The organism is Ruegeria sp. BHSC043, assembly GCF_059612985.1.
The window spans coordinates 842,580-954,451 of sequence record NZ_JBXWRS010000001.1; the positions used below are offsets into that span (position 1 = coordinate 842,580).

Sequence of the window (111,872 nt, forward strand, 5' to 3'; positions counted from 1 at the left end):
CCTCGCAGAACGTTCCGGCCCCCGACATGGGCACCGGCGAGCGCGAGATGGCCTGGATCGCCGACCAATACGCGCGGATGAACACCACCGATATCAACGCGAGGGCCTGCGTGACCGGCAAGCCGCTGAATGCGGGCGGCATCTCGGGCCGGGTCGAGGCGACGGGACGTGGCATCCAATATGCGCTGCGCGAATTCTTCCGCCATCCTGAGGACGTCAAGAAGGCGCGCCTGTCGGGGTCGCTGGAGGGCAAGCGCGTCATCGTTCAGGGGTTGGGCAACGTAGGCTATCACGCGGCCAAATTCCTCAGCGAAGAGGACGGATCGTTGATCGTGGGCATCATCGAGCGCGACGGTGCTCTGTATGACCCCGAGGGGATCGACGTCGAGGCGGTGCATCAATGGATCGTCAAACATGGGGGCGTGAAGGGCTACCCGGATGCGACGCATACCGCCGAAGGCACTGCTGTGCTGGAAGAGGAGTGCGACATCCTGATCCCGGCGGCGCTGGAAGGGGTGATCAACCTGTCGAATGCCGAGCGCATCAAGGCGCCGCTGATCATCGAGGCAGCGAATGGTCCGGTGACCGCCGGGGCCGACGAAGTTCTGCGCAAGAAGGGCACCGTGATCATTCCCGACATGTATGCCAACGCGGGCGGTGTGACGGTCTCGTATTTCGAATGGGTCAAGAACCTGAGTCACATTCGTTTCGGCCGGATGCAGCGCCGTCAGGAAGAGGCGCGACACGAGCTGATCGTGAAGGAGCTGGAACGGCTGGACCGCTATCTTGGCGATGCATGGTCGATGTCTCCGGACTTCAAGGCCAAATACCTCAAAGGTGCGGATGAGCTCGAGTTGGTGCGTTCGGGCCTGGATGACACGATGCGCATCGCCTACCAAGCGATGCGTGAAGTATGGCACGATCGCAATGACGTCGAGGACCTGCGCACCGCGGCCTACATCGTGTCCATCGACCGCGTGGCCAAAAGCTATCGCGCCAAAGGCCTTTGACGTCTCGGAAACTGGGCAATCGGGCTTTGACAAAAAGTCCGGTTGCCGCACATCCTGCGCTGGAGTTCATGCAGTGAAGCCACCGAGGATCTCATGCAAATGAACCGTTCTGTAGCTTGGGCCGCGGCGATTGGGTCCGCGACCTTGGCGCTTGCGACTGCTGCCATTGCCCAACCCCGACAAGGCTGGACGCCGACTGTGGAAGGGTTGGTTGTCTATCAGGGCAGCGCCGATCTTGAGGGCGGCGGTGATTTCAGCGCATCGCGCGCTTTCCTGCGGGCAGGCGGCATTTACAGTTATGGTGACGGGTCCTTTGTGGGGTTGTTGGCGAGTTTCGGTCAGTTTTCCTACGATTTCGGGTTGCCCGGAAACCAGCCGTGGGACGACATCCGCGACATTCGCCTGAGCGTTCCATTGCGCTTCACTTTGGACAACGGGGCTGCGGTGATCGTCTCGCCCCAATTGCGATGGGACTACGAGACCGGCGCCAGTGCCTCGGACGGTTTCACCTATGGTGCCTTCGCCGGCATTTCATGGGCGGTGAACCCCAATCTGCGCATCGGCCCGGCATTTGGCGTGTTCTCCGAGGTTGGAACCAATGACCTCGAAGTCTTTCCTGCGCTTCTGGTCGACTGGACCTTTGCCGAGCGCTGGCGTCTGAGCACCGGGCGCGCGCTGGGGGCCACTCAAGGCCCCGGCGTCACGCTGGAATACAAGGCTTCGGAAAGTGTCAGCGTGGGGCTTGCCGTTCGGTCCGAGCGGGTCCGCTTTCAGCTGAACGATAACGGGTTGGCACCGGGCGGCGTGGGCGAGGACAGCAGCATTCCGGTCGTCTTGTCGGTTGAATACGCGCCAAACCCCGGGGTTTCGCTGTCGGCATTTGCGGGTGCCGAGTTTGACGGCGAGTTGCGCCTGGACAATGCAGCGGGGCAAGAGGTCAGCCGGCAGGGCTATGATACCGCTCCGATCGTCGGTGTTGCCTTCCGTCTGCGGTTCTGAGGGCGAATTCGTTTGCGACCCGTTTGGTCGCGCGTTGACAAGTTCTTGTCGAAAACGGATGCGGAGCCCCGAGCCCGGATTGCTACTCGTTTTGGAAGTTGGTTTGATGCCAGCAAACCAGCAGGGAGATCTAAATGCGCTTTTCCGGCTTACGCGTCCTGAAGGAAGGACTGACCGGCAACAAAGGTTGGACGGCGCATTGGCGTGATCCCGAGCCCAAAGCCGAATACGACATCGTCATCATCGGCGGCGGGGGGCACGGTCTCAGCACCGCGTATTATCTGGCGAAAGAGCACGGGCTGACAAATGTCGCCGTGCTGGAAAAGGGCTATATCGGCGGCGGCAATGTGGGGCGCAACACGACAATCGTTCGCGCCAACTATTTTCTGCAAGGAAATTCCGAGTTCTATTCGCATTCCCTCAAGCTGTGGGAGGGGTTGGAAGAGGACCTGAACTACAACGTGATGCATTCACAGCGAGGCATCATCAACCTGTTCCATTCAGACGGGCAGCGGGACGCGGCCGCGCGGCGGGGCAACATGATGATCAGCCAAGGCGACGATGCCATCCTGCTGGACCGCGATGCACTGCGCGAGATGCTGCCGTATCTGAACTATGACGATCTGCGCTTTCCCATCTATGGCGGTCTATACCATCCGCGCGGCGGTACAGCGCGGCATGATGCCGTGGCTTGGGGTTATGCCCGCGGGGCGGACGAGCGCGGGGTGGATCTGATCCAGAATTGTGAGGTCACGGGCATCGACATCGAAAACGGCGCCGTGCGCGGGGTGCAGACGACGCGCGGGGCGATCCGGGCCAAGAAGGTGGGGATCGTGGTTGCAGGCCGGTCCAGCCAAGTCGCGGCGATGGCCGGGATGCGCTTGCCGATCGAAAGCCACGTGCTTCAGGCCTTTGTGACCGAGGGGCTTAAGCCCTGCATCGACCACGTCGTGACCTTTGGCATGGGGCATTTCTACATCAGCCAATCCGACAAGGGCGGGCTGGTGTTCGGCGGCGACCTGGATTTCTATGCCTCCTACGCGGCGCGGGGCAATCTGCCCACGGTCGAAAGCGTGATGGAGGCCGGCGTGGCGCTGATGCCGATGATCGGCAAGGCCCGGGTGCTGCGGTCCTGGGGCGGGATCATGGACATGTCGCCGGACGGGTCGCCGATCATCGACCGCACCCCTATCGATGGGTTGTACCTGAACTGCGGCTGGAACTACGGCGGGTTCAAGGCGGTTCCGGGCTCGGGCAACGTGTTTGCCCACCTCATGGCCACCGACCGGTACCACGAGAACGCGACAGGGTTCCGGCTGGATCGTTTCCGCACCGGGCGCGGGATCATCGATGAAGAGGGCAAGGGCTCTCAGCACAATCTGCATTAGGGGCGGGCCGGGATGTTTCGTTCGAATACTTGTGAAAGCCAGGAGGCGCGGCCATGAGGATCACCTGTCCGTATTGCGGCGAGCGCGACCGCCGCGAGTTCTACTATCGCGGGGCCGCCGTCGACCTGGACCGGCCCGTCCCGGATGCCGGGCCTGACGCCTGGGACGATTTTGTCTATCTGCGCGACAACCCGGCGGGCGAGACGCGGGATCTGTGGTATCACGAGGGCGGCTGCGGCGCATGGATCGTCGTGACCCGAAACACGCTGACCCACGAAATATCGGCGACCGAGCCTGCGTCCGGGGGCAAACGATGAGGGTCGCTGGAAGGGGGCTGATCGACCGCGGCACACCGGTCGAGTTTTCCTTTGACGGAATCCGGTATTCGGGCTTTGAGGGCGACACACTGGCCTCGGCGCTGCTGGCCAATAGCGTGCGCCTGATGGGGCGGTCGTTCAAGTATCATCGCCCACGCGGCGTTCTGACTGCTGGCAGCGAAGAGCCGAACGCGCTGGTCACCATCGGCCGAGGTCCCGCCCAGGACCCGAATGTGCGGGCCACGATGCAAGAGATCTATCCGGGCCTCGAGGCGCGCAGCCAGAACCGCTGGCCCAGTCTGAGCTTCGACGTGATGGCGGTGAACGATCTGGCCGCGCCCTTTCTGGGGGCGGGCTTCTACTACAAGACTTTTATGTGGCCCCGCAGCTTTTGGGAGAAGCTGTACGAACCGATGATCCGCCGCGCCGCGGGGTTGGGCGCGCTGTCCGGGCAGGCCAATGCCGACACGTATGAAAGTGCCTATGCCTTCTGCGATCTGCTAGTGATCGGGGCTGGCCCCGCGGGTTTGATGGCCGCCTTGACGGCCGGCCGAGCCGGGGCGGATGTCATTCTGGCCGACGAAAGCAACCAGATGGGCGGGCGTCTGCTGGCCGAGACGCTCGAGGTGGATGGCAAGCCGGGTCACGTTTGGGTAGACGAGGTTCTGGCCGAGCTGCGGGCGATGGAGAATGTGCGGCTGATGACCCGCACGACGATTGCCGGGGCCTACGACCAGGGCACCTTTGCCGCGCTCGAACGGGTCTTGCACCATACGGGCGACCGTCCTGCCGGTGCGCCGCTGGAAACATATTGGAGGATCGCCGCCCGCCGCTCGGTTCTGGCGGCCGGGGCGCTGGAACGCCCGGTGGCGTTTCGAAACAATGACCGGCCCGGCATCATGACCGCCGGGGCCGTGCGGGCCTATCTGAACCGCTGGGGCGTCGCGGCCGGCCGGAGTGTCACGATCTTCGGCAACACCGATGACATCCATCGGACGGCCCGCGACCTGTTGGCGGCTGGGGTCCACGTTGCCGCCGTGATCGACAGCCGCCATGACGGGCCGGTGACATCCGATTATCCGGTGCTGCGCGGGGCGCAGGTCTGTGGCAGTTCAGGGCGCAAGGGGCTGGAGTCGATCACCGTGCGCCGCGCCAGCGGAGAAGAGCGCATTCAGACCGATTGTCTGGCGATGACCGGCGGATGGAACCCCTCGGTCCACCTGACCTGCCACATGAACGGTCGACCGACCTGGCGGCGTGACATTGCCGCCTTCGTGCCCACGCCGGGCGCCGTGCCCGGGATGCGCACGGCCGGGGCCTGCAACGGCGCGTTTTCCACCGCTGCCTGTCTGCGCGAGGGCATTTCGGCTGCGACCGAGGCGCTGGGTGATCTGGGCCTCAAGGTGCCCAAGCCCGAGCCGCCGCAGGCCGAGGATCAGCCCTATGAAATCGCGCAGCTGTGGGCGGTACCGGGCAAGGGGCGCGCGTGGCTGGATTTCCAGAACGACGTGACCGTCAAGGATGTCACACAGGCTGCGACCGAGAACTTCCGCTCGGTCGAGCACATGAAGCGCTATACTACACAGGGCATGGCCACCGATCAGGGCAAGAACTCGAATGTCGCGGCGCTGGCCGTGCTGGCGGATGCCACCGGGCGCGGGATTGCCGAAACCGGAACCACCACCTTTCGCCCGCCTTACACGCCGATTGCCATCGCTGCGCTGGGCGCGGGGTCCGAGGGGGCGGGTTTCAAACCGCAGCGGTTCACCACCTCGCACAAGGCGTCGGTGGCGCGCGGGGCACCGATGGTCGAGGCCGGGCTATGGTACAGGCCTAGTTATTTCCCGCAGCCGGGCGAGACCACGTGGCGCCAGTCCTGCGACCGCGAGGTGCAGATGGTGCGCACTGCGGTCGGCGTGTGCGATGTGTCGACCCTGGGCAAGATCGACATTCAGGGGCGCGACGCCGCGCAGTTTCTGGATTTCGTCTATACCAACACGTTTTCGACGCTGAAGGTCGGGCGCGTGCGCTATGGGCTGATGCTGCGTGAGGATGGGTTCGTCATGGATGACGGCACCACCGCGCGGTTGGGTGATAGTCATTTCCTGATGACCACCACGACCGCCGCCGCCGGTGACGTGATGAAACATCTGGAATTCGTGCGTCAGGGTCTGCGGCCCGATTGGGACGTGTCGCTGGTTTCAGTGACGGAACAATGGGCGCAATTCGCCGTGGCCGGCCCCAAATCGCGCGAGGTGCTGAACGGCGTGCTGGACACCCCGCTGGATGATGCTGAATGGCCGTTCATGGCCTGCGGTCCGGTTTCGGTTCTGGGGGTGCCGGGGCGTCTGTTCAGGATCTCTTTCTCGGGCGAACACGCCTATGAGATTGCCGTGCCTGCGCGGTATGGAGCCAGCCTGTTCGACATTCTGACCCAACGGGCCGAGGCGCTGGGTGGCGGCCTGTATGGGATGGAGGCGCTTAACGTCCTGCGGATCGAGAAGGGGTTCATCACCCATGCCGAAATCCACGGGCGGACCACGGCCTATGACATCGGGATGGGGCGGATGGTGTCGCAGAAAAAGGACTGCATCGGCAAGACCATGTCCGAACGCCCAGGGCTTGAGGCGCCGGGGCGCGAGCGGTTGGTCGGGCTCAAACCCATCGGGGAAAGCCGCCAGTTGCTGGCCGGCGCGCATCTGTACAACGAAGAGGACGCGCCGGTACGCACCAACGATCAGGGCTATGTGACCTCGGTCTGCTATTCGCCAACGCTGGGCAGCATGCTGGGGCTGGCGTTTCTGGCCGATGGCCCCGACCGTCATGGCGAGATCGTCAAGATGGTCGATCACCTGCGCGGCGTGACCACGCTGTGTGAGGTGACGGACCCGGTGTTCTTCGATCCAGAGGGAGAGCGTGTGCGTGGATAAGCTGATTGCTCAGACCCCGTGTGACGGGCTGCTGCCGCTGACCATTGGAACGGTCTTGGTCACCGAGGTCGACCCGAGCGCGATACATGCGGTTTCGGCCTTTCAAGGGCAGACCAAAGCACTGTCCGACGCGATGAAGGCGGCGCATGGCATGGCCCTGCCGGCCCCGAACCGCGCCACTGGGAAAGAAGGCGCGCGGGCCATCTGGTTCGGCCCGGGTCAGGCCATGCTGATCGGCCCCGCACCGGACCCTTCGCTGTCCGCCCACGCCGCGGTCGTCGACCAGTCCGATGCCTGGGCCGTGGTGCGGCTTGAGGGCGACGGTGCCGAGGATGTTTTGGCCCGTTTGGTGCCCGTCGATCTGCGCCCGCAGCACTTCAAACGCGGGCATACGGCGCGGACGCTGCTGTTTCACATGAACGCCTCGATTACCCGGATCGGTGAGAAAGCCTTTCAGATCATGGTTTTCCGGTCGATGGCCGCATCATTAGTGCATGATCTGAAAAGGGCCATGGAAGGCGTCGCCGCGCGCCGCTAGACTGGGCCGAGGTAACGATTCCAAGAGGACCCAATGCTGCGCATCGCACTTGCCGCCGCCCTGCTGGCCACGCCGCTGGCTGCCGCTGAAACCAAGGAACAAAGCTGCAAATACCAGGCCGAGGTCGTTGCCGCGATCCAGAAGGCGCGGCTGGATCGCGTGAAGGAACGGGACGTCCCGCAGGCGGTGGCCGAGGCCGGCCCAACATGGCCCGAGAATTACAACGCCGCGATCCCGTTGATCACCCCGTGGGTCTACGAGCAGAAGATGCGCGATATCCGCAAAAAAGACCTCGGCGCCGCCTGGATGGAGCTGTGCCTGCAGCAATAATCCACAGGGCTGCCAATTGGCTGTGGACAAAGGCCTGCCGCGCCCTTGGCGGGCGGTCCCGTTTCTGCCATGTATGACACATGTCATTGCCCCCTGGATTTCTGGATGAGCTGCGCACCCGTCTGAGCCTGTCTCAGGTCGTTGGGCGCAAGGTTATGTGGGACAATCGCAAGTCCAATCCGGGCAAGGGCGACATGTGGGCGCCATGCCCGTTCCATCACGAAAAGACGGCCTCGTTCCATGTGGATGACCAGAAAGGGTTCTATTACTGCTTCGGGTGTCACGCCAAGGGCGACGCGATCAGCTTCGTGAAAGACACCGAGAATGTCTCGTTCATGGAAGCTGTCGAAATCCTGGCTCGCGAGGCCGGATTGCCGATGCCCGCGCGCGACCCCAAAGCGCAGGAAAAGCAGGACCATCGGGCGCAGTTGGCCGATGTCATGGAGCAGGCGGTGCAGTTCTTCCGCCTGCAACTCAAGACCGGGGCAGGGGCCGAGGCGCGCGCCTATCTAGACCGCCGCGGTTTGGACACTCAGGCGTTGGACCGCTGGGAAATCGGGTTTGCGCCCGACGGCTGGCAGGCGTTGTGGGACCACCTGCGCGGCAAAAACGTAGCCGAGGACCTGATCCTGGGCGCCGGTCTGGCCAAACCGTCGACCAAGGGCAAAAAGCCCTATGACACGTTCCGCAACCGCATCATGTTCCCGATCCGCGACCCGCGCGGCCGTTGCGTCGCGTTCGGTGGGCGGGCGATGGATCCCAATGATAACGCCAAATATCTGAATTCGCCCGAAACCGCGCTGTTCGACAAGGGGCGAAGCCTCTACAACCACGGACCGGCCCGTCAGGCTGCGGGCAAGGGGCAACCGCTGATCGTGGCTGAGGGCTATATGGATGTGATCGCCCTGTCCGAGGCAGGTTTCGGCGCCGCCGTCGCGCCGCTGGGCACCGCGATAACAGAACATCAGTTGCACATGCTGTGGCGCATCGCCGACGAGCCGATCATCGCGCTGGATGGCGACACGGCCGGTCTGCGCGCGGCGATGCGGGCCATCGACCTGGCGCTGCCCCTGCTGGTGGCCGGCAAGTCGCTGCGTTTCGCCCTGATGCCCGAGGGCAAGGACCCCGACGACCTGCTGCGTGCCGAAGGCCCGGCAGCGGTTCAGGCGGTGCTGGACGCGGCCATACCGATGGTCAGGCTTCTGTGGCGGCGCGAGACCGAGGGCAAGGTGTTCGACAGCCCCGAGCGCAAGGCGGCCCTGGACAAGGCGCTGCGCGAAAAGATCCAGCTGATCCGCGACCCATCGATCCGCGCCCATTACGGGCAGGAGATCAAGGACCTGCGCTGGCAGCTTTTCCGCCCGCAGCGGCAGTCCGGCCCCCGCACTTGGCAGCCGCGCGGGAAATGGCAGCCCGAGCGGCGGGCGCCGACGCCAAGCGCGCGATCGTCGTTTCTGGCGTCCACGGAAAACGCTGAAATCCGCCTGCGTGAAGCGGCGATCCTGGCGATTGCGATCCTGAACCCTCAGGTCGTGATCCAGTTCGAGACCCAGCTGGAGGAGATGGAGTGCCTCGACCCTGAACTGGCCGCTCTGCGCGATACCGTTCTGCGCCACGCGATCGACGACCCGGACAACCTAAAGGACCACATTGTCGAAACTTTGGGGGCCGGCCCTCTTGAAAACCTGCTGGGCCTTCGCCATGTCGCAGTGATCCCCTGTGTGCACAAACCGGGCGACGTCGAAAAGGCACAGATGACACTGGCCGAGGAACTCGCAAAAATCAAAGCGCTCCGGGGGCTGGATGCCGAGATTGCCGAGGCCGAGGAGGAACTGTCTGACGTAACGGACGAGGCATTGACGTTCCGGTTGGCGCAAGCCGCCGAAGAGCGAAACCGCGCAAGTCGCAGCCAGAACGAGGACAGGGCCGTATTCGACATTGCTGAGAACGGGGCGCGAATCAATCGCGATGAGAAGGACGCGTTTCAGGCGATCATGTCGGGCATCAAGTTCGAGCGGAAACGCCGCTGAGGTGGTGTTTTCATAAAGCACTGGAAAAGAAAAACGGGTAAACGGGTGGCCGAATCACTTCTACGCGCTAATGATTCGGTTCCATCGAATCACCCATCCCTGCAGGAGCACTGAATGGCCGCCAAGGATACCAACGAGGAACGGAAGTCCGACGACCAGGAACAGGAAATCTCGCTGGACATGAGCCAGGCCCAGGTCAAGAAGATGATCGCCGAGGCCCGCGAGAAAGGCTATATCACCTACGACCAGCTCAACCAGGTCCTGCCGCCGGATCAGGTCAGTTCGGAACAGATCGAGGACGTGATGTCGATGCTCTCCGAGATGGGCATCAACATCATTGAAGACGAAGAGGCCGAGGAGGAAGAGCAGAAGGGCTCGACCGATCTGGTCACGACTGACAGCAACCGCGAGGTTGCGCTGGCGGGGTCGCAGACCGAAAAGCTGGACCGCACCGACGACCCGGTGCGCATGTATCTGCGCGAGATGGGCAGCGTCGAGTTGCTGAGCCGCGAGGGCGAGATTGCCATCGCCAAGCGGATCGAGGCCGGACGCAACACCATGATCGCCGGGCTTTGCGAAAGCCCGCTGACCTTCCAGGCGATCTCGATCTGGCATGACGAACTGCTGTCCGAGGACATCCTGCTGCGCGACGTGATCGACTTGGAGGCCACCTTCGGCAACCAATTGGACGAGGACGGAGACGTTGAGGAGCCCGTCGTCGATACGTCGAAGGTTCAGGCGTCGAAACCCGCTAAGGACACCGGCCCCGAACTGGATGCCGACGGAAACCCGATCGCTTCGGACGATGACGACGACGAGGAAGATCAGGCGAACATGTCGCTGGCGGCGATGGAGGCGGCGCTCAAGGATCAGGTCCTGACGACGCTCGAACGTATTTCGACCGACTTCGCGATGCTGTCCGAGATGCAGGACAGTCGGATCTCGGCCACGCTGAACGAAGATGGCTCGTTCAGCGCGGAGGACGAGGCGACCTATCAGAAGTTGCGCTCGGAGATCGTCGAACTGGTGAACGGGCTGCACCTGCACAACAACCGGATCGAGGCCCTGATCGACCAGTTGTACGGTATCAACAAGCGGATCATGTCGCTGGACAGCGCCATGGTCAAGCTGGCCGATCAGGCCCGCATCAACCGGCGCGAGTTTATCGACGAATACCGTGGTCGTGAACTTGATCCCAACTGGCTTTCCGACATGGCCCAAAAGCCGGGACGTGGCTGGCAGATGTTCATCGAACGCTCGTCGGACAAGGTCGAGGAGCTGCGCAACGACATGGCGCAGATCGGTCAGTATGTCGGTCTGGACATCAGCGAGTTCCGCCGCATCGTCCAGCAGGTTCAGAAGGGCGAGAAAGAGGCACGTCAGGCCAAGAAGGAAATGGTCGAAGCCAACCTTCGCCTGGTGATCTCGATCGCCAAGAAATACACGAACCGTGGCCTGCAATTCCTTGATCTCATTCAGGAAGGCAATATCGGCCTGATGAAGGCCGTGGACAAGTTCGAATACCGCCGTGGCTACAAGTTCTCGACCTACGCGACCTGGTGGATCCGTCAGGCGATCACGCGCTCGATCGCGGATCAGGCGCGCACCATCCGTATCCCGGTGCACATGATCGAGACGATCAACAAGCTGGTGCGGACCGGCCGCCAGATGCTGCACGAGATCGGCCGCGAGCCGACGCCCGAGGAACTGGCCGAAAAGCTGCAGATGCCGCTGGAGAAGGTTCGCAAGGTGATGAAGATCGCCAAGGAGCCGATTTCTCTGGAAACCCCGATCGGCGACGAGGAAGACAGCCAGCTGGGCGATTTCATCGAGGACAAGAATGCCGTGCTGCCGCTGGACAGCGCCATTCAGGAAAACCTCAAGGAAACCACGACCCGGGTTCTAGCTTCGCTCACCCCGCGCGAGGAACGGGTTCTGCGGATGCGGTTCGGCATCGGCATGAACACCGACCACACGCTGGAAGAGGTCGGCCAGCAGTTCAGCGTGACCCGCGAACGGATCCGGCAGATCGAAGCCAAGGCGCTGCGCAAGCTGAAACACCCCAGCCGCAGCCGCAAATTGCGGTCTTTCCTGGATCAGTGATCTCAAAGGCGCCTCGATCGAGGCGCCTTTTTTCGTTGCGGGGCAGACAGGGTCACACTGTCCAAACATGTAATCAACTTGGCATAACCGCGCATGCGGTTGGCCGTCACGCGCTCCATATGGTCAATGTCCACTCATGGGACGGGCCGGGGCGAGGTGGTGACGCCGATGACCCTCGGCCACCCTTCACGGTTGGATTGGATGGTCCACCCGGGCCTTCAAGGTGCTGGGCGGGTGCCCGGTCCATCGTTTGAAAGCCGTCGAAAACGCCGACTGATCGGCGTAGCCAAGCGCATAGGCGACCTGGGCCAGGGTCATCTCGTTTCGCAGCAGGGTCTGGGCCAGATCACAGCGCAGGTCATCGACGATCTGGCGAAAACTGGTGCCTTCGGCTCCAAGACGACGGGCAAAGGTACGCGGGCTCATGGCCAGCGTTTGAGCGGCGTCTTCGGCGCGTATGATCCTGCCCGGGAGGGATTGCGTGATCACCCCCTCGACCCGGCTGCGCAGGGTTTGCCGCTCTTGTCCGTTTTCGGCCAGCAGCCGTTCGCCATAGGCCAGAAGATGTTCTCGAAGGCGGGGATCGTAAGTGGGGATGGGCAGGTCCAGCGCCGTCAGCGGAAGCAGGATCTCCATCTGCTCCATGCCGAAGCGGACGGGAAAACCGGCAAGCCTTGAAAAGCGTGCCTCATGCCGCCCGACCTGGTGCTGGAACCGGATCTCGATCGGGTTGAGGTGCACTCCCGTCAGCGTGCGCATTCGGGCGATGGCGGCGAACATCAGAAACTCGGTCCGGCGGTGATACCGGGCGAAACGCGCATCTTTCCAATGCAGCCCCAGCGTGGCAGCGTTGCCGGACAGGTCCATGCTGAAACCAAGGGTCGGGTCGATGAAGCGGTGAAAACGAATGGTGTTTTCCATCACCTGCTTCAGGTCGCGCGAATATTTGCTGATATAGGCCGCGAGGCTGGACGCCGAAGTGACCCGCAATCCGGCCTTGGCTGCAAAGGTGATGTCGCCCAGCACATCACAGGCGTGCCGGATGAAGCTAGCCTCGGTTTGTGCGCTGATCCGGGCTTCGGCCGCCGAGAGTTGGGCCGGGGTCAGGTCGGCGCGGTCAAATACCCGGGCGACCAGCTCCGGGTTTTCCGCCGCGCGTTCCAATTCGGCGGCCAAAAGCTTAAGCCTTGTGATTTCGACATCCATGGGACCCGTCCAAGCCAGCGCAGTTCGTCGGAGTATGCGCGCAAACCTCGTTCTTGAACAACCGGGACGGTCGTGCCGGGGTTTAACATTGTGCAGAAGGCACTGTTTGGCCCGAGTTCGAATGACTCTGGCACCCGATCCAATGCCGAGTGCGAAGCACAGGTTTAGATACCCGTTCGTGCCGGGTCGGTTCCCATTGGGGAGTGGGACGAGCCCGGAGACGAGACGCACCACACCGTCCGCGGCTCCCCGGCACACGCATTATCTTGTGGCCGGGCCTGGCACATACCGCGATACGGTGACTGGCCGTGGGGACTCCCTTTCGCAAGGGCAAGGCAAAAAGGCGAGATTGTCGGCTGGATTCCTTCCCCAAAAATTCGACCGGGTACGATGAGGCGTGCTTCTGGTGCCCGGGGTGATAGCGGTACTTTTGGCCGTCGTCCTGCGCGGGGAGGGGCGGTTCCGCGACAACCCCCGGTGATTGAGGCCCTGGCCTGATATCACCGTTGGTTGACAGTGGCGCGCACGGATTGCGAGGATTGCTGAAAACATCGTGATCGGTTCTGGCCGGGACAAGCCCAAGCGCTAGCCTGAGTACGACAGGACAGGAGAAAAGGAACAGACATGAAGCGGATCGTGGTTTGCGCGTGGCTTGCGGTCGGAGCGGTCGGCGTCCCGTCGATGTCCTTCGCCGCGCCGAACGGGTATCGCACCGAACCCATCAACAGCACCGATTTCGAGGTCATCCCGCGCTCGCGTCAGGATGTCGACGGGTATTGGTGTGCAGCTGCCGACTTCGCCCGCCGCGAGCTGGGCGCCGGCTGGCAGCAGCCGATCTATGTGTTGCGCGGCTATGGGCCCAGCGTCACGACCGGTCGCAGAACCGCGGTTCAATTCTCGCTCAACCCGCCGCCCGGTGGCGTGCCCCAGCAGAACAGTTTCATCACCTCGGGGTTTCAACCCGGCTACAGCATGTCGGTTCAAGGCGCGAATGCCCGGTGCAACGTGCGCCCGTTTCAACGGTAGGTGCCGGGCCGATGCAGGTAGAGTTTGCCGTTCAGACCCGTGGTCAGGGCTTGTACGAGTTCACGGACCGTATTCGGGGCTGGCTGTCCGCAACCGAGGCCGACGGACTGCTGACGCTCTTCGTGCGGCACACCTCCTGTTCGTTGCTGATTCAGGAAAACGCCGACCCCGAGGTCCAGACGGATCTCGGGGCGTTCTTCTCGCGGCTCGTGCCGCCTTCCGACCACCCGTCCATGTCCTATCTCAAGCACACCTATGAGGGGCCGGATGACATGCCGGCGCATATCAAGGCCGCGATGATGCCGGTATCGCTATCCATCCCCGTTCGCGGCGGTCACCCCGTGCTGGGGACTTGGCAGGGGATCTACCTGTTTGAACACCGCACGGCGCCCCACCTGCGGAAGGTGGCCGCGCATTTCGCCTGACCCATTATCTAGCGGTGGAAATTTCCGACTACCCAAATCCTAGCGGCTGGCCTATAGTTGTGGATAAGTCGGCCCCAGCGCTGACAAAAAGAGGCGGAACAAGGGACGAGGAGACGGCGGATGCGCTGCCCGTTTTGCGGAAACATAGATACTCAGGTCAAGGATTCACGCCCGGCAGAAGATCATGTGGCCATCCGCAGGCGCCGGTTCTGCCCCGCATGCGGGGGCCGTTTCACCACTTACGAGCGTGTTCAACTGCGCGATCTGGTGGTGATCAAATCCAACGGCAAGCGGGAAGACTTCGATCGCGACAAACTTGAGCGTTCGATCCGCATCTCGATGCAGAAACGCCCGATCGACCCCGACCGGATTGACCAGATGATTTCGGGCATCGTGCGCCGGCTGGAAAGCATGGGCGAGACTGACATTCCGTCCAGCAAGATCGGCGAGATCGTCATGGAAGCTCTGGCGCGGATCGACACCGTTGCCTATGTTCGCTTTGCAAGCGTGTACAAGAATTTCCAGGCGGCCGATGATTTCGAGGAGTTCGTCCACGAACTGCGCCCGCCGCAGCCATCGACGGACGAGTGACCGACACTGACAAGCGATACATGACGCTGGCCCTGTCCCTGGGGCGGCGCGGACAAGGAATGTGCTGGCCCAACCCGGCTGTGGGCTGCGTCATCGTCAAGGATGGCCGGATCGTCGGGCGGGGTTGGACCCAGCCGGGCGGGCGTCCGCATGCCGAAGCTGAGGCACTGGCCCAGGCCGGTGAACGCGCCCGCGGAAGTACGGCCTACGTTTCGCTTGAACCCTGTGCGCACCATGGCAAAACGCCTCCGTGTGCGCAGGCTTTGATTGATGCCGGTGTTGCGCGTGTTGTTTCAGCGATCGAGGACAGCGATCCGCGCGTTGCCGGGCAGGGTTTTGAAATGCTCCGGGCCGCCGGGGTCGAGGTAACGACCGGTGTCATGGCCGATCAGGCCGCCTTGGATCACGCCGGGTTCTTCATGAAGACCGAACAGGGGCGCCCCTTCGTCACGCTGAAACTGGCCAGCAGTTTCGATGGTCGTATCGCAACCGCCTCGGGGCAGAGCAAGTGGATAACCGGCCCCGAATCCCGGCGGGCCGTGCACGCCATGCGCGCGCGACACGACGCGGTGATGGTCGGTGCGGGAACTGCTCGGGCCGATGATCCGTCTCTGACCGTGCGCGACCTGGGGGTTGGGCATCAGCCGGTGCGCATCGTGGTGTCACGCCATCTGGATATCCCGCTGCTGGGGCACTTGGCACGCACCGCTTCACAGATACCCGTCTGGCTGTGCCATGGTCCGTCGCCGGACTCGGAACGCGCCCGCGCCTGGCGGGGATTGGGGGCCACGCTGATCCCCTGTGCAGTCCGGGGGCACCACATCGATGCCGTGGATCTGCTGCAGCAATTGGGCCGGCAGGGTCTGACACGGGTGTTCTGCGAGGGCGGCTCGGCCTTGGCGGCGTCGCTTCTGGCCGACGACCTTGTTAATGAATTGGTCGGCTTTACCGCCGGTCTGGCGATCGGCGCCGAAGGTCTGCCTGCCATCGGGGCTCTGGGGCTTGAAGACCTGTCCGAGGCACCCGGGTTCGAACTGGCAGAAGCGCGCCCGGTGGGCGGCGATGTCTTGCAAGTCTGGCGCCGCTCCGCGCGTTAGGGTCGGTTCAGCGCCACAGATGCGCATGCGTGGCCAACGCGCCCTGAAGCTTGGACAGCAGCCGGTTTCCCGCGCCCGATGGCGTGGGTTCGCCCTGGGCGAGGCGGTCGACCGCAACCTCGACCGGGCAGGGGGCACCGGTGATCGGATCGAAATACCGCGGGTAATCAATCAAAGCCGCATGCACGAGGCCCAGCAGCGACGGCCGCGCGCCGCGACGGGCGGGCACCGCGCCCAAATCGGTGGTCAGACCCCAGCCCGCATAGAACGGTGCCCCCAGCGTCGTGACCTTGACGCCACGCAACAGGGCCTCGAACCCCAGCGCCGACGTCATGGTCCAGATCTCCTGCACCTGCGGCAGAACCTGGGCTGGGTCGACGCCGGTCAGAACCATGTCGGCCAGCCCATCGGCATCGACCTGGCCTTCGCGCAGCCCGGCTTCGACATCCGGGTGGGGTTTGTAGATCACAACCGCATTCGGGTTCGCCTTTCGGGCCGCGTGCAGCAGGTCCTGGTTGGTGCGCACCGTGCTGGTTCCCAACAGAACAGAGGCGTCATCCTCGACCTGTCCGGGGACAAGAATGCGATGCCCGACCGGCAGATCGGGGCAGGGGCCGCCGATATTGTATTTGCTCAGGCCGGCTCGGGTCAGGCGTTGCACCAGATGACGGGCACGGCGTTCCTGATCGGGGCGCAGGGTCTCGCGCCGCGCGACCCAGTCCTCGAGCCGGCTGGGTCGGGTCGGGTCGTAGTAGATGCCCAGATCATCGGCCACCAGCGACAGCGGCGGCACCAACTGGGCCCCCAACCCGCGCGACCGCAAGAATCCGTCTTCGATGCGGAAGACGCCCTCGGAGTCGCGGTCATGCTTGGCCCAGACCATGTGCGGTCGGGTTGGGCTGGCGGGGCGCGTAGCGGTGAAACGCATCTTGCGATAGCTTCCAAAGCTGCGCTGTAGATGCCGGCGTTTCCACAGCCGCATCCCCGATGCCGTCCAGCCCCGCCGGTCTTCGTGCCAGGCCCGCATGCGCGCCTCGAGCGTGTCCAGAACGGTCTCGATTTCGCACAGCCGGTCCCGGAATGGATCATACCATTTGGGGTAGAGGATCATCGCGGCGGCGAATAACTGCGCGCGGGTCAGGTTGCGCTGCCGGCGCGGCATTTCGGCGTCGTCGCGGGTCAACCCCCAACCGGCATAGAAGGGCCGCCCGAACACACGCGGCTTGTGTCCGGCCAAAATGGCCTCGAATCCCAGTTGCGACGACAGCGTATAGACCCCGATTGCGCCTTCCAGCAGGTCCCAGATGTTGACCCGATCGCGCAGCAGGCGTATGCGGTCGGTTTCATCCTTCGGCCCGAAATGTCCGGGGCGGTATCCCATCGCGGTCTCGGGGTGGGTCTTGACGATGATCCGGGCGCCGGGGTTTTCCTCTTGCGCGATTACCAGCATCTCGCGAAAGCGGGCCAGGTCGCCGCCGCTGGCGGTGACGGCGGCGTCGCCTTGGGTCTGATCGACCACCAGCACATAGCCGGGTTCGGGCAGTTCTGCCTCGGGGTCGTATGCGGAATATTTGGTCAGCCGCAATTCAGCCATCCGCAGCATCGCGCCGCGCGCCCTGTCCAGAAGGGCGGTGTCGTCCAGCGGATGCGTGGCCAGCAGGGTCTCGAGATCCGAAGGGCGGTCGGCGTCGAAATGCACACCCGAGGCGTCAAGCAGCAGGCCAAGCGGCGGCTCTTTTCCGCGGCCGGGGTGCAATGAGCGCAGAAAGGCGTCTTCGACGCGCAGCAGCGGGGCGTCGTACCGGGCCGCAACGCGTTCCCCGCGATGGGCAGTTGGGCTTTGCCCCCAGACGCCGATCCGGTCGCCCGCGCGCGGCAGTCCGAGCGCGACCTTGTGGCCTGACAGGGCCAGAATGCGGCGGATGCGCCGCTGGGTCAGAAACCCGCCATTGTAGACAAGCAGGCGCGCCAGGTTGCCGGAAACAGATGTATCGGCCGCCGGTTGCACGGATCAATTGCCGGTCAGCGTGGCCACGTTCGCAACCGGCGTCAGGCCGCCTGCGATCAACGAAATCGACTTGGTCCACTGGGCATAGGGCGCTTCGGTGACATAGATCGTGTCATCGTCGCGGATCACGAAATCTCGCGCCACGAACAGCCCGTTGGGCGCCGTCAGGTTCAAAAGGTAGATCATGCGCTGCTCGCCCTTCAGGTCCGAGCGGCCCACGATCTTGCGGGCGATGTCCTCGCGCTCGTTGCGCAGAACGAAGATGCCGGTCGGGTCGGACGAGAGCGACTGCAGCCCGCCCACCTGGGCCAGAGCCTCGAGCGCCGAGAGGTCCTGACTGTCGAAAGCGACGCGCGACTGCCCCCCGGTGGCCCCCAGCGCGATGTAGGATCTCGTGTCCTGCTCGACCAGAATCCTGTCGCCGCCGCGCAGGGCGATGTCCATTTCGGGGTTCTGGAAAAGATCATTGTACCAGATCGTCCCTCTCTGGTTGCCGCGGATCACGGTGACCAGCGCGATGTCCGGGGCAACCGCTACGCCGCCGGCGCGCGCCAACATCGTCGACAGGGTTCGGGTGGGACGCTCGATCGTATAGATGCCCGGGGCGCCGATGGTCCCGGTCAGCGATACGGTCGAACCATCGCCGGCCACGCGGCGGATCTGCACCTGAGGGTCGGGGGTCTGCTCGCGCAGTTTGTCGGCGATCGTGGTGCGCAGTTGTTCGGGTGTGTTGCCCGAGGCCCGCAGGCGGCCTGCATAGGGGATGAAGATGTACCCTTCGCTGTCGACCTGCACTTCGTCCAGGCTGGTCGCGGGGCCGGTTTCACCGGACAGCAGACCGTCGTCGACGTTTTCCCAGATGGTCAGCCCTAGAACGTCGCCCGGGCGGATCGTGTCCGAAGTGATGTTCTGGGCGCCGCGGAAGGCCTGTGGGAACCCGTACTGAGGAATGGCGGCAGTAGTTTTAGCAACAAAATCGTCTACTTCTACGACAAATGCATTGCCGCCGTTCTGAACCGCACCAGCCAGGATTTCGGTCTTGTTGGGCCCGGACTTGGGAAGCTGGCATGCCGCCAGAATTGCGACGGTCGCGAAAAGAGTGACTTTTCGAATCCACCGGGTTGGGAAGCACTGCACGTTGTTGACCTCGACAGCCAGTGTTGTGTTTTTTGGTTTGTCGCGACGCTACTGAGTTTGGCGCTCAGATTCCAGACGTTGCCAGCCGTCGGGCCGGACGGGATTGAAACTGTGGCCCTTCGGTCGCGCCCCCAGCCAGGGCACGCGCGTAGGGGTCGTGTGCCTGCAGCATCCGGTCAACCACTTGTCGGAGCAGTTGTTTGCGGCCCCGCCGCGAATAGTACCCGCCGGGGATCTGGCAGGTTCCCAGCAGGAACTGGCGGTACGTGCGATAGGCGTCGGTGTTTGGCCCCTTTGGGTCGGCGAAAAACTCCTCGATCGGCTGGTCGGACACCAGATCGGGCTTGTCATAGACCGACCAGCCGAACACGCGCAGCGGGACGCCGCGCCACAACGCCTGCTGACCTGCCGTCGAATTGATGGTGACCGCCGACTTGGCGTGATCCAGAAGACGGGCCAGTTTACCGCCGGGCACATGGTGGACACGGTCGGCGATGCCCAGCCGGCGGGCCGTCTGGCGGATGAAGCGCGCCAGAGGCTCGCGGCAGTTTTCGAGCGGGTGTTCCTTGATGACCAGGTGGTGATGTGGCGGGGCGCCCTTGGCGAATCCCTCCATGACCGGCAGCAGGAAAGCGCACATCGACGAGAATTCGGAATGGGCCCGGACCGAACTGTCATGCGCCAGTTGCAACAGCACCAGATGATAAGGATACCCGCCCCGGCGGATGCGGGCGGTCGCCAGGCTACGCCGGATTCGATGCAGGGGCATCCGCATCAGACGTTTGAAATACAGCCCGAATTCCTGCGAAACATGCAAATCCCGGTGCGGTCTGAAATTCCGGTAACCGTGATTCAGGAACAATACGAACCAATGGTACAGCGCGCCGTAGAAAACGTGTTGCCGCATGTCGCCCCAATGCGCGGGTGGCGGCGGGGTCGGTCCCTCGGTTAGTTCCACGGCTCGCTGCATCGTTGCGATGTCCAGGTCCATCAGCCGGGAATGTGCGTTCGATCCGTTCCGCTCATAGGTCACCCACCATGGGCGCAGATAGCCTTCCTCGAAAACATGGACCCTCAGGCCGCGCGCCCGGGCGATCCGGATCGCCACGGCATGTACCGGGCGAACGTCGCCGTACAGAACGACATCGGTTACCCGCCGGGTCTCGAGCAGGTCGGCAAAGGCCTGCGGCCACGCGTCCAGCGTTCCGCGATACGGCACATAGCTGCGCTTGTCGAACCAGAAGGCGCGGTCGCCCGCATTGAACCCCACCCGCCAGACCGCGGCGCCGGCCGCCCGCAGCATGCGCCCCAACCCGTGAAAGAACGGCCCATGCGGCCCCTGCAAAAAAAGGAACACGCGACCGTCTTGCGTTGAAATCGGAGCGTTCATGCCGTTTGCGCACACCTGTATGCGTTTGAGAATTGCGCCGAAACTATGCCCGTCCGCCCCTGGACGCGCAAGCCGGGGCTTGCCCCGGCGGCCGGTTGGGCTTACCTCGGGCCAGATGACTTCGGATAGTTTGCGCGCAGAGGGTTAACGGAATGTTTACTGGGATCGTCACCGACATCGGCACCATCATCGAACTGGAGCAGCAGGGCGATCTGCGGGCGCGGATCAAGACGGGCTACGATACCGCGGGGATCGATATCGGCGCCTCGATCGCCAGTGACGGGGTCTGCCTGACCGTGATTGCGCTGGGCGACGACTGGTACGATGTGCAGATCAGCGCCGAGACGGTTTCCAAGACTAACCTCGACGGGTGGCAGGTGGGCAAACGCGTCAACCTGGAACGCGCCCTCAAGGTGGGCGACGAACTGGGCGGGCACATTGTCTCAGGCCATGTGGACGGCGTCGCCGAGGTGATCGCCGTTACGGACGAGGGTGACAGCACCCGGGTGACCCTGCGCGCGCCGCAAGATCTGGCACGGTTCATCGCGCCCAAGGGCTCGGTCGCGCTGAACGGCACCTCGCTGACCGTGAACGACGTGGACGGGTGCGATTTCGGCATCAACTTCATCCCGCACACCAAGGAGGTCACCACCTGGGGCGACGTCAAGGTAGGCGACCGGGTGAATCTCGAGATCGACACGCTAGCCCGTTACGTCGCGCGGCTGTCGGAAATGACCTGACGCCGGACGAAACGCCGCGTTAGCCCCGCGCGGATTCGTTTGCGGACTGGCCTTTGCGCGCGTGCTGGTCTATCCCGCGTTGCAACACCTGCTCTGTGAAAGGCTGCCCAATGAGCTTTGAAACACCCGGACCGGTCGAGGCCCAGCTGCGCGACGCGATCAGCCCGATTGAAGAGATCATCGAAGAGGCGCGCCAGGGCCGGATGTATATATTGGTCGATCACGAGGACCGCGAAAACGAGGGAGACCTGGTGATCCCGGCGGAATTCGCCGATGCCGAGGCGATCAATTTCATGGCCACGCATGGCCGCGGGCTGATCTGCCTGCCGATGACAGCTGAACGGATAGACCGTCTGGGCCTTCCGATGATGGCCGTGAACAACTCGTCGCGGCACGAGACGGCCTTTACCGTTTCGATCGAGGCGCGCGAAGGCGTCAGCACCGGGATCTCGGCTGCCGATCGGGCACTGACCATTGCCACCGCGATCAACGAACAGAACACCATGGCGAATCTGGCTACGCCCGGCCATGTCTTTCCGCTGCGCGCCAAGCGGGGCGGGGTGCTTGTACGCGCCGGCCACACCGAGGCCGCCGTGGACATTTCGCGCCTGGCCGGATTGAACCCCTCGGGCGTAATCTGCGAGATCATGAAGCCTGACGGCACCATGGCCCGGCTGCCCGATCTGGTCGAATTCGCCAGGGAACACGGGCTGAAGATCGGCACCATCAGCGACCTGATCTCGTACCGTGCGCGCCACGACAATCTGGTGGTCGAGACCGCGCGCAGGATGGTCACGTCGGAATATGGCGGCGAGTGGGAGATGCGGATCTTCACCGATCAGACCCACGGGATCGAACATGTGGTGATGATCAAGGGCGACATCAGCACGCCCGAGCCCGTCCTGACCCGCACCCATGCGCTGCACGAGGCCTCGGACATTTTGGGATTGGGCCCGAAATCGCCGCAGGAACTGCCGCGCGCGATGGAAAAGATTGCCGCCGAGGGGCGCGGCGTGGTCTGCCTGTTCCGCAACCCGCGCCACTCGCTGTACGCGGCCGAGGACGAAGGCCCGCGCACCATCAAGCAAACCGGTCTGGGCGCGCAGATCCTGTCAAAGATGGGCATCAAGGAACTGGTGCTGCTGACCGACTCGCCGCAGACGAAATACCTGGGTCTGGACGCCTTTGGCCTGTCCATCGTCGGGACCCGCTCGATTCTCAAGGGTGACTGAGCATGGCTGAGCAAGACAAACACGGCGTTCTGCCGACCCCGAAATTCGATGACCCGGTCAAGCTGCTGATCGTTGTGGCCCCGTTCTATCGCGCCATCGCCGACGACCTGGTTCGCGGCGCCAAGGCCGAGATCGAGGCCGCCGGCGGCAGCTGCGAGGTGGTCGAGGTGCCCGGCGCGCTCGAGATCCCGACCGCGATTGCCATGGCCGACCGCCAGTGCAACTTCGATGGCTATGTGGCGCTGGGCTGCGTGATCCGGGGCGAGACCACGCATTACGAAACCGTCTGCAACGATTCCAGCCGCGCGATCCAGCTGCTGGGCCTGCAGGGGCTGTGCATCGGCAACGGCATCCTGACGGTTGAGAATGACGCGCAGGCCGAAGTGCGCGCCAATCCGGAAAAGATGAACAAAGGCGGCGGCGCGGCGGCTGCGGCCTTGCATCTGATCGCACTCAGACGTAAGTGGGGCGCTTCGAAAAAGGGCGTCGGATTCAAGCCGCCGTCCGAGTCCATCCTTGTGGCGGGCGACAGCAACGGATCAACGACAGCATGACCCAGACAGACACGCCGAAACCGGCAAACCGGAAACGCCTAATGAAATCCGCCGCGCGGTTGTACGCCGTGCAGGCGCTGTTCCAGATGGAGCAGTCGGGCCAGACGACCGAACAGGTGGTCAACGAGTTTCTGGATCACCGGTTCGGCGCGGTCTACGAGGGCGACGAGATGCTGGAAGGCGACAGCGCGCTGTTTCGCAAACTGGTGGATGACGCGGTGAACTATCAGGCGCCGATCGACCAGATGACCGACCGGGCGCTGGTGGCCAAATGGCCGATTTCGCGCATCGACCCGACCTTGCGGGCGCTGTTCCGCGCGGCCGGCGCCGAGCTGAGCCAGAGCGACACGCCGCCCAAGGTGGTCATCAACGAATTCGTTGACGTGGCGCGCGCCTTTTTCCCCGAAGGCAAAGAGCCGAAATTCGTCAACGCGGTTCTGGACCACATGGCCCGCGAAGCCAAGCCCGAGGCGTTCTGACGCGCCACGGGCGATTTTACCCGGCATGAAATTGCGCTAGACTCCTACCGTGTGAGGGAGGTGCGTCATGCCGAAACTGATCCGTCTTTACATCACCCAGGTCGCACTGGGCTTTGTGATCTCGGCTGTGTTCGTCGCCGTGCTGCTGCTGTTGAACGTGGCCAACCTGCGCAACCTCATCACCGGGTCCGACATTGGTTTTGTTGCGCTGATCATGATCTGGTTCATGAATGGGATCGTCTTTGCAGGCGTCCAATTCGCCTATGCGATCATGAGCATGGCTGAAAAGCCAAAAGGCCCGCGCGGAGGAACCCCGGTTGCGGTTAAGCTGGAACCTGTGCGCGTCGAAGCGCGCCGGTCGTGATGGGTGGCTCCTGGCGCTTGCAATTGGTCTGCCCCTGACATTTGATGCGCAAGCGTATCGAGTCGTCCATGAAAGACCGTTTCCTTGACCAAGCCAAGTTATGAAGACGCCATCAATTCGCGGGCGTTTCTGGATGATCTGTCAAGTTTGAATCAGGCGATTGCCGACGGGCTGAAACAAGCAGGCGAGCCAGTCGCGATCAATGGAAACGTGTGCTATGCACACATGCGGGAAGACTTTCACACATCCGATCTCGCGCCATCGATGGAGCCGAAACGGCGTGCTCTTCATCGGCTGGCACAGGAAAGCAATTGTTTTGCCGAGGTCGGAGTGGCGGGTGGCCACGCGGCTTTGTTGGCGCTGCACTCGAACCCCGGTTTGAAATATATCGGAATCGACCTTGGCCAGCGTTTGCGTGATTCATGGCCGGCGGTCGACATCTACGTGCCGATCGCGTTCCGATGGTTCGAAAACCGCTTCCCTGAACGCGTGAAGTTCTACCTCAGGCCGGCGATCGAAGGGCTGGAGCAGGCTGTTCAGGATCGGCCGTTCGGCCCGATCGACCTTTTGCATCTGGATGCGCAAAAGAACAACCGGGTGGCCGAGTTGGATGCAGTCTGGCCTGGCTTGGCTGACAGATGCTACTTGATTCAGGGCGACAACCGAAACGGCCATGTGCAAGCAAGCTCGGCTCGTTTGGTCGAGCAAGGGCGAGCGCGGCCGGTCAGCCTGATTGGGCCGGAAACGCTGCATAGCGCGAACTTCGGCCTATTGGAGACCGGTCCGGGCGTTGTGCGCAACGGACTCAGCCTAGACGGGCTTGCCCATCAGCGCATTCTTGTGTGCGTATGCCATCAGGATGATGAAACACTGTTTGCCGGCTCACTTCTGGCGCATCTCAAGGGGCGTGCCGAAGTTGTCGTTGCAAGCTTCTTCCGGCCTGCGTCCAGCCGTCGAGACACCGATACGCGCGAGGCAGCGATGCAACAGGCGTGCGACATGATTGGTGCCACCCGGGTGCAACTGCCCTTTGCGGTCGAAAGTGATTACCCGAGGCTGCGTCGTTTTATTCGCATGCCAACCAGCGATAGCATGCCAGAACCTGAAATAGTCCGGCCATTGCGCCGCCATCCGTTGTTTGGGCTGTTATCTGGATCTGCCTATGCGTTGATGAAGCAGTTCGCGCCGACAACTGTCATCACTCACAACCGAGTCGGCGAATACGGGCATATCGAACACGTGCTGTTACATCATGCGGTGAAGCAGGCATCTGCACGTTACACGGACGCTCAGTTGTTGACGTTTGGATTGAACCTGCCAGCGGCAGATTTGACCGTGCCAAGCCTGCCGGATCAGAAAAATAGGATGTTTGACTGCTATATGCCGCAATGGAACGGGCGCAAACTCTATGATTTTGCTCTGGATGACGAAACATTCGTACGGGTCAATCCGCAGGAATTCACCTGATCGGAAGGCGGCGGGACCACCAGGCAACCGTGCGGTTTTGATTCCCGAGGACCTGTATGTACAGGTGGGCGCCAGGTAATCAGGCCAGGACCTGAACAGAGCCAGCTCCCTCGGAATTGCTTAAGGCCACCGGAATGCTACCGGTCACGAGAAGGGCAGAACCCGCCAATGGCCTAACTAGGGTGCCGCGCCGGGCTGCGCAAGGGGGCCAGTTGCAAAAGAAGGCATGCGGGGTCGCCCGAACGGGCCGGCACGGCGGTGGCTCGTTCCGGTCCGATCCTCATGGCGAAGGTCCTTGATTTTTGTTCTTGAATTGTTCACATTCTGCGCATGACGTTGGATCTGCAGCCCGGTCAAAGGCTGGCCCGCGGGGTTGCCCGACATCTGGCCAGCCACGGCTTTGTTTCTATTGAGGAATTCGTACCCGCGCGCGGGTTGCGGGTGGATGTGATGGGTCTGGGTCCCAAGGGTGAGCTGTGGGTGGTCGAGTGCAAATCCAGCCGGGTCGATTACCAGTCCGATTCCAAATGGGGCGGATACCTGGATTGGTGCGACCGGTTCTTCTGGGCCGTGGATACTGATTTTCCAACCGACCTCTTGCCGACGGAAACCGGTCTGATCATCGCCGACGCCTATGACGCCGAAATAATACGGATGCCGCCCGAGGCCAAGCTAGCGGCAGCCCGGCGCAAGAAGCTGATCCAGAAATTTGCGATGGACGCCGCGCGGCGTCTGCACATGCTGCGCGATCCGCGGCCCTGACGGTCAGCGTTTGACCGCGCGGGCAGCCTGGGCGGCGGCGCGGATCTCGTCGGCGATTTCCTCGGCCTCTTCCGGGTCGAAATCCATCGGGATTTCGAGGTTGTCGGCTTCGACGAACAGGCGCACCATGCCTTGATCGGTGGGGCCGATCTGCAGGTTCGCTTCGATGTCGCGTTCGGTATTGATGCCCATTTTCGCCTCCGGAGACTGAGCGTTTCTGCTAGCGCGCAACCGGGATTGAATCAAGCGCAGTCTGGGTGTGTCACGGTGCGGGCGGGCGGAACGATGTGTTTTCGGGGTGGTCGGAGTTTGGTCGGCGGAGGCAGCGCGGCCCGAGTGTCCCCTCGGGTCCGGCAGAGGCGGGCGGCGCTTTGGGCTGCCGAAACTCGTGGCGCCCGCGATTTTCTTTGCGCGATCCGCTGTGTCGGACAATGCCAGAAAATTCGCCTACAAGGCACTTGCAATCCCCCGGCGGCTTCGTTAAATCGCCCCTCACGTGCCGCCTTAGCTCAGTTGGTTAGAGCGCTGGATTGTGGATCCAGAGGTCCCCTGTTCAAGCCAGGGAGGCGGTACCATCTCTCCTCAAGCTTTTGTTGACAAGTCGCCCATCCGGGGTCCGGTCTGCGTTGTGCCGCTCCCCTAGGACTAGCGTGACATTCTTAGATTTTTTCGATCCTTCCGGGTGTGTGCATCGCTGAGACGGTTCACGTTGCCCCTGGGGCGGGTATCGGACAGTTTCGGTCGCGTCCGGCAGCGCGGCGCAGCTGCCCGCTTGGGTGCAGTCGCGCACCACTCGGGTGTGCAATGCATGTACCAGCCTATTCCGGCCTCGCGGCGTCGGGACGGCTTGTGTAAGAAAGGGCAAAAGGCAGATCGGAACAGGCGTAAATGTCTCAGACCATTACCGTATTCACGACGATGAAGAACGAAGGCCCCTACATGCTGGAATGGGTCGCCTTTCATCGCATGCTGGGGGTCGATCATTTCCTGATATTCACCAATGACTGCGAGGACGGAACCGATGACATCGCCCGCCGCCTTCAGCAGATGGGGCTGGCGACCTATGTTCCGAATGCCGTGCGCGACGGAGGTAATCCGCAACACCAGATGCTGCGCCGGGCGCGCAGGCACCCCAAGGTGAAAGAGGCCGATTGGCTGATGTGCCTGGATGTGGACGAATTCTGGAATATCCGCGTGGGGAACAACAGCTTTGCGGCATTGATCGACGCGGTCGAACAGAAGGCGGGCCGCCCGGTCGACGCGATTTCGTTCGCCTGGCGCCTGTTCGGCAGTTCGGGCAACATTGGCTTTGACGACAAGCCCGTGACCGAAAGCTTCACCATGGCCGATCGCGAATTTCCCTATCATTCCGGCCGGGCTTACGGGCTGAAGACGCTGTTTCGCAACAATGACCGGTTCAGCCGCTTCGGCCCGCACCGCCCCAAGGGCATCGAAGAGGGGCGCGAGCACGAAGTCGCTTGGTCGGACGCGGGTGGAAACCTGTTTCCCGCTGACAAGGTCGGCTGGCGGGCTTGGCGGGGGTTCGACCATGCATTTGGGCGCCTGCACCACTACTCCGTGCGTTCGCTCGAGGGGTTTCTGGTCAAGCGTGACCGTGGCCGCACCAATCACGTCAAGGTAGATCAGGGGCAGGCCTACTGGTTGGATATGAACGCCAACAAGGTCCGGGATACCTCGATTCAACCCATTGCCCGGCGGGCCGCACCGGTTCTGGCCAAGCTGAAGGCCGATTCCGAGCTTGCCCGTCTGCATGACGAGGCGTGCGAGTGGCACCGCGCCAAGATCGCCGAGATCAAGCTGCGCCCCGACTGGGTGGAATTCCGGTCATGGCTGGCGGACAATCTGGTTTGAGACCCATGGCCGACGAACTTTCGAAGGATCAGCTTAAGCCCGAGCATCCCGACCGTAAGACGGGGTACGAGCGCATTCTGACCGATCCCGCGCCGCCCTGGTTCGTCGAGATCTATCCGGGCGGGGAAGGAACTGGATTCCTCCGTAAGCTCGAACGCCATTCGATCCTGTTCCATCAGCGGGACGCGGCGCGTCTGGTCGTCAGTTTCGACAATATCGGCAATGCCAACGATCTGTCCTTCGCGCGCGAGCCCTGGGGCTGGAAGTTCTTCCGCGACGAGGGCTGGTCGCATATGGGCGTGTTCGCGCGGTCCAAGGCTTGGTACCGCGACCCCGAGATCATCGACTATTTCCAGGCCAAGGCGCGCGAAGGGTTTTTCGAGCGCTTCGACCAAGTCGTGTTTGCTGGCGCCTCGATGGGTGGGTTCGGGGCGCTGACCTTTTCGGCGCTGGCGCCCGGAGCGGTGGTGATCGCCTTCAACCCGCAATCCACGCTGGATGAACGTCTGGTGCCGTGGGAGACCCGATATCGCTTTGGCAAGGTTCAGGACTGGGACCTGCCGCTGGGCGACGCGGCCGACTGCATCCGGACGGCCAAAAAGGCCTATGTTTTCTATGACCCGTTCTTCGAGCCCGATCGGCGGCACGTCCACCGATTGCAGGGCGCGAATGTGGTGCCGCTGAAGACGTGGTTCTCGAACCATTTCGCCGCGCCGATGCTGCGCAAGATCGACGCGCTGAAGCCGGTGATGCAGCAGGCCATGGCCGGCACGCTGGAACCGCAGGCCTTTTATCGGATGATGCGCGCACGGCGGCGCCTGCCCATCTACATGCGCGGGATCGAGGCGGTGGGTGAGGACCGGCATCCGAAACTGGTCGGGGCCGCGCGGCAGCGATTCCGCGCCCTGCGGCGCCAGGCTGCTGCGGGTGGCGCGTCATGACCCCAGACCGGGGCGTGTTCATCGGCCAGCGCAAGGACCGTCTGGGCGCGCGGCTCCTGATGATGCTGACCTGCATCCGCCTGGCCGAGGATTTCGACACGGACTATCGCGTCAACTGGTTTCCGCAAGGAGCCGACGCGCCGGAACTGGACGCCCCGCAAGAGCTGTTCGCCACCGATTGGATGGCGGCCCATTTCTTGGATGGGCAGGCTTACGACGAATTGGCCGCGGATGCCGTCCCCGTCTGGAGCTTTCAGGGCGATCAGACCCCCGACAGGCTGCGCGAACATCTGGCCGCGGGCCGTTCGGTGATCGTCGAGGAGGGGTTCGAGGTTTTGGCCTTTCCCTGGGAAGATGTCGAAGCCATCCGCCCCCGATACCGCGATTTCATCCATCGGATCGGCTTTGCGCCGCCGATCCGCGCGGTCATGGACCAGGCCGACGCCCGGTTGTCGGGCAAGGGGGTGTCGGCCTATCACATCCGGCGCGGCGATATCTTGAACGGCCTGCCCTGGAAGCATACGACCTGGCCCGCCAAGATCGAGCCCGAAGAACTGTATGACGCGCATCTGGAAAAGACGCGCGGGCAGACGGCCATCATGTTTTCCGATCAGCCCGAACTGATCGCACGGTTTCAAAAGCGCCACCCTCAACTGATCCAGATGGCCGACATCGCCGATCTGTCCGGCATGACCCGGGCCCAGCGGGATTTCCTGGAACTCTACACGATGTCGCGGGCCGAGCGGGTGATCGCTCCGTTCATTTCGGCTTTTTCGATGGCTGCGGCCCGGATTTCCGGTCAGCAGCGGCTGGTGTTCCGCGACGTGCTGTCCGAGGACGAGATCGGCCGCGCCAATGAACGAGTCATACAGCGGGTCGCCCGGGGACCGTCTGCATTTCTCAACCCGTCCGAGGCCGCCCATGTCTATGCCAAAGCGTCGCAATACCTCTGCGCGCAGGACCGCTGCCAAGAGGCCTATGACCTCGCCCAGCCGATCCTCGATGCCGGAGCGGACAATGCGTTTCTGCCGCTGCTGCAAGCGCTGAACGCCTTTTATCTGGGCAAGTGGAAGGAAAGCGAACACCTGGCCCGGACCGGGTTGGAAAAGTCCGACCTCTGGCCCGAGGACCGAGCCGTTCTGTGTGCCTTGCGCGGCGCTATCTTGGGTGCCCAGAAAAAGCGCTGGGCCGCAGGGCGACAATTCGCAAAAGCGTTTTGGGCCAAGCCCTTGCGGCCCGATGTGGTCGTGTTGGGTTCGCGGATGCTTTACCGCGACCAACTGCCGTTCCGCCTGTTCCCGCCGGTCGACTGGGTGTTGCAGCGCCGGCTGCGGCAGCGCCGTTTCGCGCCGTTCAACAACCTGTATCTGGTCCAGCACAAAGTCATCGCACGCCAGCCCTGCAATTTCGACATGGTGCTGCTGGACTGGGCGGACCTTTCGTTGGACCAGCGCGCGCGACGGTTGCCCAAATCGCCTGCGCGGCTGGCCGCGCTCGAAGCGGCGGTTCGGGCATCGGAGGACCTGTCCGGTGACGATCCGGCCGTGCAAAGCCTGATTTCGACGGTGCACCGGCACACCGGCGAGGTGTCACTGTCGGCGGCGATCGACGTTGCGCGCAGGGTCGTTGCGGCCTGTCCAGACGCCCCGCTGTACCACAAGCGCCTTGCCGAGTTGTATGCCGATGCCGGCGATGCCGGGGCGGCGCGGCTGTCGATGGCGGATGCGCTGGCCTGCGACCCCGACAATGCTTTCCTCGTCTTTGCAATGGGCCAGTTGTTGATCCGCCTCGGGGCCAAAAGGCAGGGCGAGCAGCAGATCCTGAATGCCGCGGAACTGGACGAGGTCACCGCCGCCATCCAAGGGGCGGCCGGCCGCATTTACCTTAGGCGCGGGAACAAGCCGCAGGCCAAAAAGTTCTTGGAACGGGCCGTGGCGCTTTGCCCGACCTATTCGCGGTTTTACAACCAGCTGGGGCGGGTCGATGGGTGACATGCGCGCATCGACGCCCGAAGCTGCGGCGGGGCGGGGCAGTTTGCCCTTGGTCTGCCGGGGCGAAGAAAATAATCTGAATGAAAAACCGGTGCCCGCGGCGGGATCGCCCGACCGGGCCGATTGATCCGAGGCAGAACCGCATGGTCGAACAGCCCCCTCGCTTTGTCAGCGTGACCCCGATGAAGAATGAGGGCCCCTTCGTTTTGGAGTGGGTGGCGCACAATCTTGCAATCGGAATCGACCAGATGGTCGTGATGACGAATGACTGCACGGACGGCACCGACGCCCTGTTGCAGCGACTGCACGACCGCGGCGTTCTGATCCATGTCGACAACAACTCGGCGCGTCCGAGCAGCCCGCAGAAGCGTGCCTACAAACGGTTCCTGCGCATGGACGTGGCGCGGCCGCAGGACTGGGTGGTAGTTATCGACGCAGATGAGCACATCAATGTAAAGACGGGCGACAACACCCTGCAATCACTGGCAAAAGCGGTGCCGGATGCGCGCATGATCTCGATGACCTGGCGGTTGTTCGGAAATGCCGGGGTCGTGGGCTATGAAGACAGGTTCCTGTCCGAACAGTTTTGCCGCGCCGCCCCGGAACACATGCCGCGCCCGCCGCAGGCCTGGGGGTTCAAGACCATGTTCCGCCGGGACCTTTGGAACGTGATCGGCGTCCACCGACCCAAGCGCCCCAACGTCGAGAGCATGGCGGAGTGCCATTGGTACAACGGATCGGGGCGGCCGATGCCCGAACGCTATTTCACCAGCAGCTGGCGCTCGGCCCGGGACTCGGTCGGGTACGATCTGGTGCAGGTGAACCACTATGCGCTGAAATCCTGCGAAAGCTATCTGGTTAAGAAGGTGCGGGGGCGGGCGCATCACACGGGTGAAAGCCTTGGGTTGGACTACTGGAACATGATGAACCACAACGCGGTCGAGGACCGGTCGATTGACGCCATCGCCGATCGAAAGCGGGGCCATTTCCACGACCTCATGTCGGACCCTGAAACCGCGCGCCTGCACCACCAGTCCTGTGACCTGCATCGCCGGCAGATTGCCGAGCTGCTGAATACCGCCGAGATCCGCGCCCTGATGCAGCAGATGACGGCCGGGCAGGAGGACGCCTGATGCTCTGGTTGCACCTCGGCATGCCGAAAACCGGTACGACCGCGCTTCAGTCCTATTTGCGCGGTCATGCGGATATTTTGTCCGAGAACGGGCTGCGCTACATGAAGGCCGGGCGTCAGCGGCCGGACACGGGCGAGCGCCCCAAGGTCAGCCACAACATGATGGCGTTTCACCTGAATCAGACGGCCCAGCCGCTGGACGCTTTCCGCGAAGCGATCGCTCGCGAATACGAAGATCACGCGGACAAGGCCTGTGTGGTGTCGTCCGAGATGTTCTACACCGCCGACCTAGCGCGTCTAGCGCAGGTCTTCGCGGAAATTCCCGCGCGCGAGATGCGCGTGGTGTTCTATTGCCGCCGCTATTCCGATTTCTTCGAGGCCGATTACAAGCAGCGGGCCAAGAACGGACGGCTGCCCGCGGATGGCTCGGGCTTTGTCCGTGACCGGCTGGCGGCGATCCGGTCCAACCCGGACGGGCACAGCTATGCCGGTGCGGTCGGTCGCATCCGAGCGGCTTTTCCGGGCGTCGCGATCGTGCCGCTTCTATATGAACGGGCGGAGCTCGCCAACGGCAATGTCATCGATGATTTCCTGTCACGGCTTGGGGTTGCGCCGCCACCCGGGTGTCCGACCGACCTGCCGGCCAACCCGTCCTTGTCGCGGGTCGCCAGCGAGGCCTTCGGCGTGGTGACCCGGGCAATCGGGCGCAAGCGCAGCCGCCAGTTGCGCCGTCAGGCGGTGAGCGATCCGGTGATGATCCGCCGGCATGACGTGCTGGAACCTGATGAGCGCGCCTGGCTGGATGACTTTCTGGCCGAGGCTGACGAAGGGTTCCGGCAAGAATTCTTTCCCGACCGAAAGGTTTTGTTCTCTCCGGTCCGCCTTGGTGCCGAAGACCAACGTTTCCGCCGCGACAGCGCCGAAGAGGTCGCTGCTCTCAAGCAAGCATCGGAAATCGTGTTCCGTATGGCACTCGACGCCTGAGGCGCCTCAATCCAGCGGAATCTCCTGCCGCTGGCGCCCGGTGGTCTTGTCGAAGATCAGGATACGGTTGTCATCGGTCACCACGGCGAACCAGTTGCTGCCGATGGTAACGGCCTGGGCGCGGGCACCGTCGGGCAATTCGATCTGATCGGGCAGGGTGGGGGTTCTGTCCGATAGGCGGATGACAATCAGGGCGAATGTCACTAGAACGCCGCCAATCATCACCGCGGTCAGCAACATGACCATGCGGCGCAGCAGGCGCAACTGAGGCGTTTCCTGCGGTTCTTGAGGATCTGAAGGGACAGTCATGGGCACCCGGCAAATAGACTTCGTGATCGCGGACGCTCCGCCGCCCCGCCTTGATAAGGCGCTTTCGCGGGATGTGCCAGCAGATGAAAATCTGTCGCGGACCCGTCTGGCCCGCCTGATCGAGGAGGGCGCGGTTTCGGTGGACGGCAAGGTCGTGACCGATGCCAAGGCCAAGGTGGCGGAAGGTGCGGCTGTCTGCATAACCGTGTCCGAGGCGGATGAGAGTCATATCGGCCCCGAGGACATTCCGCTGGACATCGTGCACGAAGATGCCGACCTGATCGTGATCAACAAGCCTGCGGGGATGGTCGTTCATCCGGCGCCGGGATCCCCCAACGGCACTTTGGTGAATGCGCTGCTGCATCACTGCGGCGATGATCTGTCTGGCGTGGGCGGGGTCAAGCGGCCGGGCATCGTTCACCGGATCGACAAGGATACCAGCGGGCTTCTGGTGGTCGCCAAATCGGATGCGGCCCATCAGGGGCTTGCGGCCCAGTTCGAGGCGCACAGCGTCGAGCGGTATTACCGCGCGGTGTGCTACGGCGTTCCTGATGCCAACGATCCTCGGCTGCGCGGCATCAAAGGCGTGAGTTTCGAACCCGGCAACGTGATGCGGATCACCACGCAGCTGGCGCGGCACAAACACGACCGGCAGAAACAGGCCGTGCTGTTCCACGGCGGTCGCCACGCCGTCACGCGCGCCCGGGTCGTCGAGGTGTTCGGGCAGCCCGGCGCGGTGTCGCTGATCGAATGCTGGTTGGAAACCGGGCGCACCCATCAGATCCGGGTGCACATGGCCCATGCCGGGCATGGTCTGGTGGGCGACCCGGCCTATGGAGGCAAGCGCAAACTGTCGGCCCGGTCCTTCGGCGCGGACGCGGCAGAGGCGGTGCGCAGCTTTCCCCGGCAGGCGCTGCACGCGGCGGTTTTGGGGTTCGAACACCCCGTGACCGGCGCTCGGATGCGGTTCGAAGCCCCTATTCCGCAGGACATGCAGGCCCTTATTTCGGCGTTGAAACAACCCGCAAGGTCTCGTGACTAACGCATTCTTAGGTTTCCTTTATCAATCTTTAATCCCACACTGTTAACACCTGCCCTTGAATGGTCTGAAACGTGGCCCCATATCCATGTTAAGGACATAAACATTGGTCCAAAGGGACGTGATACATGGCAAATTACAAAAACCTCCCCGTGCCCACGCCTGAAGGCGGGCTGAACCGGTATCTGCAGGAGATTCGCAAATTTCCGCTGCTCGAGCCGGAAGAGGAGTACATGCTGGCCAAGCGTTGGGTCGAAGAGCAGGACACCGAAGCGGCGCACAAGATGGTGACGTCGCATCTGCGGCTGGCCGCCAAGATCGCCATGGGCTATCGCGGCTATGGGCTGCCCCAAGCCGAGGTGATTTCCGAGGCCAATGTAGGCCTGATGCAGGCCGTGAAACGGTTTGACCCGGAAAAGGGCTTCCGCCTGGCGACCTATGCCATGTGGTGGATCCGCGCCTCGATCCAGGAATACATCCTGCGGTCGTGGTCGCTGGTTAAACTGGGCACCACGTCAGCGCAGAAAAAGCTGTTCTTCAATCTGCGCAAAGCCAAGGCACGCATCGGTGCGTTGGAAGACGGCGACCTGCATCCCGACAACGTCAAGCAGATCGCCAACGATCTGGGCGTGACCGAAGAGGAGGTCATTAGCATGAACCGCCGCATGTCCGGCGGGGATGCCTCGTTGAACGCCACGGTCGGCTCCGAGGGCGAAGGCACCATGCAGTGGCAGGACTGGCTGGAAGACGAAGATGCCGACCAGGCCGGCGATTATGAGGCCCGCGAAGAGCTTGAGGTTCGGCGTGAGTTGCTGGCCGAGGCGCTCGAGGTGCTGAACGACCGCGAAAAGGACATCCTGACCCAGCGGCGGTTGATGGATCAGCCCGTCACGCTGGAAGAGCTGAGCTCGCAATACAATGTCAGCCGCGAGCGCATTCGCCAGATCGAGGTGCGCGCCTTTGAAAAGCTGCAGAAAAAGATGCGGGAACTGGCGCGGGAAAAGGGGATGCTGACCCCGGCCTGATGCGCCACGACCGACCTGAACAGCCGGCCTGGATCGCTCCGGGCCGGTTTTTTCGTGCCGCTACTCCAGCTGTTGGCGGAATACCCGTACCATGTTTTCGCCCATGACCTTGCGGATCTGCGTTTCGGTCAGGCCTTCGTCCAGCAAGGCCGAGGTCAGCGCCGCCAGTTCCGACGTGTCGAACGCGGTCTCGACCGAGCCGTCATAGTCGGACCCGAGCGCCACATGATCTTCGCCCACCGTTTGGATGGCAGCCTTGATCATTTTCGCGATGCCCGTCGGGGTGATGTCGCCGCAGGTGACATCGGCCCAGTATCCCATCCCGATGACACCGCCGGTCGCCGCGATTTCCTTCATCAGGTCGTCGGGATAGTTGCGCTTGACCGGGCAGAACCCGTGCAGGCCGCCATGGCTGACGATCAGCGGCTCGTCTGTCATGGCCAGCACGTCGTGCGCCACTTGCGGGCTGGAATGGGCCAGGTCGATCACAACCGGGCGTTTGGCCAGTTCGGCCACCACCTGCCGTCCGAATTCGGTCAAGCCCGTGTTCCCGGTGCCGTGCAGCGAGCCGCCCAGTTCGTTGTCAAAGAAATGCTGCAGCCCGAACACCCTGTGGCCGGCATCGAATATCGGCTCGAGATTGGCCAGATCGCCCTCCAGCGGATGGGCGCCTTCGATTCCCAGAATGCCGCCCACGACCTTTTCGCCGCGCGCCCGGGCGTCCAGAACGGCCTCGAGATCCGCGCGGGTCTTGATAACCTTGAGGTGCCCGTCCGAGGCGGCCTCGAACCGATGCAATTTCTCGGCCTGATAAATAGCGCGTTCCTTAAGGCTGTCCCAGGTACGCAGCGGCCACAGCTGGCCGATGGCCAACAGCGTGATGTTGTCGAATGCCTCGGCCGAGTTTGCCTCGTAGTTCTGCCCGGCCGGTGACTTGGTCACGGCGGTGAACACCTGCAGGGCCACGTTGCCTTCGATCAGCCGGGGAATATCCACCTGGCCGCGGGTTCCGCGCTCGGTCAGGTCGCGGCTCCACAACAGCGGATCGGCATGCAGGTCGCCCACGAGCAGGGTTTCGTGCAGGGCCGCGGCGGTGTCGGACACCGGATATGGGTCGTGGTTGATCACGTTGTTGCGCGCGCCTTCGACATAGGCCGGCACGAAACCAAAGAACACCACGGCTCCGAGGACAAGCGCGGCCACCACAAGGCCGGCCAGCCATTTCAGTAGTCTCTTCACGTTTTTCCTCCCCAAGCGTTTCCGGCAGCTTATGGGCGAAAACTGATGAGAAAAGCCTGACTTGGCGTCGCTTGGCTGATACAGAGGTCGCAACGGATGTTGGCGCAAACATTTCAGCGCCCAACGTGGTCAAATACGGAGGACACCATGCACAAGCCGGTTCAATGGGGCATTCTGGGGGCGGCGAAATTCGCGCGCCAATTCATGGGGCCGGCGATCCATGCGGCTTCGGGCGCGCGACTGGCCGCCCTGGCGACCTCGGATCCGGCCAAGGCCGAGCCGTTTCAGGACTTCTGCCCGGACCTGAAGGTCTTTGACGACTATGGCGCGCTGCTGGCCTCGCCCAAAATCGAGGCGGTCTACATTCCGCTTCCGAACCACCTGCATGTGGAATGGAGCCTTAAGGCGCTGGAGGCTGGCAAGCACGTTCTGTGTGAAAAGCCGATGACCATGCGCGCCGAGGAGTTCGACGCCCTCATCCAAAAGCGCGACCAGACCGGGCTGCTGGCGGCCGAGGCCTATATGATCGTGCACCACCCTCAGTGGCAGCATGTGCGCAACCTGATCGCCGATGGCGCCATCGGTGATCTGGTGCATGTCACGGGCGCATTCAGCTTCGACAACCGCGCCGACACCGGCAATATCCGCAACCGCGCCGAAACCGGCGGCGGCGGGCTGCGCGACATCGGCGTCTATGTCATCGGGTCGGCCCGTTTTGCGACGGGGCGGGAACCGGACACCGTGCAATCGGCCATCCGTTGGGAGGATGGCATCGACGCGTTCACGGAAATACGCGCGCAGTTTCCGGGCTTTACTTATTCGGCCTATGTCTCGATCCGCATGCACCCGCATCAGGAAATGGTCTTTCACGGGGAACGCGGCCTGATCCGCCTGACCGCGCCGTTCAACGCGCGGGTGTTTGGCGAGGCTCGGGTCGAACTGCATCGCCCGGGTTTGGAAGTTCTTGTGACGCGTTTCCCAGCCGACGATCACTACAAGCTGCAGGTCGAGGCGTTTTGCCGAACCATTCGCGCGGGGGACGAATACCCGTGTCCGCTGGAATTCTCGCGCGGGACGCAAGCGATGATCGACCGGGTGCTCGATGGCGCGACATCGCTCTGACTTGCGTGATGTACCACTGCGCGCCTAGACTGGCCGGCGGCTGAAACGGAGGAGACCATGGCCGGAGGCTGGGCGCGTGACGGCGCGGTAAGCGAACAGATCGAAGCGTCGATTTCCGACGAGCTGGCCCGGATGCAGGCGCGCAAACGCCCCGTGGGCGACAGCCTGACCCATTGCGCGGAATGCGAGGAACCGATCCCGGAAAAACGGCGTCAGGCCATCCCGGGCGTCAAGCTGTGCCTAGACTGCCAGCAGGAGCACGACGGCGCCTACAAAGCCCGCGGCGGTATCAACCGGCGCGGGTCCAAGGACAGCCAGCTGAAATAGGGTTGCCCCGACCAGATCAGCGAACCCGGCCGTTCCAACGCGTTCGCCTCCAGCGTATCAACAGCCGCACATCCATTGCGGCGACCATGATCCCCAGCGGAATCATCCAGAACCCCACCACTGGCAGGAATCCGAAAAATCCGCCGATGATCAGCAGGACGCCCACGACGAAGCGCAACCCGCGCGGAACCTTCTGGCGAATGCGGGCCAGAACCGGGCGCAGCTGCGCCTTCAGCGCGGCCCAGCGCCCGGTCTTGGGTGTCACTCTTCCATCGCCTCCAACTCGTCGATGAAGCCCGAGATCATCGACAGGCCCTTGCCCCAAAATTTCGGGTCGCTGGCATCCAGGCCGAACGGGGCCAATAGCTCTTTGTGGTGCTTGGAGCCGCCCGCGCGCAGCATCTCGAAATACTTGTCTTCGAACCCCTCCGCGCCGCTTTCGTACACCGAGTACAGCGCGTTCACCAACCCGTCACCGAAGGCATAGGCATAGACATAGAAGGGCGAGTGAACAAAGTGCGGGATATAGGCCCAGAAGGTTTCGTACCCATCCATGAATTCAAACGCCGGGCCAAGGCTTTCAGCCTGAACGCTCATCCACAGGGTGTTGATGTCGTCCGGCGTCAGTTCGCCCTCGCGGCGGGCGGCGTGCAGCTTGCATTCAAAGTCGTAGAAGGCGATCTGGCGGATCACCGTGTTGATCATGTCCTCGACCTTGCCGGCCAACAGAACCTTGCGCTGCTCGGGCGTTTCGGCCTGATCCAGCATTTTGCGGAAGGTCAGCATCTCGCCGAAGACGCTGGCGGTCTCGGCCAGGGTCAGGGGGGTCGAGGACAGCATCTCGCCCTGACCGGCGGCCAGCACCTGATGCACGCCGTGGCCCAACTCGTGTGCAAGCGTCATCACGTCGCGCGGTTTGCCCAGATAGTTGAGCATCACATAGGGGTGCACATCGGTCACGGTGGGGTGCGCGAAGGCACCCGGGGCCTTGCCCGGTTTCACCGCAGCGTCGATCCAGCCTTTCGAAAAGAACGGCGCCGCAATCTCGGCCATTCGGGAATCGAAGGCGGCATAGGCCTCCATCACCGTCTTCTCGGCGTCTTCCCACGACACGGTGCGGGTGTCTTCCATCGGCAGCGGCGCGTTGCGGTCCCAGACCTGCATCACATCCAGCCCCAGCCATTTGCGCTTGAGCTCGTAATAGCGGTGGCTGAGCTTAGGATAGGCGGCCACGACCGCCTCGCGCAAAGCTTCGACCACCTCGGGTTCGACATCGTTCGCCAGGTGCCGCGCGGTCTGCGGGGTTGGCATCTTGCGCCAGCGGTCGATGATTTCCTTTTCCTTGGTCTGGGTGTTGTGGACCCTGGCAAAGGTCTTGATGTTGTCCTGAAACACACGGGCCAGTTCGCGAGCCGCCGCCTTGCGCTTGGACCGGTCCTGTTCGGTCAGCAGATTCAGGGTGCCCTCGATGTTCAGCTCTTCGCCATCCACGGTAAAGGTCAGCCCGGCAATGGTTTCGTCGAACAGCCGTTCCCACGCGTCGCCGACCACCCCCAGATCATGCAGGAATTTCTCCAACTCGTCCGAAAGTTGATAGGGCTTCATCGCGCGGATGCGGCGGAAGACGGGCTCGTACCGGGCCAGGTCCGCGTTGGCCTTGAAATGAGCGGCCAGTACGTCGTCGTCGATGCGGTTTATCTCGAGCGTGAAGAACACCAGAGGCGTGGTGAACAGCGTAACCTTTTCCTGCATGTCCGAAAGGAACTTGGCGCGCTCGGCATCCGTGGTCAGCTGGTAATAGCGCAGCCCGGCAAAGGACATGATCCGCCCGGCGACGGCGTTGATCTTTTCGTTGCGCTTCACGCAGGTCAGAAGGCCCTGAGCGTCCAGATCAGCCAGCTTGCCTTCGTAATCGGCGGCAAAACCCGCGCACTCCTGTTCCAGCCACTCAAGATCGCGGGTCAGTTCCGGCGCGTCCTGTCCCTTGTAAAGATCGTCCAGGTTCCACTCCGGCAGGTTGCCAAGGTTGTCGGCGCCGCCACCGGCATTTGCGTCTCGGACGGGGAAGGGAAGCTCGTGCATGAAACACCTCGATTGTCTGCGTTGGACCACATCTAGGCGCAGGGCGCGCGGATCACAAGCAGCCGAGGCGTCAGCGCGTCATCGCAAGATCGGATAACTGCCCGTTGGCGGCGGCCGAGAAATGCGCGGCCATCTCTTCGAATACGGGGCCGCGGACCTCGGGCGGTTCCATCATCACCTCGTGTTCGCCGTCGGGGATTTCGACCAGCCGGCCGCTGGGCCAATTCGTCATCCGCGCCCGGATCGCCTTGCGGTCCACGATCTGCTCGTGGGTGCCAAGATAGGTCAGGCAGGGAATGTCCGGCGCGGTCTGCGCCACAAGCCATTCACATTCGTCCAGCGCCTCGCGCAGCCATATGGTGGACGGGGCGCCCAAGGCCAGTTCGGGGTGCGCTTTCAACTGATCCTGCATCATCCGGTACATCCCGGGGTCGCGGGTCAGAACGTTGCCCTCGAACGGCTGGGTCAGCACATAGCTGTCCAGCGATGTCGTGGGCGGCGTGCGTTCGCCCAACCCGAATCGCGGCCCCCAATAGGCGGTCAGGCGGCTGAGTGGCTTCATGAGGGGGGTGAAGAAAATGCCCCACATCGGGCCGGTGAAAGCGCAAGAGGCAAACCGGCCGGTCTCCAGAACCGCGCGCAACCCGATCGCGCCGCCCATCGAATGGCCGATCACGTGCCAGGGTTTCGGCAGGCCCAGGTGCTCGGCCAGTTTCAGCGTTTCGCGCACGTCCTGCTGATAGTCGGTGAACTTGTCCACATGTCCGATGCGCGGATCTTCCAGCAACCTGTCGGCCAGGCCCTGTCCGCGCCAGTCCACGGCCAGTACGGCAAAGCCGCGCCGCACGAACTCGCCCGCCGCATTGCCATATTTTTCAATGTATTCGGTGCGGCCGGGAAAGATCATCACCGTCCCGGTCGCCTCACCCTCGGGGCGCCAGTGGCCCCCGCGGATGCGCGTGCCGTCGCTGGTGGTCAACCAATGCGCGGCGCCGCCGACGGGACCGCCGGCCACGTCTTCAAAGAAAGGGGCCGGCGACAGTTCCATCAGGCCAGTACCGAGGCAAGTTTCATGGCAATTCCCATGTCGCCATCGACGCTCAGCTTGCCGGCCATGAACGCACCGGTGGGGTTCAACTCGCCGTTGAGGATCTGTTCAAACGTTTCCGCGTCGGCGCTCAGGGTGACTTCAGCGTCCTCGTCGCTGACCCGCGCGCCATTCGCGTCCAGCACGATCGAGCCCAGGTCGGCAATGGCGAATTTCGCCGACGAATCGAATTCGCCCCCCGACAGTTTTTCGTTCAGCGCGGCTGCCGCTTTTTCAAGAGTGTCGCTCATGGTCTTCCTCATTTGTTGGTGCGCCGTGAATGGACATCCGCGGTCGCAACGCTACACTGGACATTGTTATGAGCATTGCAATCAACAATCTCAAAGGTACCGTTGCGGCATTTGCGGTCCTAGTCACGTTTTCCACCACTGCGTGGGGACAGCAGGCCGATCTGCGCGACGAGGCGGAACTGCTGCGGCAACTGGCCGAGGCGACGCCGCAACAGGCCATTGGCCTGGATCGGCAGTTGCAGGCGCTGTGGTCGCAATCCGGCTCGGCCTCGGCGGATCTGCTGCTGGAACGGGGGCGCGATGCGATGGAACAGGGGAACATCGACGCTGCCCTGGATCACCTGACAGCGCTGACCGACCACGCGCCCGATTTTGCCGAGGGCTGGCATGCGCGGGCCTCGGTCTTTTTCGGGCTGGAACGGTTCGGCATGGCGGCGGCGGATCTTGAACATGCCCTGACCCTGAACCCGAACAATTACCAGGCCATTTACGGTCTGGGCCTGATCTTCGAGGTTCTGGGTCAGCCCGACCGGGCCTATGAGGCTTATTCGCGCGCGCTGGCTATACATCCCCATCACGAAGAAGTAACCAATGCCGTGAGTCGGCTGAAACCGCAAATCGCGGGCAAGGCGCTTTAAGGTCCGGGCAGGGGGCAAAGGTGAACGGGGCATCCCGAATCGTGGCCGTACTTGGCCCGACCAACACAGGCAAAACCCACTATGCGATCGAACGCATGCTGGGGCACCGGACCGGTGTCATCGGCCTGCCGCTGCGGCTGCTTGCGCGCGAGGTCTATGACAAGATCGTCGCCATCCGCGGCCCCTCGGTGGTGGCTCTTGTGACGGGTGAAGAACGCATCGTGCCGCCGCGCACGCAATACTGGGTCTGCACGGTTGAGGCGATGCCCGAGGGGATGGGCACCGATTTCGTGGCCATCGACGAAATACAACTGTGCGCCGACCCCGAGCGCGGTCATGTCTTTACCGACCGGCTGCTGCGGATGCGCGGCACGCACGAGACGCTGTTTCTGGGTGCCGACACGATGCGCGGCCCGATCGCGGCGCTGGTTCCGCAGGCGCAGTTCGTCCGGCGCGAGCGGATGTCGCAACTGGTTTACACCGGGTCCAAAAAAATCAGCCGCATGCCCCCGCGCAGCGCCATCGTCGGGTTCTCGGTCGAGAACGTCTATGCCATTGCCGAGCTTCTGCGGCGGCAAAAGGGTGGGGCGGCTGTGGTCATGGGCGCGCTCAGCCCGCGTACGCGGAATGCGCAGGTCGATCTGTACCAGAATGGCGAGGTCGACTATCTGGTAGCCACCGACGCCATCGGGATGGGGCTGAACCTGGATGTGAACCATGTGGCGTTTTCGTCCCTGTCCAAATTCGATGGCCGGCGTATGCGGCCGCTGGCTCCGAACGAACTGGCCCAGATCGCCGGGCGCGCCGGGCGCGGCATGTCGGATGGCACCTTCGGCGTGACGGGCGAGGCATCGCCGCTGGACGAGGGCGTGGCACAGGCCATCATGGACAGCCGGTTCACGCCGATCAAAAAGCTGAACTGGCGGAATGCCGCCTTGCGGTTCGGGTCGGTCGAGGCGCTGATCGACTCGCTCGAGGCTAGCCCGGACAACGAACACTTGGTCAAAGCCCGGCCCGCCGACGATTTGAACGCGCTGAAATCGCTGGCCCAGGTGCCCGAGGTTGCGGCCCGTGCCAGTGACGGCCCGTCGATCCGCCTGTTGTGGGATGTCTGCCGAATCCCCGATTTTCGCGGCATCAGCCATGCCGAACATGCCAGCCTGCTCGAATCGATTTTTGGGCATCTGCACGAACGCGGTACGATCCCCGTGGATTTCCTGGCGCGCCAGATCCGCCGGATCGACCGAACCGACGGCGATATTGATGCGTTGTCCAAAAGGTTGGCGTATATTCGCACCTGGACATATGTTGCGCAACGAAACGGCTGGGTGCGCGACGAATCCCATTGGCGCGCGGAAACCCGCGCTGTAGAAGACAGGGTGTCGGACGCTTTGCATGAACGTCTGACGCAAAGATTTGTGGACCGGCGTACATCTGTTCTGCTGCGCCGGCTCAAACAGAAGGAGGCCCTTTTGGCCGAAGTGAATGACAAGGGTGAAGTGACCGTCGAAGGCGAATTCGTCGGTCGTCTGGAAGGGTTCCGGTTCATCCCGGACAAAAGCGCGCAGGGCACCGAGGCGAAAGCGCTTAAATCGGCCTCGCTGCAAGCACTCGCGCCGCAATTCCATCTGCGTGCCGATCGCTTCTACAACGCGCCCGATACCGAAATTGATTTTACCGAACAGGGTGGCCTGATGTGGGGCGAATATGCCGTCGGCAAGCTGGTTGCCGGGGCCGAGCCGCTCAAGCCGATGGTCGAGGTGTTCGTGGACGAGGCCGCAGGGCCGGAGGTCGAACAGAAGGTTCAGCGCCGCCTGCAGCACTTCATCGACCGCAAGATCGCGACCCTGTTCGAACCCCTGCTGAACCTGTCGCGCGACGAAGAGCTGACGGGCCTAGCCCGGGGCTTTGCCTTCCGCATGGTCGAGGCGTTGGGCATCCTGCCGCGCGCCGGTGTCGCCCAAGAAGTTAAGGATCTGGACCAGGACGCCCGCGGCGCGCTGCGCAAACACGGCATCCGGTTCGGTCAGTTCACCATCTTCATGCCGCTGTTGTTGAAGCCTGCCCCGACGCGTCTGCGTCTGGTGTTGTGGGCCTTGGCCAACGGCCTGCAGGAGTTTCCCGAAGCGCCGCCCCCGGGCCTCGTGACAGTCCCCGTCGCCAAGGATGCGCCCGAGGGCTATGACACCATGTGCGGGTACCGCAACGCGGGCGAGCGCGCCATCCGCATCGACATGCTGGAGCGCTTGGCCGACATGCTGCGGGCAGAAGACAGTCGTGGCGGGTTCGAGGCCAAGCCCGACATGTTGTCGATCACCGGCATGACGCTGGAGCAATTTGCCGACCTGATGCAGGGGCTGGGCTACAAGGCCGAACGCGGCGAACGCGTCAAGGTCCGGCCAGCGATGGCCGAGCCTCAGCTGACGGATGAATCCGACGCGCAGCCGGCAGAGACCGGACCCGAAGCTTCTGATGCCCCGGTGGATGCGGCAGGCGAACCCGCCGAGCCGTCAGCCGAGGCCACCGAAAGCGCCGAGGCCCCGGCCGCCGAACCGGCATCGGACGAGCCCGAGATCGAGGTGTTCTATACCTTCACTTGGGGCCGTCAGCGGCAAGGCAATCGCGGCCCGCGCCGGGATGCACAGCAGCCGCGCGGCAAGGGCAAGCCGGGCGGTAAGCCGCGCGAAGGCCGTGGCAAGCCGCAAGGGGGCAAGGGGGGCAAGCCGCAAGGGGCCAAGACCTTCTCGTCGCGCCCACCGAAAAAGGAAAAGGCCATCGACCCCGACAACCCCTTCGCCGCGGCGCTGATGGGCCTGAAGGAAGGCAACTGATCCGCCATGGCAGAGGCGCTGGCCAAGCTGCGGATCGACAAGTGGCTGTGGCATGCTCGGTTCTTCAAGACCCGCAGCCTGGCCGCCAGACAGGTCAGCGCTGGCCATGTGCGCATAAACGGAGACCGGGCCCAGAAGCCGGCGCAGACCGTCGGGCCCGGGGATGTCCTGACCTTTGCGCAGGGGCGAGTGGTCCGGGTCGTCCGCGTCGAATTCCTGGGCGAGCGTCGCGGCCCCGCGTCCGAGGCGCAGACGCTGTACACCGATCTGATGCCCGCGCAGAACGCTCTGCCGGGAAATCCGGGTTTCGAGGGAAAAGGTCGTCCGACCAAGAAGGAACGGCGTGCGCTTGATCTTTCTCGCACCCCAAGGGGGTGATCTTCTCTTGAAGACCGGTGCGGGTTGAATTAGCTAGTCGCCGAAACCGATATGGGAATTCGACCATGACCTATGTTGTCACCGAGAACTGCATTGCCTGCAAATACACCGACTGCGTCGAGGTTTGTCCGGTCGATTGCTTCTACGAGGGTGAGAACACGCTGGTCATCCATCCCGACGAGTGCATCGACTGCGGTGTGTGCGAGCCGGAATGCCCTGCTGACGCGATCCGCCCCGATACCGAGCCGGGCATGGAAGAGTGGGTCGAATTCAACCGGAAATACGCCGAGATCTGGCCGGTGATCGTGTCGAAGAAGGATCCGCTGCCCGATGCCGAGAAGCACGACGGCGAAGAGGGCAAGATGGAGAAGTATTTCTCGGAAGCCCCGGGCGAAGGCGGCTAAGCGATTCGGCCGTCGCAATCGCGGCTTTCAGGTCATCAAAGCTCTGAAAAACCTCGATATCTTGCCTGTCGCTGTTAGGCCGGCTTCCAGATGTCGTATTTTTGTGATATGATCAAACTCAGAAATCGACCGAGATGGGGATGACTCCGTAAGTATGTTCGCTTTGGAGTGCTGAAATCAATAAAGCCGGCAACCCGACGGGGGTCATTACAGACCCCGGTTCGGCTTTTGCCGTCTGTTCCCGCTCTGAAACCAAGGAAGCAAGTGCATGTCAAAATCGAAGAAGCTCGAGTTTCGCCCGAACGATTTTGTTGTCTACCCGGCCCATGGGGTTGGGAAGATCATATCGATCGAAGAACAGGAAGTTGCGGGATTCAAGCTGGAACTATTCGTGATCTCGTTCGAAAAGGACAAGATGACACTGCGGGTGCCGACCAACAAGGCCACCGAGTCGGGGCTGCGGTCGCTGAGCTCGCCGGACGTGATCAGCCAGGCCATGAAGACCCTGAAGGGCAAGGCCAAAGTCAAACGGGCCATGTGGTCGCGCCGGGCACAAGAATATGAACAGAAAATCAATTCCGGAGACCTGATCTCGATCGCCGAAGTGGTCCGTGACCTGCATCGCACCGACGAACAACGCGAGCAGAGCTACTCCGAGCGTCAGCTGTACGAGGCCGCGCTTGACCGGCTGACCCGAGAAGTCGCGGCTGTCTCGGGGTCCGACGAGATTGCCGCTGCCAAGCAGGTTGACGAAGCCTTGACCTCGCGCGCAGCCTGATCCGATGTGATCCGACAGATTTGACCGCCCCGGTTACGGGGCGGTTTTTTCATGGGCGCGCCTTGGTCGGGCGACCGGTTGCGGGTTAGGTTTTCGGGGATGGTACTGATCGAGAGGCGGTGATGAAACAAACGGTTAGGGCACTGTATGTCGGTCGCGCGGCGGTTTCGGTGTGGTTTCGGTATTTCCTCATCTTATTCGATTTCGCCTCGATCGTGTTCTTCGTTTCCACGGCCAACATACCCCACGGGCCGGCGCTGATCGCGGTCAGCTGGGGCGTGGGGCTGATCATCCTGCTGGATTTCCTGGCCCGATTGTGGATCGCCAAGGATCGCCGGAAACTGTTGTTCAAGATCTACACGATGGCCGATCTGGTGGTGATCGTGTCGATCGTCCTCGATCCGTTTCTGACCGGCAGCCTGGCCTTCCTGAGGGTTCTGCGGGCGCTGCGGCTGATCCATTCCTACCATCTGCTGCGGGATCTGCGGAGAGACAGCACGTTTTTTCGCACGCATGAAGATGCGGTGATTGCGGCGGTGAACCTTTTGGTCTTCGTGTTTGCAACGTCAACCGCCGTTTTGGTGTTCTTCATTCCATCCAGCAGCGAAACTCCCTATATCGACGCGCTGTATTTCACGATGGCTACTCTGACCACCACGGGGTTCGGAGACATCACCCTGCCCACGCCGGGCGGCAAGCTGTTTTCGGTGTTCATCATGGTCGTCGGGGTGGCGCTGTTCGTGCGCCTGGCGCAGGCCGTCTTCATGCCGCAAAAGGTCCGATATAAATGCAGCAGCTGCGGATTGTTCCGGCATGACCCGGATGCGGTGCACTGCAAGCATTGCGGCGCAACCTTGCGGATCGAAACAGGTGGCGTGACCTAGGCCGCAGCGGCCAGGACCAGAAGAAACACGATCTCGGACACTTGCTGGGTGGCGCCCAGGATGTCGCCGGTCTGGCCACCGATCTTTGCCTTGGCAATTGCAGCGACCGTCATCACCGCCAGGCCCGCGCACACCGTCGCGGCAATCGCGGGCCAGCCCGCCAGGGCCATGCCCAGAAAGCAGGCCAGAACCAACCCCGCGATCACCGCCGAGCCCGGAGGCGTTCCGACCTGATGGCTCAACCCCGCGCCGCGCGCATTGGGCAGCCCCGCCATCAACGGCGGCATCATCGCGCGCGAGACCACCGCCGCTGCCACGAGGCACGCAAGCCCTCCGCCGGTCAGAAGGGCGACGATCGCGGCCACCCGCATTAACTGTGAAAAAACCAACGCCAACACACCGAACGTGCCGATGTGGCTGTCCTTCATGATCTCGAGCCGCCGCTCGACCGAATAGCCGCCCCACAGCCCATCAGCGGTGTCGGCCAGCCCGTCTTCGTGCATGGCGCCGGTCACGATGGTCAGGGTTGCGGCGATCAGGGAGGCCGTGCACCAGGGCGGCAGACCGGCACCCGACGCCACCCAGCCGACCAGACCGGCCAGCAGGCCAACGACCAGTCCCGCGAGGGGAAAGGCCCAGACCGCGTGCGCCTGACGGGCGAAAACCTCGTCCGGCAGCCGGGGCAGGGGCAACCGCGTCAGAAGTACCAGCGCCAGCGGTATGTCCCGGGGCGAAAACAGCCGTGTGTCGTTTTTGTGCACCTGCGCGCCTTTCAAGGGGTTGTTGGAGCCTCGCGTTCGTTTAAACACGCAGGACGACTGTGATGCAACGAGGCTTTGAATGCTGCCCGAACTCGATGATCTGAATACTTTCCGGGATGCTTTGCGTACTGCGCCCGGTCCGGACGGGGACGCGCTGCGGGGCGCTTCCGACCGCAACGGCCAATTGACCAAGCCGCCGGGAGCCCTGGGTCGGCTCGAGGAACTGGCGATCTGGTATGCTGGCTGGCGCGGCGACGCGCAGCCGCGGATCGAGGCGCCGCAGGTGATCGTGTTTGCCGGCAATCACGGGGTGACAGCGCAGGGGGTTTCGGCCTTTCCGCCCGAAGTCACCGCGCAGATGGTCCTGAATTTCGAACATGGCGGCGCCGCAATCAACCAACTGGCCAAGGCGGCCGGGGCCAGGATGACGGTGCAGGCGCTGGATCTCGATCGACCGACGGCGGATTTCACGCAAGGCCCGGCCATGACCGAGGCCGAGCTTCTGGACGCGTTGCGTACGGGGTGGCGGGCGGTCGACCCCGATGCAGACCTGCTTGTGGTCGGCGAAATGGGCATCGGCAATACGACCCCGGCGGCGGCGATAGCCTGTGCCCTGTTCGGCGGAGAGGCCGCCGACTGGACCGGGCGTGGCACCGGTGTGGACGATGCCGGGCTTGCCAACAAGACGCGCGTCGTGGCCGAAGGTGTCGCACTGCACGGGGCCTCGGGTGATGGGCTCGAGATCCTGCGCTGCCTGGGTGGGCGGGAACTTGCGGCCATGGCCGGGGCGATCGCGGCGGCACGGGTGTTACGGATACCTGTCATTCTGGATGGGTTCATCTGCACGGCGGCCGCCGCCTGCCTGGATCGTGTGGCGCCCGGCGCGCTGGATCACGCGTTGGCCGGCCATCAAAGCGCCGAGGGCGCCCACGCCGCCATGCTGGCAAAGCTGGACAAGGCCCCCTTGCTGAACCTCGGGCTGCGGCTGGGCGAAGGGTCGGGTGGCGCGCTGGCGATCAACATCCTGAAAAGCGCCGTTGCCTGCCATTCGGGCATGGCCACCTTTGCCGAGGCCGGCGTGTCGGAAGGATGACGCCCATCTGATCCGGCCCCGCGCCGGATCAGGCGGATTTCTTTTCCTTCTTCTCGGCCAGTTCCAGCAGCGCGGTTTCCAGGTCCTTCTCCAATTCGCGCGCCTTTTCGATGTATTTCTTGTTCTCGGCCGTCGGCTGGCCGGGAACCCACAGCTCGGCCAATTCGCGGATTGCCTGCCGGTCGTGGTGATAGAATGTCTGTTGGGCCTGCGCGGCTTCGTATTCGCTCAGCCCGATATTTTCCAGCACATAGCGGCCCGCCCGAAGCGAACTGTCGAACAGCTCGCGGACGATATCATCGGCGCCGGCCTGGTAGAGTTCGTACACATGGGTGCGGTCATGAGCGCGCGCGACGATGTGCAGATCGGGGCGCTGCCGCCGGGCATAGGCAACCAGCCGGGTCACTTCTTTGGGGTTGTCCATCGCGGCCACCAGGACTGAGGCCTTTTCCAGCCCCGCCGCCCGCAGCAGTTCGGGCCGCGTCGGGTCGCCCAGAAACCCCTTGACGCCAAAGCGCCGCATCAACTGGATGGTCTCGATGTTGTGGTCCAGAACCACCGTCTTGAACCCGCTGGCGCGGACCAGGCGATTGACGATCTGGCCGAACCGGCCGATCCCGGCGATGATGACGGGCCCCTGTTCGTCGATGTCCTCGGGTTCGACCTGAGGGGCCCGGTCGCGGATGCGGCGCGACAGGACATCATACAGGATGAACAACAGCGGCGTGATCAGCATCGTCAGCGCGATGATCATCAACAGCTTTTGTCCAAGGGCAGGCGGGATCACGCTCTGCTTGGTCGAAAAAGCCAATAGCACGAAGCCGAATTCGCCCGCCTGTGCCAGGCCCAATGTGAAAAGCCAATGATCGCGCCCACGCAGATTGAAGGCGCGCCCGACGATGTAGAGGATGATGCCCTTGATCAGGATCACCAGCAGCGCCAGCCCGATCAGGTCGAAGGGATCGTTGAAGAAATACCCTACGTCAATGCCAGCCCCGACGGTGATGAAGAAAAGACCCAGCAGCAACCCCTTGAACGGCTCCAGATCGCTTTCCATTTCGTGCCGGAACTCGGAACTGGCCAGGACGACGCCCGCCAGAAAGGCCCCCAGCGCCGGCGACAGGCCCACCAGCGTCATCAGGAACGAGATCCCGACCACGATCATCAGGGCCAGCGCCGTATACATCTCGCGCAAGCGGGTCGCGTGGATGAACCGGAACAGGGGGCGGGTCAGGTAGACGCCGACCAGGATCACGACCGCGATCGCGCCCAATGTCACCAGCGTCACCGCCCAGCCGGGCAGGCCGTCGACCAGCGACAGCGCATGGTTCGCGTCGCCGTGCCCGTCGCCACCGCGCGTGATCGAGCCATCATCCTCGATGAAGATGCTGGCCGGCATGGCCAGCAGCGGTAGAAACGCCAGGATCGGGATCACCGCGATGTCCTGCGTCAATAGAACCGAGAACGTCGCCCGGCCACCATTGGTGCGCATCAACCCCTTTTCGGACAAAGTCTGAAGCACAATCGCCGTCGAAGACAGCGACAGGGTCAGCCCAACCGCCAGGGCGACCGTCCACGGTTGCCCGGTATAATAGGTCACGGCCGCGATGGCCGCGGTCGAGATTGAAATCTGCAACCCGCCCAGCCCCAGCAGCTTGTGCCGCATGTCCCACAGCGCGCGCGGTTCCAGTTCAAGCCCGATCAGGAATAGCATCATGACCACGCCGAATTCGGCCACATGCTGCAGGTCTTTGGTTTCCGCCCCCACCAAGCCCAGAATCGGCCCGATGGCAAGGCCGGCGGCGAGGTAGCCCAGAACCGACCCCAGCCCCAACCGCGCCGACAGGGGCACGGCGATCACCGCCGCCGCCAGATAGATCGAGGCCTGGTACAGAAATTCGTTCATCTCGTTCCTTTCGGGGCCGTCAAGTGGGTAGCGGGGCGTCGCGCTTGAGCTGATCCATCACGATTTGGCTTTGCACGCGGGCCACGGCAGGATGCGGCAGGATCACCTCGTGCAGCAAGGCGTTGAGCGCGGAAAGATCCGCACAATAGACGTGCAGCAGGTAATCCGCCTCGCCGGTCATCGTCCAGGCGCTGGTGATCTCGGGGCGGGAATTGACCATGCGGGCAAAGCTGGCCGATTGCTCGGGGCCGTGGGTGCCCAGATGCACCTGGATGAACCCCTGCACGTGCAGACCCAGCTTCAGCGGGTCCAGCTTGGCCGCGTAGCCGGTGATATACCCCTCGGCCTCAAGCCGCTGACGACGGCGGCCCGCCTGGCTGGGCGACAGGTTCAGCAACTCGCCCAACTGATGGGCCGTCAGATGGGCATCCTTTTGCAGGGCCGCCAGCAGGCGTGTGTCGATTGCATCCAGCATGTGCGAGTTTTTTTCAATCTTTATTATTTTCGCGCGAATTTCACGCATCAATTAGAAGTTTACATGAAAAATATGCGCAAAAACAGTGTGAAAAAATGCGTATTCTTGAATCAGCAAAGAAATTCCTTTCGTCGAGGAGACACGCCATGGGTCCTTTTCCCCACAATGCCCCGAAATCCGTCGTCAGCGCAGAAAACCCCGCCGGGACCGACGGATTTGAGTTCGTCGAATTCGCCCATCCCGAGCCGCAGGAGTTGCGCGATCTTTTCGCGAAAATGGGTTTTGAAATGGTTGCCCGCCACAAGGATAAGCCTGCAATCGAGCTGTGGCAGCAGGGCGACATCACCTATATCTTGAACGCCGATCCAGACAGTTTTGCCGCGAAATTCGTGGCCGAGCACGGGCCCTGCGCCCCGTCGATGGGGTGGCGCGTGGTCGATGCACAAAAGGCCTATGAACACGCGGTGTCAAAAGGGGCCGAACCCTATGATGGCGCCGACAAGACCATGGACGTGCCCGCGATCAAGGGCATCGGTGGATCGCTGATCTATTTTATCGACCAATATTACGAGACCTCGCCCTACAACGAGGAATTCGAGTGGCTGAAGCAGTCCAAGCCGCGCGGCGTGGGCTTCTATTACCTCGATCACCTGACCCACAATGTCTACAAGGGCAACATGGACAAGTGGTTCAAGTTCTACGGCGACCTGTTCAACTTCAAGGAAATCCGCTTCTTCGACATCCAGGGCAAGTATACCGGCCTCTACAGCCGCGCGCTGACCTCGCCCTGTGGCCGAATCCGCATCCCGATCAACGAGGACCGCGGCGAGACCGGCCAGATCGTGTCCTACCTGAAGAAATACAAAGGCGAGGGCATCCAGCACATCGCCGTCGGCACCGAGAACATCTATGACTCGACCGATGCGATCGCCAAGCGGGGGCTGAAGTTCATGCCCGGCCCCAACGATGCCTACTACCAGATGTCCTTCGACCGCGTGAAGGGCCATGACGAGCCGGTGGACCGGATGAAGAAGCACGGCATCCTGATCGACGGAGAAGGGGTCGTTGATGGTGGCGAGACCAAGATCCTGTTGCAGATCTTCTCGAAAACCGTGATCGGGCCGATCTTCTTCGAGTTCATCCAGCGCAAGGGCGACGATGGCTTCGGCGAGGGCAACTTCAAGGCACTGTTCGAATCGATCGAGCGCGAACAGATCGAGTCCGGTGAAATCGACGCCGCCTGATTTTCGGCGATAGGCCTTTCGGAACCCGCTGAGGGTTCCGGACTTCTCGGTGTCTCATCCCTTGGGCATTGTCAGGGTCAGGTTGCGCCCCTGCTTCTGATAACGAAGCTCGCTGTCACCGATCGCAACGACCTTGCCGCCGTCGATCCGGTCGCCGATCTTCAGCTTCTTGTACCGGCCGCTGGGCAGCCGGACCAGGGCGCGGCGGTTGGCCGGGGTGCCATAGACCCCGATCAGGTTCAGTCGTCTGAGGTTGATCGCGTTGTCCATCGTCGCCTGCCGGGCAACCGATGCGGTGCTGGGGATCTTTGGCGCCACGGATTTTGGCTGGAACGACCCCGCGTCGTCATCCGATTCCTCCACCGCAGCGACCGAGCCCAGCGTGGCGCCGCCGGTCTTTTGCCGTTGGGCGGCCAGTGCGGCAACCGTCGATGGGCGCACCCGTGGGCGCGGGACCCGGACCACCGCCTGTGCGGTGGGGGTTTGATCTGTCTGCGCCCTGTCTTGGACGGACTTGGGGCGGGCTTTCGGGCGTATGCCGGCCAGTTCGGTCAATGACCGCCCCCCAAGCTGTTCACGCTCGAACCTGTCGATCAGATCGGCCGGGCGCGTCTTGGGGCGAAGGCCGGCCAGCCGTTCGTCGGCCTGGGTGACCGTCGGGTCGGTTTCGAATCGAACGGGCACCGCCGGCGGCACCCGCGCTGGCCGTCCCAGATACACCATGACGCCGTCCTGGTTCAGCGTCCCCTCGGGGGTCGGCGTCACCAACCCGCGCGCGTCCAGCGCGAACCGCGTGCCCGGCGCCGCGGGAGCGCTGACCTGATCGACCGGTGCGTCGGATGCAAAACTCAGGACATCGGGCAGTGCAATCGCATCCTGTGACAGGTCGGTCGAGTCGATGGATGCAAGATAGAGTTCGTCCGGGTCCTCCAGTGGCGGTGTCGGCGGGGCCTCTGGCGCAACGATGGTCAGGCCGGTGACCTCTTGGAACACCTCCTGACTTTCGGGGTCGCGCTGGACCTGTTCGACCGGCGATGGCGCGACCGTCAGCGCATCCAGAACGGCGGCGTCGATCGGGTCCGGCCCGGGTGTGGGTGCGTCCGGGGTTTCAACCGGCGCCGAGACCAGATCGGCCAGGGCCTCGGGGTCGGTTTCGGAAGGAACAGGCGGCAATTCAACGGGCGCGCGTTCGGGTCCCGTGGTCGCCGCCTGCTCGAGGGAAGGCGGAGCCGGCTCCTCAGGCGTGGTCACGGGCGCAGTGGTCCGAGGAACCTGATCTTCGGGTTGGTCCAGTACGGGGGCCTCGGCAACCACAGGCGCGGGGGGGGCAGGGCTCGGGGCAGGGGTGTCATCCGAGCGGTTCAGAATGCCAAATGCCACACCGGCCAGTACTGCAACGACGGCCACCGGCACCGCACGGCGCAGGCGACGGTCGTTCCACAAGGTGCGTGCCGAGTGTCCGTCCAAGGTGTTCTGCGGGCGAAACGTCGCCGCGCCGTGCGGTTCAGCAACGGGGTGGACTGCGACCGAGGGCTCTGCGGCGGTCACTTCGGGCGAGGGTGCCGGTGCCGGCTCGGTCGGTTCAGTGCCCTCTGGGCGCGCGGGCAGGTCGGTTGCAATCGGCGCGGTTGCCGCCGTCGTATTGCCAGGTGCTCCGTCGAAACGAAACTCGAAGGATCCGGGCCAGGACTCACCCTGCGGAGGGGCCGCAAAACACAGGGGCACGAACCCGTATTGAACGGTAAATCTTCGCGCCTCGTCCAGAGTTTCGCGGGCGATTGCGGCCACTTGCAGAACACCGTCCCGACGCTGAGAATCATGGAGCAGCTCGTTCGCCGCATAGGGCGTCGCCGCGGCCAGTTCGGCCTCGATCCGCGCGGTCGGATCGCCCAAACCGGCGTCATCGGCTGGAATCCCAAGATAGCGGACATGCTCGGCCGGGATCACGACGATGCAGCTTAGGTCGTTGGCCAGCGCAAAGGCCTGTTTGCGCAGTTCGGTCAGGTTCTCGGAAAAATCCGGATCGTCCAGCGTAACGGATCCGATCTCGAACCATTCGCCATCGGACTGGTGCAGAAGCGTGATGCCGTTTTCCGAAAGGGACAACGCGAAGGCGGGTATCATGATCCGAAGATGCCGTAATTGCCAGAACCAAAGCAAACGCCCATGCGTTCGCCCAACGAGGTTAAAGCAGGAACCCGCCGAGGGAAAGGCAAAGCCGGATTCTCCCCTTGCTCGGCAAGGGTCTGCCGGCCCATTGTCCGAGACAGGAAACCGGAGGGATCACCTTGAAGACATTTGCTTTTTTGGCGGCAATGCTGGCGGCGACCGCGGCCGGCGCCGCCCATGCGGAAGAACGTCGCATCCGTGTGTCCGCGACCGGAACGGCCGAGGCCGCGCCCGACATGGCCACCATCATGCTGGGGGTCACGAACGAAGACAGGGCGGCCTCGGCCGCAATGCGCGCGACCTCCGCCGCCGTCACGAAGGTTCTGGCCCGGCTGGACGACATGGGCATCGCGCCGCGTGACGTGCAGACGCGCGACCTGTCGGTTTCGCCGGTCTGGAGCGGGCGGGGCTATTCGGGCGACGGCACCCCACGGATCACCGGCTTCGTGGCCTCGAACCGGGTGGTTGTGCGGGTGCGCGACTTGGGCGCGTTGGGCGCGATTCTGGATGGGGTCATGGAAGATGGTGCAAATGATTTCGGCGGCCTGAGCTTTGGCCTGCAGGAGCCCGAGCCGCTGGAGGCCGAAGCGCGGGCCAAGGCCGTGGCTGACGCCATCGAGAAAGCCCGGCAACTGGCGCAGGCCGGCGGCGTTACCCTGGGGCCGGTTCACTCGATCGACGAGCAGAGCGGCGGCCTGCGGCCGGTGATGCAGATGCGCGAGATGGCCATGGCCGATTCGGGCGGGGTCCCGGTCGCCGGTGGCGAGGTTTCGGTTTCGGTCACCGTGTCGATGGAGTTCGACATTTCCGACTGACGTCAGCTTTCGCTGCGGGCCATCAGTGGTTTCCGCTGTTGGCCCGAGGCATCGAAATTCTCAGGTGACAACCAGGTTTCGAACGCCTGCCGGATGCGTGGCCAGTCCGTATCGATGATCGAAAACCACGCCGTGTCGCGGTTGCGCCCCTTGTAATGGGTGGCCTGCCGAAATTCGCCTTCGAAGACAAAACCCAGCCGTTCGGCGGCCCGGCGCGACGGGGCATTCAGCGCATCGCATTTCCATTCGTACCTGCGATAGCCCAGTTCATCGAAGACGCGGCGCATCATCAGAAACATCGTTTCGGTTGCGACCGGCGTGCGCTGCATCAGCGGCGAGAAATGGATGTGCCCCACCTCGATTGCGCCGGCATTGCGGTCGATACGCAGGTAGGATGCCATCCCGACGGGCTGTCCGCCTTGGTCCAGAACCGTGTGGAACAGCGGATCGTCCCCCGTGCAGGTCTGCGCCAGCCAGGCGGCGAACCCCGCTTGCGAGTCGAACGGGCCGTAGGGCAGGTAGGTCCAGTTGCGCCCGTCGGTATCGGCGGCAAACGCCCGGAACAGGCCGGGCGCATGCGCATTCGCATCAAAGGGCACCACGCGGCAAAACCGCCCCTGCATGGGCGCGCTCGGTGGGGCCGGGCGGGGGAACTCCCCCGCAACCGGCAGGCCCACGGGCTGGCCCAATGCGTTGATCCGGTGCCCCGGCATTTCGGACTAGGCGCAAGCCTTGGATAGTGCCTGATCGAGATCGGCGATCAGGTCATCGGCATCCTCGATCCCGATCGACACCCGCACCACGTTCGGCCCGGCACCGGCGGCCTCTTGCTGTTCGGGGGTCAACTGCCGGTGCGTGGTCGAGGCCGAATGGATGATCAGCGACCGCGCATCGCCCAAGTTGGCGACGTGGCTGAAGATCTCGAGCGCGTTCACCAGCTTGACGCACGCGTCATAACCGCCCTTGACCGCAAAGGTGAACAGGGCCCCGGCGCCCTTGGGGTAATATTTCTTGACTCGCTCGTAATAGGGCGACGAGGGCAGGCCCGCATAGGTCACATAGTCCACGCGGTCGTCTTTCTCGAGCCACGCGGCGATCTTTTCGGCGTTTTCGACATGGCGCTGCATGCGCAGGCTCAGCGTCTCGATCCCCATCAGCGTGTAATGCGCAGCCTGCGGGTTCATCGTCATGCCTAGGTCGCGCAGGCCCACGGCTATACCGTGGAAGGTGAAGGCCAGTGGGCCGAAAGTTTCGTGGAATTTGAGGCCGTGATAGGCGGGCTCCGGCGCGCTGAGCGAGGGAAACTTGTCGCTGGCCGACCAGTCGAACTTGCCCGAATCCACGATGCAGCCGCCGGTGACCGTGCCATTGCCGGTCAGGTACTTGGTGGTCGAATGCACGACCAGCGTGGCGCCATGCTCGATCGGGCGGCACAGATAGGGCGTGGCCGAGGTGTTGTCGACGATCAGCGGAATGCCGGCGGCGTCGGCCACATCGGCCAGCGCACGGATGTCGGTGACATAGCCGCCCGGGTTTGCGATGGATTCGCAGAACACCGCGCGGGTGTTGTCATCGATGGCGGCCTTCACAGCATCCAGATCATCGGTATCAACGAACTTGGCCGACCAGCCAAAGCGCTTGATGGTCTGGCTGAACTGCGTGACCGTTCCACCATACAGCCGGGTCGAGGCGACCACGTTGCAACCCGGCCCCATCAGCGGGAACAGAGCCATGATCTGCGCCGCGTGACCCGAAGAACAGCACACTGCGCCAACGCCACCTTCCAGCGTCGCCACCCGCTCTTGCAGAACTGCCACCGTGGGGTTGGTCAGGCGCGAGTAGATATAGCCGACCTCTTGCAGGTTGAACAAAGCGGCCGCGTGATCGGCATCGCGGAACACATAGGCCGTGGTCTGATAGATCGGGGTCTGGCGCGCGCCAGTCGCCGGATCGGGGCGGGCGCCCGCGTGAATTTGCAGCGTATCAAAACCATAGGTGGGGCCGTCGGACATACGTCACTCTCCTGTTGGGTATATGCGTTGCAGAATCTCTAGGCGATTGCCGGGCCCGGCACAATGTCTGCGTCAGCGCAGCCACAGCCCCTTGTTCTTGATGATCTTGCGGATGGCCTGCTCGCGCTGGGGCAGGTTGTCCCGGTCGAACATGGCGCGGATCTTGGCGCCCTTGCCCTGATACACCAGCCGTTTCAGCGGATCGTAGTTCTTGAGCACCTTCTTGACCTTATTGGGCGCGGCAACAGTTTCCAGCACCTCGACCACCCGGTCGCTTTCGCGTGCGTAAAGCAGCGGGAACAGGCGATAGTGGCAGCTGACCGAGCCATCCAGCAGGCCCGCGGGCAGTACATCGCGCCCGCCGCCAAGCGCGTGGATGACCAGCGGCAGAGCCGCCTGGTCCAGCCACGGGTCCAGGTTCTGGCCGGTCAGGGCGGGGATCTCTTCATCCCGGATGGTGCGCGCATAGTCCAGAAACCGCGTGCCGAATTGCCGGGGGCATTTGTAGAAGAAATAGCCCGCATTGAAATACAGATACCGCCGCCAGTATTCCGCCGGTTGGGTAGGGTCGATCGAGCTTTGGAAATCCAGCCCGAACCGGTCATAGAGCGCCCGCCAGATGCCATCGAACCCCGGCCCGTACAGGGTCGGCTTGGGCCAGGTGCCCTCGACCTTCTGCGACGCACCGGGCCGGTCGAAATCGAACGGCACGGCGGCCAGGTCGCCTGTAATCAGCGTGTCGGTGTCGAAGAACACGAACGGCTCACCCTCGGGCAGGGCGGCCAGCGCCTCGATCTTGTTGCCGTAGGGATAGCTTTCGCCGAACACCTCGGACGAAAAGGGCAGGATCTCGGCATCGAGCTGTTTCAGCGCCTTCAGAACATCCTCGTTGCGGATGCTTGGGTCCTGGCTCCAGCGCGGGCCGGGTTGCGGAACGCCTACGAACAGGCGGCCCGAATATCCGGGCGCGGAGTGGCGCAGTGAGGCGGCGAACAGGACGGCTTCGTATTGCAGGCGGTTGTTCTGCCCGATGATCAGGATGTTGAATTTCTGCCGGTCTGCCTGCATCTGCGCCTTCCGTTCAGGGCGCTTGCCCGCCCCTTGCCGTTGGTTTCGACCTACAGCATCGCTGAACCTGCGTCAAAACCGTTGACGCCGCGTGTTTGAAATCGGGCCCGGCACGCCCATGTTGATGGAGGAGATCAGACAGGAGCGCGACATGCGGATCAATGCGGATTTCACCCAGCGGGTGGCGGTTCACTTCGACCAGACCGAGTGGGTGGCCTCGCCCGCCGCCGGGGTCGAGCGCAAGATGCTGGACCGGATCGGCGACGAGGTGGCGCGCGCCACCACCATCGTGCGCTTTGCGCCCGGCAGCGCTTTTGCCGCCCACACCCATGACGGGGGCGAGGAATACCTGGTTCTGGACGGCGTTTTTCAGGACGAGACCGGAGATTTCCCGGTGGGCAGCTATGTCCGCAACCCGCCGACCTCGTCGCATACGCCATCGGCCAGCCAAGGCGCGACGATCCTGGTCAAACTGCATCAATTCGACCCAAACGACCGCACCACCGTGCGCCGCTCGATCAACGGTGCGGACCAAGTGCCGCTGTTCAAGGACGACCACGAAACGGTTGAAGTGCGCAGTTGGCCGCCCGATCAGGTCGTGCCGATTGACGCGCCCGGCGGGGCTGAGGTCTTCGTGATCGACGGCGGCTTCACCGAACAAGGCGAGGAATTCGCGCGATGGGACTGGCTGCGTCTGCCGCCCGGAACGCGCACTGAATTGCGGGCAGGTCCGGATGGCGCCCGCGTCTGGATGAAGTCAGGGCACCTGTCCGTCATGGTCTGAGGCCGGTTTCGCCTGAAAAACGGGCAAATGCCACCAAAGAACCGGGTCATTCGGCCCGGTTTTCGCTTTTTTGACCATTTGGCAAATTTTACCAATTGATAAAAAATTTGTTTGTGGCAAGCTGGTCTCAATAACAAACATATCTACAGGGAGTAGAGTGATGGCACAGGGCCAGATGGCACCCGGCATCGTCGCCGGGCGGCTTTCCAGCGATGAGCTGACCTCGAATTTCACCGATCTGCATCCGCCTCTGGCGCCGCACGAGGCTGCCGTGGCCGCCGATCGGTGTTATTTCTGCTATGACGCGCCGTGCGTGACGGCCTGTCCAACCGATATCGATATTCCGCTGTTCATCCGGCAGATTCAGGCCGGGCAACCGGAATCAGCGGCAAAGACGATCTTCGATCAGAACATCCTGGGCGGCATGTGCGCCCGTGTGTGCCCGACCGAAACGCTGTGCGAGGAAGCCTGCGTGCGCGAAACGGCCGAGGGCAAGCCGGTCGAGATCGGGCGCTTGCAGCGGTATGCGACCGATACGCTGATGCAGGCCGGTGTGCATCCGTTCAAACGTGCGGCCCCCACCGGCAAGACCGTTGCCGTGATCGGGGCAGGGCCCGCGGGGCTGGCCTGTGCGCATCGGCTGGCGATGCTGGGCCATGACGTCGTGATCTTTGAGGCAAAGCCCAAGCCGGGCGGGCTGAACGAATACGGGATTGCGGCCTACAAGGCGACCAATGACTTTGCCCAGGCCGAGGTGGACTGGCTGCTGAAGATCGGCGGCATCAGCATCCGAACCGGCGAGGCGCTGGGCCAGACGGTCACTCTGGACAGCCTGCGCAACGACTATGACGCGGTGTTCCTGTCGATCGGTCTGGCCGGTGTGAACGCGCTGCGGGCCCAGGGCGAAGACCTGCCGGGCGTGCGCGACGCGGTCGATTTCATCGCCGAGGTCCGCCAGGCCGCTGATTTGGCTCAGGTTCCGGTGGGTCGGAACGTAGTGGTGATCGGCGGCGGGATGACGGCGGTCGATGCCGCGGTCAAGTGCAAACTGCTGGGCGCCGAGAACGTGACCATCGCCTATCGGCGCGGGCGCGCGGCAATGAGCGCCAGTAAATACGAACAGGATCTGGCGGCCTCGAAGGGGGTGCGCATCCTATGCAATGTCCAGCCCGTCGCCATCCATGGCAACGGGGCAGCGGCCGAGATCGAATTGGAGTATACTGCCACCGTGGACGGCAAGCTGACCGGCACGGGCGATACCATCCGTCTGGCCGCCGATCAGGTGTTGAAGGCCATCGGCCAGACGCTGAACGGCGCGCCCGAGGGGCTGGTGCTCGACGGCAACAAGATCGCTGTCGATGCGGCTGGACGCACCTCGGTTCCGGGGGTCTGGGCCGGCGGAGACTGTGCTGCGGGTGGCGAGGATCTGACCGTGACCGCCGTGGCCGAGGGCCGCGATGCCGCGATGGACATTCACGCCAGCCTGAGTGCCTGAGCGAGGCGTCGGCGCGTGAATTTGTGTGACAAGACGAAGATGCATCTTCGCATCAGGGAGGCCGGATAAATGGCTGATTTGAAAACGAACTTTCTGGGCATCGAAAGCCCCAACCCCTATTGGCTGGCCTCGGCGCCGCCGACCGACAAGGAATACAACGTCCGCCGTGCCTTCGAGGCCGGATGGGGTGGCGTCGTGTGGAAAACGCTGGGCGCGGAAGGCCCGCCGGTGGTCAACGTGAACGGCCCCCGGTACGGGGCGATCTACGGGGCCGACCGGCGTCTGCTGGGCCTCAACAACATCGAACTGATCACCGACCGGCCGCTCGAGGTGAACCTCGAGGAGATGGCCCGCGTCAAGGCGGATTACCCGGATCGCGCACTGATCGCCTCGATCATGGTGCCGTGCGAGGAGGAGGCCTGGAAAGCCATCCTGCCGCGCGTCGCTGAAACCGGCGCCGACGGGATCGAACTGAACTTCGGCTGCCCGCACGGGATGAGCGAGCGCGGTATGGGCTCGGCCGTGGGGCAAGTGCCCGAATACATCGAAATGGTCACCCGCTGGTGCAAGAAATACTATGACCGCCCGGTGATCGTGAAGCTGACGCCCAACATCACCGACATTCGCAAGCCGGCGGCTGCGGCCAAGAATGGCGGGGCCGATGCGGTGTCGCTGATCAACACGATAAACTCGATCACCAGTGTCAATCTGGACACGTTCAGCCCCGAGCCCTCGATCGACGGCAAGGGCAGTCATGGCGGCTATTGCGGCCCTGCGGTCAAGCCCATCGCCCTGTCGATGGTCTCCGAGATCGCCCGCGCCGAGGCGACCCATGGCCTGCCGATCTCGGGCATCGGCGGGGTGACCACATGGCGCGACGCGGCCGAGTTCATGGCGTTGGGCTGCGGCACGGTCCAGGTATGCACGGCGGCGATGACCTATGGGTTCAAGATCATCGATGAACTGACGGCGGGACTGTCACAGTGGATGGACGAAAAGGGATACTCCAACGTATCGGAGATCGTCGGGCGCGCCGTCCCGAATGTGACCGACTGGCAATATCTGAACCTGAACTACCTTGCCAAGGCCAAGATCGATCAGGATCAGTGCATCAAGTGCGGCCGCTGCTACGCGGCCTGCGAGGACACCAGCCATCAGGCTATCTCCATGTCGCCCGACCGAGTGTTCGAGGTGATCGACGAGGAATGCGTTGCCTGCAACCTGTGCGTGGATGTCTGCCCGGTCGAGGGCTGCATTTCGATGGTGCCGATGGCGGCGGGCGAGGTCGATCCGCGCACCGGAAAGGTGGTTCAGCCGGACTATGCCAACTGGACAACCCACCCGAACAACCCGATGGCCAAAGCCGCCGAGTGATCGGCGTCAGATCACCAAAAGGGGCCGCGCTGCGGCCCTTTTTTCATGGGGTCAGCAGTTTTCGGTACAGGGTGTCGATGAAGGGCGCAGCCCCTTCGAACGGGTCTTCGTCGCCCAGGATCGCCCGTACCTGAACATCGAAATCCGCATAATGCTGGGTCAACGCCCAGATCGAAAAGATCAGGTGATGCGGGTGCAGGCGAGCGATTTTGCCCTGATCCATCCAATGCATCAGAACGGCCGCCTTCTGATCGACCAGCGCCTTCAGATCGTTCGACAGGGCGTCATGGATGCGAGGCGCGCCCTGCACCAGCTCGTTCGCGAACAGGCGGCTTTCGCGCGGCAACTCGCGGCTCATCTGCAGCTTGCGCTTGATGTACGAGAGGATCTCCTCCATCGGCTCGCCGTGTTCATCAAGGTCGTGCAGCGGCGCCAGCCAGGTGTCCAGAAGGCCGGACAGAAGCGCGGTGTGGATCGCCTCTTTTGACGGGAAATAATACAAAAGATTTGGCTTGCTCAGCCCGGCCTCGGCCGCGATCTGATCGACGGTCGCCCCGCGAAAGCCATGGGCCGAAAACACGTTCAGCGCAGCCTCTAGAATCGCGGCGCGGTTCTTTTTCTGAATTCGGGTCGGGGCGCGGTCTTTGGGCATGTATTCAGGGCGTCTCTTTTTCGAACAAGCAGGTGTTGAATATGCCGATTTTTGCATCGGCGCGATGCAATTTCTTGACTGATGTTGAACCCGTGATAGCGTGAGTTTGACCAGATGGTCAAATCAAGACACCAAAAGCGAGCTAAATCGCAAGCAACAGGGAAGACGAACATGGCAGCTCCGGCGCAGAATCTCAGGATTAATGGCGACAGGTTGTGGGACAGCCTGATGGAGATGGCCAAGATCGGTCCGGGCGTTGCCGGCGGCAACAACCGCCAGACCCTGACCGACGAAGATGCCGAAGGCCGCGCGCTGTTCCAGAAATGGTGCGAAGAAGCCGGGTGTACCATGGGCCTCGACCAGATGGGCAACATGTTCGCCATGCGCCCCGGCACGGACCCCGATGCGCTGCCGGTCTATGTAGGCTCGCACCTGGATACGCAGCCGACGGGCGGCAAGTATGACGGGGTGCTGGGGGTTCTGGGTGCGCTCGAGATCATCCGAACCCTGAACGATCTGGGCATCAAGACGAAACACCCGATCGTGGCCACCAACTGGACCAACGAAGAGGGCACCCGGTTCGCCCCCGCCATGCTGGCGTCGGGCGTGTTCGCGGGGATGCACACGCAGGATTGGGCCTATGACCGCGAGGATGCCGAAGGCAAGAAGTTCGGCGACGAGTTGCAGCGCATCGGCTGGCGCGGCGACGAAGAGGTCGGGGCCCGTAAGATGCATGCCTTCTTTGAACTGCATATCGAACAGGGCCCGATCCTCGAGGCAGAAGGCAAGGATATCGGCGTCGTCACCCATGGGCAGGGCCTCAGCTGGACCCAGGTGACCGTGACCGGCAAGGACGCGCATACCGGATCAACCCCGATGCCGATGCGCAAGAATGCCGGGCTGGCGATGGCGCGCATTCTCGAAAAGGTGGACGAGATCGCATGGTCGCATGCGCCTCATGCCGTGGGGGCTGCCGGGCATATCGACGTCTATCCGAACTCGCGTAACGTGATCCCGGGCAAGGTGGTGTTCACGGTCGATTTCCGCTCTCCCGAGTTGGACGTCATCAAGGATATGGAGAACCGTCTGCGTGTCGCCGCCGAGGACATCGTGGATGAGATGGGTCTGCAGGTCGAGTTCGAGAAGGTCGGCGGGTTTGACCCGGTGAAATTCGACGAGACCTGCGTCGCCGCCGTACGCAACGCGGCTGAGCGGCTGGGCTATTCGCACACCAACATCATTTCGGGCGCGGGGCACGATGCCTGCTGGATCAACCGCGTGGCGCCGACCGCGATGGTGATGTGCCCCTGCGTGGATGGCCTAAGCCACAACGAGGCAGAGGAAATCAGCAAGGAATGGGCAACCGCCGGGTCCGACGTCCTTTTCCACGCGGTCGTCGAAACCGCCGAGATCGTGGAGTAGCCTGGGCCGCGCGCCCCCAACCCGCAGGAAAACCAAGAGAGGCGCAACAGACGCGCTCGCAGGGAGTTGAACATGACCACAGTCATCAAGAACGGAACCGTCGTCACCGCGGACCTGACTTACAAGGCCGACGTCAAGATCGAAGGCGGCGTGATCACCGAGATCGGGCCGGATCTGAAGGGGGACGAGCAACTGGACGCGACCGGCTGTTACGTCATGCCCGGCGGGATTGACCCGCACACGCATCTGGAAATGCCGTTCATGGGGACCTATTCCAGCGATGATTTCGAAAGCGGCACCCGCGCGGCGCTGGCCGGCGGCACGACCATGGTGGTGGATTTCGCACTGCCGAACCCGGGCGAAAGCCTGCTGGATGCGCTCAAACGTTGGGACAACAAATCGACCCGCGCCAATTGCGACTATTCCTTCCACATGGCCGTGACATGGTGGGGCGAGCAGGTGTTCGATGACATGAAGACCGTCATCGAACAGCGCGGCATCAACACGTTCAAGCATTTCATGGCCTACAAAGGCGCCCTGATGGTCAATGACGACGAGCTGTTCGCCTCGTTCAAGCGGCTGGCCGAGCTGGGCGGGATCGCGATGGTCCATGCCGAGAACGGCGACGTGGTGGCCGAGTTGCAGGCCAAGCTGCTGGCCGAAGGCAATACCGGCCCCGAGGCCCATGCCTATTCGCGCCCGCCGCAGGTTGAGGGCGAGGCCACCAACCGCGCCATCATGATCGCCGACATGGCCGGGGTGCCGCTCTATGTGGTGCACACCTCGTGCGAAGAGGCGCATGAGGCCATCCGCCGTGCCCGGATGCAGGGCAAGCGCGTCTGGGGCGAGCCGCTGATCCAGCACCTGACGCTGGACGACAGCGAATATGCACATCCCGATTGGGACCACGCCGCGCGCCGGGTGATGAGCCCGCCGTTCCGCAACAAACAGCACCAGGACAGCCTGTGGGCGGGGTTGCAGTCGGGCTCGCTGAGCGTGGTGGCTACCGATCACTGCGCCTTCACAACCGAGCAGAAGCGGTTTGGCGTGGGCGATTTCACCAAGATCCCGAACGGAACGGGCGGCCTTGAGGATCGGATGCCGATGCTATGGACCCACGGCGTGGCGACCGGGCGGCTGACGCCGAACGAATTTGTGGCCGTGACTTCAACAAATATCGCCAAAATATTGAATTGCTATCCGAAAAAAGGTGCCGTACTGGTGGGTGCAGATGCCGATCTGGTGGTGTGGGACCCGGACAAGACCAAGACCATCAGCGCGGCGACGCAGCAGTCGGCGATCGACTACAACGTGTTCGAGGGGCACGAGGTCAAGGGCTTGCCGCGCTTTACCCTAACCCGTGGACAGGTGGCGGTGCATGATGGCGAGATCCGAACGCAGGAAGGCCAAGGCAAATTCGTCGCGCGCGAGGCCAACACCACCGTGAACAAGGCGCTGAGCACCTGGAAAGAACTGACCGCCCCGCGCCCGATAGAGCGGTCGGGCATCCCGGCGACGGGGGTGTGATGCTCGAAGGTTGCCGACCGGGCAAAAAAGCCAAAACTTCAAGGCAGTAGGATGACATCTGAAAGCAATACCCGGCCCGTGATCGAGGCAAAGAACCTCGACCTGACCTTCCAAACCAATGACGGACCCGTGCACGCCCTCAAGGACGTGAACCTGGCCATCGACAAGGGCGAATTCGTCAGTTTCATCGGCCCTTCGGGCTGCGGCAAGACGACCTTTCTGCGCTGTGTCGCTGCACTGGAAACGCCTACGGGCGGCACACTGACCGTCAACGGCATGAGCCCGGACGAAGCCCGCCGGAACCGCGCCTATGGCTATGTGTTCCAGGCGGCGGGCCTGTACCCGTGGCGGACCATTGCCAAGAACATCAAACTGCCGCTCGAGATCATGGGATACTCGGAGCAGGAGCAGGAAGAACGTGTAAAGAGCGTTCTGGAACTTGTTGATCTTGCAGGGTTTGGTGGCAAGTTCCCCTGGCAGCTGTCGGGTGGGATGCAGCAACGGGCCAGCATCGCCCGGGCGCTGGCCTTCGACGCCGATATCCTGTTGATGGACGAGCCTTTCGGCGCGCTGGACGAGATCGTGCGCGATCACCTGAACGAACAGCTTTTGGCGCTGTGGGCGCGCACCGGCAAGACGATCGGCTTCGTCACCCACTCGATCCCCGAGGCGGTGTATCTGAGCACCAAGATCGTGGTCATGAGCCCGCGCCCCGGGCGGATCACCGATGTGATTGACAGCCCTCTGCCCAAGGAGCGGCCGCTGGACATCCGCGACACGCCCGAATTCATCGAGGTCGCGCACCGCGTGCGCGAAGGGCTGCGCGCCGGGCACGGGGACGATGTGTGATGGGCGGGGATGACATCAGACGCGCGACCGAGGCGGATGTGCCGGCCTGCGCAGCGGTGGTCTCCTCTTGGGTCCGCCAGACCGAGTGGATGACAGATGAACTGCCCCAACCGGAATTGGAGGCGCTGATCGCGCAGGCCTTCCCGGACCGTGAAATGTGGGGCGTCGGTGAACCCGTCGATTGCTACATGTCGGTCGATCCTGAGGCGCAGAAGGTCGGGGCGCTGTATTGCCTGCGGACCGGGCAGGGCATCGGCAAGCGCCTGCTGGACCGGGCAAAACAGGGACGCAGCTTTCTGTGGCTGACGGCCCATCAACCGAATGCCGCAGCACAACGGTTCTATCGCCGCGAGGGTTTTGTCGAGACCGGGACCGAGGCCGCAACGCCGCCCGAGACCGTCCCCGTGGTGCGGATGGAGTGGCACGCATGAAGCAGCTTGTCGCCGTTCTGACCGTTCTGCTGGCCATCGTCGTCATCTGGTACGCGGCCTGCATTCCGATGAACATCAAAGGCGTTCTGACCGAACAGGAACGGGCCGGGGCCGAAGTGGTTCCGCCCTCGGCCAAAGACCGCCGCGACATGGGGGAAATCGGCCTGGCGCTGCGCAACAACTTTGCCATTCCGGCGACCTGGGCGCAGGATCGGCCGCGTCTGCCCGCGCCGCATCAGGTCGCGATCGAGCTGTGGGAGACCACGGTTCAGAAGAAGATCACCTCGAAACGGTCATTGGTCTATCACGGCTGGGTGACGCTCAGCGCGACGATCTTGGGCTTTGCCATCGGCACGGGGCTGGGCATCCTGCTGGCAGTGGGGATCGTGCACAGCCGGGTGATGGACCTGTCGGTCATGCCCTGGGCCATCGTCAGCCAGACCATCCCCATTATCGCGCTGGCGCCGATGATCATCGTGGTGCTGTATTCGATCGGCATTCAGGGGATCATACCCAAGGCGGTGATCTCGGCCTATCTGAGCTTTTTCCCGGTGGTCGTCGGCATGGTGAAGGGCCTGCGCAGCCCTGACGCGATGCAGTTGGACCTGCTGCGCACCTACAATGCAAGCAACGGGCAGGCGTTCTGGAAACTGCGCCTGCCGGCCTCGATGCCCTATCTGTTCGCCTCGCTCAAGATCGGGATCGCTGCGTCGCTGGTGGGGGCCATCGTCGGCGAACTGCCGACCGGCGCCGTGGCGGGGCTGGGCGCGCGTCTGCTGGCCGGCAGCTATTACGGCCAGACGGTGCAGATCTGGTCGGCGCTGTTTGCCGCAGCCATTCTGGCGGCCTGTCTGGTGGGCCTGTTGGGACTGATCGAGCGGGCGGTGTTGAAACGCATGGGGATGGCGCAATGATGATGGTCGGTTTTGCAATCATTTTGTGGCTCGCCGGTTGGTGGCTGAACACCCGCTTGGCCAGCGGACCCTATGCCGACACGCGAGCGGTGCGCATTCTTGCGCCGCTGATCTTCGGCCTGACCGTCATCGGGATGTGGGAATTGCTGGTGCGCGGGCTCGAGGTGCCTCTGGTCATCCTGCCCGCGCCTTCGGTGATCTGGGAGCGGTTCTGGGACAGCCTGCCGATCTTGTGGGCCGATTTCGTGCAGACCATCATCAAGGGCGCGCTCAGCGGCTATGTCATCGGATGCGGCGCCGCCTTCCTGATGGCGATCGCCGTGGACCGGTGGGACTTCCTGCGCCTGGGCTTGCTGCCGGTGGGCAATTTCGTGGCCGCGCTGCCGATCGTGGGCACCGCGCCGATTCTCGTGATGTGGTTCGGGTTCGACTGGCATTCGAAGGCGGCCGTTGTGGTGGTGATGGTCTTTTTCCCGATGCTGGTAAACACGGTCGCCGGCCTGCGCGAGGCCACCGCCATGCAGCGCGACCTGATGGAGACCTATGCCGCAACCTATTGGCAAAGCTTTCTCAAGCTGCGCCTGCCCGCGGCCATGCCGTTCATTTTCAACGGGTTGAAAATTTCCACCACGCTGGCCCTGATCGGCGCTATCGTGGCAGAGTTCTTCGGCTCGCCCACTTTGGGCATGGGGTTCCGGATCTCGACCAGTGTCGGGCAATTGTCGCTGGACATGGTCTGGGCGGAAATCGTGGTCGCGGCGCTGGCCGGGACCGCCTTCTACGGTCTGGTCGCCATGATCGAGAAATTGGTGACCTTCTGGCACCCGTCACAACGCAGTTAAGCGGAACAACAATTCAACAGACCCCGAAAACGGGGCAGCACTAGCAACTAGGAGAAGATGAAGATGAACAAGCTACTGACCGGGGCCATAGCCGCCCTAGGATTCGCCGCAAGTTCGGCCTTTGCCGCAGACGAGGTGACGCTTCAATTGAAATGGGTCACCCAGGCCCAGTTCGCGGGCTACTACGTCGCCAAGGACAAGGGCTTTTACGAAGAAGAGGGGCTGGACGTCACCATCCTGCCCGGCGGTCCCGACATCGCGCCCACGCAAGTGATCGCGGGCGGTGGCGCTGACGTCACCGTGGAATGGATGCCCGCCGCGCTGGCCGCGCGGGAAAAGGGCCTGCCGCTGGTCAACATCGCGCAGCCCTTCAAAAGCTCTGGCATGATGCTGACCTGCTGGAAGGACGCGGGCATTTCCTCGCCCGAGGACCTTAAGAACCGCACGCTGGGCGTCTGGTTTTTCGGCAATGAATTCCCGTTCATGAGCTGGATGAGCCAGCTAGGTATCGACACCAGCGGCAAGAGCGAGAACGGTGTCGAGGTTTTGAAGCAGGGCTTCAACGTCGACCCTCTGCTGCAACGCCAGGCCGATTGCATCAGCACCATGACCTACAATGAATACTGGCAGGTCATCGACGCCGGCGTCAGCCCCGACGAGCTGGTAACTTTCAAGTATGAAGACCAGGGCGTAGCCACGCTGGAAGATGGCTTGTACGTGCTTGAAGACAACCTCAGCGACCCGGCCTTCGTCGACAAGATGGAACGCTTCGTGCGCGCTTCGATGAAAGGCTGGAAATACGCCGAGGAGAACCCAGACGAGGCCGCCGAAATCGTGCTGGAAAACGACGCGACAGGTGCCCAGACCGAAGAGCACCAGAAGCGCATGATGGGGGAGATCGCCAAGCTGACCGCAGGCTCGAACGGTGCGCTGGACCCGGCCGATTTCGAGCGCACGGTGAGCACCTTGCTGGCCGGCGGCTCGGACCCGGTGATCACCAAAAAGCCCGAAGGCGCCTGGACCCACCAGATAACGGATGCGGCTTTGAACTGATCCACCGAATGCTCAGGATGAAAACGCGGCCCTCGATTGGGCCGCGTTTGTCGTTGTGAATGTCGGATTTCTGTGGGGCCGAAGCGCAAATTGCGCTAGTATTATCCTGTAATTCCCCGAGTTTCCTACGAAACTCAGACTAGGTTGGAGAAAGTGCAAGATTTTGCATCAGAATTCAGCCACGCGGCGCAGCTTGTCCTGACAGGAGACCCCGACCTGTGGGCGATCGTGGTCTTGTCTCTGCAGGTCTCGGTGTGTGCGGTGCTGATTTCGGCCGTGATCGGGATGCCGGTCGGGGCCGCTCTGGCCGTGGCGCGGTTTCCCGGGCGGCGGGCGCTGATCATCCTGATGAACGCATTGATGGGGTTCCCGCCCGTCGTCGTCGGCCTTCTGGTCTATCTGATGCTCTCTCGGTCCGGCCCGCTGGGCGTGCTCGAGCTTTTGTACACGCCGACCGCCATGATCATTGCCCAGACCGTGCTGGTCACGCCGATCATCGCGGCGCTGACGCGGCAGGTTGTGGAATTGCTGGCCGAGGAATATTCGGAACAGCTACGGTCGCTGGGGGTGTCACGGCTGGCCTCGGTACCGGTGCTGCTGTGGGATGCGCGGCTGGCCCTGGTTACCGCCCTTCTAGCCGGGTTCGGCCGGGCCATCGCCGAGGTCGGCGCGGTGATCATCGTCGGCGGCAACATCAATCACGTGACACGGGTGATGACAACGACGATCGCGCTCGAGACCTCGAAGGGCAACCTGGCCCTGGCGCTGGCGCTTGGTGCGATCCTGATCGGGATTGCAGTGGCCGTGAATGCCATGGTCAGCGCCCTGACCCTGCGGGCCGAGCAGGAGGGGCTGCGCCATGCGTGACCTAATGCCAGACACGCCGAACCGGCTGGAAATTTCGGGCCTTGCCATCGAACGCAAGGGGCGGGTCCTGCTGGATGTTCCCCAGCTGTCGCTGGACGGGCCCGGGCCGACGCTGATCCTGGGGCCGAACGGTGCCGGCAAAAGCCTGCTTTTGCGCTGTCTGCATGGGCTGATCCGTGCCGACAGGGGCCGGGTCCTGCAGGATGGTCTGGACCTGAACGCCGATCACAAGGCCCGGCAGGCCATGGTGTTCCAGCAGCCGGTGCTGCTGCGCCGGTCGGTTGCGGCCAATCTAGACTTCGTTCTGAAACGCAAGCGGCTGGGCCGTGCTGCGCGCAAGGGGCGGATTGCTAACCTGCTGGCCGAAGGTGGGCTGGACAGCAAGGCCCGGCAATCGGCGCGGTCTCTGTCGGGCGGCGAGGCGCAGCGTCTGGCTATCCTGCGCGCGCTGGCGCTGGACCCCGAGACGCTGTTTCTGGACGAGCCCACTAGCGCGCTGGACCCCACCGCCACGCAGGCGATCGAGGCGATGATCCTGCGCGCTTCGGCGCGCGGGGTGCGGATAGTGATGGTCACGCATGACGTCGGGCAGGCCCGGCGTCTGGCGGCGGACATCGTGATGATGCAAGGCGGGCGCGTCGTCGAACACGGCACCGCCAGACAGGTGCTTGAGGCGCCGGAATGCCAAGCCTCGCGCCAGTATCTGGCAGGCTGGTTGGTCACATAACAAAAATCGGAGGCAATCCATGTTTCGCGCAGTACTCACAAGCGCCCTGGTCCTGTTCGGACTTGTCGCCAACCCGGCGACGGCCGAGGAGGCGTTCATCATTGTGCAGTCAACGACCTCGACGCAGAACTCGGGCCTGCTGGACTTCATTCTTCCGGGCTTCGAGGCCGAAACCGGAATCGAGGTGCGCGTAGTGGCCGTGGGAACGGGGCAGGCGATCCGCAATGCCAAGAACGGCGACGGCGACGTTTTGCTGGTTCATGCCAAACCAGCCGAGGAGGCGTTCGTGGCCGAGGGCTGGGGCATCGAGCGCCGCGACGTGATGTACAACGATTTCGTCATCGTCGGGCCCAAGTCCGACCCGGCGCACATCAAGGGAATGACCGATGCCGCCGTTGCCCTGACCGCCATCGCGAATGCCGGGGCGACCTTCGCCTCGCGCGCGGATGACAGCGGCACCCATCAGGCCGAGATGCGCCTGTGGCAAGCCTCCGGCCTCGACCCGACCGCTGACTCGGGCACTTGGTACCGCGAGACCGGCTCGGGCATGGGCGCCACGCTGAATCTGGCGGCGGGGATGGGGGCCTATGCGCTGACCGACCGGGCGACATGGCTGGCCTTCGGCAACAAGGGCGATCTTGCGGTTCTGGTCGAGGGCGATCCGGGCCTGTTCAATCAATATGGCGTGATCCTCATGAACCCGGAAAAACACCCCGGCGTTCGCGCCGCCGCGGGCCAGAGGTTCATCGACTGGCTCACCGGACCGGATGGTCAGGCGGCCATTGCGTCCTATCGGTTGGAGGGCGAACAGCTGTTCTTTCCCAACGCCAGGTGACCGGCCCTCAGCCGCTGGCGCCGTTGTGGCGGATCGCGCCCAAGTCGGTCAGGTCATAGCCGCCCATCTCGGCCGCGCGGGCGGCAAACCCGTCCGAGTGCAGAAAGGACAGCAGCTTCTGCAAGGGCGGTTCGAAATACGCCCTACGCCAGATCGCCAGATCCAGACGTTCGGAGTGGGTCGGCACGAAGCCCAGCCCATAAAGACTGGCCAGAGCCCCCAGCCCGAACCCGGCCTCGGCCTTGCCGTCGTGTAGGGCGATGGCCAGTTCCTCTTCGGTGCGGGCGCAATTGGGCAAGGTGTCCAGGTCGTCGCGGCTCAGGTCGTGTTCGGCCAAGTGTCGGTCGAACAGATGTTGGCTGGCGGCGCTGTCCTGCCGCAGCAGAACGCGGCGGCCCTTCAGGTCGACAAACTCGCCGATGCCTTGCGTTCCGGGCGACAACAGCAGGCCGCGCTGGCGATGGGCGATCTGGACCAGAACCACGGGCGCTTCGCCCAGCGTGTCGCGCAGCGCGCCGGTGTTGAACCCGCCAGGCTCGTGAATATGCAGAACCGCGGCCTGCGCCTTGCGGTCGGCCAGCCGCCGCAGCCCGTCAAACGATCCGTCGTAGTAGGTAGCCAGCCCCGAGCCGCTTTCGCGCAGCGCCCAGTCCAGCAGCGGATCGTGGCTGCCGGCCACGATCGGGGGCAGGGGCGGTTCAGCCGTCTGCGGGCCCGAGCGCGACGCATTCAGCCAAGCCAGCACCTCGGCCCGTGGAAACAGCAGCTTGCCCATAGCCCGCACGCAGGGCACCTCGCCCGATGCGGCCAGATCATAGGCCTTGCGCTCGCCGATTCGCAGCAGGTCGGCCAACTCGCGCGTGGTCAGGAAGTCGGGCATTCACTCCAGCCGCACGGCCGCGCCGCGTTCGGCCGAGGACAGGCCCATCTGGGTCAGCAAGAATGGGGCGGCGACCGTCACGACGGCCATCGTGGCAACAGCGGCAAGAAAGGCTTTCATCTGGTCCTCCTGGTTAGTCCGCGGGCGCCGTGGCGCCGCGCAGGAATTCGATCAGGTCGGCGCGGTCCTGCGCCTGCGCAATCCTCTGCATCGGCATTTTCGACCCCGGAATGTAGTGGTCCGGTCCCTGATCGAAAAGAGCGTTTATCGTCTGTTCAGTCCAAATGATATCAGACCCTTGCAGCGTTTCCGAGTAGGTGTACCCGGGCAGTGTCCCGGCCCGCCGCCCGAACACGCCATGCAGGGTCGGCCCGGCCCGGCGCTGATCGTCCGGCGTCAAGCTGTGGCAGATCGAGCATTTCCGGGCGAACTGCCGTTCTCCGTTTTGCATGTCGTCGGGGTCCTTCAGGAAACTCGGCTCTTGGCCGACCATTCGTTCCTGCGACCCCAGCGCGGCCACCGGCCAGCTATACATGGCCTGATCCAGCCCGCCTGCGTGCAGGTTTTCACCATCGGGCGAAAAGGCCAGTGCCCAGACCGGGCCGCGCAGCGTTGCGCGGAAATCCTGCGCGATCCGCCAATCTTGCGTGTCAATGACCATGATGTAGCCCTCGCCGTCGCCCACCGCCAGCAGCGACCGATCCGGGCTGAGGGCGAGCGCAAGGATCGGGCGACGGTCCAGCGTGAAATCGCGCTCGGCCCCGGTGGTAAGGTCAAGAATGCGGGTCACGCCATCGACCGCGCCATAGGCGATCCAACCGTCTTGCGCGTTCAGGACCAATTCGTTGATGCCGAAACCATGCTCGACCAGCCGCGCGGTTTCGGTTCCTGTCGTGACGTCCCAGACCCGCAGGCTGCCGTCGACCCCAGCGGAGAACAGCGTCCGCCCGTCCGGCGCGAAGGCCACCGCATTGACTCCGCTGCCCGTTGGGCCCAGCGACTTGGCCGCACCGCCCTCGGTTGGCCAAAGACCGATGGTCCCGTCCCAACTGGCAGTCGCCACGAGGGTCTTTGAGGCAGCGAGTCCGACGACCTTGCCCTTGTGCTGACCTACGACCTGTCCACCGGGCCAACGGCGCAGGGTAAAGTCGTCGCCGGCCGAATAGATCGCGGTGCCGTTGAAAACCACTGCGTTCACGGCAGCCTCGTGACCCTCGAGCCAGTCCGGCTGCTGTCCGGACCACAGGCCCACGGAATTGTCGAAACTGGCGGTGGCAATGCGCCCGTCCGGGGCCGTGGCGATGTCCATGATCGGTCCGCCATGGCCCTTGAGCGTGTAGAAATCCGCCGCCAGCGGCAGCGGCAGCAGGGCCAGCGCCAGAGCCAGCCCGCGCATCTATTCGGCAGGCGAGGCCGCGCCGTCGCTGGCCTCCTGTGCCTTTACCTCTTCCAGCCACAGCGAATGGTGCTCGCGCGCCCATTGCTCTTCGACCTCGCCGGTACCCATGGCGTCAAACGCGCCTTCCATGCCGACCGAGCCGAGGTAGATATGCGCCAGTATGATGGCGATGAAGGCATAGGCGACCATGACGTGCCAGACCTGGGCATATTGCATTTCTTCCTGCGGAGACATTTGCGTGGGCAGGTCCAGTCCCAGCAGCTGCGGCAACCCGGTCGCGTTGGCGATTGAAAACGTCTTAGCGAACATCGGCAGTTCGAACGGGAACAGCAGCGACAGGCCCGACAGGCTGATCGAGACGCCCATCAGGATGCACAGCCAGAAAATGATCTTTTGACCGGCGTTGAACTTCTTGGCCGGGGGGTGGCTGCCTTTGGTGAACAATCCGCCGCCGGCCGCCAGCCATTTCAGGTCGGTCCGGTTGGGGATGTTGTGGGCGATCCAGTTCACGGTGATGATGATCAATCCCAGCATGAAGGCCCAGGCCAGATTGTTGTGCAGCCACTTGCAGCCTTGCGCGATGGTGGCGAACCCTTCTTTGCCGAACAGCGGGATCAGGAAATCGCGGCCGTACAGCGACAGCAGGCCGGTTAATCCAAGGATCAGGAACGAGCCGGCAAACAGCCAGTGCCCGAACCTTTCAAATCCTGAAAACCGGGTGACCGTGCGGCCCGTTTTCTCACCATCGATGCGGATGCGGCCGCGGATCAGGAAAAACAACAGCAGAACGACCAGCATCCCGCTCAGAATATAGGTTCCGTACTCGCGCAGCGGACCGGTGCGGAAAGTCCACCACCACATGCCGCCGTCCTGGATCAGCACGCCGGCAGCAGGCCCCTTGGTCGACACGGTGACATCGGCCGAGCCATAGCGGATGGCGCGATACACATCGCTGTCCGAGGCGACGCCGCGCGTGCCCAACTGACCCAACAGCCCTTCGGCATTGCCTTGCCCGGTATTCTGCGCGCGATAGCTGTTGTCGACCTTCTCGCCGCGTTGCCGGGCCAGAATATCCTCGAGTGTCGTGGCGCCACCGGTCTGCGCGCGCGGGGCAGCGGCTGGTTCGTCTGTGCCGGTCGTGTCTTGTGCAAGCGCGCCGTGCGCGATCCCAAGTGTCAACGTCAAAGCCAGAAAAATGCGCAGCATCGGAACCTCGGTATTAATCCATAATCGGGTGACCCACCGGGGCGGGTCACCCGTGTTGTCAGGCTGAGGTCTCAGCCGTCCTTCTGGTCGTAGGCCGTGCCCCAACCCCAAGCGCCCGAGCCGAACCCGCGCGCCACGACGCGTTCGCGGTAGATGGCCGAGACCACGTCGCCGTCACCGGCGAGCAGGGCCTTGGTCGAACACATCTCGGCGCAGATGGGCAGTTTGCCCTCGGCGATCCGGTTGCGGCCGTATTTGGCGAACTCTGCGGTCGAGTGCGTTTCCTCGGGGCCGCCGGCGCAGAAGGTACATTTGTCCATCTTGCCGCGCGATCCGAAGTTGCCCGCCTGCGGGTATTGCGGCGCGCCGAACGGGCACGCATAGAAGCAATAGCCGCAGCCGATGCACAGGTCCTTGGAATGCAGGACGACGCCTTCTTCGTTCTGATAGAAGCAGTCGACCGGGCACACCGCCATGCAAGGCGCATCCGAACAATGCATACAGGCGACCGAGATCGAACGCTCACCCGGTTTGCCGTCATTGATCGTCACCACCCGGCGGCGGTTGATGCCCCACGGGACCTCGTGTTCGTTCTTGCACGCGGTCACGCAAGCGTTGCACTCGATGCAGCGTTCAGCGTCGCAGAGAAACTTTGCTCTAGCCATTATCGTCCTCCTTACGCTGCCCAGATCTTGCAGAGAGTCGCTTTGGTCTCCTGCATCTGGGTCACTGAATCATAGCCATAGGTCTGGGCGGTGTTCGTGCTTTCACCCAGTACGTACGGGTCGGCGCCTTTCGGGTATTTCTCCCTCAGGTCCGCGCCCTGGAAATGGCCGCCAAAGTGGAAGGGCATGAAGGCCACGCCGGCACCGACCCTTTCGGTCAGCATCGCCATCACCTTGACCTTGCCGCCCTCGGGACCTTCGACCCAGACCTGCGATCCGTCGCGAATGCCAAGGTTGTTGGCGTCACGTGGATTGATCTCGACGAACATGTCCTGCTGCAGTTCAGCCAGCCACGGGTTCGACCGTGTCTCGTCGCCGCCACCTTCATATTCGACCAGACGACCTGACGTCAGGATTATCGGGTAATCCTTTGAAAAGTCGTTCTTCTGGATCGAAGCATACAAGGTCGGCAAGCGATAGTCGTGCCGATCCTCGTAGGTGGGATAGTCGGCCACCAGATCGCGCCGCGGCGTGTACAGAGGCTCGCGGTGCAGCGGGATCGGATCCGGGAAGGTCCAGACCACTGTACGGGCCTTGGCGTTGCCGAAGGGCGCACAGCCATGCTTGATGGCCACCCGCTGGATGCCGCCCGACAGGTCGGTCTTCCAGTTGGTCTTGGGCCCGGCCACGGCGTCGATGGCCGCGCGTTCCTCGGCCGTCAGGTCGCCATCCCAGCCCAGATCCATCAGCATCTGCATGGTAAATTCAGGGTAACCGTCCTGAATCTCGGAACCGACGCTGTAGACCCCTTCGGCCAGCAGGTTCTGCCCGTCACGCTCGACGCCGAAACGTGCGCGGAAGGTCAGGCCGCCCTCGGCCACCGGTTTGGACATGTCATAGAGGTTTGGCGTCCCCGGATGCCCCATCTCGGCGGTGCCCCAGCAGGGCCAAGGCAGGCCGTAGTATTCGCCGTCATTCGGACCGCCCACGGCCTGCAGCGTCGTTCTGTCGAACGTGTGCTGGTTGGCCATATGGCTTTTGATCCGCTCTGGCGACTGACCGGTATAGCCGATCGTCCACAGCCCCGCGTTGAACTCGCGCGTGATGCTTTCCACATTCGGGGTTTCGGGGTCCTCCATCTCGATATTGCGGAAGAGCCGGTCGGCCCAGCCGAACTTGTTGGCGAACTTGGCCATGATGACCTCGTCCGGCAGGCTTTCGAACAGCGGATCGACCACCTTGTCGCGCCACTGCAACGACCGGTTCGACGCCGTGACCGAGCCACGGGTTTCGAACTGCGTGCAGGCCGGCAGCAGATAGACGCCATCGGTCCGGTCATGCAGGACGGCGGAAACGGTGGGATACGGGTCGATCACGACCAGCATGTCCAGCTTTTCCATCGCCGTCTTCATTTCGACCATCCGGGTCTGCGAGTTGGGCGCGTGGCCCCACAGAACCATGGCGCGGACATTGTTTGGCTGATCCATGTTTTCGGGATCTTCCAGAACACCGTCGATCCAACGCGACACCGGGATGCCACGCTCGTTCATCAGCGGCTTGTCCTTGCCGTCCTTGTCCTTGATCGTGTCGAATTGTCCTTTCAGCCAGTCCAGATCCTCGCCCCAGACACGCGCCCAGTGACCCCATGCGCCTGCAGACAGGCCGTAATAGCCGGGCAGGGTGTGGGACAGGACGCCAAGGTCGGTTGCGCCCTGCACGTTGTCATGGCCGCGGAAGATGTTGGTGCCGCCGCCAGAGGTGCCCATGTTGCCCAACGCCAGCTGCAGCACGCAATAGGCGCGCGTGTTGTTGTTGCCGTTGGTGTGCTGGGTTCCGCCCATGCACCAGATCACGGTGCCAGGACGGTTGTTGGCCAGCGTCCGCGCCACGCGCTTGAGCTGCGATCCCGGCACGCCGGTGACGCGCTCGGTCTCTTCGGGGGTCCAGTTGGCGACCTCTTCGCGGATCTGGTCCATGCCCCAGACACGGGTGCGGATGAACTCTTTGTCTTCCCAGCCGTTGTCGAAGATGTGCCACAAGATGCCCCAGATCAGCGCCACGTCGGTGCCGGGGCGGAAGCGGACATATTCGTCGGCATGGGCCGCGGTGCGCGTGAAGCGCGGGTCACAGACGATCAGCGGGGCGTTGTTCTGCTCTTTCGCGCGCAGGACGTGCAGCAGCGAGACGGGGTGCGCCTCGGCAGGGTTGCCGCCGATGATGAAGATCGCCTTGGAATTGTGGATGTCGTTGTAGCTGTTGGTCATGGCGCCGTAGCCCCATGTATTCGCAACACCCGCAACGGTGGTCGAGTGGCAAATCCGCGCCTGGTGGTCCACGTTGTTGGTGCCCCAGTAGGCCGCGAACTTGCGGAACAGATAGGCCTGTTCGTTGTTGTGCTTGGCCGAGCCCAGCCAGTAGACGCTGTCAGGCCCCGACTCCTCGCGGATCTTTATCATGCCGTCGCCGATCTCGTTGATCGCCTCTTCCCAGCTGATGCGCTTCCACTCGCCACCCTCTTTCTTCATCGGGTATTTCAGGCGGCGTTCGCCGTGGGCGTGTTCCCGGACCGAAGCCCCCTTGGCACAGTGAGCACCGAGGTTAAACGGGCTGTCCCAACCGGGTTCCTGCCCGATCCACACGCCGTTCTGCACCTCGGCAACCACGGTACAGCCGACCGAGCAATGCGTGCAGACGGATTTGATGTTCTCGACAGCCGTATTGGCTGCGGTCTGGGCGCTGGCGGGCGACACGGTTCCACCCGTGGCGCTGATCGCGGCCAGGCCGCCGATCGTCAGGCCCGAGCCACGCAGGAACGCGCGGCGATCGACGCTCTTTTCGCCGATTTGGGACAGGATACTTGTCCGCTGGGGGCGTCTCGCAACCCCGTTGGTCTTTTTCCTAAGCATTTCTTTCCTCCCTTGCTGGCCATGCTGATCATGGCTGGCTTGGTGTTTCGAAATCGACGTCAGGGCCAATCGCAACCGTCAGCCGAGTGTGACCACGTCCGGACCTGCGCCGGGCGTCGCCGAGGCGGCCTAGAAGCGCGCGCTGTCGAAATAGGCGCGGGTATGCGCCGTGTCCTGAATGCGGGTCTCGTCCGAGGGTTGCTCGGCCGCTTCGACCTCGGTTCCCAGGCTGGTCGCTGCAACGGCTGCCGGGGCCGCGGTGCCCGCCAGTTTCAGGAAGTCGCGGCGGCTGGCGCCGCTCTCCTTGGTCTTGCTCATGGGATCCTCCTTTCCCATTTGCGGTTCAGCGCCCGCCGGGGCGCCAGCGAATGACGGCCGCCTAATGCGTCGTCATGCGGAAGGCCTCGCGTTCGATCTCCATGAAAACCCGGCCGGCTGTGCCGACCGAGGCATAGAGAACCGAATGCTCGGCTGCTTCCAGGTCCGAGAAAAAGTGCTCGGCCCAGGGACCGATATGCTTGTTCCAGAACGTCTTTTGATCTTCCAACGCGGCCGGGCCGCCGAAACGGCCGACGATCATGCCGCCCATCATCTCCATCAGCGAGGCGATGTTGTCTTCGGGTTCGAACACGTTTGCCGCCCGGGTGATGCCCCGCGCAGCCATGTCGTTGCGCAACTGCGCAAGCGGTTTCTCGTTCAGGAAACCGGTCAGGTAGAAGCTGGCATAGGGCAGCAGTTCTCCGCGCCCAAGCCCGATGAACAATGCGTTGAACTCGCGCTCGGCAGCTTCGGGCTTGGTCACTTTGGCCACGCGGGCCATGGCCTGAATGGCCTGGCCCAGATCGGTCTCGTCCCCCGACAGCGCCGCGATCTGGCTCAGCAGGGTCTGGTCGGGCGGTGTGGCTAGCAGCAGGCCCAGGAAGTTGTAGAAATCCGCGCGCAGACGGTCCTCGGGGGAAATCTCGAACGTCTGCGGGTCGCGAATGTTCATCGGGTCATCCTTCGAATTCGAATTTCATGCGCCGCGGGGCCGGGGTGCGCTCGTCCTCATCCGGTTGGATGGCGTCTGCCACTTCGACAAGGGGCGCGGGCTCGGCTTCAGGTTCGGGCGGTTCGGTTGCCGGCACGGCTTCGGCCTCGACCGGTTGTTCCTCGGCTTGCTTCTGCTCGGCCAGCGCCTCGATGTGGCGCAACATGCCTTTGCCCACCTGATAAGCCGTCTGCAGGTTTTCGACCACGCAGGCGGCGTCGGTGTAGTCCTCGCCGTAGTCGACCAACCCGTCCACATTCGCCAGCACCGGGTTCAACCTCCACAAGCGCCGCAACGCGCGGCGGCGCAGACGGTCCGGCACTGCCTTGGCCATGAAGCCTGAAACATCGTCGCCCGCCTGCAGCAAGTCGGGGTCGGGCAGGTCAAGCTCGGCCAAAATCTCGGCGTCGGTCTTTTCTTCCAGTTCGGCCTGCTGCGCGGCGATCTCCTGCGCGATCAGGGCCTCTTGTTCGGCATGCGCTTCGGCCTGCACGGCGGCCTTGCGGCGGGACCAGAAATCCTGTCGAGCGCTCATTGCACGGCCCTCCGCGGGGCGCGGTAGACATCCGAGGCCTGCCGGATGCGCGAATCGCCCTTGCCGTCTTCCACAAGATCCACCCGTTTCTTGTCGCGGCGGCGTTTGACGAACACCTCATCGCGGTGATGGGCCAGAGTGAAATCGCGCACCCAGGCAATCAGGCCTTCGGTCATCGGGATCTTTTCCACGATCTCTTCGCCGGTATCGGCATAGTCCTGCCCCTCGTAGGGCGAGGCGGTGATCAAAAACGCGTTCAGCGGACGATCGCCTTCGGCATCGTCGCGCAGGACAAGGTAAAGGGACGGCTGGCTGTCCGAGAGATTGGCCATATAGGCCTCGGTTTCATCGGACCAGAGTTTCAAGGGCAGGGTGGCGGCGTGGTATTCGACCGCGTCGCCCTCGCGGCGCAGTTCGACCCAGTCAGCGGGTGGGGCGCCAGGCAGCACCGCGACCGCGCGCCAATTCCACCGGGCCCAGCGCGTAACCCCCGGTGTCTTGCGCACGACGACGCCAACCGGCATTTCGATCTGTTTTGCGGCCTCGGCCACTTTGATCCTCCCCGGAAAAGCTCTCCCCTGCTTTCCCTATGGTTCACTATGGTACACAAATGGGCCACGTGCCAAGCCCGCAGCGGCCTGAAATGGTGGTGATTTGGAAAAAAAGTCGTCGCAAATGGGTCGCGGCGACGATCAGCCGGCGATGGCGGACGATACACAGTTTCTGACCGGAACCGGCCGCCACACGTTGCATGAGCGGCGTTTGGGTCTAAGGTTAGGGGCAAGGAAGAAATGCGGGGGGAACATGGTCACCAAACTGGTCTTGTGCGATTGCGCCGGAAGTCAGGCCCTGGACGGGCAGGGGATATCGGCTGCTTGCGGCGCTGAATGCAGCAAGGTCCATACGGCCCTGTGCACCACCGAACTGACCGCTGCGGCAAAGCTGATGCAGTCGGATGACCAGATCGTCATCGCCTGCGGGCAAGAGGCCCAAGTGTTTCAAGAACTGGCCGAGGAACTGGGCGTGGATCACCCTGGCTTTGTCGATCTGCGCGACCGGGCCGGCTGGTCCGAGCAGGGGCGCGCGGCGTTGCCCAAGATGGCCGCCCTGGCGGCCGAGGCTCTGTTGCAGCAGCCGATCACGCCCAGCGTGGATGTCATCAGCGAAGGCACCGCCTGCATAATCGGGCCGGGAGCGGTTGCGTTTGACCTGGCCCAGCGACTGTCGAACACGATGGCGGTGACGGTGGTCGTCACCGATGATGCGCAGCCTGACAGCCGGGCCTATGACGTGGTGCGCGCGCGGGTCCGATCGGTCTCGGGGGCGCTGGGCGGATTCACCCTGCGGTTGGATGCGCTGCAGCAGATTGATCCGGCCGGACGCGGCGCGTTTGCCTGGACCCCGCCGCGCGACGGTGCGGTGTCGGCCTGCGATGTGCTGATCGACCTGGCGGGGGGTACGCCTTTCGTGACGGCTCCCGACAAGCGCGAAGGTTACCTGCGCGCCGATCCGCGCGATGCTGTGGCGGTTGCCCGGTTGGCCTTTGACGCGGCGCAGCTGGTCGGGACCTTTGAAAAACCGCTGTATGTCCGGCTCGAAGAAACATTGTGCGCCCATTCGCGGGCCGGGCAGGTGGGCTGTTCCAACTGTCTGGACATCTGTCCCACCGGTGCCATCACCCCGGCCGGAGATCACGTCGCCATCGACCCGATGGTCTGCGCGGGCTGCGGTGAATGCGCGGCCTTGTGCCCCTCGACCGCGATCAGCTACGAGGATCCGCCGGTGGCGGCCCTGCTGGCGCGGATGCAGACCTTGGCGGCGGCCTACCGTCGGGCCGGAGGGCGTGCTCCGCGCCTGTTGGTGCATGATGCCCACGGGGCCGAGATGATCCGGCTGGCCGCGAGGTTCGGGCGCGGGCTGCCCGCCGATGTGATTCCGCTGGAACTGTGTGTGGTGTCCGGCTTTGGACATGCCGAGATGCTGGCTGCCTTGGCTCATGGCTTTGCCCGGGTCGACATCCTGCTGGCCCCGACGACCGAGCGGGATGCGTTGGAGCGCGAACTGCCGCTGGCGCTGGCCATCGCCGGAACCGACGTCGTTGGAGTGATCGATGAATCCGATCCCGATGCGCTGGCCGATCTGCTCTATGCGCAGGACGTGCCGCAGCCACTTGCCCAGCCGGTTCTGCCGCTGGGCAACCGGCGCCAGATTACGCGGTTGGCGGCGAAGGCGCTGCGCCCCGATGCGTCTCAGCCGCTTCCTCTGCCGGAACACGCACCCTATGGCGCGGTGGCGGTGGACACCGAGGCCTGCACCCTGTGCCTGAGTTGCGTGTCGCTGTGCCCGTCAGGCGCATTGATCGACAATCCCGACATGCCACAGCTTAACTTTCAGCAGGATGCCTGCCTGCAATGCGGGCTGTGCAAGACCATCTGTCCCGAAAGCGCGATCACCCTGGTGCCCGAACTGGACCTGAGCGACCGTGCGCTGTCGCCGCGTGTTCTGAACGAGGAAGAGCCCTTTGCCTGCATCGAATGCGGTGCTCTGTTCGGGGTGAAATCGACGGTCGAGCGGATCATGGAAAAGCTGGCCGGCAGCCACCCGATGTTCGCCTCGTCCGAGCAGGCGAAGATGATCCAGATGTGTGACGATTGCCGTGTGCAGGCGCAGTTTCACAGCGAGGATAACCCATTTGCCTCAAAGCCCAAGCCCAAGGTCGTCACCACCGATGACTACTTCAGCAAGCGCAAGGATCACTGAAGTTTGAGCGGTGCCCCCAGATCGGCCGCGCGGATGACCGAGACATAGGCGAGGATCGCCTCAAGCTCGTCTTGCGTCAGCCTCAGCGGGTGAATGGGCGAGGGGCGCTCGGGGTCGAAGGGCGCAGTGATCCCCTCGATCTGGGTAAAGGACGGATGCGGGTTCAGGGCGAAGAACGCCTGGAACCGGTTCGACCAATCCGGCATCGCGCGCAGCACCGCAAAGGACGGCGTGGAGCCCAACCCGTTCATCCGGTTCTGCGGGCCAATCACATGACAGCGCCCGCAATGGGTCAGCGACAGCTTTTCGCCCAGCAAGGCGTCGCCTTCGATGGCATCCGACTCGGGCGCAGCGACCGTTTCGAAACTGGCCGAGAACGGGCCGCCCTCGGCCGGTGCAAAGCTTTCGACGGTGCGCTTGCCCACGTCGGACAACAGCCAATCCTGAAAGCGGGCCTGCCGCGGGTCGTCCTGAATGCGCAGATGATAGATGTCGCCGCCGCGCTGAAACACCGGCTGCCCCGGTGGCCCGACCGCCAGAACCATCGCGCCCGCATCAACCGCGACAACGCGAATTCCGGTCTTGAGCGAGAAGCGCGGAAGAATATGTTTCAAAAGACCCGAGCGTGCGACATCCTCGGGCGCGGTCAAGCCAATCTCCTCCTGCGACCAAGAGGGGCTGGCGAAGAGCGTCAGGCTGAGGCACAAAAGAACAAAGCGCATGGCCCAGCCTAACGGCGACAGAGTGAATGCGTCAAATGAACGAACAAGACGGAGACACACGGCGATGAGCGGCGATTACAACATGTCGATGCGCAAATTCCTCAAACAGGTTGGCGTGACCAGCCAGCAGGCCATCGAAGACGCGCTGCGCAAAGCGGGCGATCCGGCGGGTAAAAGCTTTGAAGTCAAGATGGTCCTGACGATCGACGGTCTGGATGTCGAACACGTGGTGACCGGCCAGATCAAGGACGGCGACGCATGAGCATCCGCGACGCGGTTCTGGCGAACCTGAAAAAGATCACCGACCCGGTTTCGGGGCAGGACATCGTAAGCGCGGGTGTGGTTCGCGCGCTGAATGTCGAGGGCGATACCGTGCGCTTCGTACTGGAAATCGACCCCAGGAATGCCGAGAAGATGGAACCGGTGCGCGCCACCGCCGAAAAGGCGGCGCAAATGGTCGACGGGGTGGCCAAGGTCTCAGCCCTGCTGACTGCGCACTCCGACAAGGCGCCGCCGGATTTGAAACCCAAGCCCAAACCCTCGCAGACCGGGCCGCAGGCGGTGCCGGGGGTTGACCGGATCATCGCCGTGGCCTCGGGCAAGGGCGGGGTCGGAAAGTCGACCGTCTCGGCCAACCTGGCCTGTGCGCTGGCGGCCGAAGGGCGGCGGGTCGGTCTGCTGGATGCCGATGTGTACGGCCCTTCGCAGCCGCGCATGCTGGGCGTGTCGGGACGGCCGGCCAGCCCCGATGGCAAGACCATCCTGCCGCTGCGCAATCACGGCGTCACCATGATGTCGATGGGGTTGATGACCAACGAAGGTCAGGCGGTGGTCTGGCGCGGTCCGATGCTTATGGGCGCGTTGCAGCAGATGATGAGCCAGGTGCAGTGGGGCGCGTTGGACGTGCTGATCGTCGACCTGCCGCCCGGCACCGGTGACGTGCAGCTGACGCTGAGCCAGAAGTTCAAGGTAGACGGCGCCATCGTCGTCTCGACCCCGCAAGACGTGGCCCTGATCGACGCGCGCAAAGGCATCGACATGTTCCGCCAGCTGAAAACGCCGATCGTCGGCATGATCGAGAACATGTCCACGCATATCTGCTCGAACTGCGGGCACGAGGAACACGTGTTCGGCCATGGGGGTGTCGCCGCAGAAGCCGCCGAACTGGGTGTGCCGTTGCTGGGGGAAATTCCGCTGCATCTGGATATCCGCGTGGCTGCTGATGGCGGGGCACCGATCGTGGTCAGCAAACCCGATAGCCCGCAGGCCGAGGCCTTCCGCAAGATCGCCCGCGATCTGATCGCCAAGGGCAAGGCATGACGCAGCCGGTCTTTCCCCCGTTACTGTCCGGGCACCCGGTGCAGGGTGGGGAAGATCCGTTCGACCATGCGCAGGCCATGGCGGCGCTGGGCTGCGATGCGGGCAGCGTCGTCTACAACATCCAGGCGGATCGCGTGCGCGCGGCCATCGTGTTTGCGCCCGAGGTGCCATTGCAGGACGCCATGGCCATGCTGCCGCTGTGTGCCGTCGGGTTTCAGAACGCGCTGGGCGCGCTGGCTCCGCCCGAGGTGGCGGTGCATCTGGGCTGGGATGGTCCGATTTTCGTCAACGGGGCCCGCTGCGGCCGATTTCGTGTGGCCGCGTCGACATCCGATCCGGAAACCGTGCCCGACTGGCTGGTCGTCGGCTGGGAACTGGCTTTGCTGCAAACCGGGGACGAGCCCGGCAAGTCGCCCGATGTGACGGCCCTGTATGATGAAGGTTGCGCGGAAGTGTCCCCGGTGCAGCTGGTCGAAAGCTGGTCGCGTCACATGCTGACCTGGCTGAACCGCTGGTCCGAGGATGGCAACGCGCCGTTGCACGGGGAATGGATGGGCTTGCTGCAGGGCGTCGGAGAGCCTTATGGTGATCGCGGCGTGTTTCTCGGGGCCGATGAGCGGTTCGGCATGCTGCTGCGGAACGGGGCGGACACGCAGCTTGTTCCGTTGACCCATCTGTTGGAGGACACCCATTGAACCTGGCCCGCGCCATTCATTTCGACGAAAGCGACCTGAACGTCTTTCACTCGCCCGCCCGAACGGGCGAGTGGTGCATCTCGGGCGGGTTCGAATTTTCGAACTGGGGCGAGGCCGACCTGGCCGGCAAGGCGCGTCAGGCATTTGCCAATGGGTGGCTGGGGCTCGAGACCTTCGGGCGCGTGACCTTCGTGGCGGTGACGCAGATCGAACCGGCCGAGATGGAGCGGCTGGCCACCAACCTGGCCGAGCATTTCGTGCGCCTTTACGGCGCGCCGTCGGTCGAGGCGGCGCTGGACGTGGCCCGTGCCGAGTTGGCCCATATGTCCGAGATGTGTGACGATCATGCACCCAACACCCTGCTGACCGTTGCCCGCAGCCTGACCGAGTCCGGCGTTCACGAGGCTTTTCGGGTCATCACGCCGCAAGAGGCCGAGTTGGAGGCCTTTGCCGTTCACGGGTCATTGGACGAATGAATAGGGAGCGTGCCTGGCGGTCACGCCGGGTAGCGGTTCAATCGACAAGCTTGGGGTGACGCTCAAGCTTGATTGGCCCGAACTCGGTGCATGTTGGGTCAGTGCTGTAGCCCAGTACGTCAAACTCGCGCTGAAAGATGTGTGCGACCCTTTCGATGGTTTCTGGGTCATAGTGGTCGATATATTTTCCACGTTTCGATTTGTTCATGTGCGGCAGCCGGACCTTCAGCCCGATATACCGGGTGATTTCGTCAAAGCTTTCGCCGATCGTCTCGAAGCGTCCGATCCGGTGCACTATTTGCCGGTCTTTTGCATCGGTCAGAAGCTGAGTTTGAAAGCGTGCCGGCCGATCCGGATCGAACGTGCTCAGAATGCGGTCGCGAAAGCTCAGGCCCTGGACTCTTTCATGCTCGGGATGCTCATGGTGCTGCTGCATGTAAGAGAACATCGAAACAAGCAGGTCGTAGGGGTTGCGGACGAAAGAAAAGCTTTTCTTCTGCCAGCAATGGTCGCCGAAATGCTTGCGATATTCGCGTGCTATGGCGTGATTGCGAAGCGGTTGAAATCCATCCGGATCAAAGACTCGCCGACCCATTACGCGTTTGGACAGGCTGTTTGACACCCGATGGAAAATGCTGGCTCGGCCCAGCGAATGACGCAAGAAATAGCTGACGGAGCTTCCCGCCGTTTTCGGGGTGTGTACAAAGATGAATTGTTTTTTTGGTGCTGTTCAAAAGCTATTGCCGAAGTTTCTTCAGGTTGCTCGGGACGCGGATCACATCAGATCGTCGAATCCTCCGAACTGGCCGCGCTTGAATATCAGTCCTTTGCCAGGCCGGACCATGACGTTTTCGACCAGGCCGACGAGGATCGCGTGGTCGCCGGCCGGATGACGGGCGAACAGCGAACAGTCGAACCGGGCAAGGCAGGTGTCCAGCAGGGGACGACCGCGATCGTCCGCATGCCATTCGGTATGCGAGAAATCCCGGCCATCGCGGGCAAATCGCAAGGCAAGCTCCTGTTGATCCTGCGCCATCACATGGATCGCATAGTGCTGCGCGTCATGGAAGGCTTCGAACCGGTTCGATTCATTGCCCAAACACCACAGCACCAAAGGCGGATCCAGAGAGACCGAAGCAAAGGAGTTGACGGTTATCGCCGCCGGACCGCTAGGAGTTGCGGTTGTGACGACGGTGACGCCCGTGCCGAAACAGCCCAGCGCCTCGCGAAAGGCCAGGGAGTTCTCGGGGCCGGGTTTGAATGTCTTTGCTGTCATTTCATGCGCGTCCAGTGCTCGGCCCCGGGGTGCCATGCCGAAGCGGAATTGTCCACGAAAAGCTGTATCGCGATCAATAGGCTGAGTCAGTTCAGGTCTTCCAGCAACCGACCGTGCTTGCGGGTTTCTGCAATCACGTCGCCGAAGGTCTGCATTCCGCGCGCGGCCAGCATTGGCAGCATGCGCACCAACGCTTCAGCCGTCGCAACCGCATCCCCCAAAGCCGTGTGACGGAGCGTCTCGGGGATTTCCACGCCCAGTCTTTCGCACAAAGCGTCGAGCGTATGGGTTTCGCTGGCTCCGAACAGGACCGCCGACAGCAGAACAGTGTCAAGAATGGGGTGATCCCACTCGACCTGCATCCGCTTCGCGTGGCGCCTCAGAAAGGCCATGTCGAAGGGAGCGTTATGGGCCACGACCACCGCGTCGCGGGCAAAATGGTGGAACTTGCGGCCGGCGGTCACGATATCTGGTGCATCCTGCACCATGCGGTCGCTGACCTTGTGGACCTTGGTGGAAGCGGGTGGAATCGGAACGCCCGGATTGACCAGCGTGTCGAACTGCTCGCCCTCGACGATGCGCCCCTTGACGACACGGACGGCGCCGATCTGCACGATCTCGTCCTTGTGCGGCAGCAAACCGGTGGTTTCGGTGTCGAAGACCACAAAGCACAGTTGCGACAGGGGGCGGTTCTCAAAAGCCTCGTCGCCGGGGGTGTCCAGAAGGTCGAAATCATAGACCAGAGGGCGCGCGGCCTCGGGCGGGATGCGGGCGACGCTGTCTTCGAAGATCAGCATATAGCCCGGCGCATCGCCCAACGGCTTCATGCGTGCCGTGTAGGTCTGCCGTCCGTCCACGCTGGCGAGGGTGCAATAGACATCCATGCCGGTTTTCGCCAGCTTCTCGTAAGCGTCCAGCAGAGGTTTGCGTTCGAGATAGTCGAACAGCGAGGCGTTCAGACGGGGATGGGCGATCTGCGCCAGAACCTCGGCGGCCTGCGCGTCGTACAGAACGATCTGGTGGTTTGGCCCCGCCAGCAGCATTGCGACCGGGATCTCGGACAGAAGCGCGGTCAAGTGCTCTTTTTCCGAGGCGAGATGAGCGGTTTCGGCAGCCACGGCCTCGGCGGTGGACAGGGCGGTGCTGGCCAGTCGTTCGGCCAGGCTGGCGGCGGCGGGGGCCAAATCACCCAGATAGCGCGCCGCCTGCAGGTCGAGATCGGTATCCACCCCCGCATGTGCACGTGCGCGCAACTGCGCCGACAGGCGTTCGATCGGTTTGGCCACGTTGTCGTCGAACAGCAGCCAGACACCAACGACCAGCCCCAGCAAGCCAAAGGAGATCATCAGGCCGCTGAACACGAAGGCGCTGGTCATGTCCGCGGGGTCGGCCCGGCGCAGGCCAAGCCAAAGCGCGATCAGGGTGATGGCGATGCCGCCCGCGGCAAGCAAGCAGAAGAACAGAAAAATTCTCAGGCGCAGGCTCAGGCGGGTCAGCATGGTCAGGCTCCGCAGGTGGCAGACACGACGGGGTCATCCGCTCCGACCGGAAGCCAGTCGGCGCCGATCAACCGACCGTCGGCGTCAAACGCGGCGCCGTCCGCCAGGCTGGCCCGTCTGTGGTTGGCGCAGTCAACGGCAACAGGCATCTTGGACACCGGCGCCCAGCGGCCAAAGAAGTACAGGTCGATCAGGCGCTGATCCGGCACCTGCGCGTTGGTCCGCAACGAAGCCGTATCGACGGCCGCGAACCGGTCAACATAGGGCACCGCATAGGTCCAGGGGCGATAGAGCGCGCGGCTTTCGACCTCTTGCACGACGGTCAGGCCCTCGGGCAGGGCGTCACGGGTGCGGTCGTACCAGGAATACTCGCTGATGATCGTGACCGCGATCATGCCCAAACCGGCCGCAACCGGAGCCGACCATTTCGGCAGGCGGCCACCGGTCAGTCGGTTCAAACCCATCACGAGGCCCGCGATGGCAAAGCCCGCAAAGATCGTGCCGATCAGCTCAAGAAACATCTTCCTCCTCCGTTCTTCCTGCCGGGGTCTTTACCCCAGCATCCCCTTGCCGTGCCCGACCGCGGATTGCATCGTTTTTACCACGACAAACGCGTCCCGAAGATGACTTCGCTCAAAGTCCGACAGTTCCGACGGCGCAAGATAGTTGTCGGGCTTGTCGCCATTCCTGATCTGTTTGACCTGATGGTTCAACCGGGTTTCCGCGATCAGGTCGTAGGCATCCAGCAGGTCCCGCGCGCCCGACGGGCTGAGCACCCCTGCGGCCTCGGCTGCCTTTAGGCGCGCGCGGGTGTTCACCTCGGTCAATTCACCCTGCAGGCTGTAGACGCGGCCCAGATCGACCACCGGAACCACGCCGTTGTGCTTGAGGTCCAGCGTGTTGCGGTGCTCGCCCGAGCGGATCGTGGCGATCCCGCGCAGCAGGCCCAGTGGCGGCGTGTGCTTCAGAGAATTTGAGATCATGTGCGCCACGAAGATCGAGTTCGCCCGGGCCGCGCGCAGGGTTTCGGCCTGCAGGTCGGAAAACAGCTCGAACCGGCCACCGATGGGGCGCAGGTCGAACATGACCGAGGCCAGCATTTGCGCCTCGGGATTGGGCTTGGCGATCCAGCCTTTGAAATATTCGCGCCAGACCCGGACCGGCTGCCGCCAGCGCGGATTGGTCGCCATCATGTCACCGGGGCAATAAAAATACCCACAGGTATCCAGCCCGTCGGACACGAACTTCGCCAGCGCTTCGAAATAGGGCAGGTCGGCATCGGTGACGCTGTCATCCAACATAAGGCAATTGTCCTGATCGGATACGCCCGTCTGTTCCTGTCGACCCTGCGAGCCACAAGCCAGCCACAGATAGGGGACGGGCGCCGGGCCGAGTTTCTGCTCGGCCAGCGCCAGCAACCGGCGCGTCGCGGCGTCGGCGATGTCGGTGATCAGGCGGGTAACGATCTCGTGCCGGTTGCCCGCCGCCACCAGTTGCACCAGCAGGTTCGGGATCTCGGCCGTGACCGCGGCCATCTCGGTCGCCGACCTGGCCTTCGCGATGCGGCTGACCAGCTCGGCCGAGCTGACGGCCTGGAACCGGGTCAGGTCGGTCTGGGTAACGATCCCGACCAGGCGCCCGCCTTCGGTGATGGGGATATGGCCGATACCGCATTCCAGCATCGCGTGCAGCACGTCCGAGCCGATGTCGCCGGGCGACAAGGTCAGCGGGTCCGGGGTCATGATCTGTGACACCGGGGTCGTCGGGGGCAGGGCGCCCGCCACGACCTTGCCCGACAGGTCCCGAACCGTGGCAATGCCGCGCAACGCGCCGCGCTCGGTTATGCAGACGGACGAAATGCCCCGGTCGCGCATCAGGCGCGCGGCTTCCTGAACGGTCGTGTCCGGGGTGCAGGTGGCCGGCTTGCGCGCCATCAGGGTTTCGACCCGGGTGGTGGCCAGCGATTGCTGTTCGGGCCGGGCAGGGCGGGCCCGGTTGAAGAATTTGGCGATGACGACGTGGCGCTTGAGCAGATCGGAAAACAGGTTGGCGGGGATGATCAGCAGAACCGAGGGCGCGTCAGCCGTCGCCGTGGTCACCGCGCGTCCGTCGCGCATCAGCCCACGCTCGCCAAACGAGTTGCGCAGGCCCAGATGGGATACGACCGCGCCGTTTTCGTCGGTGATCTCGACCTGGCCTTCGTAGATGATGAACAGGCCGGGCAACTGCGCGCTGCGGTGATAGATGACGGTGCCCTTTGGGATTTCGCGCGCTTCGATCCGGGCCGCGATGTCGGCCAGTTCCTCGACAGGCAGCGCGTCATAGGGGTGCACGGATTTCAGGAACCGGGTGATCTGATCAGGTGAAAGCGCCATGGGTTCGCCCGTCCGCTGGAATGAAAAGCCCCGCCCGGGGTTTAGCCGGGCGGGAAAAGTTGGTCGAGGGAAACGGCCCGTGATGCATCATCGCGGACCGCATCCGGCTCAGTGGTCCTGAGCCGCGCCCGCACCACGGGGAATGCGTACGCTTTCGACCAGATCCTTGATCTCCTGCGGGGTTTCCTTGGTCATGCCGGCCACCACATAGGCGACGCCGAAGTTGACCATGGCGCCGATCGCACCGAACGAGGTCGATTTGATCGGACCCAGCAGCGGGTCTGCATCGGTGAACGAGTTGGTGCCCGGAATGAACAGCCAGCCCTTGTGCAGGAAGATGTAGACCAGGGTGACGGTCAGACCAGCCAGCATGCCCGCGACCGCGCCGGTGTTGTTGATGCGGGTCGAGAAGATCCCCATCATCAGCGCCGGGAAGATCGAGGCCGCCGCCAGACCGAAGGCCAGCGCCACGGTTTGCGCCGCAAAGCCCGGAGGGTTGAGGCCCAGATAGGTGGCAACCACGATGGCCACGGCCATTGCGATCCGCGCCGCCAGAAGCTCGCCCTTTTCCGAGATGCTCGGGTTGATCGAGCCCTTGATCAGGTCGTGCGACACCGCCGACGAGATTGCCAGCAGCAGGCCCGCAGCGGTCGAAAGCGCAGCCGCAAGACCACCGGCCGCGACCAGACCGATCACCCAACCCGGCAAGTTGGCGATTTCGGGGTTGGCCAGAACCAGGATGTCGCGGTTGAAGTTGGTCAACTCGTTGCCGACCCAGCCTTTTTCCTCGGCAAGCGCCTGCATGTCGGCGTTCTGATCGTTGTAGTACTGGATCTTGCCGTCGCCGTTCTTGTCTTCCCAGTCCAGCAGGCCGGTTTTCTGCCAGGTCGCCATCCAGTCATACCGGGCATCGTTGTCGATCTGCTCCAGCGATACAGCGCCGCCTTCGATGCCACCGTTCGGCCACATCATGTCGGTGATGTTCAGACGGGCCATGGCGCCAACCGCGGGGGCGGTCAGGTACAGCAGCGCGATGAACACCAGCGCCCAACCCGCCGACCAGCGGGCGTCCGACACTTTGGGAACGGTGAAGAAGCGCATGATGACGTGGGGCAGGCCGGCGGTGCCGATCATCAGCGACAAGGTGAACAAAACCATGTTCAACGTATTCGCGTGATGGGCGGTGTATTCGGCAAAGCCTAGCTCGGCCACGATGGCGTCCAGCTTGGTCAGCAGCGGCTCACCGCCGGCGGTGTCGCCGAACAGGCCCAGAGCCGGGATCGGGTTGCCGGTCAGCTGCAGCGAGATGAAGATCGCCGGGATCGTGTAGGCGGTGATCAGAACACAGTACTGAGCGACCTGAGTATAGGTCACGCCCTTCATGCCGCCGAACACCGCGTAGGCGAACACGACGCCCGCGCCGATCAGCAACCCGGTGGTGTTCGACACTTCCAGAAAGCGGCCAAAGGCCACGCCCACGCCGGTCATCTGGCCGATCACGTAGGTGACCGAGGCCACGATCAGACAGATCACCGCCACGACGCGCGCGGTCTGGCTGTAGAAGCGATCGCCGATGAACTCGGACACGGTGAACTTGCCAAACTTGCGCAGATAGGGCGCAAGCAGAAGCGCCAGCAGCACATAGCCGCCGGTCCAGCCCATCAGGAATGAGCTGTTGTCATAGCCAGTAAAGGCAATCAGACCCGCCATCGAGATGAACGAGGCCGCCGACATCCAGTCGGCCGCCGTGGCCATGCCGTTGGTGACCGGGTGAACGCCGCGACCGGCGGCGTAGAATTCCGATGTGGACCCTGCGCGGGCCCAGATCGCGATGCCGATGTAGAGCGCGAACGACGCGCCCACAAACAGCAGGTTGATGGTAAACTGATCCATTGTCCCCTCGCTCCCTTATTCTTCGTCGACGCCGAATTCGGCATCCAGCTTGTTCATGCGCCAGGCGTAGAAGAAGATCAGCGCCAGAAAGACCAGGATCGAGCCTTGCTGCGCGAACCAGAAGCCCAGATCGGTGCCGCCGACGGCGATACCTGCCAGCAGGGGGCGCAGCAGAATGCCGAACCCGAACGACACCAGCGCCCAGATGATGAGGCTGATGTAGATGAGACGCAGGTTTGCCTGCCAATAGCCCTTGCCGGCTTCGGCAGTCTGCGCGGAGTTTGTTGAATGATCCGCCATTGCGGTTTCCTCCTTGCTTCCTCCTGGGTGGTCCATTGCCCTTGTCCTCCGAAACGCCGGGCCACCCTTCGATTGGGCCTGACCGCCGGGGGCGGCGTCAGGCAAAGCTCCTCTGGTCCGCCAAGGCGGTTCCAGTGAAGAAACGTAATTCGGGGGCTTGCCTTTCCCCTTTAGCGCATCGCCTCCCCCACGATGCCTTCAAGGCCGCGGGCGATCTCTTCGATCTGACCCATGGCATTCAGCCGCTTCAATACGCCCTGACGCTGGTAATAGTCGATCAGGGGCGCGGTCTGTTCGTGATAGGCCGCCAGCCGCGAGGCAACGGTTTCCGCGTTGTCGTCGGCACGCCGGCTGAAGGCGGTGCCGCCGCACTTGTCGCAGACGCCTTCGACCTTTGGCTGCTTGAACTGGTCGTGATAGCCCTCGCCGCAATTGGCGCAGGTATAGCGGCCGGCGATACGGGTCACCATCTCGGCGTCCTCGACCTCGAGGCTGATGGCCGCGTTCACCTTCTGGCCGTTTTCCGACAGCAGCTTGTCCAGCGACTCGGCCTGAACCGTGGTGCGCGGAAAGCCGTCAAGGATGACACCGCGCGCGCAGTCGGGTTCGGCCAGACGGTCGCGCAGGATCGCGATGACGATGTCGTCGCTGACCAGGCCACCGGCCTCCATCACCGCCTTGGCGGCCTTGCCAGCCTCGGTTCCGGCGGCCACGGCGGCGCGCAGCAGGTCGCCGGTGCTGAGTTGCACCAGACCGAATTTATCTTCGAGCATGCGGGCCTGCGTGCCCTTCCCGGCGCCCGGAGGGCCGAGAAGGATCAGGACGGCGGGCTTGGTGATCGTATCAGCCTGCATCATGCCCTCACTTGTTGGCCCGGTTTTCGATCAGATCTTCGACCACCGAAGGATCGGCCAGGGTCGAGGTGTCGCCTAGCGAACCAAAGTCGTTTTCGGCGATCTTGCGCAGGATGCGGCGCATGATCTTGCCCGAGCGCGTCTTGGGCAGGCCCGGGGCCCACTGGATTACGTCGGGGCTGGCGATCGGGCCGATCTCGGTGCGGACCCACTGGCGCAACTCCTTGCGCAGCTCCTCCGTGGGCTCGCGGTCGTTCATCAGGGTGACGTAGCAATAGATGCCCTGTCCCTTGATGTCGTGCGGATAGCCCACCACGGCGGCTTCGGCCACGGCCGGGTGCGCCACCAGCGCGCTTTCGACCTCGGCGGTGCCCATGCGGTGGCCCGAAACGTTGATCACGTCATCGACGCGGCCGGTGATCCAGTAATCCCCGTCCTCGTCGCGGCGGCAGCCGTCACCGGTAAAGTAATAGCCCTTGTAGTCCGAGAAATAGGTCTTCTCGAACCGCTCATGATCGCCCCAGACGGTACGCATCTGGCCCGGCCAGCTGTCCTTGATGCACAGCACGCCTTCGACCCCGTTGCCGGTGATCTCGACGCCAGACTGCGGGTCCAGCACGACGGGCTGAACACCAAAGAAAGGTTTCATCGCCGACCCGGGTTTGGTCGCATGCGCGCCGGGCAGGGGGGTCATCATGTGGCCGCCGGTCTCGGTCTGCCACCAGGTGTCCACGATCGGGCATTTCCCCTTGCCGACGACCTCGTGGTACCAGGTCCAGGCCTCGGGGTTGATCGGCTCGCCCACGGTTCCCAAGATGCGCAGGCTGGACAGGTCGCATTTCTCGACGAACTCGTTGCCCTGACCCATTAGCGCGCGGATCGCGGTGGGGGCGGTGTAGAACTGGTTGACCTTGTGCTTTTCGCAGACCTGCCAGAACCGCGAGGCGTCGGGATAGGTCGGCACGCCTTCGAACATCAGCGTGGTCGCGCCATTGGCCAGCGGGCCATAGACGATATAGCTGTGCCCGGTGACCCAGCCCACGTCCGCCGTACACCAATAGATGTCGCCGTCATGGCAATCGAAGGTGATCTCATGCGTCATCGAGGCATAGACCAGATAGCCGCCGGTGGTATGCACCACGCCTTTGGGCTGGCCGGTCGAGCCCGAGGTGTAGAGGATGAACAGGGGATCTTCGGCGTTCATCTCGGCCGGGGCACAGTAATCGTCGGCCTCCAGCGCCATTTCGTTGTAGTCAAAGTCGCGCCCCTCGACCCAGGTGGTTTGGCCACCAGTGCGCTTGACCACCAGGCACTTCACCGTGTCCTTGCAGTGCAGCAGGGCAGCGTCGGCGTTCGACTTCAGCGGGGTCTTGCGGCCGCCGCGCGGCGCCTCGTCGGCGGTGATGATGACCTTGGCGTCACAGCCATTGACCCGGGCCGCCAGCGCGTCGGGCGAGAAGCCGGCAAAAACGATCGAGTGGATCGCGCCGATGCGGGCGCAGGCCAGCATGGCATAGGCGGCCTCGGGGATCATCGGCAGATAGATCACCACCCGGTCGCCCTTGCGCACGCCCATCGACTCCAGAATGTTGGCCATCCGGCAGGTGCGGCGGTGCAGCTCGGCATAGGTGATGTGCTGGGCTTCGTCATTCGGATCGTCCGGTTCCCAGATGATCGCGGTCTGATCGCCCCGGGTCTTGAGGTGTCGGTCCAGGCAGTTGGCCGAGACGTTCAGCGTGCCGTCGGCGAACCAGTTGATCTTGACCGAGCCGAAATCGTAGTTGACGTCCTTGACCTTGGAATAGGGCTTGATCCAATCGATCCGCTTGCCGTGCTCGCCCCAGAATGCCTCGGGGTCGCTGACCGACTCCTCATACATCCGGGCGTATTTTTCGGCGTCCACATGGGCGCGGGCGACGGTTTCGGCGGATGGCGGATAAACCTTGGTTTCTGCCTGGGCAGCGCTGGTCATACTGAGGCTCCTCCCTCTGACTGGATATTCGATGGATCAAGTTTGCCCCTTCTTTGGGCATCGTCGATCCGCTTCTTCCCCGCGATGGATAATACGGCATCACGAAAAGAAAGAAATAAATTGCCGTAATCCTTGGATTTGTTTGTAAACAACTTTCTCGATACAGTTGCGAATTGTAAAAATTGTCTATGTTCCCAAGATCTGGGTGTCTGTAAAACAACGAAATTTTCTCCGTGAGTTTGTAAACGATGTCGTCGTGCAGTTTCTTCCCGTCATGGGGAAGCCTGCCCAGGTGCAATTCCCGCACGGCGTGTCCATTGCCCGACTGTTGGGGCGCTGGTCGGAACGGGGGCTTGGCACATTCACATGTTGGCGCTAGCTTGACCCCAAGCGCCCCGGGAGGGGGTGTGCCAAAGGGAGAGATTATGATGAACAAGATGTTGAGCGGCGCGGCGATCGCCGCCTTGGCCGTGTCTTTCGTGACCGAAGCGGCCGCGACGGAATGGAACGCGTCGGTCTGGGGCAAGCGCCGTGCTTTCACCGAACATGTGGAAAAGCTGGCCGAACTGGTCAGCGAGAAGACCGATGGCGCCTTTACCATCAACGTCAGCTATGGTGGCCTGTCCAAACCCAGGGAAAACTTGGACGGGATCGAGATCGGCGCCTTCGAGATGGCCCAGTTCTGCGCGGGTTATCACCGCGACAAGAACCGCGCGATCACGGTGCTGGAACTTCCGTTCCTGGGTGTGAACACGTTGGACGAAGAGGTCGCGGTCAGCCATGCGGTCTATGACCACCCTGCGGTCAAGGACGAGATGGCACAGTGGAATGCACGCATCCTCATGACCTCGCCGATGCCGCAGTACAATCTGGTCGGCAAGGGTGAGCCACGGGATGAGCTGTCTGAGTTTGAAGGCATGCGCGTGCGCGCGACCGGTGGCATCGGCAACGCGTTCGAGTCGGTAGGCGCGGTGCCCACGTCGGTGCCCGCTACCGAAGCCTACAACGCGATGCAGTCCGGCGTCGTCGATACCGTGGCCTTCGCCCAGCATGCGCATCTGTCCTTCGGCACCATCAACGAGGCGGACTGGTGGACCGCGAACCTGAACCCGGGCACGGTGAATTGCCCGGTCGTGGTGAATATCGACGCCTACGAGGCGCTGCCGTCGGAACATCGCGAGGCTCTGGACAGCTCGATCGACGAAGCCATTGCGCATTATCTCGCGAACTATGGCGAGTTGCTCAAGAAATGGGACAGCGTTCTGGAAGAAAAGGGCGTGCAGAAGGTGATGATCGACGACGCAGTCCTAGCCGAGTTCCGGGCCAAGGCGGCCGACCCGATCCGCGAACAGTGGATCGCCGACATGTCGGCCCAGGGCCTTCCGGCGCAAGAGCTGTATGACCTAGTGCAATCCACGCTCAAGCAGCAGCGCGGCGGCAACTGACACCACTGACCGGGGGCGCATCGGCCCCCGGTTTTTTCCAGATAGGGGACGACCGGATGGCAGGACAGGCCACCGTGCTGGAAGACGGCAGTTTGCTTAGCCGTCTTGACCGGCATTTGCTGAAACTCGAACGTTTTATGGCCTTGCTCAGTGGGGTTGCCGTGTTCGGATTGATGGTACTGGCCGTGATTTCCGTCAGCGGCCGAAACGCGGTCAATGCCCCCTTGCCGGGCTATGTCGACTGGATCGAGCAGGCCATGCCGCTGATTGCCTTCCTTGGGATCTCGTATGTGCAGCGAGAGGGCGGGCATATCCGAATGGACATCGTCATTGCGCGCCTGCACGGTCGTGCACTGTGGCTGTTCGAACTCGTCTCGGTTGTTCTGATTCTTGTCCTTATGGTGGCGCTGGTCTGGGGCAGTTGGGCGCATTTCGACCGGTCCTTCGATTTCGGCGCCCCGATGTGGAGCCGCGACAGTTCAATCGACATCGGTATCCCAATCTGGCCCGCCAAGCTGTTGGCGCCCGTTGCGTTTTCCGTCCTCTGCCTGCGGCTGTGTCTGCAGATCTGGGGCTATGGGCGCGCCTTCGTGCTGGGCCTTGATGCCCCTGCGGGGGTTCCGATGATTCAAGATGTGGCCGCGCAAGCCGCCGCCGAAGCCGAGCAGTTTGAGAAGCGGGACTGACACATGGACACGATTGACATCGGCCTTTGGGTTACGGGCGGTCTGCTGGTACTGGTGGTCGCTGGTATGCGTGTGGCCTTCGCCGCCGGTTTGGCGGGGCTTGTCGGTCTGGTGTGGGTCTTCTGGGCCAAGTTTGGCTATGATCCGGATCGGTTCGGAAAGGCGCTGACCGTCGCGGTCAAGACTGCCGGACAGGTGCCGCATTCCAAAGTGGCGTCGCACACGCTCAGCTTGATCCCCACCTTCATCCTGATCGGGTATCTGGCCTACTACGCCGGGTTGACGCGCGCCCTGTTCGAGGCCGCCAAGCGCTGGATCGCCTGGGTACCCGGTGGCCTGGCGGTGTCCACGGTGTTTGCCACCGCGGGTTTCGCAGCGGTTTCGGGGGCTTCGGTGGCCACCTCGGCCGTGTTCGCACGCATCGCCATCCCCGAGATGCTGGAGGTCGGCTACAACAAACGCTTCGCGGCCGGCGTGGTGGCCGCCGGTGGCACGCTGGCCTCGCTGATCCCCCCTTCGGCGATCCTGGTGATCTATGCGATCATCGTCGAGCAGGACGTGGGCAAACTGCTCTTGGCCGGGTTCATTCCCGGCGCTTTTTCCGCCCTGGTTTACGGGTTGCTGATCGTCGGCATTGCGATGGTTTTCAAGTCGGTCGGGCCTCCGGTAACTGGCTTCACTTGGAAACAACGCTTTGCGGCGTTGCCGGGGGCCTTGCCGATCGTTGCGGTGGTCTTGATCATCATCTGCTTCGTCTACAACCCGTTTGGAGAAAATGCGTGGGGAACACCGACCGAGGGCGGAGCCATCGGTGCATTCATCGTGTTCTGCTTCGCTGTTTTCAACGGTATGCGCTGGCAGCAACTGAAATCAGCGCTGCTGGAAACCGCCAAGCTGACGGCGATGATATTCACGATCATCTGGGGCGTTCTGATCTATGTCCGGTTCCTAGGCTTCGCCGATCTGCCCGGCGCGTTCTCCGATTGGATCACGTCCTTGCACATGTCGCCCATGCTGATCCTGATCTGTATCTTGCTAGCTTACGCCGTGCTGGGCATGTTTATGGATGCGATCGGTATGCTCCTGCTGACACTGCCGGTTGTCTACCCGGCCGTCATGGCGCTGAACGGCGGTGAAGCGGTAAGCGCGGCCGACAGCACATTCGGCATGTCCGGACCCATGTGCGCGATCTGGTTCGGCATCTTGGTGGTCAAGATGGCCGAGTTCTGCCTGATCACCCCGCCAATCGGATTGAACTGTTTCGTGGTGGCAGGTGTGCGACCGGATCTGAGCGTGCAGGACGTGTTCAAGGGCGTGGCGCCGTTTTTTGTGGCTGATGCGGTCACGATTGCGCTGCTGGTCGCGTTTCCGGCAATCGTTCTCTACTTGCCCTCTCTCGCGGGCTAGGGGGGCGGCTGACCCAGCCACAACTGCATGTGCGAGGCTCTGCCTCGCGCTCCGGGATATTTTGAGCCAGATGAATTTTGCGGTGTGTCAATCCACACACTGCCGCCTGCTAGCACGGAAGGAAAGGCATGGAACTTTGGCATTCCATCCGAACGCAAGACCTTTCATCTGGCCAGAAATATCCCGGGGGGATCGCCGAAGGCGATGGGGGCAGAGCCCCCAACCAGCCCGCCGGCAAGACAGTGCCAAGGGGCTTCACTTGGCCCGCATCAGCATGCCGTAGAGATCGCGCGGATCGTCAGGGTCGGCCAGCATGTCCAAGGGCTCGAAAAACTCGGTTCCCTCGATCGCGCGTTTGACGTAGCGCAGAGCGGAGAAGTCCTCAATCGCGAAACCGACGCTGTCGAATAGAGTGATCTGACGGTCGTCACGGCGACCTTCGGCCTGACCGGTGATGACCTGCCACATCTCGGTGACCGGGTGGTCAGGGTCCAGCGCTTGAATTTCACCTTCGATCCGGGTCTGCTCGGGGTATTCCACGAATATGTCGGACCGCAGAAGGATATCGCGATGCAATTCGGTCTTGCCGGGGCAGTCGCCGCCGATCGCGTTGATGTGCACGCCCGGGCCGACCATGTTGTCGGTCAGGATGGTGGCGTATTTCTTATCGGCGGTGCAGGTGGTGATGATCTGCGCACCCTCGATCGCCTCTTCGGCCGAGCGGCACGAAACCACGTTCAAGCCGGTCCCTTGCAGGTTGGCCGCGCATTTCGCGGTGGCGGCGGGATCGATGTCATAAAGGCGAACGGTATCAATTCCACACATGGCCTTGAAGGCTAGGCACTGGAACTCGGACTGTGCGCCATTGCCGATCATCGCCATGGTGGTGGCGTTCTTGGGGGCCAGGTATTTGCCAACCAGCGCCGAGGTTGCCGCGGTGCGCAGCGCCGTCAGCATGGTCATCTCGGTCAACAGGGTCGGATACCCGGTGTACACGTCCGCAAGCAGGCCGAACGCGGTGACGGTCTGCAGGCCTTCGGATGTGTTCTTGGGGTGGCCGTTCACATATTTGAACCCATAGGCCTCGCCATCCGAAGTTGGCATCAGTTCGATCACGCCATGCGGGGAATGGGCCGGGATGCGCGGGGTCTTGTCAAAGCTCTCCCAGCGTTTGAAGTCATCCTCGATCTGGGCGGCGATCTCGGTGATCATTCTTTCGACACCGATGTGGTGGATCAGCCGCATCATATTGTCGACGGATACGAAGGGAACAAGCGCCTTGTCGGAAGGTTGCATGGGGTCTCTCCTAGCGGCGTGACAGGTGGATGCCTGCGATCATGCAGCGCACCGACCCGCCGGCGGTTTCGATGGTGGGAACGGACAGCGGCAGCGGCGTCGCGCTGTCCTGGATGATGTCAATCTGATCGGGACGCAGCGCGGCTAAAGCCCGGCTCGACAGCGCCAGAATCAGCCCGTCACGGCCCGTCAGTTCAATGGCGTTTCCGGCGAATTCAGCGATCTGGTCGTGAGTCAGGTCGATCACCCTGCGGCCGGATTCCTCCAGCCGCGCCCGAACGGTCGCGCGCCGCTCGGGGTCGGTGATCATGTCCAGACAGATCAGGGCGTAATGCGTGCCGATCCCCATCAGCACATTGGTGTGATAGACATCGCGGCCTTGCGCGTCACGGGCCTCGAAGGCGATGGGCTCATAGTTGAAATGGGTGCAGAACCGTTCCAACAGCACCGGGTCGGCGCGGTTGGATTTGACAGTATAGGCAATGCGCCCGACGTGATCGAACACCATCGCACCGGTGCCCTCCAGTGCGAGGTTGTCCTGCTCGAGCCCTGAATAGTCGATCACGTCCTGAACGCGATAGTCGCGTTTCAGCATCTCGATCACATCCATCCGACGTTCGCGCCGACGCGAGGGGACGAACATCGGATAGATCGCCACGTGCCCGCCCGGATGGGTCGAAAACCAGTTGTTCGGAAACACGCTGTCGGGTGTGTCGTTGTCACCGAAATCGTCGCACACATGTACGGTCACGCCGGCGTGGCGCAACTGCTCGACCGCGCGGTCATGCTCGTCGCGGGCGGCGGCCGAGGTCGCCTCGGTCGAGTGGTTGGCCAGCGTCTGGAACGCGTTGTCATCTCGCGTTTCGGGATTCGAGGCAAAGGCGTGTGGCCGGATCATGACCACGGCCGAAGGGGCCTGAAGGAAGTGCATCAGAAGCTCCGGGTAATGCGGTCGAAGATGCGGCGTCCAAGCAGCGAGGCGGCCAGGTCGACCATCAGTTTCGCGGTGCGGCCGCGTTCATCCAGGAAAGGATTCAGTTCGACCAGGTCCAGCGAGCAGACCAGCCCGCTTTCGTGCAGCAATTCCATGACCAGATGCGCCTCGCGTTCGGTGGCGCCGCCGGGAACGGTGGTGCCGACGGCCGGGGCGATTGCGGGATCAAGGAAGTCCACGTCCAGCGAGACATGCAGAATACCGTTCGCGGCGCGGACGCGGTCCAGAAAGGCCATCAGCGGGGCCTTGATGCCGTGTTCGTCGATGCTGCGCATGTCGGCCAGCATGGCGCGGTCTTTCTCCAGCGCGGCGCGTTCGGCGGGATCGACCGAGCGCAGGCCGATCATGCCGACGCGGTCGGTCGGCACGGGGGCCGCCAGCGCAGGGAAGGCGTCGAACCCGGGCTGGCCGGTGAAATAGGCGACCGGCGTGCCATGCAGGTTGCCGCTGCCGGTGCTGTTGGGCGTGTGGAAATCGCTGTGCGCGTCCAGCCAAAGAACGAACAGCGGGCGCCCGATCTGCTGCGCATGGGCGGCCATGCCCGAGACGGTGCCCATCGACAGGGCGTGGTCCCCGCCCATGAAGATCGGCACGCCTGTCACTGCTGCGTCCCTGGCTGCGCGGGCCAATGCGCGGGTCCAGCCGACGCATTCGGGCAGGGCAAACAGGTGGTCATGTTCGGGCAGATCAACCGGGTCGGGCTGAACATTGCCCATGTCGGTGACGCTGTGTCCAAGATCCACAAGGGCCTTGGCCAGCCCGGCAACGCGATAGGCGTCGGGGCCCATGCGGCAGCCCTGTCGCCGCTTGCCGGCATCCATCGGCGCACCGACCAGAATGAGGTGTTTTCTATCCATGTGCTCATTTATCGGCGCAGCATGGGTTGCGGGAAGAGAGCAAATTGCTCAAAAAGGAACAGGTATTTTCAATCTGGTAAGAAAAGATGGACGATCTGGACAGTCGGCTGTTGAGCGCCCTTCACCGAGACGCACGGGCGTCTTTGTCCGAGTTGGCCGAGTTGCTGGGCGTCACCCGGACGACCGTGCGCAGCCGGCTGCAGCGGCTCAAGCAATCGGGCGAGATCGTGGGTTTCACCGTCCTGACCCGTCGGGACGTGGCGCAGAGCCCGGTGCGCGGGCTGATGATGCTGGAAATCGAAGGGCGCGGGACCGAGCGGATCATGGCCCGGATCGCGGCGATGCGGCAGGTGCGGGCGGTGCATTCCACCAATGGCAGCTGGGATCTGATCGCTGAGATCGGCACCGAGACGCTGGCCGAACTGGACGAGGTTTTGTTCCAGATCCGCCGCATCGAAGGCGTCACCCGGTCCGAGACCAACCTTCTGCTGTCCACCCGCAAGGGGCGGTATTAATCGGGCGCTTTGAGCCGGGCCAAACCTGTGCCAAGCTTCGCGGGCGGCTGCCACCGCTGAGGGGGTGGCGACCGGAACGGTGGGGAGGCGCAGGATGAGTACGAGCGAAACAGGCGAGCCGCCCAATCCCGAACCGTGGGTTGCACGGGTGACCGCCATTCTGGAAAAACCCGTGGTGCGAGTGGCGGTGCCCGTACTGGTGACCCTGATCGCGCTGACCGTTCTGCATGATCTGGCCGGGCATGTCCGCTGGTCGGATGTCAAGGCGGACATGGCGCAGACGCCATGGCGGGTGGTTGCACTGGCCGTGTTCTGGACGGCGTTCAGCTTCGTGTCCTTGTCGCTGTATGACGTCTTTGCGGTTCAGAGCGTTGCTAAGGGCAAGGTTCCGCTGCGCGTTGCCGGCCTGGCTGGGGCCTGTGGCTATGCCGTGTCGAACTGCCTCGGCTTTTCCTATATCACCGGCACGGCGATCCGCTATCGGATCTATGCTTCGCTGGGCCTCGACCTGGGGCGGGTTGCAGGGGTGATCGCGACCTCGTGGGTGGCGTTCTGGATGGGGCTGGTACTGATCTTGGGGGGGCTGCTGGCCTTTCACCCTGACGGGATTGCACAGGTGCTGCCCATCAGCGCGCCGGTCGAAACCGCGATTGGCCTAGGGTTGCTGGCGGGCTTTGCCGCGCTGTTCCTGTGGCTGTCACGCGGCGCCCGGCGCCTGTCGGTCGCGGGGCTGGGTTTCAACCTACCGGGCGGCAGACTGGCGGGGCTTCTGACCCTCGCGGCGGTCGGAGACCTGCTGGGCGCCTCGATGGTTCTGCACGTCCTGATGCCGGATGATCTGGGGGTCGGCTATCCTCTGTTCTTCACGATCTTCATCTGCGCCATCGCCGTCGGGATTCTCAGCCATGCCCCCGGTGGGCTTGGCGTGTTCGAGGCGACGTTGATCGCCGGGCTGGGGGCCTCGGGCCGGTCAGACGTGATCGCCGCCTTGCTGCTGTACCGGGTGATCTACACCTTTTTGCCCTTTGCGATTGCCAGCTTGTCGATTGCCACAGCAACCGCCGTTGCGCATCGCCGCCGGCTGGGGGGCGCGGCGACCTGGTTCTATCGCGCCATCCGTCCCATCGTTCCGATGGCGGCTGCGGGCATCGCCGCCATGGCCGGCGCAGTGCTTCTGATTTCGGGCAGCTTGCCGGCCAGCTCGACGAAGCTGGGGATACTGCGCGATTTTCTACCCCTGTCCTTTGTCGAGGCATCGCATCTGGCCGGTAGCGCCATTGGCGTTCTGCTGCTGCTTGTGGCACGGGGACTGTACCGCAAACTGTACCGAGCATGGATCGTGGCCATGATCCTGATGCTGGGCGGTTTCTTCGCGTCTCTGGCCAAGGGTCTGGATACGCACGAGGCCATCGGAATGCTGGTGGCCATCGGTTTGCTGGCCCTGTTTCGCGGGGCGTTCTACCGGGTCAGCGGCGCATCCATCTTTCGACTGAACATTCCCTGGCTGGTCAGTCTGATCGCGTTGCTGGCGGTGATCTTCTGGATCGGGCTGTTTGCGTATTCCCATGTCGAATACGAAAATGCGTTGTGGTGGGAGTTTGCCTGGGACGGCGATGCCTCGCGGTTCCTGCGCTCCAGCATGGTGGCGGCGGTGATCGTCGGGGTGGTGGCCGTGAACTCGTTGTTCGGACGCACCATCCCCGCTCGTCAACGCACCGAGATCCCTGCGGCCGTCGAACGCTTGGCGCTGGCCAGCGAAGACACCGAGGCGCAGATCAGCCTGACCGGGGACAAGCAGTTTCTGATCGCGCCGGATGAAAGCGCCTTTCTGGCCTATGCCGACACCGGCAACGCGCTGATCAGCAAGGGCGAGCCGGTCGGCGATGAGGCCGCCGGCCAGCAGCTAATCTGGCAGTTGTGCGAGATGGCCGATGCCGAAGGCAAGCTCTGCGCTTTTTACAGCGTGTCCACCAAGTATCTGCCTACTTTTCTGGACCTCGGGCTGTCGATCCTCAAGATCGGTGAGGTCGCTCGGGTTCCGCTGAAGGGCTTCACGCTGGACGGCAAATCCCGCAAACGGTTTCGTCAGGCCCGGAACAGGGCCGAGCGTGAAGGATATGTCTTCGAGATCATTCCCAAAGAACAGCTTGCACCGGTCCTGCCCGAGCTGCGCCAGATCTCGGATCACTGGCTGGAAGGCAAGGCGGGCGCGGAAAAGGGCTTTGCCCTGGGCGGGTTCGACGAACAGTACCTGTCCTATTTCGATCATGCGGTTTTGAAGAACGGCGAGACAGGCAGGATCGTGGCTTTTGCCAACCTGTTTCAGGGCGGCAACAAGTCGGAATTGTCGCTGGATCTGATGCGGTACGAGCCCGACTGCCCCAGCTTTGTGATGGATGCTCTGTTCGCCGAGATGATGAACTGGGGCGCCGGCCAAGGGTTTCATTGGTTCTCATTGGGGGCCGCGCCGTTTTCCGGGATCGAGAACCGGCAACTCGCCTCGCTCTGGAACCGGATCGGCGGCTTCGTCTACGAGCACGGTGAGCAGTTCTACCACTTCGAGGGGCTGCGCGCCTTCAAGCAGAAGTTCGACCCGGAATGGAGCCCCAACTATCTGGCGAGCCCGGGCGGTCTGGCTGCGCCGCGCATCCTGTACGAGGTGAATATCCTGATCTCGGGCGGCCTGACGGGCCTGACGAAATAGCGCCTAGTTCGGACTTGCCCGTGTCGGGTCCTGCTGCGTTGAACTTGAGCCATTGTGCCTTGAAGAAAATAACCAGACAAAAATGAATTAGAAAAGCGTGATGCCGAGGGCGACGAACATGGTGTTTTGGGTCCTTTGGCTTCAGCCTTCCTTCGGCGCCACGGGCGCTTGGTACTCGTCCTTGACTTGTCCGCCAAGGCGTTCGATCTCCTTGCGGATCGCTTCTCGCTCGCCCTCGGGCAGGCGGCGGATGTCGACCGTCATCCCGTCGTGGTAGGCCCAGATGAAGGCATGGACCCAGGGGATCACGGCCGGGAAACCCATCCATCCCATCAGATTGACGGCTTCGGCATGGGGGTGGTTCCGCTTGATCGCGATCCGGCCGGGCAGGCCCATGATGAACAGAAACAGCGCCATCACCGCCGCCAGCAGTAGGATCAGCGCGACGAATGTCAGATAGTCGTAGAAGCCCAGCGGCTGTCCCAGCAGTCCCATCTTCGCGCCTTCTTCGGGGCCGGTGGCCCCGTCGTCAGTTTCCCGGGTCCAAGTCGTCAATCAGTTTGTAGCTGGTCGGCGGGTCGGCGCAGATGCCCGGACCGCATTCCAGCAGCGTCGAACCAGCGTTCAGCACCGCAAGACCCAGCATGATAAAGAACGCGACCTTCGCCAGCCTGTTGCCGCCAAAGCGTGGCAGGTAGCGGCGGTCTTCGACATATTGCCGGTCGAACATCAGCATGATCGCAGTGCCCAGCAGGATCAGGAAAAAGCAGATCGCGGCCCAGGTGTAGTAGTGCAGGCCCAGAACCGGAGACCCATAGTGCCCGGTACCCGGCACGATATGCAGCAGGATCTGCCGGACCGAGACGCTGCCGCCATAGAGTGCCGCGATCAGCATTATCGCATAGTGCTGCGGTCGCGGCCCATACAGCAGGTTCATCCCCAGCCCGACGCCCACCGCCACGAAACCCACCCGTTGCAGCAGGCACAGCGGACAGGGCAGTTCGTAAAGCGCCAACTGATAGACATAGGCCAGCACCAGCACCAGGCTGACGGCCAGCATGCCGATGGCATTCAACGTACGGGACAGGTCCGGTGTCATCGGCGCCTCCTACAGCTGAATGGTCAGTTGGCTGGTGGCGTGGTATTTCAGCCAATAGACGCTCAACGCCAGCGTGAAGAAGAACACGGCGGTGCCGATCCGGGGTCTTCCAAAGTAATTCAAGGCCATCACGGCCGCCAAAAGCGCAAACAAAAGTGCGATCATGGCCCGGTCCTCCCTTCCCGTGCGATGATGCAGTTCACGCGATAGTGGCAGGCGGTCGGCGATCTGGCAAGCTTTGACGACAATAGCCTTGCGCGGCCGTCAGCGGCAGATCACCAGGCGGGTCTGCCATTCCTTGCAGCGGTCTGGCAGCGGCGCCGGGGGGGTGGCGTCGGTGTAGAAGGCGTCGATTTCGGCCAGCGAGGCGATGCGGGCAGGCGCCGAGCGTTGGAACTTTGACCCATCCGCCACCAGCCACACCCGCCGGGCCTGGGCGATGATCGTTTGGCTGACACTGACCTCTTGAAAATCGAAATCCAGCAGGTCGCCTTCGGCATCCACGGCAGAACAGCCGATGATCGCGTGATCGAACTTGAACTGGCGGATCGTGTTCACGGTGAGATTCCCAATCAAACCGCCATCGGCGCGGCGCAGAATGCCGCCGGCCACGACGATCTGGCAGTCGGGGTTCTCGACCAGGATGTTGGCGACGTTCATGTTGTTGGTGACCACCATCAGGTTCCTGTGGCCCAGCAACTGGCGCGCGACGGCCTCGGTCGACGTTCCGATATTTAGAAACACCGAGGCGCCATCGGGGATGTCGGCCGCGCAGCGCCGGGCAATGCGCGCCTTGGCCTCTTCGTTCAGGTCGCGCCGGTCCTCATAGCCGATATTGGTCACGCCCGACCTCAGCACCGCACCGCCATGCACGCGGTCCAGCTTGCCGGCCTCGGCCAGTTCGGTCAGATCGCGGCGGATGGTCTGGACCGTGACGCCGAAGCGCTCGGCCAGGTGATCAACCGAAACGCGCCCGTTCCGTTTGGCCAGTTCAAGGATGTCGGTTTGGCGAAAGGACAGCGACATGGGGGCTCCGATCCGAGGCTGTGTTCGTTTTTGGTCGTTTTTGTGTGATTTCGCAAGCCTGTATCGGTGCGCGCCCCATTCGATAGTGCCAAAACTCTGGGGAAAATCCTGTATTCCAAGTTCCTCGACGGGGGGTGCAAGGAAGAAAAGCGAACACAAACCTTGACCAAACGAACCACGATGACGTTAATGCGCGCATCTCCCGGGCAATATGGAATCACGCTCAGATGGCACAGGACGACACCCCGATCACCGATCTTTTCATCATTGGCGGCGGCATCAACGGATGCGGTATTGCCCGCGACGCAGCAGGCCGCGGCCTGTCGGTGGCGCTGGCCGAAATGAACGACCTGGCCTCGGCCACGTCTTCGGCCTCGACCAAGCTGTTCCACGGGGGGTTGCGATATCTGGAATATTTCGAGTTCCGCCTGGTGCGCGAGGCGTTGATCGAGCGTGAAACCCTGCTGCGCGCCATGCCGCATATCAGTTGGCCGATGCGGTTCGTGCTGCCCTATCACCCCGACATGCGGTTCGACTCGGAAACTCCGACGTCGCGCCTTTTGGGGACCGTCATGCCATGGATGAAGGGGCGCCGACCTGCTTGGCTGATCCGTCTGGGTCTGTTCATGTATGACCACTTGGGCGGGCGCAAGATCCTGCCTGGCACGACCTATTTGAACCTGTGCACCGCGCCCGAGGGGGCGCCGCTGCAGGACCGGTTCGAAACCGCCTATGAATACTCGGACTGCTGGGTCGAGGATTCCCGTCTGGTGGTTCTGAATGCCCGCGACGCCGAGGCGCGCGGGGCGCGGATCATGGTGCGCACCAAGGTCTTGTCGGCCAAGCGGGCCGAGGGCGTCTGGCGGATCACCGTGCAGGATTGCGACAGCGGCGAGACCCGCGAGATGCGCGCCCGGATGCTGATCAACGCGGGCGGGCCTTGGGTGGGCGACATCATCCGCACCAAGATCCGCTCGAATTCGCGCGAAGGGGTCCGGCTGGTGCGGGGCAGCCATATCGTGGTGCCGCGCCTGTATGACCATGACAAATGCTATTTCTTCCAAGGCGAGGACGGCCGCATCATCTTCGCCATCCCCTACGAGCAGGATTTCACCCTGATCGGGACCACCGACCAGGACCACCCCGATCCGTCCGAACCGCCCGTCTGCACCGAGGCCGAGCAGGACTATCTGTGCGCCTTCGCGTCAAAATACTTCAAACAGCCCGTAACGCGGGAGCAGATCGTCTGGACCTATTCGGGTGTGCGGCCCCTGTATGACGACGGTGCGCAAAGCGCCACGGCGGCGACGCGGGACTATACGCTGAAGGTGGATGCCGAGGGTGGTGCGCCGGTTCTGAACATTTTCGGGGGAAAGATCACCACCTATCGCCGGCTGGCCGAAAGCGCGATGGACAAGGTTGCCGAGCATTTCCCGGACCTGCCCGGCCCCTGGACCGCGGGCGTTGCCCTGCCGGGCGGTGATTTCCCTGTTGAAGGGGTGCAAGGACTGATCGACGGATTGATGGCCGATTTCGCCTTTCTGACCCAAGGCTGGGCGCGTCGGTTGGTGCGCGCCTATGGTACTGAGGCCCGGCTGATCCTGGGCGATGCAATATCCGCCGCGGATCTGGGCGAAGATTTTGGGGCGACGCTGACCGAACGCGAAGTGGTCTGGCTGATGGACAAGGAATACGCCCGCACCGCGCAGGACGTGATCTGGCGTCGCAACAAGCTGGGCCTGCGACTGAGCGCCGATCAGGTCGCGCGGCTGGACGCGTGGATGCAGGTGCGTCGTCATGCGGAACCCGCGCTGGCGGGCTGATGAAATTGTGGTCGCCGAAAAATCGCCCCGCATCAGCGGGGCGGTTTTTGTTCCTAGTCCGCCGGGAACTCAGGCCGTTTCCTCGGATGGCCCCGAACCCTTGCTGCCCTTGATCCATTCCCGCAGCCCCTGCATGACGGCATAGAGAACCGGAACCACGATCACGCCGACCAGCGTTGCCGCCAACATGCCGCCGAACACGGCCACGCCGATGGCCTTCTGGCTGGCCGCACCGGCCCCGCTGGCCGCCAGCAGCGGCACGACGCCCAGTAGGAAGGACAGCGCCGTCATCATCACGGCCCGGAACCGCTGATGCGCGGCCTCGGCGGCGGCCTCTTTGATGGACAAGCCCTTGGCGCGCTGCTCCATCGCGAATTCCACGATCAGAATGCCGTTTTTCGATGCAAGCCCCACCAGCATGATCATCCCGATCTGCGTATAGAGGTTGATGTCGCTGCCCACGATCGCCACCGCCGCGACCGCGCCGAACAGGGCGACGATCACC

Annotated in this window: 108 protein-coding genes and 1 tRNA gene (2 of these 109 cut by a window edge); 63 read left to right on the forward strand and 46 right to left on the reverse strand. The window is 63.1% G+C overall.

The window, feature by feature from the left end; genetic code table 11:
• The 9 genes from AC2FMM_RS04150 to rpoD form a co-directional block, all read left to right on the forward strand.
• Window positions 1–1,010, forward strand: partial view of a Glu/Leu/Phe/Val family dehydrogenase gene (locus tag AC2FMM_RS04150; RefSeq protein WP_496679563.1) — the 3' portion only. 421 nt of this gene lie to the left of the window's left edge; the window shows 1,010 of its 1,431 coding nt (coding positions 422–1,431); the start codon falls outside the window, past its left edge; it ends in the stop codon at window positions 1,008–1,010.
• 99 nt (window positions 1,011–1,109) lie between these two features.
• On the forward strand, window positions 1,110–2,009 hold the full coding sequence (locus tag AC2FMM_RS04155; protein WP_496795865.1) for a hypothetical protein: 900 nt from the start codon (window positions 1,110–1,112) through the stop codon (window positions 2,007–2,009).
• A gap of 134 nt (window positions 2,010–2,143) precedes the next feature.
• The gene (locus tag AC2FMM_RS04160) at window positions 2,144–3,397 is read left to right on the forward strand and encodes a sarcosine oxidase subunit beta family protein (protein ID WP_496795866.1); all 1,254 of its coding nucleotides are present in this window, start codon (window positions 2,144–2,146) and stop codon (window positions 3,395–3,397) included.
• A 53-nt stretch (window positions 3,398–3,450) separates the two neighbouring features.
• Window positions 3,451–3,714, forward strand: a complete 264-nt coding sequence (locus tag AC2FMM_RS04165) for a sarcosine oxidase subunit delta (RefSeq protein WP_496687046.1) — start codon at window positions 3,451–3,453, stop codon at window positions 3,712–3,714.
• The gene (locus tag AC2FMM_RS04170; RefSeq protein ID WP_496795867.1) at window positions 3,711–6,644 is read left to right on the forward strand and encodes a sarcosine oxidase subunit alpha family protein; all 2,934 of its coding nucleotides are present in this window, start codon (window positions 3,711–3,713) and stop codon (window positions 6,642–6,644) included. Before AC2FMM_RS04165 ends, AC2FMM_RS04170 begins: the two co-directional genes overlap by 4 nt.
• Window positions 6,637–7,182 (forward strand): sarcosine oxidase subunit gamma, encoded by a 546-nt coding sequence (locus AC2FMM_RS04175; protein ID WP_496795868.1) that lies wholly within the window; start codon window positions 6,637–6,639, stop codon window positions 7,180–7,182. The genes AC2FMM_RS04170 and AC2FMM_RS04175 overlap by 8 nt, the downstream gene beginning before the upstream one ends.
• Window positions 7,183–7,215: 33 nt before the next feature.
• Entirely contained in the window at window positions 7,216–7,512 is a 297-nt protein-coding gene (locus AC2FMM_RS04180; RefSeq protein ID WP_149776787.1) for a hypothetical protein, read from the forward strand.
• A gap of 80 nt (window positions 7,513–7,592) precedes the next feature.
• On the forward strand, window positions 7,593–9,542 hold the full coding sequence (gene dnaG / locus AC2FMM_RS04185; protein ID WP_496795869.1) for a DNA primase: 1,950 nt from the start codon (window positions 7,593–7,595) through the stop codon (window positions 9,540–9,542).
• Between the two features lie 114 nt (window positions 9,543–9,656).
• Window positions 9,657–11,645 carry an RNA polymerase sigma factor RpoD gene (gene rpoD, locus AC2FMM_RS04190; RefSeq protein WP_496679575.1) on the forward strand — a complete coding sequence of 663 codons (1,989 nt, stop codon included), beginning with the start codon at window positions 9,657–9,659 and terminating at the stop codon, window positions 11,643–11,645.
• A 186-nt stretch (window positions 11,646–11,831) separates the two neighbouring features.
• Here the strand turns inward: rpoD and AC2FMM_RS04195 are convergent, their stop codons facing one another.
• Window positions 11,832–12,851, reverse strand: coding sequence for an AraC family transcriptional regulator (locus AC2FMM_RS04195; RefSeq protein ID WP_496741813.1), 1,020 nt, complete (start codon window positions 12,849–12,851; stop codon window positions 11,832–11,834).
• Between the two features lie 624 nt (window positions 12,852–13,475).
• On the opposite strand from AC2FMM_RS04195, the gene AC2FMM_RS04200 reads away from it, so the two are divergent.
• From AC2FMM_RS04200 to ribD, 4 genes are all read left to right on the forward strand, one after another.
• The gene (locus AC2FMM_RS04200; protein WP_490360845.1) at window positions 13,476–13,877 is read left to right on the forward strand and encodes a hypothetical protein; all 402 of its coding nucleotides are present in this window, start codon (window positions 13,476–13,478) and stop codon (window positions 13,875–13,877) included.
• A gap of 11 nt (window positions 13,878–13,888) precedes the next feature.
• Window positions 13,889–14,302: a secondary thiamine-phosphate synthase enzyme YjbQ gene (locus AC2FMM_RS04205; RefSeq protein ID WP_496679580.1), complete on the forward strand. Its 414-nt coding sequence runs from the start codon at window positions 13,889–13,891 to the stop codon at window positions 14,300–14,302.
• Between the two features lie 120 nt (window positions 14,303–14,422).
• The gene (gene nrdR, locus AC2FMM_RS04210) at window positions 14,423–14,893 is read left to right on the forward strand and encodes a transcriptional regulator NrdR (RefSeq protein WP_490360843.1); all 471 of its coding nucleotides are present in this window, start codon (window positions 14,423–14,425) and stop codon (window positions 14,891–14,893) included.
• Window positions 14,890–15,990 carry a bifunctional diaminohydroxyphosphoribosylaminopyrimidine deaminase/5-amino-6-(5-phosphoribosylamino)uracil reductase RibD gene (ribD, locus tag AC2FMM_RS04215; RefSeq protein ID WP_496795870.1) on the forward strand — a complete coding sequence of 367 codons (1,101 nt, stop codon included), beginning with the start codon at window positions 14,890–14,892 and terminating at the stop codon, window positions 15,988–15,990. Before nrdR ends, ribD begins: the two co-directional genes overlap by 4 nt.
• Before the next feature lie 7 nt (window positions 15,991–15,997).
• On the opposite strand, the gene AC2FMM_RS04220 is transcribed toward ribD, so the two are convergent.
• The 3 genes from AC2FMM_RS04220 to AC2FMM_RS04230 form a co-directional block, all read right to left on the reverse strand.
• On the reverse strand, window positions 15,998–17,998 hold the full coding sequence (locus AC2FMM_RS04220) for a capsule polysaccharide biogenesis protein (RefSeq protein ID WP_496795871.1): 2,001 nt from the start codon (window positions 17,996–17,998) through the stop codon (window positions 15,998–16,000).
• Window positions 17,999–18,001: 3 nt separating this feature from the next.
• The gene (locus tag AC2FMM_RS04225; RefSeq protein ID WP_496687059.1) at window positions 18,002–19,135 is read right to left on the reverse strand and encodes a polysaccharide biosynthesis/export family protein; all 1,134 of its coding nucleotides are present in this window, start codon (window positions 19,133–19,135) and stop codon (window positions 18,002–18,004) included.
• A gap of 64 nt (window positions 19,136–19,199) precedes the next feature.
• The gene (locus tag AC2FMM_RS04230) at window positions 19,200–20,525 is read right to left on the reverse strand and encodes a capsule polysaccharide biogenesis protein (protein ID WP_496795872.1); all 1,326 of its coding nucleotides are present in this window, start codon (window positions 20,523–20,525) and stop codon (window positions 19,200–19,202) included.
• A 152-nt stretch (window positions 20,526–20,677) separates the two neighbouring features.
• On the opposite strand from AC2FMM_RS04230, the gene AC2FMM_RS04235 reads away from it, so the two are divergent.
• The 7 genes from AC2FMM_RS04235 (at window position 20,678) to AC2FMM_RS04265 (ending at window position 26,123) form a co-directional block, all read left to right on the forward strand.
• Window positions 20,678–21,265: a riboflavin synthase gene (locus AC2FMM_RS04235; protein WP_496741822.1), complete on the forward strand. Its 588-nt coding sequence runs from the start codon at window positions 20,678–20,680 to the stop codon at window positions 21,263–21,265.
• Window positions 21,266–21,375: 110 nt separating this feature from the next.
• Window positions 21,376–22,497 carry a 3,4-dihydroxy-2-butanone-4-phosphate synthase gene (gene ribB / locus AC2FMM_RS04240; RefSeq protein ID WP_496795873.1) on the forward strand — a complete coding sequence of 374 codons (1,122 nt, stop codon included), beginning with the start codon at window positions 21,376–21,378 and terminating at the stop codon, window positions 22,495–22,497.
• Between the two features lie 2 nt (window positions 22,498–22,499).
• Window positions 22,500–23,051, forward strand: coding sequence for a 6,7-dimethyl-8-ribityllumazine synthase (locus AC2FMM_RS04245; protein WP_005983872.1), 552 nt, complete (start codon window positions 22,500–22,502; stop codon window positions 23,049–23,051).
• Entirely contained in the window at window positions 23,048–23,530 is a 483-nt protein-coding gene (gene nusB / locus AC2FMM_RS04250) for a transcription antitermination factor NusB (RefSeq protein WP_496679589.1), read from the forward strand. Before AC2FMM_RS04245 ends, nusB begins: the two co-directional genes overlap by 4 nt.
• Window positions 23,531–23,597: 67 nt before the next feature.
• Window positions 23,598–23,894: a hypothetical protein gene (locus AC2FMM_RS04255; RefSeq protein WP_170445382.1), complete on the forward strand. Its 297-nt coding sequence runs from the start codon at window positions 23,598–23,600 to the stop codon at window positions 23,892–23,894.
• Between the two features lie 84 nt (window positions 23,895–23,978).
• Entirely contained in the window at window positions 23,979–25,361 is a 1,383-nt protein-coding gene (locus AC2FMM_RS04260) for a PIG-L family deacetylase (protein WP_496710909.1), read from the forward strand.
• Window positions 25,362–25,691: 330 nt separating this feature from the next.
• Complete coding sequence (locus AC2FMM_RS04265) at window positions 25,692–26,123, forward strand: MmcB family DNA repair protein (RefSeq protein ID WP_496679595.1); 432 nt, start codon at window positions 25,692–25,694, stop codon at window positions 26,121–26,123.
• Between the two features lie 3 nt (window positions 26,124–26,126).
• On the opposite strand, the gene AC2FMM_RS04270 is transcribed toward AC2FMM_RS04265, so the two are convergent.
• Window positions 26,127–26,315, reverse strand: coding sequence for a DUF6324 family protein (locus tag AC2FMM_RS04270; RefSeq protein ID WP_149776801.1), 189 nt, complete (start codon window positions 26,313–26,315; stop codon window positions 26,127–26,129).
• A 306-nt stretch (window positions 26,316–26,621) separates the two neighbouring features.
• Here AC2FMM_RS04270 and AC2FMM_RS04275 point away from each other — a divergent pair.
• The 6 genes from AC2FMM_RS04275 (at window position 26,622) to AC2FMM_RS04300 (ending at window position 33,043) form a co-directional block, all read left to right on the forward strand.
• A tRNA-His gene (locus tag AC2FMM_RS04275) sits at window positions 26,622–26,698 on the forward strand.
• 313 nt (window positions 26,699–27,011) lie between these two features.
• Window positions 27,012–27,995 (forward strand): glycosyltransferase family 2 protein, encoded by a 984-nt coding sequence (locus AC2FMM_RS04280; protein ID WP_496795874.1) that lies wholly within the window; start codon window positions 27,012–27,014, stop codon window positions 27,993–27,995.
• 5 nt (window positions 27,996–28,000) lie between these two features.
• A complete protein-coding gene (locus AC2FMM_RS04285) occupies window positions 28,001–28,936 on the forward strand; it encodes a hypothetical protein (RefSeq protein WP_496687067.1) in 936 nt (311 codons plus the stop codon).
• Window positions 28,933–30,927 (forward strand): hypothetical protein, encoded by a 1,995-nt coding sequence (locus tag AC2FMM_RS04290; RefSeq protein WP_496795875.1) that lies wholly within the window; start codon window positions 28,933–28,935, stop codon window positions 30,925–30,927. Before AC2FMM_RS04285 ends, AC2FMM_RS04290 begins: the two co-directional genes overlap by 4 nt.
• A 143-nt stretch (window positions 30,928–31,070) precedes the next feature.
• A complete protein-coding gene (locus tag AC2FMM_RS04295) occupies window positions 31,071–32,060 on the forward strand; it encodes a glycosyltransferase family 2 protein (protein WP_496795876.1) in 990 nt (329 codons plus the stop codon).
• Complete coding sequence (locus AC2FMM_RS04300; protein WP_496795877.1) at window positions 32,060–33,043, forward strand: hypothetical protein; 984 nt, start codon at window positions 32,060–32,062, stop codon at window positions 33,041–33,043. Before AC2FMM_RS04295 ends, AC2FMM_RS04300 begins: the two co-directional genes overlap by 1 nt.
• Before the next feature lie 6 nt (window positions 33,044–33,049).
• On the opposite strand, the gene AC2FMM_RS04305 is transcribed toward AC2FMM_RS04300, so the two are convergent.
• Window positions 33,050–33,352 carry a DUF6476 family protein gene (locus AC2FMM_RS04305; RefSeq protein ID WP_040634129.1) on the reverse strand — a complete coding sequence of 101 codons (303 nt, stop codon included), beginning with the start codon at window positions 33,350–33,352 and terminating at the stop codon, window positions 33,050–33,052.
• Here AC2FMM_RS04305 and AC2FMM_RS04310 point away from each other — a divergent pair.
• Together AC2FMM_RS04310 and rpoH are read left to right on the forward strand one after the other, a co-directional pair.
• A complete protein-coding gene (locus AC2FMM_RS04310) occupies window positions 33,351–34,394 on the forward strand; it encodes an RluA family pseudouridine synthase (RefSeq protein WP_496795878.1) in 1,044 nt (347 codons plus the stop codon). The two genes, AC2FMM_RS04305 and AC2FMM_RS04310, sit on opposite strands and share 2 nt — an antisense overlap.
• 125 nt (window positions 34,395–34,519) lie before the next feature.
• On the forward strand, window positions 34,520–35,416 hold the full coding sequence (gene rpoH, locus AC2FMM_RS04315; RefSeq protein WP_496679608.1) for an RNA polymerase sigma factor RpoH: 897 nt from the start codon (window positions 34,520–34,522) through the stop codon (window positions 35,414–35,416).
• Between the two features lie 60 nt (window positions 35,417–35,476).
• On the opposite strand, the gene AC2FMM_RS04320 is transcribed toward rpoH, so the two are convergent.
• Complete coding sequence (locus AC2FMM_RS04320; RefSeq protein WP_496795879.1) at window positions 35,477–36,655, reverse strand: dipeptidase; 1,179 nt, start codon at window positions 36,653–36,655, stop codon at window positions 35,477–35,479.
• A 147-nt stretch (window positions 36,656–36,802) separates the two neighbouring features.
• Here AC2FMM_RS04320 and AC2FMM_RS04325 point away from each other — a divergent pair, with 147 nt between their 5' ends.
• Window positions 36,803–37,777 carry a Gfo/Idh/MocA family protein gene (locus AC2FMM_RS04325; RefSeq protein WP_496795880.1) on the forward strand — a complete coding sequence of 325 codons (975 nt, stop codon included), beginning with the start codon at window positions 36,803–36,805 and terminating at the stop codon, window positions 37,775–37,777.
• Window positions 37,778–37,834: 57 nt separating this feature from the next.
• Window positions 37,835–38,104: a DksA/TraR family C4-type zinc finger protein gene (locus tag AC2FMM_RS04330; protein WP_496679614.1), complete on the forward strand. Its 270-nt coding sequence runs from the start codon at window positions 37,835–37,837 to the stop codon at window positions 38,102–38,104.
• Between the two features lie 16 nt (window positions 38,105–38,120).
• On the opposite strand, the gene AC2FMM_RS04335 is transcribed toward AC2FMM_RS04330, so the two are convergent.
• From AC2FMM_RS04335 to AC2FMM_RS04350, 4 genes are all read right to left on the reverse strand, one after another.
• Window positions 38,121–38,369 (reverse strand): hypothetical protein, encoded by a 249-nt coding sequence (locus tag AC2FMM_RS04335; RefSeq protein WP_496795881.1) that lies wholly within the window; start codon window positions 38,367–38,369, stop codon window positions 38,121–38,123.
• Complete coding sequence (locus tag AC2FMM_RS04340) at window positions 38,366–40,186, reverse strand: M3 family oligoendopeptidase (RefSeq protein WP_496795882.1); 1,821 nt, start codon at window positions 40,184–40,186, stop codon at window positions 38,366–38,368. The genes AC2FMM_RS04335 and AC2FMM_RS04340 overlap by 4 nt, the downstream gene beginning before the upstream one ends.
• Before the next feature lie 70 nt (window positions 40,187–40,256).
• Entirely contained in the window at window positions 40,257–41,234 is a 978-nt protein-coding gene (locus tag AC2FMM_RS04345) for an alpha/beta fold hydrolase (protein ID WP_496795883.1), read from the reverse strand.
• Window positions 41,234–41,524: an SCP2 sterol-binding domain-containing protein gene (locus AC2FMM_RS04350; RefSeq protein ID WP_496679625.1), complete on the reverse strand. Its 291-nt coding sequence runs from the start codon at window positions 41,522–41,524 to the stop codon at window positions 41,234–41,236. The genes AC2FMM_RS04345 and AC2FMM_RS04350 overlap by 1 nt, the downstream gene beginning before the upstream one ends.
• A 68-nt stretch (window positions 41,525–41,592) precedes the next feature.
• Here AC2FMM_RS04350 and AC2FMM_RS04355 point away from each other — a divergent pair, with 68 nt between their 5' ends.
• From AC2FMM_RS04355 to AC2FMM_RS04380, 6 genes are all read left to right on the forward strand, one after another.
• The gene (locus tag AC2FMM_RS04355; protein WP_496795884.1) at window positions 41,593–42,162 is read left to right on the forward strand and encodes a tetratricopeptide repeat protein; all 570 of its coding nucleotides are present in this window, start codon (window positions 41,593–41,595) and stop codon (window positions 42,160–42,162) included.
• A 20-nt stretch (window positions 42,163–42,182) separates the two neighbouring features.
• Entirely contained in the window at window positions 42,183–44,993 is a 2,811-nt protein-coding gene (locus AC2FMM_RS04360) for a helicase-related protein (protein WP_496795885.1), read from the forward strand.
• A gap of 6 nt (window positions 44,994–44,999) precedes the next feature.
• The gene (locus AC2FMM_RS04365) at window positions 45,000–45,371 is read left to right on the forward strand and encodes an RNA-binding S4 domain-containing protein (protein ID WP_496710892.1); all 372 of its coding nucleotides are present in this window, start codon (window positions 45,000–45,002) and stop codon (window positions 45,369–45,371) included.
• Between the two features lie 65 nt (window positions 45,372–45,436).
• Window positions 45,437–45,775 carry a ferredoxin FdxA gene (gene fdxA, locus AC2FMM_RS04370; protein ID WP_149775806.1) on the forward strand — a complete coding sequence of 113 codons (339 nt, stop codon included), beginning with the start codon at window positions 45,437–45,439 and terminating at the stop codon, window positions 45,773–45,775.
• Window positions 45,776–46,043: 268 nt separating this feature from the next.
• Window positions 46,044–46,553, forward strand: coding sequence for a CarD family transcriptional regulator (locus AC2FMM_RS04375; RefSeq protein ID WP_149775807.1), 510 nt, complete (start codon window positions 46,044–46,046; stop codon window positions 46,551–46,553).
• Window positions 46,554–46,675: 122 nt separating this feature from the next.
• Entirely contained in the window at window positions 46,676–47,437 is a 762-nt protein-coding gene (locus AC2FMM_RS04380; protein WP_496795886.1) for an ion channel, read from the forward strand.
• Here AC2FMM_RS04380 and cobS read toward each other — a convergent pair.
• Window positions 47,434–48,198, reverse strand: a complete 765-nt coding sequence (gene cobS, locus AC2FMM_RS04385) for an adenosylcobinamide-GDP ribazoletransferase (RefSeq protein ID WP_496679634.1) — start codon at window positions 48,196–48,198, stop codon at window positions 47,434–47,436. The two genes, AC2FMM_RS04380 and cobS, sit on opposite strands and share 4 nt — an antisense overlap.
• A 79-nt stretch (window positions 48,199–48,277) precedes the next feature.
• Between cobS and cobT the strand changes: the two genes are divergently transcribed.
• Window positions 48,278–49,291, forward strand: a complete 1,014-nt coding sequence (gene cobT / locus AC2FMM_RS04390; protein WP_496687091.1) for a nicotinate-nucleotide--dimethylbenzimidazole phosphoribosyltransferase — start codon at window positions 48,278–48,280, stop codon at window positions 49,289–49,291.
• 28 nt (window positions 49,292–49,319) lie between these two features.
• Here the strand turns inward: cobT and AC2FMM_RS04395 are convergent, their stop codons facing one another.
• The gene (locus tag AC2FMM_RS04395) at window positions 49,320–51,197 is read right to left on the reverse strand and encodes a monovalent cation:proton antiporter-2 (CPA2) family protein (protein ID WP_496679638.1); all 1,878 of its coding nucleotides are present in this window, start codon (window positions 51,195–51,197) and stop codon (window positions 49,320–49,322) included.
• Between the two features lie 19 nt (window positions 51,198–51,216).
• Complete coding sequence (locus AC2FMM_RS04400) at window positions 51,217–51,672, reverse strand: Lrp/AsnC family transcriptional regulator (protein ID WP_496679641.1); 456 nt, start codon at window positions 51,670–51,672, stop codon at window positions 51,217–51,219.
• A 146-nt stretch (window positions 51,673–51,818) separates the two neighbouring features.
• Between AC2FMM_RS04400 and hppD the strand changes: the two genes are divergently transcribed.
• Window positions 51,819–52,916: a 4-hydroxyphenylpyruvate dioxygenase gene (gene hppD, locus AC2FMM_RS04405; RefSeq protein ID WP_496795887.1), complete on the forward strand. Its 1,098-nt coding sequence runs from the start codon at window positions 51,819–51,821 to the stop codon at window positions 52,914–52,916.
• Window positions 52,917–52,970: 54 nt separating this feature from the next.
• On the opposite strand, the gene AC2FMM_RS04410 is transcribed toward hppD, so the two are convergent.
• Window positions 52,971–55,040: a hypothetical protein gene (locus tag AC2FMM_RS04410; protein ID WP_496795888.1), complete on the reverse strand. Its 2,070-nt coding sequence runs from the start codon at window positions 55,038–55,040 to the stop codon at window positions 52,971–52,973.
• A gap of 164 nt (window positions 55,041–55,204) precedes the next feature.
• Between AC2FMM_RS04410 and AC2FMM_RS04415 the strand changes: the two genes are divergently transcribed.
• Window positions 55,205–55,900, forward strand: a complete 696-nt coding sequence (locus AC2FMM_RS04415) for an SIMPL domain-containing protein (protein WP_496795036.1) — start codon at window positions 55,205–55,207, stop codon at window positions 55,898–55,900.
• A 2-nt stretch (window positions 55,901–55,902) separates the two neighbouring features.
• On the opposite strand, the gene AC2FMM_RS04420 is transcribed toward AC2FMM_RS04415, so the two are convergent.
• The 3 genes from AC2FMM_RS04420 to AC2FMM_RS04430 form a co-directional block, all read right to left on the reverse strand.
• Window positions 55,903–56,613: a GNAT family N-acetyltransferase gene (locus AC2FMM_RS04420; RefSeq protein ID WP_496795889.1), complete on the reverse strand. Its 711-nt coding sequence runs from the start codon at window positions 56,611–56,613 to the stop codon at window positions 55,903–55,905.
• A gap of 6 nt (window positions 56,614–56,619) precedes the next feature.
• The gene (locus tag AC2FMM_RS04425) at window positions 56,620–57,912 is read right to left on the reverse strand and encodes an O-acetylhomoserine aminocarboxypropyltransferase/cysteine synthase family protein (RefSeq protein WP_496795890.1); all 1,293 of its coding nucleotides are present in this window, start codon (window positions 57,910–57,912) and stop codon (window positions 56,620–56,622) included.
• Between the two features lie 72 nt (window positions 57,913–57,984).
• Window positions 57,985–58,980: a GT-B fold glycosyltransferase domain-containing protein gene (locus AC2FMM_RS04430; protein WP_496795891.1), complete on the reverse strand. Its 996-nt coding sequence runs from the start codon at window positions 58,978–58,980 to the stop codon at window positions 57,985–57,987.
• A gap of 151 nt (window positions 58,981–59,131) precedes the next feature.
• Between AC2FMM_RS04430 and AC2FMM_RS04435 the strand changes: the two genes are divergently transcribed.
• From AC2FMM_RS04435 to preA, 3 genes are all read left to right on the forward strand, one after another.
• Window positions 59,132–59,764 carry a cupin domain-containing protein gene (locus tag AC2FMM_RS04435; protein ID WP_480634008.1) on the forward strand — a complete coding sequence of 211 codons (633 nt, stop codon included), beginning with the start codon at window positions 59,132–59,134 and terminating at the stop codon, window positions 59,762–59,764.
• A 160-nt stretch (window positions 59,765–59,924) separates the two neighbouring features.
• Window positions 59,925–61,259, forward strand: a complete 1,335-nt coding sequence (locus AC2FMM_RS04440; RefSeq protein WP_496795892.1) for an NAD(P)-dependent oxidoreductase — start codon at window positions 59,925–59,927, stop codon at window positions 61,257–61,259.
• 69 nt (window positions 61,260–61,328) lie between these two features.
• Window positions 61,329–62,633 carry an NAD-dependent dihydropyrimidine dehydrogenase subunit PreA gene (gene preA, locus AC2FMM_RS04445; protein WP_496795893.1) on the forward strand — a complete coding sequence of 435 codons (1,305 nt, stop codon included), beginning with the start codon at window positions 61,329–61,331 and terminating at the stop codon, window positions 62,631–62,633.
• 43 nt (window positions 62,634–62,676) lie between these two features.
• Here preA and AC2FMM_RS04450 read toward each other — a convergent pair whose 3' ends face one another.
• Complete coding sequence (locus tag AC2FMM_RS04450; protein WP_496795894.1) at window positions 62,677–63,285, reverse strand: TetR family transcriptional regulator C-terminal domain-containing protein; 609 nt, start codon at window positions 63,283–63,285, stop codon at window positions 62,677–62,679.
• Between the two features lie 171 nt (window positions 63,286–63,456).
• Between AC2FMM_RS04450 and AC2FMM_RS04455 the strand changes: the two genes are divergently transcribed.
• The 10 genes from AC2FMM_RS04455 to AC2FMM_RS04500 all read left to right on the forward strand — a co-directional run bounded on the left by AC2FMM_RS04455 (window position 63,457) and on the right by AC2FMM_RS04500 (window position 72,752).
• A complete protein-coding gene (locus AC2FMM_RS04455) occupies window positions 63,457–64,707 on the forward strand; it encodes a Zn-dependent hydrolase (protein WP_496795895.1) in 1,251 nt (416 codons plus the stop codon).
• A gap of 72 nt (window positions 64,708–64,779) precedes the next feature.
• Window positions 64,780–66,234 carry a dihydropyrimidinase gene (hydA, locus tag AC2FMM_RS04460; protein ID WP_496679661.1) on the forward strand — a complete coding sequence of 485 codons (1,455 nt, stop codon included), beginning with the start codon at window positions 64,780–64,782 and terminating at the stop codon, window positions 66,232–66,234.
• A gap of 51 nt (window positions 66,235–66,285) precedes the next feature.
• Window positions 66,286–67,083 carry an ABC transporter ATP-binding protein gene (locus tag AC2FMM_RS04465; RefSeq protein ID WP_496795896.1) on the forward strand — a complete coding sequence of 266 codons (798 nt, stop codon included), beginning with the start codon at window positions 66,286–66,288 and terminating at the stop codon, window positions 67,081–67,083.
• A complete protein-coding gene (locus AC2FMM_RS04470) occupies window positions 67,083–67,514 on the forward strand; it encodes a GNAT family N-acetyltransferase (RefSeq protein WP_496795897.1) in 432 nt (143 codons plus the stop codon). The genes AC2FMM_RS04465 and AC2FMM_RS04470 overlap by 1 nt, the downstream gene beginning before the upstream one ends.
• On the forward strand, window positions 67,511–68,428 hold the full coding sequence (locus AC2FMM_RS04475) for an ABC transporter permease (RefSeq protein ID WP_496795898.1): 918 nt from the start codon (window positions 67,511–67,513) through the stop codon (window positions 68,426–68,428). Before AC2FMM_RS04470 ends, AC2FMM_RS04475 begins: the two co-directional genes overlap by 4 nt.
• The gene (locus AC2FMM_RS04480; protein ID WP_496795899.1) at window positions 68,425–69,270 is read left to right on the forward strand and encodes an ABC transporter permease; all 846 of its coding nucleotides are present in this window, start codon (window positions 68,425–68,427) and stop codon (window positions 69,268–69,270) included. Before AC2FMM_RS04475 ends, AC2FMM_RS04480 begins: the two co-directional genes overlap by 4 nt.
• Window positions 69,271–69,333: 63 nt before the next feature.
• A complete protein-coding gene (locus AC2FMM_RS04485) occupies window positions 69,334–70,323 on the forward strand; it encodes an ABC transporter substrate-binding protein (protein ID WP_496679669.1) in 990 nt (329 codons plus the stop codon).
• 153 nt (window positions 70,324–70,476) lie between these two features.
• A complete protein-coding gene (locus tag AC2FMM_RS04490; RefSeq protein ID WP_496687103.1) occupies window positions 70,477–71,190 on the forward strand; it encodes an ABC transporter permease in 714 nt (237 codons plus the stop codon).
• Window positions 71,183–71,917, forward strand: coding sequence for an ATP-binding cassette domain-containing protein (locus AC2FMM_RS04495; protein ID WP_496679672.1), 735 nt, complete (start codon window positions 71,183–71,185; stop codon window positions 71,915–71,917). Before AC2FMM_RS04490 ends, AC2FMM_RS04495 begins: the two co-directional genes overlap by 8 nt.
• Before the next feature lie 19 nt (window positions 71,918–71,936).
• Complete coding sequence (locus AC2FMM_RS04500) at window positions 71,937–72,752, forward strand: ABC transporter substrate-binding protein (RefSeq protein ID WP_496795900.1); 816 nt, start codon at window positions 71,937–71,939, stop codon at window positions 72,750–72,752.
• A 7-nt stretch (window positions 72,753–72,759) separates the two neighbouring features.
• Here the strand turns inward: AC2FMM_RS04500 and AC2FMM_RS04505 are convergent, their stop codons facing one another.
• The 9 genes from AC2FMM_RS04505 to AC2FMM_RS04545 form a co-directional block, all read right to left on the reverse strand.
• Window positions 72,760–73,632 (reverse strand): substrate-binding domain-containing protein, encoded by an 873-nt coding sequence (locus tag AC2FMM_RS04505; protein ID WP_496795901.1) that lies wholly within the window; start codon window positions 73,630–73,632, stop codon window positions 72,760–72,762.
• Between the two features lie 133 nt (window positions 73,633–73,765).
• Window positions 73,766–75,028: a c-type cytochrome gene (locus tag AC2FMM_RS04510; protein WP_496710877.1), complete on the reverse strand. Its 1,263-nt coding sequence runs from the start codon at window positions 75,026–75,028 to the stop codon at window positions 73,766–73,768.
• Window positions 75,029–76,237 carry a formate dehydrogenase subunit gamma gene (locus AC2FMM_RS04515; RefSeq protein ID WP_496795902.1) on the reverse strand — a complete coding sequence of 403 codons (1,209 nt, stop codon included), beginning with the start codon at window positions 76,235–76,237 and terminating at the stop codon, window positions 75,029–75,031.
• Between the two features lie 71 nt (window positions 76,238–76,308).
• Window positions 76,309–76,902 (reverse strand): formate dehydrogenase FDH3 subunit beta, encoded by a 594-nt coding sequence (gene fdh3B / locus AC2FMM_RS04520; protein ID WP_005983764.1) that lies wholly within the window; start codon window positions 76,900–76,902, stop codon window positions 76,309–76,311.
• Between the two features lie 11 nt (window positions 76,903–76,913).
• The gene (locus tag AC2FMM_RS04525; RefSeq protein ID WP_496795903.1) at window positions 76,914–79,808 is read right to left on the reverse strand and encodes a formate dehydrogenase subunit alpha; all 2,895 of its coding nucleotides are present in this window, start codon (window positions 79,806–79,808) and stop codon (window positions 76,914–76,916) included.
• A 129-nt stretch (window positions 79,809–79,937) separates the two neighbouring features.
• Complete coding sequence (locus AC2FMM_RS04530) at window positions 79,938–80,126, reverse strand: twin-arginine translocation signal domain-containing protein (protein ID WP_496795904.1); 189 nt, start codon at window positions 80,124–80,126, stop codon at window positions 79,938–79,940.
• Window positions 80,127–80,187: 61 nt separating this feature from the next.
• Window positions 80,188–80,799, reverse strand: a complete 612-nt coding sequence (locus AC2FMM_RS04535) for a TorD/DmsD family molecular chaperone (RefSeq protein WP_005983758.1) — start codon at window positions 80,797–80,799, stop codon at window positions 80,188–80,190.
• 4 nt (window positions 80,800–80,803) lie between these two features.
• Window positions 80,804–81,373, reverse strand: a complete 570-nt coding sequence (locus AC2FMM_RS04540; protein WP_496710874.1) for a DUF3306 domain-containing protein — start codon at window positions 81,371–81,373, stop codon at window positions 80,804–80,806.
• Window positions 81,370–81,924 (reverse strand): DUF3305 domain-containing protein, encoded by a 555-nt coding sequence (locus tag AC2FMM_RS04545; RefSeq protein ID WP_496795905.1) that lies wholly within the window; start codon window positions 81,922–81,924, stop codon window positions 81,370–81,372. The genes AC2FMM_RS04540 and AC2FMM_RS04545 overlap by 4 nt, the downstream gene beginning before the upstream one ends.
• A gap of 253 nt (window positions 81,925–82,177) precedes the next feature.
• Here AC2FMM_RS04545 and AC2FMM_RS04550 point away from each other — a divergent pair, with 253 nt between their 5' ends.
• Window positions 82,178–84,133, forward strand: coding sequence for a 4Fe-4S binding protein (locus tag AC2FMM_RS04550; protein WP_496795906.1), 1,956 nt, complete (start codon window positions 82,178–82,180; stop codon window positions 84,131–84,133).
• Here AC2FMM_RS04550 and AC2FMM_RS04555 read toward each other — a convergent pair.
• Entirely contained in the window at window positions 84,127–84,855 is a 729-nt protein-coding gene (locus AC2FMM_RS04555; protein WP_496741875.1) for a c-type cytochrome, read from the reverse strand. The genes AC2FMM_RS04550 and AC2FMM_RS04555 overlap by 7 nt on opposite strands.
• A 64-nt stretch (window positions 84,856–84,919) precedes the next feature.
• Here AC2FMM_RS04555 and AC2FMM_RS04560 point away from each other — a divergent pair, with 64 nt between their 5' ends.
• The 4 genes from AC2FMM_RS04560 to AC2FMM_RS04575 are packed head-to-tail and all read left to right on the forward strand — an operon-like array spanning window position 84,920 to window position 87,346.
• Entirely contained in the window at window positions 84,920–85,117 is a 198-nt protein-coding gene (locus AC2FMM_RS04560; protein ID WP_496679695.1) for a DUF6494 family protein, read from the forward strand.
• Window positions 85,114–86,175 (forward strand): Mrp/NBP35 family ATP-binding protein, encoded by a 1,062-nt coding sequence (locus tag AC2FMM_RS04565; RefSeq protein WP_496795907.1) that lies wholly within the window; start codon window positions 85,114–85,116, stop codon window positions 86,173–86,175. The genes AC2FMM_RS04560 and AC2FMM_RS04565 overlap by 4 nt, the downstream gene beginning before the upstream one ends.
• Window positions 86,172–86,870: a biotin/lipoate--protein ligase family protein gene (locus tag AC2FMM_RS04570; RefSeq protein ID WP_496687116.1), complete on the forward strand. Its 699-nt coding sequence runs from the start codon at window positions 86,172–86,174 to the stop codon at window positions 86,868–86,870. Before AC2FMM_RS04565 ends, AC2FMM_RS04570 begins: the two co-directional genes overlap by 4 nt.
• Window positions 86,867–87,346, forward strand: coding sequence for a DUF6505 family protein (locus AC2FMM_RS04575; RefSeq protein ID WP_170437244.1), 480 nt, complete (start codon window positions 86,867–86,869; stop codon window positions 87,344–87,346). The genes AC2FMM_RS04570 and AC2FMM_RS04575 overlap by 4 nt, the downstream gene beginning before the upstream one ends.
• A 37-nt stretch (window positions 87,347–87,383) precedes the next feature.
• Here the strand turns inward: AC2FMM_RS04575 and AC2FMM_RS04580 are convergent, their stop codons facing one another.
• From AC2FMM_RS04580 to acs, 9 genes are all read right to left on the reverse strand, one after another.
• Window positions 87,384–88,055 (reverse strand): sulfotransferase family 2 domain-containing protein, encoded by a 672-nt coding sequence (locus AC2FMM_RS04580; protein ID WP_496795961.1) that lies wholly within the window; start codon window positions 88,053–88,055, stop codon window positions 87,384–87,386.
• Between the two features lie 66 nt (window positions 88,056–88,121).
• Complete coding sequence (locus tag AC2FMM_RS04585) at window positions 88,122–88,622, reverse strand: flavin reductase family protein (protein ID WP_496795908.1); 501 nt, start codon at window positions 88,620–88,622, stop codon at window positions 88,122–88,124.
• Between the two features lie 86 nt (window positions 88,623–88,708).
• Entirely contained in the window at window positions 88,709–90,121 is a 1,413-nt protein-coding gene (locus AC2FMM_RS04590; protein ID WP_496795909.1) for a 3'-5' exonuclease, read from the reverse strand.
• 2 nt (window positions 90,122–90,123) lie between these two features.
• Window positions 90,124–90,642 (reverse strand): hypothetical protein, encoded by a 519-nt coding sequence (locus AC2FMM_RS04595; RefSeq protein WP_496679706.1) that lies wholly within the window; start codon window positions 90,640–90,642, stop codon window positions 90,124–90,126.
• A 30-nt stretch (window positions 90,643–90,672) separates the two neighbouring features.
• Complete coding sequence (locus tag AC2FMM_RS04600; protein ID WP_496795910.1) at window positions 90,673–92,496, reverse strand: DUF294 nucleotidyltransferase-like domain-containing protein; 1,824 nt, start codon at window positions 92,494–92,496, stop codon at window positions 90,673–90,675.
• 108 nt (window positions 92,497–92,604) lie between these two features.
• Window positions 92,605–94,389, reverse strand: a complete 1,785-nt coding sequence (locus AC2FMM_RS04605) for a sodium:solute symporter family protein (protein WP_496679709.1) — start codon at window positions 94,387–94,389, stop codon at window positions 92,605–92,607.
• A 15-nt stretch (window positions 94,390–94,404) separates the two neighbouring features.
• Entirely contained in the window at window positions 94,405–94,689 is a 285-nt protein-coding gene (locus tag AC2FMM_RS04610) for a DUF4212 domain-containing protein (protein WP_496679710.1), read from the reverse strand.
• 170 nt (window positions 94,690–94,859) lie between these two features.
• A complete protein-coding gene (locus AC2FMM_RS04615; RefSeq protein ID WP_496679711.1) occupies window positions 94,860–95,543 on the reverse strand; it encodes an adenylate kinase in 684 nt (227 codons plus the stop codon).
• Window positions 95,544–95,550: 7 nt separating this feature from the next.
• A complete protein-coding gene (acs, locus tag AC2FMM_RS04620; protein WP_496795911.1) occupies window positions 95,551–97,515 on the reverse strand; it encodes an acetate--CoA ligase in 1,965 nt (654 codons plus the stop codon).
• Window positions 97,516–97,943: 428 nt separating this feature from the next.
• On the opposite strand from acs, the gene AC2FMM_RS04625 reads away from it, so the two are divergent.
• From AC2FMM_RS04625 to AC2FMM_RS04635, 3 genes are read left to right on the forward strand one after another with little or no spacing between them, the layout of a single operon-like run.
• A complete protein-coding gene (locus tag AC2FMM_RS04625) occupies window positions 97,944–98,960 on the forward strand; it encodes a C4-dicarboxylate TRAP transporter substrate-binding protein (protein ID WP_496687122.1) in 1,017 nt (338 codons plus the stop codon).
• A 56-nt stretch (window positions 98,961–99,016) separates the two neighbouring features.
• Window positions 99,017–99,646 carry a TRAP transporter small permease gene (locus tag AC2FMM_RS04630; protein WP_496727566.1) on the forward strand — a complete coding sequence of 210 codons (630 nt, stop codon included), beginning with the start codon at window positions 99,017–99,019 and terminating at the stop codon, window positions 99,644–99,646.
• A gap of 3 nt (window positions 99,647–99,649) precedes the next feature.
• Window positions 99,650–101,053: a TRAP transporter large permease gene (locus AC2FMM_RS04635; protein WP_496679719.1), complete on the forward strand. Its 1,404-nt coding sequence runs from the start codon at window positions 99,650–99,652 to the stop codon at window positions 101,051–101,053.
• Between the two features lie 255 nt (window positions 101,054–101,308).
• Here the strand turns inward: AC2FMM_RS04635 and ocd are convergent, their stop codons facing one another.
• The 3 genes from ocd to rocF are packed head-to-tail and all read right to left on the reverse strand — an operon-like array spanning window position 101,309 to window position 104,200.
• The gene (ocd, locus tag AC2FMM_RS04640; protein ID WP_496687124.1) at window positions 101,309–102,349 is read right to left on the reverse strand and encodes an ornithine cyclodeaminase; all 1,041 of its coding nucleotides are present in this window, start codon (window positions 102,347–102,349) and stop codon (window positions 101,309–101,311) included.
• 10 nt (window positions 102,350–102,359) lie between these two features.
• Window positions 102,360–103,280, reverse strand: coding sequence for a citrulline utilization hydrolase CtlX (ctlX, locus tag AC2FMM_RS04645; protein WP_496795912.1), 921 nt, complete (start codon window positions 103,278–103,280; stop codon window positions 102,360–102,362).
• Window positions 103,280–104,200, reverse strand: coding sequence for an arginase (gene rocF / locus AC2FMM_RS04650; protein ID WP_496679725.1), 921 nt, complete (start codon window positions 104,198–104,200; stop codon window positions 103,280–103,282). The genes ctlX and rocF overlap by 1 nt, the downstream gene beginning before the upstream one ends.
• Window positions 104,201–104,286: 86 nt before the next feature.
• Here rocF and AC2FMM_RS04655 point away from each other — a divergent pair, with 86 nt between their 5' ends.
• Both AC2FMM_RS04655 and mprF read left to right on the forward strand, forming a co-directional pair.
• Complete coding sequence (locus AC2FMM_RS04655) at window positions 104,287–104,715, forward strand: Lrp/AsnC family transcriptional regulator (RefSeq protein WP_005983707.1); 429 nt, start codon at window positions 104,287–104,289, stop codon at window positions 104,713–104,715.
• A 94-nt stretch (window positions 104,716–104,809) separates the two neighbouring features.
• A complete protein-coding gene (gene mprF / locus AC2FMM_RS04660; RefSeq protein ID WP_496795913.1) occupies window positions 104,810–107,419 on the forward strand; it encodes a bifunctional lysylphosphatidylglycerol flippase/synthetase MprF in 2,610 nt (869 codons plus the stop codon).
• 141 nt (window positions 107,420–107,560) lie between these two features.
• Here mprF and AC2FMM_RS04665 read toward each other — a convergent pair whose 3' ends face one another.
• The 4 genes from AC2FMM_RS04665 to AC2FMM_RS04680 form a co-directional block, all read right to left on the reverse strand.
• Window positions 107,561–107,914 (reverse strand): DUF3302 domain-containing protein, encoded by a 354-nt coding sequence (locus AC2FMM_RS04665; protein WP_496795914.1) that lies wholly within the window; start codon window positions 107,912–107,914, stop codon window positions 107,561–107,563.
• A 34-nt stretch (window positions 107,915–107,948) separates the two neighbouring features.
• On the reverse strand, window positions 107,949–108,518 hold the full coding sequence (locus AC2FMM_RS04670) for a disulfide bond formation protein B (RefSeq protein WP_496795915.1): 570 nt from the start codon (window positions 108,516–108,518) through the stop codon (window positions 107,949–107,951).
• 9 nt (window positions 108,519–108,527) lie between these two features.
• A complete protein-coding gene (locus AC2FMM_RS04675; protein ID WP_490362420.1) occupies window positions 108,528–108,683 on the reverse strand; it encodes a DUF5993 family protein in 156 nt (51 codons plus the stop codon).
• A 99-nt stretch (window positions 108,684–108,782) separates the two neighbouring features.
• Entirely contained in the window at window positions 108,783–109,544 is a 762-nt protein-coding gene (locus tag AC2FMM_RS04680) for a DeoR/GlpR family DNA-binding transcription regulator (RefSeq protein WP_496679741.1), read from the reverse strand.
• A gap of 227 nt (window positions 109,545–109,771) precedes the next feature.
• On the opposite strand from AC2FMM_RS04680, the gene glpD reads away from it, so the two are divergent.
• Window positions 109,772–111,367 carry a glycerol-3-phosphate dehydrogenase gene (glpD, locus tag AC2FMM_RS04685; protein ID WP_496795916.1) on the forward strand — a complete coding sequence of 532 codons (1,596 nt, stop codon included), beginning with the start codon at window positions 109,772–109,774 and terminating at the stop codon, window positions 111,365–111,367.
• Between the two features lie 69 nt (window positions 111,368–111,436).
• On the opposite strand, the gene AC2FMM_RS04690 is transcribed toward glpD, so the two are convergent.
• Window positions 111,437–111,872: the 3' portion of an efflux RND transporter permease subunit gene (locus AC2FMM_RS04690; RefSeq protein ID WP_496795917.1), read on the reverse strand. Its footprint extends 2,699 nt past the window's final position; 436 of the gene's 3,135 nt are visible here — the last part of the coding sequence; its start codon lies off the right edge, out of view; the stop codon is at window positions 111,437–111,439.

Excerpts from the sequence above, each read along its gene's own strand:
- AC2FMM_RS04155 (WP_496795865.1), top strand. The coding sequence starts at position 1,110 with ATGAACCGTTCTGTAGCTTGGGCCGCGGCGATTGGGTCCGCGACCTTG.
- AC2FMM_RS04160 (WP_496795866.1), top strand. The coding sequence starts at position 2,144 with ATGCGCTTTTCCGGCTTACGCGTCCTGAAGGAAGGACTGACCGGCAAC.
- AC2FMM_RS04165 (WP_496687046.1), top strand. The coding sequence starts at position 3,451 with ATGAGGATCACCTGTCCGTATTGCGGCGAGCGCGACCGCCGCGAGTTC.
- AC2FMM_RS04170 (WP_496795867.1), top strand. The coding sequence starts at position 3,711 with ATGAGGGTCGCTGGAAGGGGGCTGATCGACCGCGGCACACCGGTCGAG.
- AC2FMM_RS04180 (WP_149776787.1), top strand. The coding sequence starts at position 7,216 with ATGCTGCGCATCGCACTTGCCGCCGCCCTGCTGGCCACGCCGCTGGCT.
- dnaG (WP_496795869.1), top strand. The coding sequence starts at position 7,593 with ATGTCATTGCCCCCTGGATTTCTGGATGAGCTGCGCACCCGTCTGAGC.
- rpoD (WP_496679575.1), top strand. The coding sequence starts at position 9,657 with ATGGCCGCCAAGGATACCAACGAGGAACGGAAGTCCGACGACCAGGAA.
- AC2FMM_RS04195 (WP_496741813.1), bottom strand. The coding sequence starts at position 12,851 with ATGGATGTCGAAATCACAAGGCTTAAGCTTTTGGCCGCCGAATTGGAA.
- AC2FMM_RS04200 (WP_490360845.1), top strand. The coding sequence starts at position 13,476 with ATGAAGCGGATCGTGGTTTGCGCGTGGCTTGCGGTCGGAGCGGTCGGC.
- AC2FMM_RS04205 (WP_496679580.1), top strand. The coding sequence starts at position 13,889 with ATGCAGGTAGAGTTTGCCGTTCAGACCCGTGGTCAGGGCTTGTACGAG.
- nrdR (WP_490360843.1), top strand. The coding sequence starts at position 14,423 with ATGCGCTGCCCGTTTTGCGGAAACATAGATACTCAGGTCAAGGATTCA.
- AC2FMM_RS04230 (WP_496795872.1), bottom strand. The coding sequence starts at position 20,525 with ATGAACGCTCCGATTTCAACGCAAGACGGTCGCGTGTTCCTTTTTTTG.
- AC2FMM_RS04235 (WP_496741822.1), top strand. The coding sequence starts at position 20,678 with ATGTTTACTGGGATCGTCACCGACATCGGCACCATCATCGAACTGGAG.
- ribB (WP_496795873.1), top strand. The coding sequence starts at position 21,376 with ATGAGCTTTGAAACACCCGGACCGGTCGAGGCCCAGCTGCGCGACGCG.
- AC2FMM_RS04245 (WP_005983872.1), top strand. The coding sequence starts at position 22,500 with ATGGCTGAGCAAGACAAACACGGCGTTCTGCCGACCCCGAAATTCGAT.
- nusB (WP_496679589.1), top strand. The coding sequence starts at position 23,048 with ATGACCCAGACAGACACGCCGAAACCGGCAAACCGGAAACGCCTAATG.
- AC2FMM_RS04255 (WP_170445382.1), top strand. The coding sequence starts at position 23,598 with ATGCCGAAACTGATCCGTCTTTACATCACCCAGGTCGCACTGGGCTTT.
- AC2FMM_RS04265 (WP_496679595.1), top strand. The coding sequence starts at position 25,692 with ATGACGTTGGATCTGCAGCCCGGTCAAAGGCTGGCCCGCGGGGTTGCC.
- AC2FMM_RS04270 (WP_149776801.1), bottom strand. The coding sequence starts at position 26,315 with ATGGGCATCAATACCGAACGCGACATCGAAGCGAACCTGCAGATCGGC.
- AC2FMM_RS04280 (WP_496795874.1), top strand. The coding sequence starts at position 27,012 with ATGTCTCAGACCATTACCGTATTCACGACGATGAAGAACGAAGGCCCC.
- AC2FMM_RS04285 (WP_496687067.1), top strand. The coding sequence starts at position 28,001 with ATGGCCGACGAACTTTCGAAGGATCAGCTTAAGCCCGAGCATCCCGAC.
- AC2FMM_RS04290 (WP_496795875.1), top strand. The coding sequence starts at position 28,933 with ATGACCCCAGACCGGGGCGTGTTCATCGGCCAGCGCAAGGACCGTCTG.
- AC2FMM_RS04295 (WP_496795876.1), top strand. The coding sequence starts at position 31,071 with ATGGTCGAACAGCCCCCTCGCTTTGTCAGCGTGACCCCGATGAAGAAT.
- AC2FMM_RS04300 (WP_496795877.1), top strand. The coding sequence starts at position 32,060 with ATGCTCTGGTTGCACCTCGGCATGCCGAAAACCGGTACGACCGCGCTT.
- AC2FMM_RS04310 (WP_496795878.1), top strand. The coding sequence starts at position 33,351 with ATGGGCACCCGGCAAATAGACTTCGTGATCGCGGACGCTCCGCCGCCC.
- AC2FMM_RS04305 (WP_040634129.1), bottom strand. The coding sequence starts at position 33,352 with ATGACTGTCCCTTCAGATCCTCAAGAACCGCAGGAAACGCCTCAGTTG.
- rpoH (WP_496679608.1), top strand. The coding sequence starts at position 34,520 with ATGGCAAATTACAAAAACCTCCCCGTGCCCACGCCTGAAGGCGGGCTG.
- AC2FMM_RS04325 (WP_496795880.1), top strand. The coding sequence starts at position 36,803 with ATGCACAAGCCGGTTCAATGGGGCATTCTGGGGGCGGCGAAATTCGCG.
- AC2FMM_RS04330 (WP_496679614.1), top strand. The coding sequence starts at position 37,835 with ATGGCCGGAGGCTGGGCGCGTGACGGCGCGGTAAGCGAACAGATCGAA.
- AC2FMM_RS04340 (WP_496795882.1), bottom strand. The coding sequence starts at position 40,186 with ATGCACGAGCTTCCCTTCCCCGTCCGAGACGCAAATGCCGGTGGCGGC.
- AC2FMM_RS04345 (WP_496795883.1), bottom strand. The coding sequence starts at position 41,234 with ATGGAACTGTCGCCGGCCCCTTTCTTTGAAGACGTGGCCGGCGGTCCC.
- AC2FMM_RS04350 (WP_496679625.1), bottom strand. The coding sequence starts at position 41,524 with ATGAGCGACACTCTTGAAAAAGCGGCAGCCGCGCTGAACGAAAAACTG.
- AC2FMM_RS04355 (WP_496795884.1), top strand. The coding sequence starts at position 41,593 with ATGAGCATTGCAATCAACAATCTCAAAGGTACCGTTGCGGCATTTGCG.
- AC2FMM_RS04365 (WP_496710892.1), top strand. The coding sequence starts at position 45,000 with ATGGCAGAGGCGCTGGCCAAGCTGCGGATCGACAAGTGGCTGTGGCAT.
- fdxA (WP_149775806.1), top strand. The coding sequence starts at position 45,437 with ATGACCTATGTTGTCACCGAGAACTGCATTGCCTGCAAATACACCGAC.
- AC2FMM_RS04375 (WP_149775807.1), top strand. The coding sequence starts at position 46,044 with ATGTCAAAATCGAAGAAGCTCGAGTTTCGCCCGAACGATTTTGTTGTC.
- AC2FMM_RS04380 (WP_496795886.1), top strand. The coding sequence starts at position 46,676 with ATGAAACAAACGGTTAGGGCACTGTATGTCGGTCGCGCGGCGGTTTCG.
- cobT (WP_496687091.1), top strand. The coding sequence starts at position 48,278 with ATGCTGCCCGAACTCGATGATCTGAATACTTTCCGGGATGCTTTGCGT.
- AC2FMM_RS04395 (WP_496679638.1), bottom strand. The coding sequence starts at position 51,197 with ATGAACGAATTTCTGTACCAGGCCTCGATCTATCTGGCGGCGGCGGTG.
- AC2FMM_RS04400 (WP_496679641.1), bottom strand. The coding sequence starts at position 51,672 with ATGCTGGATGCAATCGACACACGCCTGCTGGCGGCCCTGCAAAAGGAT.
- hppD (WP_496795887.1), top strand. The coding sequence starts at position 51,819 with ATGGGTCCTTTTCCCCACAATGCCCCGAAATCCGTCGTCAGCGCAGAA.
- AC2FMM_RS04410 (WP_496795888.1), bottom strand. The coding sequence starts at position 55,040 with ATGATACCCGCCTTCGCGTTGTCCCTTTCGGAAAACGGCATCACGCTT.
- AC2FMM_RS04420 (WP_496795889.1), bottom strand. The coding sequence starts at position 56,613 with ATGCCGGGGCACCGGATCAACGCATTGGGCCAGCCCGTGGGCCTGCCG.
- AC2FMM_RS04425 (WP_496795890.1), bottom strand. The coding sequence starts at position 57,912 with ATGTCCGACGGCCCCACCTATGGTTTTGATACGCTGCAAATTCACGCG.
- AC2FMM_RS04430 (WP_496795891.1), bottom strand. The coding sequence starts at position 58,980 with ATGCAGGCAGACCGGCAGAAATTCAACATCCTGATCATCGGGCAGAAC.
- AC2FMM_RS04435 (WP_480634008.1), top strand. The coding sequence starts at position 59,132 with ATGCGGATCAATGCGGATTTCACCCAGCGGGTGGCGGTTCACTTCGAC.
- AC2FMM_RS04440 (WP_496795892.1), top strand. The coding sequence starts at position 59,925 with ATGGCACAGGGCCAGATGGCACCCGGCATCGTCGCCGGGCGGCTTTCC.
- preA (WP_496795893.1), top strand. The coding sequence starts at position 61,329 with ATGGCTGATTTGAAAACGAACTTTCTGGGCATCGAAAGCCCCAACCCC.
- AC2FMM_RS04450 (WP_496795894.1), bottom strand. The coding sequence starts at position 63,285 with ATGCCCAAAGACCGCGCCCCGACCCGAATTCAGAAAAAGAACCGCGCC.
- AC2FMM_RS04455 (WP_496795895.1), top strand. The coding sequence starts at position 63,457 with ATGGCAGCTCCGGCGCAGAATCTCAGGATTAATGGCGACAGGTTGTGG.
- hydA (WP_496679661.1), top strand. The coding sequence starts at position 64,780 with ATGACCACAGTCATCAAGAACGGAACCGTCGTCACCGCGGACCTGACT.
- AC2FMM_RS04465 (WP_496795896.1), top strand. The coding sequence starts at position 66,286 with ATGACATCTGAAAGCAATACCCGGCCCGTGATCGAGGCAAAGAACCTC.
- AC2FMM_RS04470 (WP_496795897.1), top strand. The coding sequence starts at position 67,083 with ATGGGCGGGGATGACATCAGACGCGCGACCGAGGCGGATGTGCCGGCC.
- AC2FMM_RS04475 (WP_496795898.1), top strand. The coding sequence starts at position 67,511 with ATGAAGCAGCTTGTCGCCGTTCTGACCGTTCTGCTGGCCATCGTCGTC.
- AC2FMM_RS04480 (WP_496795899.1), top strand. The coding sequence starts at position 68,425 with ATGATGATGGTCGGTTTTGCAATCATTTTGTGGCTCGCCGGTTGGTGG.
- AC2FMM_RS04485 (WP_496679669.1), top strand. The coding sequence starts at position 69,334 with ATGAACAAGCTACTGACCGGGGCCATAGCCGCCCTAGGATTCGCCGCA.
- AC2FMM_RS04495 (WP_496679672.1), top strand. The coding sequence starts at position 71,183 with ATGCGTGACCTAATGCCAGACACGCCGAACCGGCTGGAAATTTCGGGC.
- AC2FMM_RS04500 (WP_496795900.1), top strand. The coding sequence starts at position 71,937 with ATGTTTCGCGCAGTACTCACAAGCGCCCTGGTCCTGTTCGGACTTGTC.
- AC2FMM_RS04505 (WP_496795901.1), bottom strand. The coding sequence starts at position 73,632 with ATGCCCGACTTCCTGACCACGCGCGAGTTGGCCGACCTGCTGCGAATC.
- AC2FMM_RS04510 (WP_496710877.1), bottom strand. The coding sequence starts at position 75,028 with ATGCGCGGGCTGGCTCTGGCGCTGGCCCTGCTGCCGCTGCCGCTGGCG.
- AC2FMM_RS04515 (WP_496795902.1), bottom strand. The coding sequence starts at position 76,237 with ATGCTGCGCATTTTTCTGGCTTTGACGTTGACACTTGGGATCGCGCAC.
- fdh3B (WP_005983764.1), bottom strand. The coding sequence starts at position 76,902 with ATGGCTAGAGCAAAGTTTCTCTGCGACGCTGAACGCTGCATCGAGTGC.
- AC2FMM_RS04525 (WP_496795903.1), bottom strand. The coding sequence starts at position 79,808 with ATGCTTAGGAAAAAGACCAACGGGGTTGCGAGACGCCCCCAGCGGACA.
- AC2FMM_RS04530 (WP_496795904.1), bottom strand. The coding sequence starts at position 80,126 with ATGAGCAAGACCAAGGAGAGCGGCGCCAGCCGCCGCGACTTCCTGAAA.
- AC2FMM_RS04535 (WP_005983758.1), bottom strand. The coding sequence starts at position 80,799 with ATGAACATTCGCGACCCGCAGACGTTCGAGATTTCCCCCGAGGACCGT.
- AC2FMM_RS04540 (WP_496710874.1), bottom strand. The coding sequence starts at position 81,373 with ATGAGCGCTCGACAGGATTTCTGGTCCCGCCGCAAGGCCGCCGTGCAG.
- AC2FMM_RS04550 (WP_496795906.1), top strand. The coding sequence starts at position 82,178 with ATGGTCACCAAACTGGTCTTGTGCGATTGCGCCGGAAGTCAGGCCCTG.
- AC2FMM_RS04555 (WP_496741875.1), bottom strand. The coding sequence starts at position 84,855 with ATGCGCTTTGTTCTTTTGTGCCTCAGCCTGACGCTCTTCGCCAGCCCC.
- AC2FMM_RS04560 (WP_496679695.1), top strand. The coding sequence starts at position 84,920 with ATGAGCGGCGATTACAACATGTCGATGCGCAAATTCCTCAAACAGGTT.
- AC2FMM_RS04565 (WP_496795907.1), top strand. The coding sequence starts at position 85,114 with ATGAGCATCCGCGACGCGGTTCTGGCGAACCTGAAAAAGATCACCGAC.
- AC2FMM_RS04570 (WP_496687116.1), top strand. The coding sequence starts at position 86,172 with ATGACGCAGCCGGTCTTTCCCCCGTTACTGTCCGGGCACCCGGTGCAG.
- AC2FMM_RS04585 (WP_496795908.1), bottom strand. The coding sequence starts at position 88,622 with ATGACAGCAAAGACATTCAAACCCGGCCCCGAGAACTCCCTGGCCTTT.
- AC2FMM_RS04590 (WP_496795909.1), bottom strand. The coding sequence starts at position 90,121 with ATGCTGACCCGCCTGAGCCTGCGCCTGAGAATTTTTCTGTTCTTCTGC.
- AC2FMM_RS04595 (WP_496679706.1), bottom strand. The coding sequence starts at position 90,642 with ATGTTTCTTGAGCTGATCGGCACGATCTTTGCGGGCTTTGCCATCGCG.
- AC2FMM_RS04600 (WP_496795910.1), bottom strand. The coding sequence starts at position 92,496 with ATGGCGCTTTCACCTGATCAGATCACCCGGTTCCTGAAATCCGTGCAC.
- AC2FMM_RS04605 (WP_496679709.1), bottom strand. The coding sequence starts at position 94,389 with ATGGATCAGTTTACCATCAACCTGCTGTTTGTGGGCGCGTCGTTCGCG.
- AC2FMM_RS04610 (WP_496679710.1), bottom strand. The coding sequence starts at position 94,689 with ATGGCGGATCATTCAACAAACTCCGCGCAGACTGCCGAAGCCGGCAAG.
- AC2FMM_RS04615 (WP_496679711.1), bottom strand. The coding sequence starts at position 95,543 with ATGCAGGCTGATACGATCACCAAGCCCGCCGTCCTGATCCTTCTCGGC.
- acs (WP_496795911.1), bottom strand. The coding sequence starts at position 97,515 with ATGACCAGCGCTGCCCAGGCAGAAACCAAGGTTTATCCGCCATCCGCC.
- AC2FMM_RS04625 (WP_496687122.1), top strand. The coding sequence starts at position 97,944 with ATGAACAAGATGTTGAGCGGCGCGGCGATCGCCGCCTTGGCCGTGTCT.
- AC2FMM_RS04630 (WP_496727566.1), top strand. The coding sequence starts at position 99,017 with ATGGCAGGACAGGCCACCGTGCTGGAAGACGGCAGTTTGCTTAGCCGT.
- AC2FMM_RS04635 (WP_496679719.1), top strand. The coding sequence starts at position 99,650 with ATGGACACGATTGACATCGGCCTTTGGGTTACGGGCGGTCTGCTGGTA.
- ocd (WP_496687124.1), bottom strand. The coding sequence starts at position 102,349 with ATGCAACCTTCCGACAAGGCGCTTGTTCCCTTCGTATCCGTCGACAAT.
- ctlX (WP_496795912.1), bottom strand. The coding sequence starts at position 103,280 with ATGCACTTCCTTCAGGCCCCTTCGGCCGTGGTCATGATCCGGCCACAC.
- rocF (WP_496679725.1), bottom strand. The coding sequence starts at position 104,200 with ATGGATAGAAAACACCTCATTCTGGTCGGTGCGCCGATGGATGCCGGC.
- AC2FMM_RS04655 (WP_005983707.1), top strand. The coding sequence starts at position 104,287 with ATGGACGATCTGGACAGTCGGCTGTTGAGCGCCCTTCACCGAGACGCA.
- mprF (WP_496795913.1), top strand. The coding sequence starts at position 104,810 with ATGAGTACGAGCGAAACAGGCGAGCCGCCCAATCCCGAACCGTGGGTT.
- AC2FMM_RS04665 (WP_496795914.1), bottom strand. The coding sequence starts at position 107,914 with ATGGGACTGCTGGGACAGCCGCTGGGCTTCTACGACTATCTGACATTC.
- AC2FMM_RS04670 (WP_496795915.1), bottom strand. The coding sequence starts at position 108,518 with ATGACACCGGACCTGTCCCGTACGTTGAATGCCATCGGCATGCTGGCC.
- AC2FMM_RS04675 (WP_490362420.1), bottom strand. The coding sequence starts at position 108,683 with ATGATCGCACTTTTGTTTGCGCTTTTGGCGGCCGTGATGGCCTTGAAT.
- AC2FMM_RS04680 (WP_496679741.1), bottom strand. The coding sequence starts at position 109,544 with ATGTCGCTGTCCTTTCGCCAAACCGACATCCTTGAACTGGCCAAACGG.
- glpD (WP_496795916.1), top strand. The coding sequence starts at position 109,772 with ATGGCACAGGACGACACCCCGATCACCGATCTTTTCATCATTGGCGGC.